At 44.0% G+C, this 115,343-nt stretch carries 91 protein-coding genes, 1 tRNA gene and 4 pseudogenes (1 of these 96 cut by a window edge); 36 read left to right on the forward strand and 60 right to left on the reverse strand.

The window, feature by feature from the left end; all coding sequences use genetic code 11:
* Together L1D31_RS01045 and L1D31_RS01050 are read right to left on the reverse strand one after the other, a co-directional pair.
* Window positions 1-412: the start of a hypothetical protein gene (locus tag L1D31_RS01045; protein WP_239835250.1), read on the reverse strand. The gene continues 1,304 nt to the left of window position 1, outside the view; the window shows 412 of its 1,716 coding nt (coding positions 1-412); it begins with the start codon at window positions 410-412; the stop codon falls past the left edge of the window.
* Between the two features lie 2,908 nt (window positions 413-3,320).
* Window positions 3,321-11,729: an Ig-like domain-containing protein gene (locus L1D31_RS01050; protein WP_239835251.1), complete on the reverse strand. Its 8,409-nt coding sequence runs from the start codon at window positions 11,727-11,729 to the stop codon at window positions 3,321-3,323.
* A gap of 264 nt (window positions 11,730-11,993) precedes the next feature.
* Between L1D31_RS01050 and L1D31_RS01055 the strand changes: the two genes are divergently transcribed.
* Window positions 11,994-12,956, forward strand: coding sequence for a M23 family metallopeptidase (locus tag L1D31_RS01055; protein ID WP_239835252.1), 963 nt, complete (start codon window positions 11,994-11,996; stop codon window positions 12,954-12,956).
* Between the two features lie 116 nt (window positions 12,957-13,072).
* On the opposite strand, the gene L1D31_RS01060 is transcribed toward L1D31_RS01055, so the two are convergent.
* Both L1D31_RS01060 and L1D31_RS01065 read right to left on the reverse strand, forming a co-directional pair.
* Window positions 13,073-13,147, reverse strand: a tRNA-Gly gene (locus tag L1D31_RS01060).
* 153 nt (window positions 13,148-13,300) lie between these two features.
* Window positions 13,301-15,301 (reverse strand): methyl-accepting chemotaxis protein, encoded by a 2,001-nt coding sequence (locus L1D31_RS01065; protein ID WP_239835253.1) that lies wholly within the window; start codon window positions 15,299-15,301, stop codon window positions 13,301-13,303.
* 468 nt (window positions 15,302-15,769) lie between these two features.
* Here L1D31_RS01065 and L1D31_RS01070 point away from each other — a divergent pair, with 468 nt between their 5' ends.
* From L1D31_RS01070 to L1D31_RS01090, 5 genes are all read left to right on the forward strand, one after another.
* Window positions 15,770-17,002: an OFA family MFS transporter gene (locus tag L1D31_RS01070; RefSeq protein ID WP_239835254.1), complete on the forward strand. Its 1,233-nt coding sequence runs from the start codon at window positions 15,770-15,772 to the stop codon at window positions 17,000-17,002.
* Window positions 17,003-17,065: 63 nt separating this feature from the next.
* Window positions 17,066-18,685, forward strand: coding sequence for a VRR-NUC domain-containing protein (locus L1D31_RS01075; protein WP_239836354.1), 1,620 nt, complete (start codon window positions 17,066-17,068; stop codon window positions 18,683-18,685).
* Between the two features lie 101 nt (window positions 18,686-18,786).
* Window positions 18,787-21,144 (forward strand): fatty acid cis/trans isomerase, encoded by a 2,358-nt coding sequence (locus L1D31_RS01080; RefSeq protein ID WP_239835255.1) that lies wholly within the window; start codon window positions 18,787-18,789, stop codon window positions 21,142-21,144.
* Window positions 21,145-21,183: 39 nt separating this feature from the next.
* Window positions 21,184-21,372: a hypothetical protein gene (locus L1D31_RS01085; RefSeq protein ID WP_239835256.1), complete on the forward strand. Its 189-nt coding sequence runs from the start codon at window positions 21,184-21,186 to the stop codon at window positions 21,370-21,372.
* 160 nt (window positions 21,373-21,532) lie between these two features.
* Window positions 21,533-23,281, forward strand: a complete 1,749-nt coding sequence (locus tag L1D31_RS01090; protein WP_239835257.1) for a formate--tetrahydrofolate ligase — start codon at window positions 21,533-21,535, stop codon at window positions 23,279-23,281.
* A gap of 34 nt (window positions 23,282-23,315) precedes the next feature.
* On the opposite strand, the gene L1D31_RS01095 is transcribed toward L1D31_RS01090, so the two are convergent.
* Entirely contained in the window at window positions 23,316-23,732 is a 417-nt protein-coding gene (locus L1D31_RS01095) for an RNA-binding S4 domain-containing protein (RefSeq protein ID WP_239835258.1), read from the reverse strand.
* Window positions 23,733-23,834: 102 nt separating this feature from the next.
* On the opposite strand from L1D31_RS01095, the gene L1D31_RS01100 reads away from it, so the two are divergent.
* Window positions 23,835-24,632 (forward strand): transporter substrate-binding domain-containing protein, encoded by a 798-nt coding sequence (locus L1D31_RS01100; protein WP_239835259.1) that lies wholly within the window; start codon window positions 23,835-23,837, stop codon window positions 24,630-24,632.
* An 81-nt stretch (window positions 24,633-24,713) separates the two neighbouring features.
* Here the strand turns inward: L1D31_RS01100 and L1D31_RS01105 are convergent, their stop codons facing one another.
* Complete coding sequence (locus tag L1D31_RS01105; protein WP_239835260.1) at window positions 24,714-26,363, reverse strand: response regulator; 1,650 nt, start codon at window positions 26,361-26,363, stop codon at window positions 24,714-24,716.
* 478 nt (window positions 26,364-26,841) lie between these two features.
* On the opposite strand from L1D31_RS01105, the gene L1D31_RS01110 reads away from it, so the two are divergent.
* Together L1D31_RS01110 and L1D31_RS01115 are read left to right on the forward strand one after the other, a co-directional pair.
* Entirely contained in the window at window positions 26,842-28,617 is a 1,776-nt protein-coding gene (locus tag L1D31_RS01110; protein ID WP_239835261.1) for an EAL domain-containing protein, read from the forward strand.
* Window positions 28,618-28,735: 118 nt separating this feature from the next.
* Complete coding sequence (locus L1D31_RS01115) at window positions 28,736-30,055, forward strand: diguanylate cyclase (protein WP_239835262.1); 1,320 nt, start codon at window positions 28,736-28,738, stop codon at window positions 30,053-30,055.
* A 94-nt stretch (window positions 30,056-30,149) separates the two neighbouring features.
* Here L1D31_RS01115 and L1D31_RS01120 read toward each other — a convergent pair whose 3' ends face one another.
* From L1D31_RS01120 to L1D31_RS01145, 6 genes are all read right to left on the reverse strand, one after another.
* Window positions 30,150-31,742: an ABC transporter ATP-binding protein gene (locus tag L1D31_RS01120; RefSeq protein WP_239835263.1), complete on the reverse strand. Its 1,593-nt coding sequence runs from the start codon at window positions 31,740-31,742 to the stop codon at window positions 30,150-30,152.
* Window positions 31,743-31,744: 2 nt separating this feature from the next.
* Complete coding sequence (locus tag L1D31_RS01125; protein WP_239835264.1) at window positions 31,745-32,782, reverse strand: ABC transporter permease; 1,038 nt, start codon at window positions 32,780-32,782, stop codon at window positions 31,745-31,747.
* Complete coding sequence (locus tag L1D31_RS01130; RefSeq protein ID WP_239835265.1) at window positions 32,782-33,870, reverse strand: microcin C ABC transporter permease YejB; 1,089 nt, start codon at window positions 33,868-33,870, stop codon at window positions 32,782-32,784. The genes L1D31_RS01125 and L1D31_RS01130 overlap by 1 nt, the downstream gene beginning before the upstream one ends.
* Before the next feature lie 11 nt (window positions 33,871-33,881).
* Entirely contained in the window at window positions 33,882-35,699 is a 1,818-nt protein-coding gene (locus L1D31_RS01135; RefSeq protein ID WP_239835266.1) for an extracellular solute-binding protein, read from the reverse strand.
* A gap of 206 nt (window positions 35,700-35,905) precedes the next feature.
* Window positions 35,906-36,424, reverse strand: coding sequence for an NUDIX hydrolase (locus tag L1D31_RS01140; protein ID WP_239835267.1), 519 nt, complete (start codon window positions 36,422-36,424; stop codon window positions 35,906-35,908).
* Window positions 36,425-36,482: 58 nt separating this feature from the next.
* Entirely contained in the window at window positions 36,483-38,120 is a 1,638-nt protein-coding gene (locus L1D31_RS01145) for a methyl-accepting chemotaxis protein (RefSeq protein WP_239835268.1), read from the reverse strand.
* Window positions 38,121-38,429: 309 nt separating this feature from the next.
* Between L1D31_RS01145 and L1D31_RS01150 the strand changes: the two genes are divergently transcribed.
* Window positions 38,430-39,428 carry a 2-hydroxyacid dehydrogenase gene (locus L1D31_RS01150; protein ID WP_239835269.1) on the forward strand — a complete coding sequence of 333 codons (999 nt, stop codon included), beginning with the start codon at window positions 38,430-38,432 and terminating at the stop codon, window positions 39,426-39,428.
* Between the two features lie 37 nt (window positions 39,429-39,465).
* On the opposite strand, the gene L1D31_RS01155 is transcribed toward L1D31_RS01150, so the two are convergent.
* Window positions 39,466-41,826, reverse strand: a complete 2,361-nt coding sequence (locus tag L1D31_RS01155; RefSeq protein ID WP_239835270.1) for an ATP-binding protein — start codon at window positions 41,824-41,826, stop codon at window positions 39,466-39,468.
* Between the two features lie 214 nt (window positions 41,827-42,040).
* Here L1D31_RS01155 and L1D31_RS01160 point away from each other — a divergent pair, with 214 nt between their 5' ends.
* Complete coding sequence (locus L1D31_RS01160; protein ID WP_239835271.1) at window positions 42,041-42,535, forward strand: hypothetical protein; 495 nt, start codon at window positions 42,041-42,043, stop codon at window positions 42,533-42,535.
* Between the two features lie 14 nt (window positions 42,536-42,549).
* The gene (locus L1D31_RS01165) at window positions 42,550-44,175 is read left to right on the forward strand and encodes an ABC transporter ATP-binding protein (protein ID WP_239835272.1); all 1,626 of its coding nucleotides are present in this window, start codon (window positions 42,550-42,552) and stop codon (window positions 44,173-44,175) included.
* 65 nt (window positions 44,176-44,240) lie between these two features.
* On the opposite strand, the gene L1D31_RS01170 is transcribed toward L1D31_RS01165, so the two are convergent.
* On the reverse strand, window positions 44,241-44,774 hold the full coding sequence (locus tag L1D31_RS01170; protein WP_239835273.1) for an outer membrane beta-barrel protein: 534 nt from the start codon (window positions 44,772-44,774) through the stop codon (window positions 44,241-44,243).
* A gap of 329 nt (window positions 44,775-45,103) precedes the next feature.
* On the opposite strand from L1D31_RS01170, the gene L1D31_RS01175 reads away from it, so the two are divergent.
* Together L1D31_RS01175 and L1D31_RS01180 are read left to right on the forward strand one after the other, a co-directional pair.
* Window positions 45,104-45,958: a winged helix-turn-helix domain-containing protein gene (locus L1D31_RS01175; RefSeq protein WP_275666035.1), complete on the forward strand. Its 855-nt coding sequence runs from the start codon at window positions 45,104-45,106 to the stop codon at window positions 45,956-45,958.
* On the forward strand, window positions 45,940-46,425 hold the full coding sequence (locus tag L1D31_RS01180; protein WP_239835275.1) for a hypothetical protein: 486 nt from the start codon (window positions 45,940-45,942) through the stop codon (window positions 46,423-46,425). Before L1D31_RS01175 ends, L1D31_RS01180 begins: the two co-directional genes overlap by 19 nt.
* A 13-nt stretch (window positions 46,426-46,438) precedes the next feature.
* Here L1D31_RS01180 and L1D31_RS01185 read toward each other — a convergent pair whose 3' ends face one another.
* A complete protein-coding gene (locus L1D31_RS01185) occupies window positions 46,439-47,338 on the reverse strand; it encodes a LysR family transcriptional regulator (RefSeq protein ID WP_239835276.1) in 900 nt (299 codons plus the stop codon).
* Window positions 47,339-47,505: 167 nt separating this feature from the next.
* Here L1D31_RS01185 and L1D31_RS01190 point away from each other — a divergent pair, with 167 nt between their 5' ends.
* The 4 genes from L1D31_RS01190 to L1D31_RS01205 all read left to right on the forward strand — a co-directional run bounded on the left by L1D31_RS01190 (window position 47,506) and on the right by L1D31_RS01205 (window position 52,290).
* A complete protein-coding gene (locus tag L1D31_RS01190) occupies window positions 47,506-49,197 on the forward strand; it encodes an L-lactate permease (protein WP_239835277.1) in 1,692 nt (563 codons plus the stop codon).
* A gap of 140 nt (window positions 49,198-49,337) precedes the next feature.
* Window positions 49,338-50,477: an FMN-dependent L-lactate dehydrogenase LldD gene (gene lldD / locus L1D31_RS01195; RefSeq protein WP_239835278.1), complete on the forward strand. Its 1,140-nt coding sequence runs from the start codon at window positions 49,338-49,340 to the stop codon at window positions 50,475-50,477.
* 207 nt (window positions 50,478-50,684) lie between these two features.
* Entirely contained in the window at window positions 50,685-51,473 is a 789-nt protein-coding gene (locus L1D31_RS01200) for a PhzF family phenazine biosynthesis protein (protein WP_239835279.1), read from the forward strand.
* Window positions 51,474-51,672: 199 nt separating this feature from the next.
* Entirely contained in the window at window positions 51,673-52,290 is a 618-nt protein-coding gene (locus tag L1D31_RS01205) for an alpha/beta fold hydrolase (protein WP_239835280.1), read from the forward strand.
* A gap of 116 nt (window positions 52,291-52,406) precedes the next feature.
* Here L1D31_RS01205 and choV read toward each other — a convergent pair whose 3' ends face one another.
* Genes choV through betI form a run of 6 tightly spaced genes read right to left on the reverse strand, consistent with a single transcriptional unit; the run spans window position 52,407 to window position 59,252 of the window.
* Window positions 52,407-53,594: a choline ABC transporter ATP-binding protein gene (gene choV / locus L1D31_RS01210; RefSeq protein WP_239835281.1), complete on the reverse strand. Its 1,188-nt coding sequence runs from the start codon at window positions 53,592-53,594 to the stop codon at window positions 52,407-52,409.
* Between the two features lie 2 nt (window positions 53,595-53,596).
* Window positions 53,597-54,439, reverse strand: coding sequence for a choline ABC transporter permease subunit (gene choW, locus L1D31_RS01215; RefSeq protein WP_239835282.1), 843 nt, complete (start codon window positions 54,437-54,439; stop codon window positions 53,597-53,599).
* A gap of 48 nt (window positions 54,440-54,487) precedes the next feature.
* Complete coding sequence (locus L1D31_RS01220; protein ID WP_239835283.1) at window positions 54,488-55,426, reverse strand: choline ABC transporter substrate-binding protein; 939 nt, start codon at window positions 55,424-55,426, stop codon at window positions 54,488-54,490.
* Window positions 55,427-55,454: 28 nt separating this feature from the next.
* Entirely contained in the window at window positions 55,455-57,155 is a 1,701-nt protein-coding gene (betA, locus tag L1D31_RS01225; protein WP_239835284.1) for a choline dehydrogenase, read from the reverse strand.
* Window positions 57,156-57,174: 19 nt separating this feature from the next.
* Window positions 57,175-58,635: a betaine-aldehyde dehydrogenase gene (betB, locus tag L1D31_RS01230; protein WP_239835285.1), complete on the reverse strand. Its 1,461-nt coding sequence runs from the start codon at window positions 58,633-58,635 to the stop codon at window positions 57,175-57,177.
* 20 nt (window positions 58,636-58,655) lie between these two features.
* A complete protein-coding gene (gene betI, locus L1D31_RS01235) occupies window positions 58,656-59,252 on the reverse strand; it encodes a transcriptional regulator BetI (RefSeq protein WP_239835286.1) in 597 nt (198 codons plus the stop codon).
* 663 nt (window positions 59,253-59,915) lie between these two features.
* Between betI and L1D31_RS01240 the strand changes: the two genes are divergently transcribed.
* Window positions 59,916-60,647, forward strand: coding sequence for an SDR family NAD(P)-dependent oxidoreductase (locus L1D31_RS01240; RefSeq protein ID WP_239835287.1), 732 nt, complete (start codon window positions 59,916-59,918; stop codon window positions 60,645-60,647).
* 164 nt (window positions 60,648-60,811) lie between these two features.
* Here the strand turns inward: L1D31_RS01240 and L1D31_RS01245 are convergent, their stop codons facing one another.
* Together L1D31_RS01245 and L1D31_RS01250 are read right to left on the reverse strand one after the other, a co-directional pair.
* A complete protein-coding gene (locus L1D31_RS01245; protein ID WP_239835288.1) occupies window positions 60,812-61,264 on the reverse strand; it encodes a carboxymuconolactone decarboxylase family protein in 453 nt (150 codons plus the stop codon).
* Between the two features lie 329 nt (window positions 61,265-61,593).
* A complete protein-coding gene (locus tag L1D31_RS01250; RefSeq protein WP_239835289.1) occupies window positions 61,594-62,226 on the reverse strand; it encodes an NAD(P)H-dependent oxidoreductase in 633 nt (210 codons plus the stop codon).
* A 111-nt stretch (window positions 62,227-62,337) separates the two neighbouring features.
* On the opposite strand from L1D31_RS01250, the gene L1D31_RS01255 reads away from it, so the two are divergent.
* The 3 genes from L1D31_RS01255 (at window position 62,338) to L1D31_RS01265 (ending at window position 67,145) form a co-directional block, all read left to right on the forward strand.
* Window positions 62,338-63,702 carry a PLP-dependent aminotransferase family protein gene (locus L1D31_RS01255; RefSeq protein WP_239835290.1) on the forward strand — a complete coding sequence of 455 codons (1,365 nt, stop codon included), beginning with the start codon at window positions 62,338-62,340 and terminating at the stop codon, window positions 63,700-63,702.
* A 214-nt stretch (window positions 63,703-63,916) separates the two neighbouring features.
* Window positions 63,917-65,377 carry a PhoPQ-activated protein PqaA family protein gene (locus L1D31_RS01260; protein ID WP_239835291.1) on the forward strand — a complete coding sequence of 487 codons (1,461 nt, stop codon included), beginning with the start codon at window positions 63,917-63,919 and terminating at the stop codon, window positions 65,375-65,377.
* Window positions 65,378-65,621: 244 nt separating this feature from the next.
* A complete protein-coding gene (locus tag L1D31_RS01265) occupies window positions 65,622-67,145 on the forward strand; it encodes an EAL domain-containing protein (protein WP_239835292.1) in 1,524 nt (507 codons plus the stop codon).
* Window positions 67,146-67,187: 42 nt separating this feature from the next.
* Here L1D31_RS01265 and L1D31_RS01270 read toward each other — a convergent pair whose 3' ends face one another.
* The gene (locus tag L1D31_RS01270; protein ID WP_239835293.1) at window positions 67,188-67,961 is read right to left on the reverse strand and encodes a helix-turn-helix transcriptional regulator; all 774 of its coding nucleotides are present in this window, start codon (window positions 67,959-67,961) and stop codon (window positions 67,188-67,190) included.
* Between the two features lie 94 nt (window positions 67,962-68,055).
* Between L1D31_RS01270 and L1D31_RS01275 the strand changes: the two genes are divergently transcribed.
* Complete coding sequence (locus tag L1D31_RS01275) at window positions 68,056-69,192, forward strand: multidrug effflux MFS transporter (RefSeq protein ID WP_275666036.1); 1,137 nt, start codon at window positions 68,056-68,058, stop codon at window positions 69,190-69,192.
* A gap of 83 nt (window positions 69,193-69,275) precedes the next feature.
* On the opposite strand, the gene L1D31_RS01280 is transcribed toward L1D31_RS01275, so the two are convergent.
* Window positions 69,276-70,184 (reverse strand): LysR substrate-binding domain-containing protein, encoded by a 909-nt coding sequence (locus tag L1D31_RS01280; RefSeq protein WP_239835294.1) that lies wholly within the window; start codon window positions 70,182-70,184, stop codon window positions 69,276-69,278.
* 179 nt (window positions 70,185-70,363) lie between these two features.
* Here L1D31_RS01280 and L1D31_RS01285 point away from each other — a divergent pair, with 179 nt between their 5' ends.
* Together L1D31_RS01285 and L1D31_RS01290 are read left to right on the forward strand one after the other, a co-directional pair.
* The gene (locus tag L1D31_RS01285; protein WP_239835295.1) at window positions 70,364-71,134 is read left to right on the forward strand and encodes a carbohydrate deacetylase; all 771 of its coding nucleotides are present in this window, start codon (window positions 70,364-70,366) and stop codon (window positions 71,132-71,134) included.
* Between the two features lie 151 nt (window positions 71,135-71,285).
* On the forward strand, window positions 71,286-73,139 hold the full coding sequence (locus tag L1D31_RS01290) for a hybrid-cluster NAD(P)-dependent oxidoreductase (RefSeq protein ID WP_239835296.1): 1,854 nt from the start codon (window positions 71,286-71,288) through the stop codon (window positions 73,137-73,139).
* 4 nt (window positions 73,140-73,143) lie between these two features.
* On the opposite strand, the gene L1D31_RS01295 is transcribed toward L1D31_RS01290, so the two are convergent.
* Both L1D31_RS01295 and L1D31_RS01300 read right to left on the reverse strand, forming a co-directional pair.
* A complete protein-coding gene (locus L1D31_RS01295; protein ID WP_239835297.1) occupies window positions 73,144-75,498 on the reverse strand; it encodes an ATP-binding protein in 2,355 nt (784 codons plus the stop codon).
* Between the two features lie 162 nt (window positions 75,499-75,660).
* On the reverse strand, window positions 75,661-76,080 hold the full coding sequence (locus L1D31_RS01300) for a hypothetical protein (protein ID WP_239835298.1): 420 nt from the start codon (window positions 76,078-76,080) through the stop codon (window positions 75,661-75,663).
* 378 nt (window positions 76,081-76,458) lie between these two features.
* Here L1D31_RS01300 and L1D31_RS01305 point away from each other — a divergent pair, with 378 nt between their 5' ends.
* Window positions 76,459-77,511 (forward strand): alpha/beta hydrolase, encoded by a 1,053-nt coding sequence (locus L1D31_RS01305; protein WP_239835299.1) that lies wholly within the window; start codon window positions 76,459-76,461, stop codon window positions 77,509-77,511.
* Between the two features lie 154 nt (window positions 77,512-77,665).
* Here the strand turns inward: L1D31_RS01305 and L1D31_RS01310 are convergent, their stop codons facing one another.
* The gene (locus L1D31_RS01310; RefSeq protein ID WP_239835300.1) at window positions 77,666-78,598 is read right to left on the reverse strand and encodes a LysR family transcriptional regulator; all 933 of its coding nucleotides are present in this window, start codon (window positions 78,596-78,598) and stop codon (window positions 77,666-77,668) included.
* A gap of 263 nt (window positions 78,599-78,861) precedes the next feature.
* On the opposite strand from L1D31_RS01310, the gene L1D31_RS01315 reads away from it, so the two are divergent.
* Window positions 78,862-80,703, forward strand: a complete 1,842-nt coding sequence (locus tag L1D31_RS01315) for a 2-oxoacid:acceptor oxidoreductase subunit alpha (RefSeq protein ID WP_239835301.1) — start codon at window positions 78,862-78,864, stop codon at window positions 80,701-80,703.
* Window positions 80,693-81,691: a 2-oxoacid:ferredoxin oxidoreductase subunit beta gene (locus L1D31_RS01320; RefSeq protein ID WP_239835302.1), complete on the forward strand. Its 999-nt coding sequence runs from the start codon at window positions 80,693-80,695 to the stop codon at window positions 81,689-81,691. Before L1D31_RS01315 ends, L1D31_RS01320 begins: the two co-directional genes overlap by 11 nt.
* A gap of 127 nt (window positions 81,692-81,818) precedes the next feature.
* Here the strand turns inward: L1D31_RS01320 and L1D31_RS01325 are convergent, their stop codons facing one another.
* The 3 genes from L1D31_RS01325 to L1D31_RS01335 form a co-directional block, all read right to left on the reverse strand.
* A complete protein-coding gene (locus tag L1D31_RS01325) occupies window positions 81,819-82,457 on the reverse strand; it encodes a CatB-related O-acetyltransferase (RefSeq protein WP_239835303.1) in 639 nt (212 codons plus the stop codon).
* Window positions 82,458-82,667: 210 nt separating this feature from the next.
* Window positions 82,668-83,819 carry a class C beta-lactamase gene (gene ampC, locus L1D31_RS01330; RefSeq protein ID WP_239835304.1) on the reverse strand — a complete coding sequence of 384 codons (1,152 nt, stop codon included), beginning with the start codon at window positions 83,817-83,819 and terminating at the stop codon, window positions 82,668-82,670.
* Between the two features lie 327 nt (window positions 83,820-84,146).
* Window positions 84,147-85,550: a PLP-dependent aminotransferase family protein gene (locus L1D31_RS01335; RefSeq protein ID WP_239835305.1), complete on the reverse strand. Its 1,404-nt coding sequence runs from the start codon at window positions 85,548-85,550 to the stop codon at window positions 84,147-84,149.
* Between the two features lie 111 nt (window positions 85,551-85,661).
* On the opposite strand from L1D31_RS01335, the gene L1D31_RS01340 reads away from it, so the two are divergent.
* From L1D31_RS01340 to L1D31_RS01350, 3 genes are all read left to right on the forward strand, one after another.
* Complete coding sequence (locus L1D31_RS01340; RefSeq protein ID WP_239835306.1) at window positions 85,662-86,639, forward strand: hypothetical protein; 978 nt, start codon at window positions 85,662-85,664, stop codon at window positions 86,637-86,639.
* A 65-nt stretch (window positions 86,640-86,704) separates the two neighbouring features.
* The gene (gene bla / locus L1D31_RS01345; RefSeq protein ID WP_239835307.1) at window positions 86,705-87,571 is read left to right on the forward strand and encodes a class A beta-lactamase; all 867 of its coding nucleotides are present in this window, start codon (window positions 86,705-86,707) and stop codon (window positions 87,569-87,571) included.
* A 59-nt stretch (window positions 87,572-87,630) separates the two neighbouring features.
* Window positions 87,631-88,203, forward strand: a complete 573-nt coding sequence (locus L1D31_RS01350; protein ID WP_239835308.1) for a helix-turn-helix transcriptional regulator — start codon at window positions 87,631-87,633, stop codon at window positions 88,201-88,203.
* 87 nt (window positions 88,204-88,290) lie between these two features.
* Here L1D31_RS01350 and L1D31_RS01355 read toward each other — a convergent pair whose 3' ends face one another.
* The 3 genes from L1D31_RS01355 to L1D31_RS01365 all read right to left on the reverse strand — a co-directional run bounded on the left by L1D31_RS01355 (window position 88,291) and on the right by L1D31_RS01365 (window position 90,843).
* Entirely contained in the window at window positions 88,291-88,992 is a 702-nt protein-coding gene (locus L1D31_RS01355) for a response regulator transcription factor (RefSeq protein WP_239835309.1), read from the reverse strand.
* Between the two features lie 318 nt (window positions 88,993-89,310).
* A complete protein-coding gene (locus L1D31_RS01360) occupies window positions 89,311-90,018 on the reverse strand; it encodes a methyltransferase domain-containing protein (protein ID WP_239835310.1) in 708 nt (235 codons plus the stop codon).
* Window positions 90,019-90,372: 354 nt separating this feature from the next.
* Window positions 90,373-90,843, reverse strand: a complete 471-nt coding sequence (locus tag L1D31_RS01365; protein ID WP_239835311.1) for a GNAT family N-acetyltransferase — start codon at window positions 90,841-90,843, stop codon at window positions 90,373-90,375.
* Window positions 90,844-91,160: 317 nt separating this feature from the next.
* On the opposite strand from L1D31_RS01365, the gene L1D31_RS01370 reads away from it, so the two are divergent.
* Window positions 91,161-91,499 carry a hypothetical protein gene (locus L1D31_RS01370; RefSeq protein WP_239835312.1) on the forward strand — a complete coding sequence of 113 codons (339 nt, stop codon included), beginning with the start codon at window positions 91,161-91,163 and terminating at the stop codon, window positions 91,497-91,499.
* 419 nt (window positions 91,500-91,918) lie between these two features.
* Here L1D31_RS01370 and L1D31_RS01375 read toward each other — a convergent pair.
* Window positions 91,919-92,173: pseudogene (locus tag L1D31_RS01375) on the reverse strand (IMP dehydrogenase); the annotation flags it as partial.
* Between the two features lie 250 nt (window positions 92,174-92,423).
* On the opposite strand from L1D31_RS01375, the gene L1D31_RS01380 reads away from it, so the two are divergent.
* Entirely contained in the window at window positions 92,424-93,293 is an 870-nt protein-coding gene (locus tag L1D31_RS01380; RefSeq protein ID WP_239835313.1) for a hypothetical protein, read from the forward strand.
* A gap of 33 nt (window positions 93,294-93,326) precedes the next feature.
* Here the strand turns inward: L1D31_RS01380 and L1D31_RS01385 are convergent, their stop codons facing one another.
* Window positions 93,327-94,001 carry a Rha family transcriptional regulator gene (locus L1D31_RS01385; RefSeq protein ID WP_239835314.1) on the reverse strand — a complete coding sequence of 225 codons (675 nt, stop codon included), beginning with the start codon at window positions 93,999-94,001 and terminating at the stop codon, window positions 93,327-93,329.
* A gap of 1,180 nt (window positions 94,002-95,181) precedes the next feature.
* Between L1D31_RS01385 and L1D31_RS01390 the strand changes: the two genes are divergently transcribed.
* Complete coding sequence (locus tag L1D31_RS01390) at window positions 95,182-95,769, forward strand: DUF4760 domain-containing protein (protein ID WP_239835315.1); 588 nt, start codon at window positions 95,182-95,184, stop codon at window positions 95,767-95,769.
* A 145-nt stretch (window positions 95,770-95,914) separates the two neighbouring features.
* Here L1D31_RS01390 and L1D31_RS01395 read toward each other — a convergent pair whose 3' ends face one another.
* The 12 genes and pseudogenes from L1D31_RS01395 to L1D31_RS01450 form a co-directional block, all read right to left on the reverse strand.
* Window positions 95,915-97,804: a hypothetical protein gene (locus L1D31_RS01395; protein ID WP_239835316.1), complete on the reverse strand. Its 1,890-nt coding sequence runs from the start codon at window positions 97,802-97,804 to the stop codon at window positions 95,915-95,917.
* Window positions 97,805-97,840: 36 nt separating this feature from the next.
* Complete coding sequence (locus tag L1D31_RS01400; protein ID WP_345772827.1) at window positions 97,841-97,984, reverse strand: GpE family phage tail protein; 144 nt, start codon at window positions 97,982-97,984, stop codon at window positions 97,841-97,843.
* Window positions 97,984-98,271 carry a phage tail assembly protein gene (locus tag L1D31_RS01405; RefSeq protein WP_239835318.1) on the reverse strand — a complete coding sequence of 96 codons (288 nt, stop codon included), beginning with the start codon at window positions 98,269-98,271 and terminating at the stop codon, window positions 97,984-97,986. Before L1D31_RS01405 ends, L1D31_RS01400 begins: the two co-directional genes overlap by 1 nt.
* Entirely contained in the window at window positions 98,255-98,935 is a 681-nt protein-coding gene (gpM, locus tag L1D31_RS01410; RefSeq protein ID WP_239835319.1) for a phage terminase small subunit, read from the reverse strand. The genes L1D31_RS01405 and gpM overlap by 17 nt, the downstream gene beginning before the upstream one ends.
* Window positions 98,936-98,945: 10 nt before the next feature.
* Entirely contained in the window at window positions 98,946-99,311 is a 366-nt protein-coding gene (locus L1D31_RS01415) for a phage tail tube protein (RefSeq protein WP_239835320.1), read from the reverse strand.
* A 3-nt stretch (window positions 99,312-99,314) separates the two neighbouring features.
* Window positions 99,315-100,438, reverse strand: a pseudogene (locus tag L1D31_RS01420) (phage tail sheath subtilisin-like domain-containing protein).
* Window positions 100,435-100,617, reverse strand: coding sequence for a DUF2635 domain-containing protein (locus tag L1D31_RS01425; RefSeq protein WP_152472119.1), 183 nt, complete (start codon window positions 100,615-100,617; stop codon window positions 100,435-100,437). Before L1D31_RS01425 ends, L1D31_RS01420 begins: the two are co-directional and overlap by 4 nt.
* Window positions 100,617-101,126: a phage virion morphogenesis protein gene (locus tag L1D31_RS01430; RefSeq protein WP_239835321.1), complete on the reverse strand. Its 510-nt coding sequence runs from the start codon at window positions 101,124-101,126 to the stop codon at window positions 100,617-100,619. The genes L1D31_RS01425 and L1D31_RS01430 overlap by 1 nt, the downstream gene beginning before the upstream one ends.
* Window positions 101,123-101,587 carry a phage tail protein gene (locus tag L1D31_RS01435; RefSeq protein ID WP_043010145.1) on the reverse strand — a complete coding sequence of 155 codons (465 nt, stop codon included), beginning with the start codon at window positions 101,585-101,587 and terminating at the stop codon, window positions 101,123-101,125. Before L1D31_RS01435 ends, L1D31_RS01430 begins: the two co-directional genes overlap by 4 nt.
* Window positions 101,587-102,036 carry a head completion/stabilization protein gene (locus tag L1D31_RS01440; protein ID WP_239836356.1) on the reverse strand — a complete coding sequence of 150 codons (450 nt, stop codon included), beginning with the start codon at window positions 102,034-102,036 and terminating at the stop codon, window positions 101,587-101,589. Before L1D31_RS01440 ends, L1D31_RS01435 begins: the two co-directional genes overlap by 1 nt.
* Window positions 102,037-102,144: 108 nt before the next feature.
* The gene (locus L1D31_RS01445; protein WP_239835322.1) at window positions 102,145-103,182 is read right to left on the reverse strand and encodes a phage major capsid protein, P2 family; all 1,038 of its coding nucleotides are present in this window, start codon (window positions 103,180-103,182) and stop codon (window positions 102,145-102,147) included.
* 32 nt (window positions 103,183-103,214) lie between these two features.
* A pseudogene (locus L1D31_RS01450) lies at window positions 103,215-104,020 on the reverse strand (GPO family capsid scaffolding protein).
* Window positions 104,021-104,154: 134 nt separating this feature from the next.
* Here L1D31_RS01450 and L1D31_RS01455 point away from each other — a divergent pair.
* Together L1D31_RS01455 and L1D31_RS01460 are read left to right on the forward strand one after the other, a co-directional pair.
* Window positions 104,155-105,901, forward strand: a pseudogene (locus L1D31_RS01455) (terminase family protein).
* A 21-nt stretch (window positions 105,902-105,922) separates the two neighbouring features.
* A complete protein-coding gene (locus tag L1D31_RS01460) occupies window positions 105,923-106,885 on the forward strand; it encodes a phage portal protein (protein ID WP_239835323.1) in 963 nt (320 codons plus the stop codon).
* Window positions 106,886-106,892: 7 nt separating this feature from the next.
* On the opposite strand, the gene L1D31_RS01465 is transcribed toward L1D31_RS01460, so the two are convergent.
* The 12 genes from L1D31_RS01465 to L1D31_RS01520 form a co-directional block, all read right to left on the reverse strand.
* Complete coding sequence (locus L1D31_RS01465; protein ID WP_239835324.1) at window positions 106,893-107,210, reverse strand: hypothetical protein; 318 nt, start codon at window positions 107,208-107,210, stop codon at window positions 106,893-106,895.
* A 78-nt stretch (window positions 107,211-107,288) separates the two neighbouring features.
* On the reverse strand, window positions 107,289-107,813 hold the full coding sequence (locus tag L1D31_RS01470; protein ID WP_239835325.1) for a hypothetical protein: 525 nt from the start codon (window positions 107,811-107,813) through the stop codon (window positions 107,289-107,291).
* Between the two features lie 2 nt (window positions 107,814-107,815).
* A complete protein-coding gene (locus L1D31_RS01475) occupies window positions 107,816-108,361 on the reverse strand; it encodes a lysozyme (protein ID WP_239835326.1) in 546 nt (181 codons plus the stop codon).
* Window positions 108,358-108,600 (reverse strand): hypothetical protein, encoded by a 243-nt coding sequence (locus tag L1D31_RS01480; protein ID WP_171349396.1) that lies wholly within the window; start codon window positions 108,598-108,600, stop codon window positions 108,358-108,360. The genes L1D31_RS01475 and L1D31_RS01480 overlap by 4 nt, the downstream gene beginning before the upstream one ends.
* Before the next feature lie 151 nt (window positions 108,601-108,751).
* The gene (locus L1D31_RS01485) at window positions 108,752-109,306 is read right to left on the reverse strand and encodes a hypothetical protein (RefSeq protein WP_239835327.1); all 555 of its coding nucleotides are present in this window, start codon (window positions 109,304-109,306) and stop codon (window positions 108,752-108,754) included.
* 9 nt (window positions 109,307-109,315) lie between these two features.
* Window positions 109,316-110,440 (reverse strand): hypothetical protein, encoded by a 1,125-nt coding sequence (locus L1D31_RS01490; protein ID WP_239835328.1) that lies wholly within the window; start codon window positions 110,438-110,440, stop codon window positions 109,316-109,318.
* Window positions 110,437-110,967 (reverse strand): hypothetical protein, encoded by a 531-nt coding sequence (locus L1D31_RS01495; protein ID WP_239835329.1) that lies wholly within the window; start codon window positions 110,965-110,967, stop codon window positions 110,437-110,439. The genes L1D31_RS01490 and L1D31_RS01495 overlap by 4 nt, the downstream gene beginning before the upstream one ends.
* Window positions 110,949-111,992: a baseplate J/gp47 family protein gene (locus L1D31_RS01500; protein WP_239835330.1), complete on the reverse strand. Its 1,044-nt coding sequence runs from the start codon at window positions 111,990-111,992 to the stop codon at window positions 110,949-110,951. Before L1D31_RS01500 ends, L1D31_RS01495 begins: the two co-directional genes overlap by 19 nt.
* A complete protein-coding gene (locus tag L1D31_RS01505) occupies window positions 111,989-112,390 on the reverse strand; it encodes a phage GP46 family protein (protein WP_239835331.1) in 402 nt (133 codons plus the stop codon). Before L1D31_RS01505 ends, L1D31_RS01500 begins: the two co-directional genes overlap by 4 nt.
* Entirely contained in the window at window positions 112,387-112,992 is a 606-nt protein-coding gene (locus L1D31_RS01510) for a phage baseplate assembly protein (RefSeq protein ID WP_239835332.1), read from the reverse strand. Before L1D31_RS01510 ends, L1D31_RS01505 begins: the two co-directional genes overlap by 4 nt.
* Entirely contained in the window at window positions 112,985-113,923 is a 939-nt protein-coding gene (locus tag L1D31_RS01515; RefSeq protein WP_239835333.1) for a phage tail protein, read from the reverse strand. The genes L1D31_RS01510 and L1D31_RS01515 overlap by 8 nt, the downstream gene beginning before the upstream one ends.
* Window positions 113,920-115,110 (reverse strand): DNA circularization N-terminal domain-containing protein, encoded by a 1,191-nt coding sequence (locus L1D31_RS01520; protein WP_239835334.1) that lies wholly within the window; start codon window positions 115,108-115,110, stop codon window positions 113,920-113,922. Before L1D31_RS01520 ends, L1D31_RS01515 begins: the two co-directional genes overlap by 4 nt.
* Window positions 115,111-115,343: the final 233 nt, after the last annotated feature.

A 115,343-nucleotide genomic window follows, 5' to 3' on the forward strand; every position in this document is an offset into this window, starting at 1 on the left:
CAACAGGCGTATAGCTAAGGTTGCGCGCCAAAGGTACATCGTCTGTAACAGCCTTGTAGTTCGCTTTGATGATCTTTTTAGGTTGTTCAGCGGCAAATTGATCAACCCGCATTTTCAGCGCTGGATACGCTTCAAGCTGAGCATCAGAGAGAGGAGTTCGCCGAGCAAAGGAGGACAAAGCCACCCACTCTGCACGTACAAGACGCTGTTTGATAGAAGATAATAGGCTGTGGGTATCTTTTTTAGCCGACTGAGGGAGAGTATCAGACAAAGGCTTAGGGAGCTGTCTGAGTATATCCTGAAGATTGCGCGTACGCGAAAGCTGCCCGATGCATTCATCTGGCGACAGTATGTAGTCTAACACGTCCCTAGAAACTGAGTTTCCTGGAACAAATTTGCAAATTAATTGCATTTTAGTTCTCCACAACCATTAATGTCTTTTGATTGCGGTAACAAGTAGACCCTAAAAGAGGTCTCTGTAACGATTTGGTGGCCTTCATGGTAATAAGTTACTTATTACATTTCAACAAGCTAAATACAATAAGTAAAATAAACCAGTAAAATAGGCACAATAACTCAAAATAACACCACTTTAACTAATCATTACATCATTAGTCCACATAAAGGCATGTCTCATTTATGGCAACCAAAATTCATAAAAATGACGCCCATTCCATACTGAACAGTTTGTGATTACATGTTAGTAATTATTACTATAATCAGCTGTCGTTTCTAATATTGATGACTAAGATGCATTGTATCTACATCTGTGACTTTATTAATATACGCTGAGTGAATAAGAAATAAAAAAAAGACGTGATTGAATATCACGTCAATGTACCAATATATTGTAGATACTAAACAGATAGTATTCACCACCTGTGCAGGATAGCACCCTAAGGCGCAGCGCCACTATACAAGGTCTGAGACACAATGCAACGTGGCGAAATTCATGAAATTAATTACACTTCGACAGCCATTATCGAGCGTAAGATAGTCAATTAATCGAGTGAATGTACAATCAGACTATTTCAATATTCATTTCGTTTATCATCAGATATTTTAAATAAAAAAAACGCCAATAAAAATTGGCGTTTTGGTTCAAAAATTAAAGCACTGTCTATATATACGACCTATTTATAGACAATACGAGTTTTAATTTAACGTAAAAGTATCGCTCTCTTCACCTGAAGCATTCTGGCTATTGGTTACCACCGCTGTTACTGTGATGGTGCCAGCCGCCAAACTGCTTACGTCCACCTCTTGCATCCAACCCTCGCTCGACAGTGTGTAGGTCTCACTAACGTCAGGCGTGCCATCGTCTGTGTCTGAAAACGTTAGTTTCAACGTCGCGGAGTTGCTTGAATGCGTGGCGTTGCCTTTCACCGTCACCGCTCCTGCGTTGACCGTTACCTCGCTTATGGTCACTACTGGCTGCAACGCAAACTGGTGGTCCGTGTTCTCCGCANCGTCTGTGTCTGAAAACGTTAGTTTCAACGTCGCGGAGTTGCTTGAATGCGTGGCGTTGCCTTTCACCGTCACCGCTCCTGCGTTGACCGTTACCTCGCTTATGGTCACTACTGGCTGCAACGCAAACTGGTGGTCCGTGTTCTCCGCACCTRGGTTGCCTGACTCGTCTTGGTATCCTTTAATAGTCAGTGGCAAGGATTCCAACGTGTTCTCGACACTGCTAATGTCAGCCGTTCCGATCCAAACGTCCTTCGCTTTGCCGTCACCTTCCCAGCTAATGGTCTCATCGCCCAGTTGGCTGCCTGAAGGTTNGCCTCATCAAAAGTCACGGTCACTTTCACCTTGCTTGGCTCCAGTCGCTCAAAGCTCACTGGGTTGGCTGATTTCAACGTCGGTGCTTGCTTGTCTAAGGTAAAGGAGGTTGTCCCTTCACCTGAAGCATTCTGACTGTTGGTTACCACCGCTTTTACTGTGATGGTGCCAGCCGCCAAACTGCTTACGTCCACCTCTTGTGTCCAACCCTCGCTCGACAGTGTGTAGGTCTCACTAACGTCAGGCGTGCCATCGTCTGTGTCTGAAAACGTCAGTGCCACTTTCGCCGAATCGCCTGATTGGGTCATGCTGCCTTTCACCGTCGCCTTCCCTGCGCTCACCGTTACCTCGTTTATGGTCACTACTGGCTGCAACGCAAACTGGTGGTCCGTGTTCTCCGCACCTGGGTTGCCTGRCTCGTCTTGGTATCCTTTAATAGTCAGTGGCAAGGATTCCAACGTGTTCTCGACACTGCTAATGTCAGCCGTTCCGWTCCAAACGTCCTTCGCTTTGCCGTCACCTTCCCAGCTAATGGTCTCATCGCCCAGTTGGCTGCCTGAAGGTTNGCCTCATCAAAAGTCACGGTCACTTTCACCTTGCTTGGCTCCAGTCGCTCAAAGCTCACTGGGTTGGCTGATTTCAACGTCGGTGCTTGCTTGTCTAAGGTAAAGGAGGTTGTCCCTTCACCTGAAGCATTCTGACTGTTGGTTACCACTGCTTTTACTGTGATGGTGCCATCCGTCAAACTGCTTACGTCCACGTCTTGTGTCCAACTGCCGCTCGACAGTGTGTAGGTCTGACTAACGTCAGCCGTGACGCCGTCTGTGTCTGAAAACGTTAGTTTCAACGTCGCGGAGTTGCTTGAATGCGTGGCGTTGCCTTTCACCGTCACCGCTCCTGCGTTGACCGTTACCTCGCTTATGGTCACTACTGGCTGCAACGCAAACTGGTGGTCCGTGTTCTCCGCAATCCAAACGTCCTTCGCTTTGCCGTCACCTTCCCAGCTAATGGTCTCATCGCCCAGTTGGCTGCCTGAAGGTTGCGTCACCGCCTCATCAAAAGTCACGGTCACTTTCACCTTGCTTGGCTCCAGTCGCTCAAAGCTCACTGGGYTGGCTGATTTCAACGTCGGTGCTTGGGTGTCTAAGGTAAAAGTCTTCACCTGTTCACCCGAGGCAAGCTGACTGTTGGTTACCACTGCGGTGACATCGACTAAACCACTGGCTAAGCCCGATAGATCATCAAACGTCACCGTTTGTTCAAAAGCGCCATCCGACAAGTTTACGTTTTCATCTAGAGTCACTGTGTTTTTACTCGCATCTTCAAACGTTAGCTTCAACGTCGCGGAGTTGCTTGAATGCGTGGCGTTGCCTTTCACCGTCACCGCTCCTGCGTTGACCGTTACCTCGCTTATGGTCACTACTGGCTGCAACGCAAACTGGTGGTCCGTGTTCTCCGCACCTGGGTTGCCTGACTCGTCTTGGTATCCTTTAATAGTCAGTGGCAAGGATTCCAACGTGTTCTCGACACTGCTAATGTCAGCCGTTCCGNCCGTCACCTTCCCAGCTAATGGTCTCATCGCCCAGTTGGCTGCCTGAAGGTTGCGTCACCGCCTCATCAAAAGTCACGGTCACTTTCACCTTGCTTGGCTCCAGTCGCTCAAAGCTCACTGGGTTGGCTGATTTCAACGTCGGTGCTTGGGTGTCTAAGGTAAAAGTCTTCACCTGTTCACCCGAGGCAAGCTGACTGTTGGTTACCACTGCGGTGACGTCAACTAAACCACTGGCTAAGCCCGATAGATCATCAAACGTCACCGTTTGTTCAAAAGCGCCATCCGACAAGTTTCCGTTTTTATCTAGAGTCACTGTGTTTTTACTCTCATCTTCAAACGTTAGCTTCAACGTCGCGGATGTCCCTGTTCTTGTGGTAGTTCCTTTTACCGTTACTTTGCGCGCACTCACTACAAGCTCAGTGATTATTACCTTAGGTTTCAGTAACAACTTTTTATCTTGATAGGCTACGCCCTCATTCGTGTATGTATCACTAAAACCAGCAATCACTATTGGCATTTCAAGATCTGTGTCATTGGCACTTGGAACCGTGACCTTACCTGTCCAACGGTCACTTTCACCGCTAGCAGCATCCCAATTGATTTTGGTTGTGCTGGTATTGAGATACGACTCCGAAGGCTCTGAGACTGGCTGTGAAAATTCCACTGTCACATTGATGGTATCCCCTGTATCTGCATATTCAGGATTGAGCGATAGTGATTTTACTGTTGGCAGTACACCTTTAACCTCTAGATTAAACGTATCCCCTTTACCCTTGATTCCCTTCTCACTTTTATAGGCATCGTCTTCTAGGGTAAAGGTGATGGTTTTATCTTCTCCTTGAGGCGCTTTGTAGTTAGCGATCCAAATAATATTGTCTGTTGTAGATAATCCATTCAGAGTGCCCACATCACCACTTCCACCCGCTTGGGTGAGTTTTATATCGCTCAGAGTAAAGTCTTGGACCTTTTCAGAAAACTCGATTTTCAGCTGAGTCTGTTTATCACCTCCAATCGGACCTTGCGGTGTGACTGATATTGCTTTTACCTCTGGGGTCGTAGCGGCGACTACCGTGGTCTCGATTTCTTGCGATGAATTGACCTTTCCGGCAAGATCACTAGCTTTAATCGCAACCCGATAAACACCCGCTGGGACCGAGAAACTGAAGACGTACGGCTTACTATCGTCCGTCGGTTTTGCTACAGATTTAGGCAGTATTTTGTTGCCACCAGCTTTCAACTCAAGCTCTGCATTAACCTCTTTCAAGTTCGTATCCAAGACGTTTGCAGTCACCTCGACTAAGTATTCGCCATTATCATCTGGTGCGAAGATTGTTTGCTCGGCTTTTAGGTTACTCACGCTCGGGTCTTGGGTATCAACGACAGACTTTATGCCTTCAACGCCATATTCATTCCCCGCGTAAGAGAACTTTTCAAGCGTGCGACCAATCGAGTCCGTTACCGCCACTTTCAACCAGTACTGGCCTTGATCCGTGTTATTGAAGCTAAATGTACTGGTTGCAGACGTGTCGCCAAACAACGCCGACTGTTCGATTGATTCTCCAAGTGAAACAGGCTCAAGAGTGATACGGTAACTTTCTGCAGTAATACTACTCGTAGCATTCACTTTTAGTGTCATTTCTTGACTGGCACGACCAAGTACAAGCCATCCCCCTTCTATACGCGCATTATCCTCCGGAAATGATAACTTTACAGTGGGTAGCGCTATATTGACTTTCATATTGTTCACTGTAACCCGGTTGCCCGCTTTGTCTTCAGCCGTGACGGTTACGCTCAACTCGCTCTTGTTAGCCAATTCCGATGGCTCTACCTCAAAGTAGGTAGACTCATTATTGGACGCTTCATCTCTGGTGAAAGTCCCCAGGTCTACCACTGTGTATGTGACTCGAGCTAACCCGCTTCCGCTGTCGGTAATGGGGAAAGTGAATCTGACTTTTTTGCTCGGTTGTAACTCTATCACAACAGTTTCACCAACCTTAGGTTTCTCATTATCAACGCTAAACGTTACCGTATAACCAAGACTGTTGAGGTTAAACACATCCATCGCTCTCGCTGTAACCTCCAAGGATTGAGCGCTAGAGCCAGACAGATTAGCGTAAAACTCCGAACATAGGTATTCGTCATTCTCTCCACACTTTGTTACTGCACCAAAGTTACCCTTATGATTGGTATTTGCAGTAGAATAAGTGGTGTCACCTACGTCGACAGTTAATACTTCCAGCTTCGAGCCATTAGATAACTTCACTTTCAGGTTGATACGTATCTCATCGCCCTTAATGGTAATATTATCATCAAGAGCTTGCTCAATATTTTCTATACTGGTGATTGCAATTGTCGGCTTCTGAGTTGGAAGCTTTAATGAAAGCTGAGAGACGTCGGCCGTATTACCTGCATTATCATTTACGTTCTTAACGTTAAAGATATGCTCCGCGTCTGTTGAAGCGATGAAGGTTGCGTAATCCGCAATATAGCTACACGTCACTTGACCATCAGAATTGCGTAGACACTCTTTAGGCCTTATTGGAGTAATATTGTTGATTCTAGCAAGGTATGGTCTAAAGTCTTGCTGATCTATATTGCTAATATTGACCCCTGATTGATCGTCAGTAAATCCGAGCTGGATACTTAATTGCTTTTTATTATTTGGAGATTGACTCGCTGGAATAACGTGTTCACCCTTTAATAAGTAGTCTTTTTGCCCAGACGTTGGTGGGTTGACATCCATTTGATTGAAGGTAAACCTTTGCACGTTCGGTGTTCCATTGGTGCCTTTGGTTTGAACAATTAATACCACAGGTAACTGTTTAAAGTTCTGGTTAGACTTCACCGTACAACTTGGGGTGTTCCCAAGCTCACCTTTTATTAGCCCAGAGGTCGCTCCTTCATCTGTCGGTGCTTGGTCCAACGTATAGTTTTCACGAACCCAGCATTGGAGCTCATTTGGTGTGACTGCGCTTGTTACCTCAAAATCCACCTTTAGCTCGCCATTGGCTATAAAGTTTTGGAAATCTTCCGGCGATTTAACCTTAAGCCGTACACCCTTTTTTTGAACACTTAAATTCTTTGTTATTTTTAGAGGTGTTCGCTGTGCCTGATCTAAGTATTTAGCCTTGTTGTATACGTCAATAGATAGTACGTAGATACCGTCTTCATCCAGCGCGCTGTCTTGAATAACAGATTCCCATTGATCCTCACCTTTGTGAGTAAAGCTGAGCGTAGTTCCGGCTTCTTCACCAAAGCTGTAAGAGCCGGTTATCTCACCTATGTCGCTGATATCTGAAATCTCCAGAAGGATTTTGATAGCACCAGCCTTAGTGATAGCTCCAACAATCTCTTTATTGTCGCTATCGCTTGCGTACACAACCTTAAATGATTTTTCGACTGGTGGTGTCTGTTTAATATGCAGTTTAAATGGCACCGTGGAAACATTGCCGCGGGTATCTTGCCCCTTCAGTTTTACGGTAATAGCATCTTTACCCGTTGTATCGAGATTTGACGGTAGTGGGATCTTATATTGGCCACTAGATTTATCTAGGTTTGGCTTGGTTCCTTCTCCATTTGGCGCAACATCGCCCTTGAATATCCAATACTCAAACTTGTTCTTATCTACACCATTTGAGTTTATCGAGCCGTTGTCGTCATAGTCTTCAGCAATGATCGTGAGCTCATAACCGGGCACATAAAAATCATTCTCTTCATGCCCATTCAATTTTAGTGATGGGCCTTGCGTATCAATGATCACATTAGACACATTGGAACTTGATACAAATCCATGAATGTCGGTCGCTTTAACAAAAAGCTTAGCGCGGTTACTGTCGTCTGTAACAATCTTGTTCTCGTCATTGCTTTCCGGGTATGTGCCCTCAAAGCTAGAGCTCCACTCGCTTGCTGTCCAATCTTTTAAGAAGGTTTCACCGGAGTCTGTTTTCTGATAAAGCGAGATTTTCTCTACGCCGGAGTCATCTGTGACGCTATTAAATTTCGCCGAGAACTTAGCTCCCAATACACCAGTCTTTTGTGAGACATAGTCGACTAACCATGGGTCTTGGAAGTTGATAACGGGCCCTTGTTTATCGACTTTAAATCTGATTTCTCCTTTCTCATTGGTATTAGGCGGGTATGCCTTATCTGTCGCTTTATAACGTAAGGTATTGGTTTGACCATGCGTAAAGGCATCGGCAATAAGCTTGACGCCAACGTTAGGTTGAGTCCCTTCCAAACAAGGCACAGTATCGTCATCACTACAAAGACCTAAAGTGGTAAATGGACCACCACTACCTATTTGGAGTCTGACATCAAGTTTGTCACCTGGGCTATGATCGCCCCAGATAGGCGCAGGTTTTAATGTGGTATTGCCTCCCAGCATTTTTTCTGCGGTCCTGTTTTCAACTTCAGGTGGTATTGAGTCAATCTTAACTATAAATTCCGGTGCTGATGTTGAGTACTCGTTGACCTCATTGCCCAAGTTATCGATCGCCTTGACATAAACCTTCCATTCGCCTTCACCTGGATAGACGGGTTTATTATCGCAAACGACTTCCTTACACAGGTTAATCACAAAGCTGTCAGGGTCATTAACAGCAAATTTATTGGCATCATAACTCTTAATTTTACCCGAGCTATCTCTGAATAGCAGAACACGCTTTTCTTTTTGGTCATTGACAGTATCCACAACGTTAAACTGTAGCTTCAGTTCGTTGTTGGTATTAAGGTATACGCTGTCTTCAAGCTGATTCCTGGTTTTTGGATCCTCAGGGCGAATCAAGGAGATTTTAGGAGGTTCGTTATCGATGAAGAGAGAATCTTTACGCTTATCATCTGTGTAGCCATAACCGTTTCCTTGGTTATCCATTGCACTGGTATGGATAGCCAATTCCACTTTGTCTTTATGCTCACTTAACGCGGTATTTACAGAAAAAGCGAACTGTTTGACATATTCATTATTATCATTGTTATCGTTTGCTTTGAACGAAATGTCTGTGGCTGGTTCTTCGTCATTAGGGGTTGAGCGTTTGTACCACATCGGAGCGAAAGTTAACGGAGTAGATGCATCATCTTTATCTTTTATGCCCGATGGGTCAGAGACAACCAGTGTTGCATTGATATTACCTGCGACATATTGTTTATTCTTGTCAGTATAGGTTTTACCCGCTACCGTTAGTTCCACGTTAGGCGCGTCTTGGTCGATACTTACCCCATCTTTACCAAATAGGTCCTGAGTACCTAACATGGGCCTAGCTTTGGATATATCATCCGCAAACAACTGTGCAATGCTGTCTGTTACCCAAGGTTTACCAGTATGCTTACCCGTAAGTAAATCAAAGTATGCTTGGGCTAAATCGGTACGATAAGTTTCTGCATTCAACTCGTAATTATCAAGTTTAATGCCACTACCGCTTTTCCCTTTACCATCAGGCTTGCCATCTGCGCTTAGATCGTCGTAAAAAGCGGTGGCAAAGCCTGCTGAATCATAACGTAGCGCCTTTTCAGACAAACTTGCAATTGATTCAGCAAGGAAGCGGTGCTGGTACTCAACACTTAGCTGGCTAGGAGTACCATTCAACAGCATTTCGTTGGTTGCATAACTGGTGGTGGTAGGGTCAAAGCCGAAAAAACTGCCTGGTGTTTTTAACGCCAATGCATTTTTGACCTCGGCAAGAATGGATTCTGCAGCTTCTACGTCCTTCACCCCTTGGTAATTATTCCAACGATAGTCAAATAACCCAGTGTGGTAGGCAGAAAGCTCGGTCACATAATAACTGCTTGAACCATCAGGCTTAAAGTAGACCCCAAAGTTGGCATCGTCTAGGTTAACCGACACGGGATCGCTGCTGTCATTAGTCCAATTGAAATAGTGTGTATTTAATGCAGTAGGGCTTGCTAGTCTGATTCGCAGGAAGTCATAGCCGATAATGTCAGTTGTCAAAGAGCAAGTCGCAACATCTCGTGCTAATACAGAATTAGACTCAGATCTTCTTGATGTTTGACATGTGGTTAAACCAACAAACTCCCCATCCGCTGTATTCAATCCTTCTAGCTGTGCTAACGCACCGACAAAGGGCGTCACTACCGTATAAGTGGGAAGATCAAAGGTAGTTTTGAAATACACCGTTTCTTCACTTGAGTAATTCTTTGAGTCATCGGAAGTGCGAATGACAAGTTTTTGCGCGTCTAGCTCAGACACATTACTAAATGAATCGCCTAATATATCCCTAGTCAACGGGATGTAGTAGGTCATTGATGATACCCACTTATCTTCTCCTTCTTGAGCCTCTTCTTCTACTATAGTTTCGTGTGGTATACGTACAGCGTCTTGGTCAAGGAAGGCATTAGCCGTGGTCGTATTTTTGAGCTCGTATTCGCCTTGGCCATCTTTTTTGACAAAATAACGCACCTCTAACTTCAACTTATTGGCAGGAGAGCCAACATCAACACCATCTGACGAACGAGCATCTTCTACCACCACCTTAATGTACGGGATTTTGTTAACATCTAGATAGTTAGTAGTAAACGACTGGAAATTAAGATCAGTATTATTCTTAATCTTGCTAGCCGCATATTGATAATCGATTTTGAGGTAGTTTTTTGATGTGATTACAGATGTGGCATCGTATGTATCTCGTGTATACGCATCAGGGTAACTAGTACGATCACCCGACGCCGTTTCAAGTACAAAGTTAAACTGGGTGGCTGGATAAGAGATATCCTGACTCGGCGGTTGATCATCTTTCGTTACCGTGTGAGTCTTCTCACCAATATTGCCCTGAGCATCCGTCGCTCTTATCTCAAACTTGGTTGATGTCGTTGAAAATTGAGAAAGAGGATACTTGTTAGAAAACTCGCATGTGCCTTCTTCTGCAGTTGGAGAACAAACTAATTCTTCAGGTGTATCCCCTTTAAATGAAACAGTAACAGCACTTCCACCAGGCGAACTTTCTGTGACGGTACCAAATAAAATATAGTCGGTCTCAGTACTGTCGCTACGGATAGTCTGACCAGAAATCACTTTAATGATTGGCTTTTGGTTATCCCAAGAAAAATTAATGATATGAGGGTTGTGTTCCGCAGAATCCTTAACGATTGTGTTGCCAAGTACGTCTACAGTATAAAACACAAGGCGCGCCTGACCAGAACTGATGTTGAGCTGGTCCAGGGAAACGGTATCGATTTTGACTTTAACATTCGAGCTTCTTAAGCCCTTTTCGAAACCAGTAACGTCTATAGCGCAGTGACCAGAACCTATCTCACCAACTTGACACGTATCTAATTCAGTCCAAGTGCCACTCAAAAATGATTCAAGTACGACTTTAGGGACATCAACCCCAACTTCATCCTCAAGTTTGACTTCAACACTACCTGTACGTGCAATAACATCGTTTTCAGTTTCATCTGGTCGACTTGCGACTGGAGGAGTCGAGTCGATAGCGGTTTCATCACGTTTAGGAATGACATTAGTATCTCCACCGGAGCCGATAGCATTGACTTTCTTACCAAAAGAATCAAACTCCTCGGCCCCAATACTCGACTTATTAAGCTCAGGGCTATTGGCCACGATCATCACATGCTTAGCTAACTCATTGGTGTATAGCTCGCTGGTGACTCTCACCGCACCAAAATCTAATGGCTGGTCATGGTTACCGATTTTCCCCATTCCATCCAATAAGCCATCAGAACTGATGTCATTATATTGAATGCTTGCTAAATTAATTGAAGTGTATTGGTTATCAGTATTACCACCATGCTGAGTGATCAGGTCCTTAGCGTAGGAAGAATAGGCCGTTAGCAACGCGCCATATTTATGGCCATCAGTCGCATACGCGCTTTGAGCGCCATTCGTGATATCAATCGGCTCAGTCGTATTAACGTCAAACCCATACATATCACTTATAGCGTTAATGGATTGGGAAACCGCTGATGAATCACTGATACCTTTACTCAGCTTATGTTTTGCTAAGCCTGCTGCCATATTGGTGAGAGGTGTCACCATGACTGACTGCTGTGAGCCTTCAACGTAATTGACAACACTATCTAACTTGAGGACTTTGTTCGCGCTGATAGAGACCTCTTCCCCTGTTACAGGATCGATATATGATCCTCCCTCAGCACGAATCAATACGGGGCGTGAAGCAGATTCCACCGAAACACTATAATTACCTCTTGAGTCTGTTTTGGTCGAAGCAATGAGCCGCCCTTGCTGGCCGTTATCATATTCCCAAATATAGACCTTCGCGTTCGATACTGGCGCATCATAAACATTGCCAGAAATTGAACCAATCGTTCTTGACGGAGGCGAACTATCACCCTCGCCACCACCGCCGCCACCACATGCGACAAGTAGAAGAGATGCACTGAGTGCTAAATAATTATAGTGTTTCATTTTTGAAGCCAATGCCAATGACAAGTTAAATTTTCAACGATTATATTTAGGAAATTAATTTTCTCAACATGGCATATTGACTATATAAAACATCACATTTACTACTAATAAAACGCTTTTAAATATTTGTTTGCCTAGCCTAATGGCATAAAGTATATACAAGCCTTCAAAGCGACTTATTATCACTATTATTAATTAATTTTTTATATGGATTTTATGCTTTAAAGCCCTATCATTGTATGAAAATATCAAATAACCATTAAAATGCATTCAACGTCTATTCCAACGAAAAGTTACCGAGACTATTTGTCCTTCTGGTATCTGGCTCTTATTCCTTTAAGTTTATGCGCCCTAGTTGAAATATCACCACTCAGTGACACATCAACTAGGCATTCAAGCAAAACGACTCCGCCTGAAGTTAATAACACTATTAAGCAAGATGATCTGGTATTAAAAACACCGGTAAAAAAAGATAAGTTAATTAGTAGCCATGTGGGTTACTCATTCTATGGGACGACGCTCAACTTGGGCATTGCACCAAATACTATCCAAGATCTTATATCTTTATCTGCCGGTAAGTTTGACTTCATCAATTCAGTATCTGGTTCTGGACAGTTTGCTTTTAAACTTAACGAGAAAGATCAGCTTATTGCTTTTTTATATCGTGACAAGTCTCAGGCATTTTATGTTTATAGTACAGAAGCCGGCACCTTATTTAGCACCGATGGTGAGCGTTTTTACAAAGATAAGCACCTGCTTTCTCCAGTATCACGACGCTTTAGAATCAGTTCGCCGTTCAGCCATTCGCGCTTTCACCCTGTGACTCGCACTATGACTCCCCACCTTGGAACAGATTACGCTGTGCCTGTCGGAACACCTGTTGTCAGTATCTCTTCAGGCGAAGTCATCGCCTCTCGCTATCACCCGATAGCGGGAAACTACATTGTTATCCAGCATCCTGGCGGATTAAAAACGCGATACCTTCACCTGTCTAATCGCTATGTCAGTAAGGGGGATGTTGTCTTACAAGGGGAAACAGTAGGTACAAGCGGTAATACGGGAAGAACAACCGGCCCGCACCTTCACTTTGAGTTATGGAAAAACGGTAGGCCTATCGACTTTGAAAAGAAGCGAGCATTCGCTGAAAAGGTCGCCGTACAGCTTGTATCTTCTCAATCCCGAGAGGCTCAGAAAGTTTTCTCACAGCTTGAGCAACAGATAAACTAACGCTCACTAAGTTAGCGTGCGTAAGACAGATTACGTACGTTAGCTTTGATTTATTTGTAGTGAAACAGAGTAATGTGTTCTTAGATAGGTGAGTTAGAGTCTTAGACAAGAAAGATTGGAGCGTGCAGCGGGAATCGAACCCGCATCATCAGCTTGGAAGGCTGAGGTAATAGCCATTATACGATGCACGCATCATCGTGAAGACGTAGCCAATATGCCACATCAGCCTGAAAAGAAAAGTCTTTTTTTCATTTTCAGGCTTAAGTGCTGACTTTATGTGCAAATCGACCTTTAAGTGGCTTTTTCGCCCTCACTTCATTTAACATAAAAAGATTTACTTTAGTTTACTCTGTTCTAAAGTGCTTCATCTCTTCATTGAGCTCCTCGACCTGATGACGAACTTGTTCAGAGACCTGAGAAGATGAACTTGAAATATCGGCAACTTCCTTTACTCGACTGGTCACATCAGACATTAAGCTGTGGATTTCTTGAGTAGCCAAAGATTGACTCTCAGCTGAGTGCAGTAACTCTTTCATCTGCGAATCCAAACGCTCAATCTGATCGGTCGTCGCACCGAGTGTACCGTGCGCTTGCTTGGTATGATTTGCCCCTTCTTCTGCTAGTATTTTGCTCTTATCTATTTCTGATACAACAGCAGCTGTAGAAGATTGGATTGCATGAACAATGTTGTTAATTTCTGTCGTTGATTCGGTGGTTCTTGTCGCCAGAAGGCGCACTTCATCAGCAACAACCGCGAAGCCTCGACCGTACTCCCCTGCCCTTGCAGCCTCAATTGCCGCATTAAGTGCTAGGAGGTTGGTTTGTTCAGCAAGTCCTTCTATTACCTCAGTAACACGGCCAATGGCCTCACTTTCTTTACTTAACTCTGTAACTTGCTGACTCGCACTTTCTATCGTGCGGTGTAAGGACGTAACAGTTTGCATGTTTTGCTCCAACGCTTGAGAGCCGACTTCTATTTGGTTTTTAGACTCAGCAAGATTGCTAGCAGAGAGCTTGGCTTGATTCGCTGTTTCATCTGCTGATAGGCTGACTTCGGAAAGTTGTTGGTCAACCAATGTCATCGTAGACATTTGACTGTCGACTTTGTTGGAAGTATTCATGTTCGCTTCAAGTAGTGATGTCATACTGTCACCAACAGTCCTCGCTTTAGCGCTTACACCACGTACAATATCCAACAGTGCGACATTCATCTTGTTGATAGAGCTTGTCAAACTTGCCAACTCATCACTGCCTTCAACATTAAGTGGAGGCTGGGAAACATCACCGGCCGCAATCAGCTGAGCGCGCTTTGAGACGATTTTAATCCGTCGCCCTATGTTTCTGCCCATGAATGTGGAAACCGTGAATGAGGCTAAGAGAAATATAATCGAAGAGGCTATAAGGAGCGATACGACACTGGACAATGAACTGAAAATACCTTGTCCACTGACATCGGCTTGCTGCTGCTGTTTTTGGATCAGGTTTTCCAAACTGGTATTCAGAGCATCCACAGCTGGAACCAACTCTTTAGCCATTTTTTCATTCACTAGGTTCCAACCGCTGGTGGTTCTTAGAGCAATGACTTGCTCTGCCAGAGGAAAGTAAAGCTGCTGCATTTCTTTGAAAAGATCCCACAGCCCCCGGTCACTATCACTCATTAAACTCACTTTGCTTTCTATCTCAGCCACATATTTGCCGTGAGCTTTTAGGAAGTCCTGATATTTACTGAGGTGTTCCTCTTTACCATACAGGAGAAAATCTCGCATTGAAGACAGTGCATTAGCAAGAGAGGTATAGCTATCAGCGTACAAACGAAATAATCGTTTTCTTTCCCCACCTTCTTTATTACCCGCCTCATCATTAATCAGCCCCTGCAGCTGATCCAATGCCACCTCAGCAATTGGAGCAGCCTCATTGATAAACAAGGAGTGTGCCGGCAGGTTCTCATCTGAATGACTGGTTTCGGAGATCTGATTTACTAAAGCTTTCACCGATTGCCATTGGCTTAACACTTGTTGGTAAGAAGACTCATCCAACAAATTTTCAAGTGTAGGTAAAGCTTCATCAGTCGAGGTAATAACACCATTGAGTTGCTCAAGTTGTAGGGAGCCGATAGATTCATCTCTTCCCAACAGCATATAAGCTCTGAGAGTCGAGACTGTCGCTTGTAGCGATTGTTGTAGGGAACGCCCTGTATCTACGGTCGGCAGGTCGGACTCTAATAAAAGTGTAGTATGCTCTTCAACAGTATTGACACTACGGAATATAAAGAGCGCAGCAACGATAAAAAGTACCGCAAGCGACAGAAAACTCAACTGTAGCTTCCCTGATATCGTGAGTTTCATCCTAATAACTCCTATTTTAATAATCTCCTAACTATAGCGCCTTGCTATTTATTGTTAAATATAAGTTAAGCATTTTCATGAACTTTTGACTGGTTACTCAATGAATAGATCCCATACCGCTCAGGTTTATCAGAAAGACTGAATACAGACAAACCCAGCCGTGTTTGTTAGTGGCTGATTCCCAACACATTCCATCCTTCAGTCTCTATTTTCCTAGGAGGTTTCGTATCAATACACGACTTTGTTAGGTTGCCACAACATTCAAAAGAAGACACATAAAAACAACAATAAAAACATCAAATTAACAAACAAAAATAATCTTTAAATACCACTAAAAAGAGATTCCAATCACATATAGATTGGTTATAATTCGCGCCCATTACGCTTTGTGTTGATAAACGCAAACTTAATTTGAATAAATAGCCTGTTAACCATACCTCTTATTTAGAGGTGAAATTGAGAAGAAAAATGAGCAAGATTGATAAAGCGACACGTATACTGCTAGCGGGATTCTGTATCAACCTTTGTCTTGGCATCCTGTATGCTTGGAGTGTGTTTAACAAAGCATTGGTAACGGAGTCTGGCTGGAGCGCAGCTGAAGCCTCTTCACCGTATGCGATCGCAACCATCACTTTTTCTGTTTGTCTTCTTGTTGCGGGTATCCTTCAAGATCGTATGGGCCCACGCAAAATATTGATTTTAGGTACTGTCCTGACAGGGCTAGGCATGATTGCTTCTGGCTTTGCTACAACGCCACTAATGCTGAACATTACCTTTGGCGTGATCACTGGTGCGGGTATCGGTTTTGGCTATGCATGCCTTTCGCCATCGGCGATGAAATGGTTCCACTCTTCTAAAAAAGGGATGGTCAACGGCCTGATTGCTGCGGGCTTTGGTCTTGCCGCTATCTATCTTGCACCTGTCACTTCAGCATTGATTGACAGTATGGGCATTCAAACCAGCTTTATGTTACTGGGCGCTGGCGTTTTAGCGATCGCTGTTCCTCTTGCTGCGACTATCAGTAATCCGCCAGCGGGCTATACACCAGCGGAACCTAACCTAAAAGAAGGCCAAGCGCCAAAAGCGACAAAGAAAACAGAGGACTTAACGTGGAAGTCGATGCTTAAGACGCCTCAGTTTTATTCACTATGGATCATGTACGCATTTGCCGCTTCTGTTGGTCTAATGATCATCGGTAACATCACCACCATCGCGAGTGTTCAAGCTAACTTACCCAATGCGGTTTATCTTGCATCCATCTTGGCGGTGTTTAACTCAGGTGGTCGTGTAGCCGCCGGTATACTGGCAGATAAGATTGGTGGTGTACGTACACTCCTCCTTGCTTTCGTGTTGCAAGGTATCAACATGGTGCTGTTTGCCACCTTTAAAACGGAATTCACATTGATCATCGGCACAGCTATTGCCGCTGTTGGTTACGGCACCCTACTTGCGGTTTTCCCAACACTGACCGCTGAGTTTTATGGCCTTAAGAATTACGGCACTAACTATGGCGTACTATACACAGCATGGGGTATTGGTGGTGCGATCGGCGCAGCTGTCGTTGGTTTCTCCATGACAAGTGGTGATGGTTACGGTCTTGCTTACACCATTTCGGCAATCATGATGGCAGTGTGTATCGTATTAGCGCTGGTGACTAAGCCAATCACTGAAGCCAAATCGGCTGAGCTTAAAAACGCTTGATAATTTGAAAATTTCTTTAAAAGGCTTAACCTTGCGGTTAAGCCTTTTTTGTCTCTATCTATTATGCACCAACCTAGCGTATTACCCGCTGATTACTACCTAAACAACTTCTTGAAGTTGACGCATCATGCTCAAGAGATGTACCCCGATTTACTTTCTCCATCAGAAAGGCAATGGTTAGACAACTTTGAGCATTTATCGATTCAGGCTAAATGTCTACTGGTTAGGCTGCTTTCGCGCAAGGGTGAATGGTTTCGAAGTGACAAGTTAAAATACGATGAGATCGACGACCTTGACACGACTCTAGATGAACTCAATACTTCGGATTTCGTCACACTCAATCCTGATATATCAATCCCAACATTAGCCTCCAGCTTGCTCACAAAGCCGGAGTTGATCCGCCTGTTTAATCTCACGAATAAACAAGCCAAAAAAGGAGCCATCATAGAGGCACTCTCTCCCCAAGCTTTCTCTAAATATAACGCTTTAGGCTTCATCATCATCAGACTTGAATCTCCACAGGTTATTGATGTTCTGTTAGCTCTTTTCTTTGCTAATACCCACCAAGATCTCAGCCAGTTTGTCCTAGATGAGCTTGGTCTACATCAGTTTGAGCCCTACCAACTTAGCCGTGAGCGCCGATTCTTTGCTTCGCGTGGTGAATTGGATCAACTGCTTACTCTATCGCGAACTCAGGAGAACTATCTAAATGGAGATCGCCAATGTGTCCCAACACTGATGAATCACCTTGCGCAGCTCGCCACGCCAGTCCAGCATGACTACGTGGAGCGAAAACGTCAGCACCTCATAAACGACATCGCACGTGATTTAGAGCGGCTCCAAGAGTACGAACTTGCTAACCGATGGTTTGAGCACACGTCATTACCTCCGTCGCGAGAACGTCGCGCACGAATCTACGATAAGCAAGGTAACCTAAATGCAATGAGTGACATTGTCACTGATATATTGCATACCCCTTATGATGTATCAGAGCAAGAGGTCGCGAACAGGCTACAGCAGCGTCTGCAAAGCCTTAAGGGCTTGAAAGTCCCAAGAGTGAGCAAGCCCACTCTTCAAGAGCGACACCTATCGCTAGATTTATCACATCAACGCGTTGAACTAGCGGTTAAAGAACATTTCGAACAGCAAGGTTATAATGTGTTTTACTCTGAAAATACCTTACTCAACGGTTTATTTGGATTGGCATTTTGGGAGGTGATATTTAGTCCCATAGAAGGCGCATTTATCAATCGTTATCAATACCGCCCCTTGGATCTCTACCAGCCTGATTTCTCGCTCAAGCGTCAGTCTCTTATCAGTCATGTTTTCACTGTTTTAGAAGAAGACGGTCTTTCGAATCTAACTCAGATTTATCAAGACAAAGTAGGCGTAAACAATCCATTTGTTTCTTGGAATGTGTTTACCCCGCAATTATTAGAAAACGCTCTCACCTTTATCCCAAGCTCATTGTTATGCCAGCTTTTTAAGATCATGTTGCAAGACCTCAAACTGTATAGGAATGGCTTACCTGATCTGGTGCTCTTTAAAGATGGGAAGTTTGAGTGGATGGAAGTCAAAGGGCCGGGGGATCGCCTCCAAGATAATCAGTGGCGTTGGATTGACCACTTCCAAAAGCTCCACGTTCCGTTTTCGGTTTGCTATGTAACGAATACTCAGCGTTAGCTCACCGATAAGACAGACGCCTTACAAGGCTCTTATTTATTTGCCAATTTAATATCCTTCTGCTGAAATTATCAAACCTCGTCAATATAGTTATTATCCAAATGAATTTACGTTCCTTTTTTATTCTCACTGTCGTTACCGCCTTCGCTGGTTGTGCCACTTATGCGGGTTTCAATTACAACCAACTGTTTGGCGAGGCTCAGATCCGTGACAGGCAAGCTAGTACGGTCAGCCAACCTAGTGATTTTTTCTTAAACGAAGTCAAACCCATCATCGATAACCGCTGTGTCGTCTGTCACGCCTGCTACGATGCCCCCTGCCAACTTAAGATGTCTTCCGTGGAGGGTATTGACCGAGGCGCGAGCAAAGAACTCGTCTATCAAGGAACACGCTTAACCGCAGCAACACCAACCCGGTTATTCCAAGATGCTCAAACAACAGAGCAATGGCGCTCTATGGGGTTTCATCCCGTACTTAATGAGAGAGATCAAACACCAACAGCTAACATCGAAGCCGGCCTAATGGCCAAATTGTTGATGCAAAAAGAAGCTCACCCTTTACCAGACCAAGCCCAACTTGAAGGATTCGATTTTTCAATCGATCGCTCTCAGGAATGCCCAACCATCGAAGAGTATGACAGCTATGCTCAAGATTACCCTAGTTGGGGCATGCCTTTTGGGATGCCTAACCTACCACCAAATGAATACTCAACACTCATGAGCTGGTTGCAAGATGGCGCTTTAATGAATGCGCCAATCCCACTGGCCACAGAACACCAAGCTTTGGTCAACGAATACGAGCAATTTCTCAACAAAAGCTCTCGCAAAGCACAGCTTACCGCACGCTACATCTATGAACATTTGTTTTTATCCCATCTGTATTTCTCAGAGCTGAATGAAACCACACCGCGTTTTTTCACTTTGGTTCGTTCAAAAACGCCTCCGGGACAACCACTCAAACGTATCACAACGAGAAGACCTTACGATGATCCACAAGTAAAACGTGTTTACTACCGCATGATTCCTGTACAGGCCACTATTGTCGATAAGACCCATATGCCCTTCGCTCTCAACACCCAACGTATGGATAAATGGCAGAAATGGTTTCTCGAAGCAGATTATGACGTCGCTCAACTCCCCGGGTATGAACCTGAAATAGCGGCTAACCCAATGACGGCATTTATTGAGTTACCCGTAAAATCTCGTTTTAAGTTCATGTTGGACAATGCACAAAACACTATTAACGCCTATATAAAAGGCCCCGTTTGTCGTGGGCAATTGGCACTCAACGTGATTAATGATCGTTTTTGGGTATTCTTTCTTGACCCTGAGAAATCAGATATTCCAGAGGTGAATGAGTTTTATCGCTCACAAGCTGAAAACTTAAAATTGCCAGCCGAGTTGGAGAGCAATACTTTGCCTATCACAAGCTGGGTCGCGTACTCACGCCAGCAAGCTCGCTACCTAACAGCCAAGTCCAACTTTATTAACCACTGGTTCAAAGATGGAAAGCACTTAACAACGGATATTCTTTGGAGTGGTGATGGCACCAATCCTAATGCCGCGTTGACCGTGTTCCGCCATTTTGACAGCGCATCAGTGGTTCAAGGCTTAGTTGGAAAGCCACCAAAGACGGCTTGGATTTTAGATTATGCTCTGATTGAGCGCATTCACTACCTACTCGTTGCTGGCTTTGATGTCTATGGAAACTTCGGCCACCAGCTCATGACGCGACTTTTTATGGACTTCTTGAGGCTTGAAGGCGAAAGTAATTTTATCGCTCTCCTCCCGCGAGATGTACGCCACATTGAGCAATCAAGTTGGTATCAAAACCAAAGCCCTCAACTGAGTGATTTCTTACATAACAATGTGAAGCCCTTTGATCAGCCAACACAGGTTCCATATCAGACCGACAACCCTAAGCGAGAGCTTTACGATATTTTACAGACAAAACTTGCACCGGTGTTGAGCAATCGCTACGACATAGAGCAAACCGGGTTCAAGCCTACCAATGAATCTGCCTTGCGAACTATCGACAACATCAAAGGCAAAGGACTCCTTAATTTTCCTCAAATTATTATGCTCATGATTGAGTCTGAGGCTGGTGAAGAGCAGTTGTTTACTTTGCTCCACAACAATGCACATACCAACATCTCTAGCTTATTCGATGAAGAAAGTAATCGCGATTATAGAAATGATGATTTCACTCTAGTGAGAGGAGTGATCGGAAGTTACCCCGCTGCGTATCTTTCATTACATGAAGACGAGATTGCTCAGCTCGTCAGCATGATAAAAAATGTCCGCTCGGAAGACGACTACGTTAAGTTATTGGATCGATTCGCAATCCGCCGAAGTTCAGACAAATTCTGGCCTTTCAGCGACAAAATACATGCTTGGTACAAAGAAAATCAGCCTGTCGAATTTGGTCTACTTGACTATAATCGTTTTGAGAATAGGTAGAACTGTTCAACCGAGCGTTTTCTAACGCGGGAGGTGAGTATGAGTATTAGAGATAGTATTCGCGCTATCGAGCAACAAATCTATGTGGCTTGCTCAGAGGGTGATTACGACACTGTCCAAATGCTTGAGCATCAATTAGAAAGTTTGCGCGGCAAAGCTGAACATCCTTTCGATGATGGTCCTTACGCACCTGAGGGAAAAATAATCCCCGAGGACGATTGGTATTAACGATGAACGCCCCGTTTTACGGGGCTTTCTTTTGCCTTCCACATCACGTAACACGTATAATCCTCCTACTGCAAAATAAGGTAACGACTAATCGTTATCGACACCCTTAACGCCATGTCGCGTTGATTTCTCTTCAAACTCTATACACATGGAGGGTTTTATGCTGTCGGACATTGAAATCTGCCGTTCTCAAACATTACACCCAATTAACCAAGTTGCCCAAAATGCAGGACTACTGGACAGCGAATATCAAAGCCAAGGGGAATATAAAGCGAAAGTATCACTGAGTGCTTTAACCAGGTTAAAAAACAATAACTCAGGTAAGTTGGTATTAGTCACAGCTATCACTCCAACCCCTCTGGGAGAAGGGAAAACCGTTACCACTATCGGCCTCGCTCAAGGACTGGCTAAAATCAATCAATCCGTGATGGCATGTATTCGCCAACCCTCCATGGGCCCAGTTTTCGGTGTTAAAGGTGGAGCTGCTGGCGGTGGCTATTCGCAAGTAGCTCCAATGGAAGAGTTAAATTTGCATCTGACTGGCGATATTCATGCCGTTACCGCTGCACATAACCTAGCTGCGGCAGCTATCGATGCAAGGATTTATCATGAGCAGCGAGAAGGCTATCAGAATTTTGAGCGGCGCTCAGGTTTACAGGCACTGCGTATAGATCCAGAGCGTGTCGTTTGGAAACGTGTCATGGACCATAATGATCGAGCCCTACGTATGGTCACTGTCGGCCGAAATACTCATAACAAAAATATTAATGGCTTTGAAAGGCAAGACGGTTTTGATATCTCGGCAGCATCGGAACTTATGGCTGTACTGGCTCTGGCCAGTGACTTAAAAGACCTGCGTCAGCGCATTGGACGAATTGTTGTCGCTTATGATCTTGAAGGTCAACCTGTCACAACAGAAGATCTTCAAGTTGCTGGTGCAATGGCGGTGAGTATGAAAGCATCGATTGAACCCACATTGATGCAAACACTCGAAGGAGTCCCCACTCTCGTCCACGCAGGCCCATTTGCTAATATTGCCCATGGCAACTCTTCAATCATTGCTGACAACATTGCCACGAAATTGTGTGACTTCACAGTAACGGAAGGTGGTTTCGGTTCTGATATGGGGTTTGAAAAAGCGTGTAACATCAAAGCGCAAGTCTCCGGCAAGGCACCAGATTGTGCTGTCGTGGTTGCCACTTTACGTGGATTGAAAGCAAATTCGGGCCATTACGACTTAAAGCCCGGCCAAGCCTTACCGGATTCACTCTTTGAGGAAGATCCTGTCGCACTCGCCTCAGGGTTCGATAACCTCAAGTGGCACATTAACAACGTCAACAAATACGGTATCCCAGCAGTGGTGGCGATCAACCGCTTTCCACAGGATAGTGAACATGAATTGCAGCAACTGTCTGACATGATTCAAGCTCTACCAAACAATGTCGAAGTCGCTATCAGTGAAGGATTCACCCATGGTGGGGAAGGCACAACTGAGTTGGCGAGAAAAGTAGTCAAGCAATGTCAGCAAGAAGCGTGCTTCCAACCACTGTATCATTTCGAGCAGACAACAGAAGAAAAGCTAATGGCGGTAGCTGAATCCGGTTACGGCGCTGCAGGGGTCACACTAAGCGACAAAGCAAAACAGCAGTTGGCAGAATACAAGCAGCAAGGGTTCGATAACCTAGCGGTATGCCTTGCAAAAACGCCACTGTCCATATCTACCGACGGCTCTGTGAAGGGGGCACCAACGCATTTTGATGTTCCAATCCGAGAACTAAAGCTGTGTGCTGGTGCTGGGTTCATTTACGCGCTTTGTGGTAACGTGATGACCATGCCTGGCCTGCCAGAAAAACCCGCTTTCATGAGCCTAGATCTGGATGATGCAGGCAACATCGTCGGCCTGAGCTAGCTCAAAAGCTCAGGTCAAAGCAGAGCAGTGAGCTTTATAGAAAATCGATATTTGAACGACCTATCTCGTTTTTCTTGTTACCTTTTTTCTTCTGTTCACTGTCTTTCTTTTCTTTACTTGTCTTAGGTGGCTTACGCTTCTTCTCCGGCTTTGAGTCCGATTTAGTGATTGAACGCTCTTCTGGTTCAGTCACTGGGGCATCGCAAACCACAACATAGTATTCTTGGTTGAACTCGAAGAAATCACCATCGTACATTTTACGGCGTTTACGAGTTTCTAATTCACCATTAACTGCAACATAGCCTTCTGCAATAATGTGTTTCGCTTCACCGCCTCCACCGACAAGGTTAGCGATCTTGAATACCTTATACAGCTCTATGGGCTGGGTTGAAACCTCAATTCCTATCGCTTCAATTTCAATCTCTTGCTCGTTTTGGTAGTCATCCGTCATGTTTTACTTCAGCCGCAGTTAGAAAAAAGCAGAGTCTAATGCCTATCCTTAAATAAATAAACTAAAGTTAATCATAGAAAAAGCATTTTAAAGGTACTCGCTTTGCTTAGATGGATACTCATTCTGCTCTTATTTTCATGTCAGGCAGTGGCCTATTCTCCCCCAGTTAAAGTACTGGTGTATGGTGACGACTCTTATCCACCCTATAGCTATAGTGAAAATGGCATAGCAAAAGGCATTTACAGTGATATTTTACGTCGTGTTTTTGAAGAGATGCCGGGCTATGAGATTAAACTAGTCCCAATTCCGTGGAAGCGTGGGTTAAAGATGCTCAAAGTGGGTCAAGGTTTTGCGCTCTATCCGCCCTATTATTATTCCGACAAACGCCTTTATATCTCCCCCTACTCTAAACCGATTCTTGATGAAGAAGTGGTTGTGTTCTGCAACTCAGACAGTGTAAAAACACGCTCTTTAAGTCGTTGGCCAAGTGATTACTTTGGTTTAAAAGTCGGTGTCAATGAGGCCTTTGCCCTTGGCGGCAAACAGTTTTGGGATGCAGTCAAAGCAGGGAAAATCACTCTGCTCGAAGCCAAAGGTAACCGACCTAATCTGACTAATCTTCATGACAAAAAAATCGATTGTTACATGAATGACCGATTGTCTATTTTATGGGAAATTAAACGTATGACCCAAGAAGGATTACTACCAGAAGACTGGCAGCTAACCTTAGGTACAGTGGTTAGCGCTGAACAGGGCTATTTAGGATTTACAAATCGTGAACCGGATAACTATCCATTCAAGCAAGATTTTGTCAAACAATTCAATCACAACTTAGTGAAACTTCAAGAACAAGGCGAGATTGAAGCCATCATAAAAGCCTATTTCGATAGTAGCCTGTAGATCATTCATGTGCTACCAAGGCGAAGTATGAACGGAATTCTGCTGGGGTACAAAGTATCAACTCAAATATTGGCTCCACTCTCACATTATCACAGCTGCTAATGCTCGATTAAATTTGTGCTTAACTAAATTGAGCTTCTTTTGCGCTTCAATACGCTCGCTCCTTCTCAAACTCGATGTATGGCTAATAGCGGCTTCGCAGTCAAAGATCGCTTTTCTCACGTCAGCAGGACTCACCTTTGGCGAGATTTCTCGGCTTAGGAGCGATAACAGTTTGCTGGCGACCTCCACACATTGCAGTCTAGACTTAAACACCTCTAAGCACAGAGATATCGCCTTATCTACTGATTGAATTGCATACTTGTCAACTTGACACAATAGTCTCACTAAATCGGACTTACGTTTTCTACCGCGTTCAATCCGGCTTTCTATTAATAATTGCAAGGAAGCCTCTTCCAACAATGGTGTCGAGCCAGAGCGATGACTTCGAACATGATGAGTGACTTTGTCAAACCAATAGTAATTGTCTGTTTCGTAAAGTAGAAATAAAAGATAATCCAGTAAAGGCAGGTCTAGTTTCTGGTAGTTCTTGAGTAAATTTGCCAACTTTATCCGAGCAATTTTATAGTTCTTATCATGCAACTCAATATGTACATCGACTAAAGTGAGCGCCAATGCATCATAATCGGACAGGTCTGCCTTCATTATATTGGACAACTCATGGTGAGCAGACATCGAAATAGATCGTCCTTGCACTTTTGCTGTGAGCAATTTTAACCGCAGAGCGTGAGTGGCATTCACTACTGTATTACGGTGTGTATTGACGATTTGATCTCGATACACAGCTAAGTGACTCATCACGCTCTGATAGTTTTCTTCCATTTCACATAAGTGAATGTAAGCCAAAAGACGAGATGGACTTCCTTTTGAAAATTTAATCGCTTGAAGTAGCGCTTGTTGGGCTCCCTCACGATCTTTCTGCAACAAACAACATAAGGCTTGCATATCTAACACTGCAGATGGCTTTTTGCCTGTTTCATCCATCCATTGCTGAAGCAATACTTGTGCTTTGATTTCTTTATCTTCCATGACTAACGCCATTGCGCAACCAACGATAGCCCAATGGCTGGTGCACTTTAGCTGACAAGCCTGAAAAAGTGAAAATGCTTGTTCGGCGTATTGCTCTCTCAGGTACACAGCCCCTTGAGCACGAACAAAGCTGGTTGAATATTCAGGGTATTGCTCCCTAGCTTTGTTAAAGGAGTGTTCTATCTCTTTGAAACTCGCCTTCTTGGTAGATCGCAGTAAAGAAGACAATATTTGCTTTTGCTTGTAAGCGCGTAGAATTCGCTTCTTGAAGTCATAAATCGAGTACGGCTTAAGAATGTATTCGTCAGGTTCCGCCTCCAAAATTGAGCGCGCAACGTTTCCTGTTGTTTCACTCGTCAACATAACGAATGCACATTCAGAGCGAATCAAACCATAGTGGCAACACTCTTCGTATATTTGTTTGCCGTTAAGCTCCTTGCCAAATCTATAATCACAAATGAATAAGTCAATCGAGATTTCTCGTAAAGTTTGATAGACCAATCGCACGTCTTTAGCCGTAAAGATCAAACGGTCACTAAAGCCCAGCTCCCTAAGCAGAATTCTTAAATTAGTTACGACCAATGGAGAGTCGTCTGCGATCAAGACTCCCGCTTGGCTGATGTTTTGGATTTGGCCGAACATATTCAACTGCTTTGACTAGAGTGAAATTGCTCGTTAGGGTATAGAAAGGAAAAGCTGATTAAAACGTCAGTTTTATCAGAGTTTCGTCAGGATTTACCGATCACAAAAACGATGGAAATAGTTGATAGAACAATATTTACAAGAGCAATGCATTTAATACTTTTGGCACATTATCACCTAACAAACCCACTCATTTTTCAAATGAAGTTGACTTTGCAAGTGACGAATTATTACAGCCAAATTCAAGAAGCGCCGCTTCTCATTTCTCCAATTCGCTATCTCTGAAAACGACATTTCAGCTTAAAATATGAACACACATCAATAAAAGCTCACATTTACTGCCCGATACTGGCTTGACTGCTGGAGCTTAATAAATATTTCATGTTACAAATATAGGTTACACGGAAGATACTTATAAATTTAAACAATAAAGCTTATGGAAGGCTTACCAAGTGTTGGATTAGGTACGTCGAATTAAATGTCACATATCATCAAGAACAAAACGTCGCAATCGAACGCTTCGTCGATCTCAGGTAGCCGCTCTGCCAATGAGAACTTACTAGGACAAAGCTCCGCTTCTCTGAGTGGCGCCGAACTTGACGAATTGATGGATAACCATTTTAAGCACATGTTTGATGTGTTTAATGATGGTATTTTCTATATGACCGATGATGATCGGATCTTTTTTTACAATCCTACTTTTTATGAAAAATATGATATTGCCTCTGGTCAATGTCATCTAGATGCATGGTTTAACCTAGTACACCCTCTGGATAAAGCCATGCTAAAAGGTGAAGTTGACACACACTTCCAAGAGGATGATCGTAAGCTATCGACTCAATACCGAGTCAAAAACAAATCCGGTCAATATGTTTGGATTGAAGGAACAGCGGTGACCAAAACCATTAACGGTACACGTTTTATGATTGGCTGCCACCGTGATATTTCAGACCGAAAATTGATGGAAACCTATGTTCAGCAAGCTGCATTTAGAGACAATGCATCTGGGTTATCTAATGGTCAGAAACTCATCATCGATATTGATGGATTAGCTGACCAGTTACCGGGGTTACATTCACTGGTCTATATCCAAATTGGCGATATTCGCTCGTACCTCAGCGCTTACGGACCCCATATTTTACGTGATGTGATGTCGCACCTTATCACGGCATTAAATTCGTTTACCGATGACTTTGTTGATATCTATCGTGTCCGATCCGATGACTTTGCTGTCTTGATAAGAGGTCAATATTCGACTGATGAGCTCATGCAGCTAGGAGAAAACATTTCCAAGACTTACCAACAATCGGTTCAAGCCAGTGGATACCTGTATGGTGCAGATATTAGCATCGGGATGTTTCCTCGCTTTGACATTGGACTCGCAGCGGAAGAAGTGATTAAAATCGCTGCGCGTACCTGTCAGTTTGCAGGTGAAAAAAGACATAATCGCGTTGGTGTCTACAATGATGAGACGAAAAGCAAAGTTGACCGACACTTTTATATCGAGCGGGAACTTGCCAACGCCATTCATAACGAAACTCTGACGGTTAAGTTCCAACCTATCATCTGCGCCAAGACAAATCGTGTCGCCAGCTTCGAAGCGCTGGTACGTTGGAAAAGTAACACGGTTGGTGAAATTTACCCCGATGAATTCATTGAAGTGGCTGAAAAGAAAGGCTTGATTGTGGAGTTAGGTTACCTTGTTTTCTCCAAAGCGTGCCAATTCATTAAAAGGTACTTAGCAACCCACAAAACAAACATTCGTGTGAATGTGAACGTGTCTGTTCTACAGTTGTTGAACCATCAGTTTCCAGATCGAATAAAACTGATTGCCGACCAACACGGAGTCGACACAAAAAATATTGTCTTAGAGTTGACTGAAACGATCATTCTTGATGGCAACAAAAGTGCCATCTCTCAATTAAGCCGCTTGAGCGAATACGGTTTTTTACTTTCCCTTGATGACTTTGGCTCAGGATATAGCTCACTCAACAGCTTTTTTGATTTGCCCCTTAAGCAAATTAAAGTCGACAAAACCATGGCTTGGCGATGTCTCGACAACCCCGCTACTTTAAAGTACCTCACATTTATCACTCAATTATGCCAATCACACAAGGTGGATATCGTTGTTGAAGGTATAGAAAATGCTGAGATGCAAAAATGTTTCACTGATATGGGTGCTTCATTCCTCCAAGGGTATTGGTTCTCTAAGCCACTTTCTCTCGCTAGCGCCAGTCAATACACCTTAGTTTGACGTACCTCGCCAACAAACGTTTTGTCACAAAAGGTTCACCATGGGAAATAGACTTTTGTGACAATGCTCAATAACATCAACTTTCTTGATAATAATTCGATCAAATTAAATACAAGCAATGATTCTCCATTACAGTAAGTCTCCCCGCTCTAACGGCAATATTGAGCTTAAATGTCTGGCCATCATGCTCATTGCTGTCTTCGCGATCAATACCCCTCTGAGTTTCATTAAAGACGCACAAAAACAAGATATCTCTTTCCAACTCAAAGCCATCGATGAAACACTGAAGCTTCGAAAACAACAAGTCAGTAACTACCTAGCCCTACGTAAAACCCAGCTTGCGCAAAACTACATTGAACACCCTGAGCCATTCGATGATGTGATCAGGCACTTGCTTACCAATCAAGATTTGATCGACAAAATAGAAATCGTCACCAAAAATCCAGTACACAGTTATCGATATAAAAACTTAATCGATTCCTACACGCCTTTTTACGCCTCTAGCCTCAATGCTGATTTACTTCAAATTCTCTATCAGCCTGATTTGGGTCTTCTCACAGAGTTTGCACCTATTTATCAGGGCTCAAAACACATAGGCTATTTGGTTGTCGACATCAATATGAGCGAGTTCAACAGCACCAGCAGAAAAGATATCCTACTTGTAGATGAGAGTGGGTTTATCTACTCAAGCTCTCACCCGTCGATTGAACGCTACCAATACCTATCCGATTCATACTCGACCGTTTGGCGGGATCTAAGCAGAACTCAACGTTCTGAAGGTATTCTCGAACAAGATGAACTCTACTTCATCTATCGTAATATTGGCTTTTTTGGCAATAAACCTTACTACCTGATGAAAGTGATAGGAAAAGATGAGTTTATTCCTAAGTATCTGTATTTAATTATGATTCTTCTGGGCGTGAGTATTGGTGCTTCGTACTACTTGTACAAGTTAAGGCAAGAACGACGAGAGTTAAGCAAAATCACTTACACCGACCAACTTTCTGGCTTGTATAACCGACACTATTTACAGAAAGTAGAAAGGCAAAATCTCGCTAATGGCAATTACTACTTGGGTATTTTCGATATAGACCACTTTAAATCCGTCAATGACAAATACGGCCATGATGTCGGAGACCAAGTGATCAAACGGGTCGCATCTATTATCAAGTCACGTATCCGCGTTTCAGACTATGCATTTCGAATTGGCGGTGAAGAGTTTGTCATACTGATCCGGACAGCCTCCATGCAAGATGCACAACAAGCCATGAATCGTATACGCATAGATGTATCCCAGTTTACTCAAGCACCTAAGGTGACCATTTCTGGGGGACTATACCCTTACTCAGGTACACTATCGCAATCTCTTAAACGTGCCGATGAGCTTCTGTATCAAGCAAAGAAAAATGGTCGAAATGCCGTTTACGCAAATACTTAGTCAGCTCTTTCAAACCTGTACAGAACGATTAAAACCGTTTAAAAAAGAGGCTGTCTGCATGCAGCCTCTTTGTCGCCACCTCTAGTTAGCATGGTTAAAAACTGGATAGTTCCACCAGCTCTTTGGTGTACTCCCGCTTCGGGTTATGGAATAGATCCGCAGTTTCTCCTTGTTCAACAATCTCTCCTTGTTTCATCACTATGGTGTAATGACACAGAGATTTAACCACATTCAAGTCATGGCTTATAAAGAGATAAGTTAAACGATACTTTTCCTGCAAAGATTTGAGCAAGTCCAGTACCTGTGCTTGGACAGTTCGATCTAGAGAGGAAGTAGGTTCATCCAATAAAATAAACTCTGGCTTTAAAATCAACGCTCTTGCAATTGCAATTCGCTGCCGTTGGCCTCCTGAAAACTCATTTGGATAGCGAAAGCGGGTTTCCGGATCAAGGTCCACTTCTTCCATCACATCACAAATCATTCTATCGACCGTCTCATCGTCATAGTCTTGGTGGACACGTAGTCCTTCTCCAATGACCTGAGCCACAGACATTCGCGGGTTAAGTGCTGAAAACGGATCCTGAAACACTACCTGCATTTTACTCCGATACGGCAGCATTCCTTTGCGATCCAAGCCTTGTAACTCTTGTTGTTGGTAGGAAATCGAACCTTCAGAGTGAACAAGACGCAAAATAGCCATTCCTGTTGTCGACTTGCCAGATCCGCTTTCTCCGACTAAACCAATGGAGTGTCCACGTTTAAGGTCAAACTTCATATCGGTTACCGCTTTGATATGCGATACCACACGTTTAAATAGGCCGCCGGTAATTGGGAACCAAACTCGGAGATTATCAACAGACAAAAGGCCACTTGAATCAACCGGTACTTCGACGGGTAAACCTCTTGGATCCGAGTTGATCAGCTTTTGTGTATAGGGGTGCTGGGGAGTGGAAAATAGAGACTTGCAGTCAGCCTCTTCAACCAGCTTGCCATTTTGCATCACAGCAACACGGTCAGCAATACGCCGCACAATACTTAAGTCATGGGTAATGAATAACATGGCCATGCCTAGCTCTTGCTGCAGCTCTTTTAGGAGGTCTAGAATTTGTGCCTGTACTGATACATCAAGGGCAGTCGTGGGTTCATCAGCAATCAATAGCTCAGGTTCGTTGATGAGAGCCATTGCAATCATGACACGCTGTCTCTCACCCCCTGATAACTCATGTGGATAGGCATTAATTTTTACATCTGGGTTACGGATTCCTACTTTACCCAGCCATTCAATAGCCAAAGCTTCAGCTTTCTTTTGCCGAACACCACGGTGAATCGCTAGCGTTTCCACCAGCTGCTTACCGACTTTATGCAGTGGGTTAAGCGATACCATAGGCTCTTGGAAAATCATACCGATTCTACCACCCCGAATGCCTCTTAGCTGTCGCTCAGAACAATTCAGAATGTCTATACCATCAAAGTGAATACTGCCTTCTAAATAGTGAGAAGAGCCTTTGGGTAAGAGCTTTAATACCGAGTTAGCTGTAACGGACTTTCCAGAGCCACTTTCGCCAACTAACGCTAGGGTTTCCCCCTGATTAATCGAAAAAGAGACCCGATGAGTAACTTGTTCGACCTCTTTCCCACGGCCAAATCCGACTGACAACCCATCAATAGTTAATACTTTTCTAATCATGATTAGCTTCCCTGATGGTGCGGGTCAAAGGCGTCGCGAACCGCTTCACCGACAAAAACGAGTAGAGTTAACATGACTGACAAGACAAAGAAAGCAGAAAAGCCGAGCCAAGGCGCTTGTAAGTTAGCTTTCCCCTGCGCTAACAATTCTCCCAAAGATGGAGAACCAGCAGGAAGGCCAAAGCCAAGAAAGTCGAGTGACGTGAGTGTAGTAACAGAGCCAGATAAGATAAAAGGCATCATCGTCAGTGAAGCAACCATGGCATTAGGTAACATATGGCGGCTCATTATGCGGCTATCATTAACACCCAATGCCTGGGCAGCTCTCACGTAATCAAAGTTTCTACAGCGCAAAAACTCAGCTCTCACAACTCCTACTAGGCTCATCCAACTAAACAGTACCATGATCCCAAGTAACCACCAGAAATTGGGTTCAACAAAGCTGGAAAGGATAATGAGAAGAAAAAGTGTCGGCATCCCCGACCAAACCTCGATAAACCGCTGCCCTAACAAATCTAGCCAACCGCCATAATAGCCTTGAGTTGCCCCAACAATCACACCAATAACACTGGAAATAATGGTAAGGACGAAACCAAACAAGACAGAAATCCTAAAACCATAAATGATTCTCGCCAAGACGTCCCGACCTTTATCATCCGTGCCGAGCCAGTTAACATGATCTGGAGCAGAAGGAACCGAACCTGATATGTTGTAATTGATGGTATCGTAGCTAAACCGAATCAGAGGCCAAATGATGTAGCCTTTTTCCTCAATCAACTCAATCACGTATGGGTCAGTGTAATCAGCTTCTGTCTCAAACTCTCCACCAAACTCCGTCTCGGCGTACTGCGTGGCGATAGGGTAATACCATGTGCCTTCATATTCGACTAGCAGCGGTTTGTCATTCGCGATCAGTTCCGCAAACAAGCTGATCACAAACAAGACCATAAAAATCCACAAAGACCAATAGCCACGTTTATTGGCCCGAAACCTCTGCCAGCGCGCTTCATTTAACGGGTTACGTCTTTTCTTTGTCAGCATTAACGCGCCTCAAAATCAATTCTTGGGTCAACCCAGGTATAGGTTAAATCGGAAATAATACTCAAAATAAGGCCAAGCAGCGTCATGATGTATAACGAGCTAAACACCACGGGATAGTCACGTTGGATTGTCGACTCAAAACCCAGCAAGCCGATCCCTTCTAAGGAGAACATCACTTCAATCAGCATTGAGCCTGTGAAGAAAATGCTGATAAATGCGGCAGGGAAGCCTGCAATAATGATCAGCATGGCGTTACGAAACACGTGTTTATAAAGAATGCTTCTCTCATCAAGACCTTTGGCCCGAGCTGTGACAACGTATTGCTTATTGATTTCATCAAGGAAAGAGTTTTTGGTCAGCATACTTAACGTTGCAAAACCACCAATCACCATCGCCAGAATTGGCAAGGTAAGATGCCAAAAGTAATCAATAATTTGATCATACCAAGCCAACTGGTCAAAATTGCTGGAGACGAGGCCTCTTAGCGGGAACCAGCTAAAGTAATTCCCACTGGCAAACAAGATAATTAAGATGATGGCAAACAAAAAGCCCGGAATCGCATAGCCGACAATGACCACGGCACTCGACCAAATATCAAACCTGGAACCGTGATGAATGGCTTTCATTATCCCCAATGGGATGGAGATTAAATAAATAATCAAGGTACTCCATAAGCCAAGAGAAACTGACACAGGTAGCCGTTCAACAATCAAGTCGATCACATTTCCACCTTTGAACAAACTATCGCCAAAGTTAAAAGTGGCGTAGTTTTTGAGCATATCAAAGTAGCGTTCATGGATCGGCTTATCGAATCCAAACTGCTTTTTGATTTCCTCCACGACTTCTGGATCTAAGCCACGCGAACCTTTATAACCACTTGCTGTTGCATCACTTCCTACGTCCAATTCGACTTCGCTCCCGCCACCGGCAAAGCGCTCCATGATCCCAGAGCTATGACCTTCAAGCTGTGCAATTGCCTGCTCAACAGGGCCACCTGGTGCAATTTGGATGATAAAGAAATTGATGGTGATGATCGCCCACAGTGTGGGGATCACCAAAAGTAAGCGACGAAATATATAGGCAGCCATCTATTCCCTCACTAGCGTCGTTTTTCAGGAAGTTTTTCGGCTTTCTCTTTGGAGATCCACCAAGTATCGACGCCTAAATCGTATTTTGGCATTGTGGTCTGCCGCTCAAACTTATCCCACATCGCCACACGATATTCACTTACGTGCCATTGAGGAATAATATAAAAATTCCACTGCAACACACGATCCAGTGCACGTCCTAACGCAAGTAATGCATCCGGGTCTTGCTGCTTTTTCGATATCTGCATCGTCAAACTATCGACCACTGGGTCAATAACACCTGCCGTGTTGTAAGTCGAATCTATGTAGTTAGAGTTCCAGACAATCATCAGGTTCGGACTCGGATAAGGGTTTGCAGAATACGACGAAGAGACCATATCAAAGTCACGGTCACGCAGTCGTTTGATATATTGAGTGGTATCAACAGAACGTATTTTCATATCAATACCCAGACGCTTCATATTTTTCTGTACCGGGATCGCAATACGTTCAGCGGTAGGGCTATAGATCAATAGTTCAAAGGAAAAAGGCTGACCTGTTTTAGTATTGGTTAAGACCTTATTCTTTAACTCCCACCCCGCATCTTTTAACAGTTTGAACGCGGTTCTCATTTGCGAACGAATCCGTCCTGAGCCATCCGTGACTGGTGGTTGATACTCTTCGGTAAACACTCGCGGTGGAATTTGATCTTTAAAAGGCTCTAAAACGGTTAACTCCTCTGCACTTGGCAGACCTTTCGCTTCATAATCAGTATTCTGGAAGTAACTACGCGTACGGGTATATTGGCCATAGAACATGTTCTTGTTCATCCATTCGAAATCCATCGCATAAGTCAATGCCTCGCGAACTCGAGCATCTTTGAAGACTTCACTTTGAATGTTGAACACAAATGCTTGCGTATTTTCAGGCTTCTGATGAGGAATTTCCTCTTTAATGATGTAGCCCTTATCGAAATTCACACCGGTATAAGAGTTGGCCCAAAACTTCGCTGAACTTTCTAAGCGGAAGTCAAACTCTCCGGCTTTAAAAGCTTCCAGCATAACCGTATCATCCCGATAGTAATCGTATTGAACTTGCTTAAAGTTATTTCTCCCAACATTCACTGGGAGATCTTTCGCCCAATAGTCATCCACTAACGAATAAGTCACACTCTGACCAGACTTGTAATCGATGATTTTATACGCAGAACTGCCGACTGGCGGGGTTGATAAAGGTTCGGAGAAGGTCTTATTCTTCCAAAAATGTTCTGGTAACACACGGGTTGATTGGGCAAAACTGAACATTTTTTCGCGATTCGGCGTGGCCATTTCTATACGAACCGTCATATCGTTTTTGGCGGTAACAGATTTAATATCTTTGTAATACACCCGATACTGCGGCACGCCTTCTGTCATAAATTTATCAAATGTAAATGCGACATCATGCGCGGTGATCGGCTCACCATCGTGGAATCGCGCCTTAGGATTGATATCCAATTCAAGCCAAGTGTAGTCGTCCGAATACCTGACTCGCTCAGCGATCAGTGGGTAGTAAGTATCGATTTCATCACTAGGTTTAAACATCAAGGTGTCATAAAGCTCTGCTGTCGCTGCAGCAGCAACACCTCTTGAAGCAAAACGGTTGAAATTGTCGTATGTGCCGACTTGACCATAAGTGATTTTGCCGTATTTTGGCGCTTCTGGATTCACATAATCAAAATGAGTGAAGTCTTGTGGATACTTAGCTTCGCCAAACCCAACCAAACTGGTTGTCTCAATTACTTTTGCATATCCGATTGAGCTTAAACTCGCAATCATTGCCCCTAATAGGGCGTGGCGCATTCTTGTCATTCCCTGTTCCCTCGGCTGAATTCGCTATTCTTTTCACACTATACTATTAATTAATATTAATAATTCAATTACTTGAATAAGTATAGGCGTTCAGTTGAAACCTATCGCAGAGTTCACGAAGGATATGCTAATAACAGAGGGAAAGTTATTCGATAGAGAGAAATGAAAACCTGCTGAATCAAGCAGGTTTTGGGCTTAGTGATCTTTTAAAGCATTTCCTTGGCAATCATGTGTAACAAGAATGTCTCACGTTCAATGCTCATGCCTTTTTTCGGGCTTTCAGCGATCGTTTTTTCATTGTGGGCGATCGCTTGATGAATGTTCAACCAAACCGCTTTCATACCATTCTTTATCTCGTAATCTTCGTACGCGGTTTGACCTAACTCACGATCGACTTTACAGGTGTAGCAATAAGAATGCATGTGCATTACATCAGCGTCGTCTTTGTACCAAGGACGAAACTCTTCATAGATACCATATGGCTTTATGTTATGAATGTTTTGCGCGCCTGTCTCTTCCTGAAGTTCACGCACCAGACCTGCGATAATGTCTTCACCATCATCAATACCGCCACCAGGGATGGTGTAGTCATGATAGCGCTCAGTGTATAAAAGGAGGATATCTTCACCATCGACGACAATCGCTCTTGCAGCTTTACGCTGGAAAACGATTTTATCGTCAAGATGATCAATATCAGGGTGAATGGCTGTTTTAAGGTGTCGCATGAAGTCTTTGCACTGAAAAATTTGCCGCGATTCTATCACATCACCCTGATGCCTCAAGCTAGGCGAGTTTAAACCGATTGATCATGGCCATTAAGCCGTCTGACACACGCCCGAGCTCTTTACTAGAACTGGCCATTTGCGCAGACTCACTCGAAACGGTCGAGGCCATATCACTCAGACTCACAACATTGCGATTTATGTCATTGACCGTTACTGTCTGCTCTTCTGCGGCCGTAGCAATATGTTGATTCATCTCTTCTATGGTATGAACTTCTTTATTGATCTTATTTAGCGCTTCACCTGCTTGACTTGAAAGCTCAGAAGCATTGGTAGCTTTCGCTGTACCTTGGTCCATCACTTTAACCACATTCTCCGCGCCCACCTGTAGTTTCTCAACGATGTTTTGGATCTCCAAGGTCGACTCATGTGTACGTAAAGATAAACTTCTTACTTCATCCGCCACCACAGCAAATCCACGTCCTTGTTCACCCGCCCTCGCCGCTTCAATGGCAGCATTCAGCGCCAGTAGATTGGTCTGCTCAGCCACGCCTCGAATCACTTCAAGAACCGTATCAACGTTGCGAGCATCTGAGGCCAGTTTTTGGACAACTTGGCTGGCAGACTGTATCTGCTCGGCAAGTTCGTTAGCTTCTTGGACATTTTTATCAATGATTGTGTGGCTATGATTGGCTTCTTGCGCGGCTAAACGACTGGCATCGTTCGCTTCTACTGTGCGAGCCGCAACCTCCTCTACGGTTGCTAACATTTCGGTCATAGCCGTTGCTAACATGTCGACATCGGTTTGTTGTTGATTCAGGCTGTCGTCAATATGGTGAACGGAATTAGCGAGCTGATTGGCAGCACTAGAAACCTGGCTACCCGAGTCGCTAATACTGAGCATAATCCCTTGTACAGAAGCGACAAACTGGTTGAAGTAACGAGCCAGAAGCACCAACTCCTTACTACCCTCTTCAGGAAGTCGCTGAGTCAGATCGCCCTCCCCTTTAGAAAGAGTTTTCATCGCCCGAACCGTGCGTTTGATTGGAGATGTGATAGTTTTGATGAAAAAGCCAATTACGATAGAAAGAATCGAGAGGATACCGATGGCGTAGCCTGCCGATGCGACCTCAGAACGATGCATATCTTCCTGCAAGGCAACCATATTCATACCAGAACCGATCATCCACCCCCATGGTTGAAACATCAGAGCGTAACTGGTTTTCGGATCCGTTTTTTCACTGTCTGGATTTTTCCAGCTGTAGTCAACAAATCCGCCGCCGTTTTGAGCAACCTGATAAAGATCCTGAACGAAAAACTTACCTTCACTGTCTTTTAAGCCAAGAATATTTTTACCCAGCAAAGAGAGTACTCCGCTGGCAAGTTGCACTCCATTAGAGTCACCGACGAAAATATAATTATCCCCATCAAAGCGCATTGAAGAGATAGTTTGCAGAGCTCGACCCTGAGCTTCACTTTCCGAAAGCTGACCCGCCTGATAAAGTTGATAATAATGTTTGACGACACCGGAAGCTGATTCCACCAAAGTTGAGACACCACGTTCATAATTTTCACGCATGTGCTCCCGAGACTGGGCAATGTTGAGGAGAGTATTCGCAAATAAACCAATAGCAAACAAGCCTAATATAGACCACGCTCGTGCTGCTATGGACACTTCAGAAAGCCTTTGTTTAATCATATCCATATTTCCTAGCCGGAGAACAAAACCTCATCAACTCCTAGCCTAACCCCCGTTTAACACGATGATTAATAAGCTAAGAGTCATTTAATTTATAAATACCACTTTAGCAGTAAAAAAGTGACCTTGAGATGAAAATAGGCCAAACATTGCAAACATTTTTATTAATAACAAAAAAGTCACTACAACCACCTGACGAATATAAGTGTTTCATTTGCCATAAAATATTTGTGGTTTAATTTTTTCTTAAATCACGGTTCAATAGAGTCAGTTTTATTTCCTCCCGTAATATTTTGAGAGAGGCCCATCATGTTAGATGTCGCTGTATTTAGTGCTAAGTCTTACGACGAAGCATCTTTCGCTAAAGTTAATAAACAATATGGATTTGCTCTCCACTTCCATGAATTTCAGCTAACTAAGAAGACCGCCAAAATGGCGCACGGTTGTGCAGTAGTCTGTGCTTTCGTAAACGATGATTTATCCACCCCAGTGCTCGAAGCACTTGCAGAACAAGGCGTAAAGTTAATTGCGATGCGCTGCGCTGGTTTTGATCGCGTTGATCTCAACACTGCAAAACGTCTTGGCATTCAAGTGGTTCGTGTTCCAGCCTATTCTCCAGAATCGGTAGCCGAACATACGGTTGGCCTAATGATGAGCCTGAATCGCCGTTTCCATAAGGCTTATCAACGTACCCGTGATGCCAACTTCTCCTTAGACGGCTTAGTTGGCTTTAACTTTCACGGTAAAACCGTCGGTGTAATTGGTACCGGTAAAATAGGGATTGCTACGATGCGCATCCTTAAGGGACTCGGTATGAATATCCTCTGCTTGGACCCGTTTGAAAACCCACTCGCCATTGAACTTGGGGCAAGCTACTGCTCAAAAGAAGCGCTTTTCCAGAAAAGTGACATCATCACACTCCATTGTCCAATGTCAGAAGAAAACTATCATCTGCTTGATGAAAAAGCTTTTGAACAAATGAAAGATGGCGTCATGATCATCAATACCAGCCGTGGCGGATTACTTGATGCTGCCGCGGCTATTGAATCTCTTAAAACAGGTCGAATCGGTGCTCTGGGCCTAGATGTATACGAAAACGAGAAAGAACTGTTTTTCCGTGATAAATCCAACGATGTGATTGTCGATGACGTTTTCCGCCGTTTATCGGCGTGTCACAATGTACTGTTTACTGGTCATCAGGCGTTCCTGACGGACGAAGCGTTAGGCAACATTGCAGATACAACGCTGGGTAATATTGCTGCATTCAGTGAAGCAAAGCGTTCAGGTAATGAACTGCTAGAGTTGTAACGATTAAAAAGGGCTTTCATATGAAAGCCCTTTCTTTTTATTTCCTTAATGCATTCAGTTTGGCTTGTGCTATGCCAAAAACCGTATCTATCGGGTAACTTCCCTCATCACTGGCTTCGCCTGCAGGCTTGCCCATGAACAGTTCTATCGCTTCTGTAACATGATCAATAGCCCAGATCTGAAACTCCCCTCGCTCTACCGCCTTAACAACATCTGAACGTAACATCAGATTGTGCATGTTGGCTCTTGGTATGATGACGCCTTGTGTCTCACTTCGTCCTTTAATGCTACACACGTCAAAGAAGCCTTCAATTTTCTCATTAACCCCACCAATAGGCTGAGCTTCCCCAAACTGATTCATCGAGCCAGTAATGGCGATGTCTTGTCGATTTGCCTGCTTAGAAAATGCCGATACCACAGCGCAGAACTCTGCCATGCTGGCACTGTCGCCATCCACTCCACCGTATGATTGTTCAAAAGTAATGGTCGTCTTGAGAGGAACTTTTGCGGTTTTACCGAATACCGATGAAAGGTAGGCGGTCAGGATCATGACACCTTTGGAGTGAATGCTACCGCCTAAATCTACACTTCGCTCAATATCAATGACTTCACCATCACCATAGCAAGTGGTCGCGGTAATCCGGTTTGGTGCGCCAAACATATACTCACTGGTACTTAACACAGAAAGCGCGTTAACTTGCCCTATAGCTTGGCCTGCAGTCTGAAGTAAGGTGGTACCGTTAATGAAGCCTTCCATCACACTATCTTTGAGTCGGCTAACTCTCAGTTCTTGGTTAGCCAGAGCCTCTTCAACATGGCTTGCGCGAATCATGTTTGAGTTAGCCTGACGCGCTACGTAGTTGGACTCACGAATAAGATTCGCGATGTTAGCAGAGTGAAGTGACAATTTAGTTTGATCACCGGATAACCGAGAGCTGTGCTCTATAATTCGAGCTATGGCTTTTTTATCACAGTGCAGCATGTTGTTATCATTCACGACACTGGAGATAAAACGAGCATAATGAAGCTCAGACTCTGGGCTACGACTCATTTCGTCTTCGAAATCTGCAGTCACACGGAATAGCTCGCTGAATTCTGGGTCATAATGTTGCAGTAATTGGTATGTGCGATAGTCACCAAATAAGATAATTTTCACGTCCAAAGGAATCGGCTCCGGATCCAAGGAAACCGCGCCAGTGAGTGTCACTTCTTTTTCTAGCGAGGTAAAGCTCAGCTTACGTGCTCTCAATGCTCGCTTGATCCCATCCCAGACATAGGGTTGCTCTAATACCTTTTGAGCATCCATAAGTAACACGCCGCCATTCGCTTTGTGCAAGCTACCAGGGCGTATTAAAGAGAAATCTGTAAATACAGTTCCTTTAAACGTTGCCGTTTCAATGTAACCAAACAAGCTGTGGTAGTTGGGATTCTCTTCAACAACGATTGGGAATTCGTCACCTTTACGGCTTACAAGGACATTAACCTTGTAGCGACGAGGGAGTTTCTTATCCAATGATGCCGTGGCAACTTCACCTTGCTCTCCACTTTGTTCAAGAAAAATATCTGCGTTTTCAACAATGTCTTTCTGGAGTTCCGTCAAATACGCTTTAATTTCCGCGTAACCAGAATAATCCTTTTTCAATTGCTTGATAAAGTGTGTGATGACTTCTAAAGTCACCTCATCATTCAACTTCTTGATTTTCTCACTGTATGCTTCTTCCCACTCGGTCAACTGACGAACCATATCTCTTAGCTTGATTTCAAGCTCGTCAATGGTTGAGCCAAAATACTCTTGCTCTTTCTTTGTCAGCTCTTCAAAAGACTCTTCGGTGTGCATCTCTTCACCATTCATGGCCACAAACTGATAATCACCTTGGTTAGTGATGGTCAGACTAATGCCTTTCGCTTTCGCTTCTTTGGTGATCACTGCCAGTTCAGCTTCCTGCTTTTGGGCCAACTGATTTTTGAGTTTATCAGCACGGCTGTAATACAGCTCATTATCAAACGCTAATGGGATAGCATTCACCAGTTTTGACATTAACTTTTCAATGTCTTGCTTTAGCTGGCTACCAATACCACAAGGCAGTGCAAGTACTTTTGGTGTTCTAATATCATCAAAGTTTGCCACATAACACCAATCATAGAGTGCTTTTACGTCATGCTGGTGGCGATTAAGGTAACGTAAAATCATGGTTCGCTTACCAAGGCCATTCTGGCCAATGGCGTAGATGTTGTAGCCCTTTTCCTTAATGGACATTGCGAATTCTACCGCCTTCTGGGCGCGTTCTTGACCGACGATTTCGTCAATGGGTGCCAGCTCTTTTGTAGACTTACTCGGTAGCATTTCCAGCTCCGCAGCATGGTACAGCTGGCTCGATTCAAGCCGTTGAATTGCCATCTTTCTTTCCTTATTGTTATTTTTCATCCACTCTATAACGACCTAGTGTAGGCCAGTTTTTTATATATTTTAGTGACTTAGGTACTATTAGAGTTCAACTGATTAAATATCCATCAATTATGACGTCAAACACCTTTTAAATGATAACCATTTGCAATAGATAATAAATTGCATTTAAATGTGCATTGTTACGATTTTGGTGGAGTATTTGAACATGGATCTACAACAGTGCTGGACACATTACCTCAAAGCTGAGCAGTTATTAGAACAAGGTCATTGGCCAGAAGCACACTACTTGTACGATCAGGTTCTGCATCATTTACCTACGCACATTCAAAGTGCGCTCAGTGATGACCAAATCAAACCATGCCAATTCAGTTGTTTGTTGACCGGCTTACGTGATGCAGCCATCTCTCAGTCTGAGATCCTAAATAAAATGGGCCAGTATCATAATGCCTTCGATTTGCTCAACCAAAGTTATGCTTTGCTTCAGTTTCTGTCGATTGAGCCTACTGAATTGGTTCAAGCCACCCACCAGATTCTAGATAAAAACTGTGAGGATCTTTTACGCCATATGGGCGCATTTTGTAGTGCTCAGCGTAATGCACAGTGGATGTTGGAGTTTGAGCAAGTTCAGAAAGCCCATCACCACTTTACGACATTAAAGAGCTATGGCAGTGCAATGGAAAGCTCTCACTCAATAAATTAATACAAGGAATGCAAATGTCACAGAAGCCAATTCTTGAGGTAAAAAGCCTCTCCGTCAGCTTTACTACTAATGACGGAATTGTTGACGCGGTAAAGGATGTTAATTTTGAGCTGTTTCCAGGAGAAACGCTCGCCATCGTAGGTGAATCGGGAAGCGGAAAATCCGTTTCAACCAACGCTTTGATGCAATTACTACCAAACAATGCCATTGTTCACGCTCAATCAAGCATCATTTTCGAAGGTGAACAACTCGTTGATAAAGCGGAGAAGGGAATGCAGTCTATTCGTGGTGACCGCATTGGAATGATTTTCCAAGAGCCCATGACTTCACTTAATCCATTTATGCGCGTAGGTATTCAGGTGGCGGAAGCCATCATGTGCCACCGCCCTGTTTCTCGTTCTCAAGCAAAACAAAAAGTATTAGAGTTGTTTAACCTTGTTCACCTCCCAAACCCAGAACAAGCTTACACAAAGTATCCTCATGAGTTCTCAGGCGGTCAGCTACAGCGCATCATGATTGCGATGGCATTGATCAACGAACCAGACATTCTTATTGCTGACGAGCCAACCACTGCACTCGACGTTACTGTACAGGCAGAAGTGCTTAACCTAATTAAAGAGATCCAAGAAAAAATGGGCATGGCGATTCTCTTTATTACTCACGATCTTGGTGTTGTAAAGCACCTAGCGGATCGTGTCATCGTCATGTGTAAAGGAGATGTGGTTGAAGAGGGGCAATGTCAGGCACTGTTTAACGATCCTCAGCATGATTACACAAGAATGCTCATCAACTCGATACCTAAGGGAAGTAAAGACCCTATAGAAGATAGTGCTGCACCTCTGCTAAAAGCAGAAGATATTCGCGTTAAATTCCTGATAAAGTCCCATTTCATTCAAAGGAAAAACCAGTACTTTGAAGCGGTTAAAGGTATTTCTCTTGAGCTTAAGCAAGGTGAGACCTTAGGTATTGTCGGCGAGTCTGGCTCAGGAAAGTCGACACTAGGACGTGCACTTATCGGGCTACTGCCCTGTACGGGAGGCATTGAATTTAAAGGTCAGGATGTGAAGGCACTGAGTGAGAAAGAGCGCTTTGGGCTTAAAAAAGACATTCAGATGGTTTTTCAAGATCCTTATGGTTCTCTATCCCCACGTATGACTGTCGGTGATATCATTACCGAAGGTCTAACAGTACATCAGCCTCAGATCGGCCGCTCTGAGCGTATGCAGCGTGCTCGTAAGGCGCTAGAAGAGGTAAGACTTGATCCTCATTCAATCAACCGTTACCCGCATGAGTTCTCTGGTGGCCAACGTCAACGTATCGCAATTGCACGGGCTTTGATCCTAGAACCTTCTTTTATTCTGCTGGATGAGCCGACTTCTGCACTGGATCGCTCAGTACAGTTGACCGTTATCGACTTGCTTAAAGATATTCAGAAAAAGCACAACATTGGCTTCCTGTTCATCAGTCATGACTTGAGCGTAGTGAAAGCACTTTCTGATCGCGTATTAGTGATGCAGAAAGGCGAAGTGATGGAAGAAGGCACGGCGGATGAAATATTCCACTCACCGAAAAATGACTATACAAAGAAACTCATTGAAGCGTCGTTTGATCTCGACGAAGAAGAGGTTGTAGCCGCGTAATTAACATTGGTTTGGCCGCCAACACAAGCCGATGCAAGGATGCATCGGCTTTTTGTTTTGAGTGTTTAGAAGTTATAACTTGCGGATGCATAAAAGCTACCGATGGATTGGCTGTACTCTTTATCGTAAAAATCTAGGATAAAGTGATCAACCTCATACGCTGCACGGATAGATAGCCCTGCTAACTGAGGAACAAAATATTCGACACCAGCTCCAATTCGAACTGTCGAGCCAGCTTCTGAACCGCTCTCACCCAAATCAATACTGCCCATACCAGCGGTAGCGAATGGTCTCAAGCCGTTGTCAAATGTATAACCCATATTTGCATTAACCGTGAAAGAGAATAAATCCAGCTCATGATTAAAAGTGGAATTAGAGCTATTAATCTTAATAGGAGCATAGTTAGTGTATTGTGCTTCAACACCAATGATTCGGTTAAACATGTAGCCGGCTATCAGCTTATAGGTTTGCCCATCGGCATCATAACTCGCGGTCATAGATGAATTACCCGGTAACTTAGACGCGGATACTTGCATATCTTCTGTGTAGCCATCATCCGAGTAGTTTGCCGAACCGTTTAAAATCCTGAGCAGAAGCATCTTGAGCAGAAGCCAAAGAAGAGAAGATGATTGTTGCTAATAATAGTTTTTTCATAGTTTCTTTTAATGTGTTAACAAGAAGCGCCTACTTTAAGCAAGCAAACCACATAAAACTAAATATCGACCAAAGGTTTTCCTCATAACTGTCCACATTGCAAATTTGACATAACTCTCATATTTTCTATGTAACTGTTTTTGTTGCAAATATTTTTGTGTGATTAATTTTATAAATGCAAACATTGATTTTATACGTTTAATTTATAAACTAACCCGCCTTTGAGTAAGAATCGAATCGCTTAACACGCAGCGTCAATGCTTAAGTTGTAGAAATGAACATAGTCACAATATCCAATTTGCAATTGGACACTGCGTCACGGACGCTCAGTAATCACAATGGTCAATCTATTGAGCTACGTCCTCTCACATTCAACGTTTTTAGCTTGCTGATTGAAAACCATGGTACACCGGTTAAAAGGGAGAAGATTTACGCGGAATGTTGGTCTGGACGTGTTGTTACTGACCAAGCACTTACCAACGTAATTTCAGAGTTAAGAAGAGTATTGATTTCACTTAAAGCGACAAGCGTAGAGATCAAAACTGTAAGTAAGATAGGCTACTATTTGAGCTTGCCCAGCGCTAACTCTCCTATCGTTTACGAACCTGCCAGTTATCCGGTGAACACTGAGGTGCTTGAAGTACCTAGTGTTACTAAAAAGAAATTACCTCAGATGAGTTTACTTGAGATTTTTAAGTTCGCGTATACCTTCAAGTTGGCTTTGTTTATCACTGTTTCTACTGCGCTTTTTCTAACTGGCTTTGGCATATTCCACTCACCTCCAAAACCGAATTTTATCAATAAAGACAACTACTCCAAGTTCGAAATGAGCCATCTTAGCCTCTACTTTAGTAATGTGAGCGGGAAGAATTTTGATATCAACAAAGTCATAGAAAGTTTAGAGACTCGCAACTTTGAGAACATTAAACAATGTAAGATCAGTGTTTACGTAAGAGTTTATCGCTCGCTATATGATGAAAGCCGGCTTGCCTCAAAAATATTTGTGTTTACACAAGATCCAACTAACAGCAAAACCTATCACCACTTAAATGCAACGACACACTCATTAGCCGAAACGTTAAACCGTGTCGCTATTAATAGGAAGACACAATGCAACTCATTATTATAGCAATAGTATTGATGGCCTCTATCGCATTCTCATTTCTTATCAAAACACAACAAGCTGAAAGCGAGCTTAATGGTACTCGCTGGGTTTGTTCAGAACAAAAAAGTCATTTTTTACGCGGTTCATTCAGTCAATACCTCTCGATTGATGAGACACATACTTTATTATTTACCTCCAATGATGTGATGACCCAATATCACTCAGGTCAAATATCCATCGATGGAGAACAACCTCATCCTTTCGAGGTCAGCTATACGACTCGCTACTCTCTGTCTGGCAATAGGCTACGGATGTTGTACGACAAAATCATGTGGGCCAACAAACCCACAAGCTTGGATGTATTTGTGAACAGCATTGATAGATTGGAGGGAATATCCATAGATATTAACTACTATATCGAAGGTAACTACCTTTATCTCTTCAACAATGGACAGAGTGAAGACAGCAACTTTGTATGCCATGCTGCTTAGTCTGATCAGATCATTAGAAATAGTGTGAAATGGCCAGATAGCGCGCCCGAATGTGCTCAATCAGCAGCTTAACCTTATTGGGTGGCTGACGAGTAAACGGGTACACCGCGTAAATCCCTAACCGCTTGCCTACCAACTCGGGAAACAGATCCACCAGCTGACCATTGCGAATATCGTGATAAACCAAGCATCGCGGCACATACGCAATCCCGTGGCCTCCTAACGCTGCTTTCCTTAATGCTGTCGCGTTGTCGGTCGAGAAAGACCCAGATACCTTCACAATATAGTTCCCCGATTTTGACTTAAACTCCCACTCTGAGGCACCTGTGGTTTGATAGGCGTATTGCAGGCAGTTATGGGTAACCAGATCTTCAGGTTTGATCGGTTTTCCGTTGCGTGCGATGTAAGAAGGTGACGCACAAACCACCCATTGAGAATCAAGAATATGACGAGCAATCAGGCTGGAATCTTCAAGATACCCCGTGCGAATCACTAAGTCATAACCGCCCTCTACTAAGTCGACAAAGCGATTATCGAGGGACATATCAACCGATAAGCCTGGATGTAAGTTGCAAAACTCCGCCACTGCATCAGCCAAAATTAGGTCACCAGAGATTGAAGGAACCGACATTTTGATGTGCCCGCTGATATTCTCACCAAACCCAGATACCGCATCCATCGCTTCCTGAGCGGCTTGCTTCACATTTTTCGCGCCGTGGGTCAGCGCCTTACCAGCCTCAGTTAACGTCAATTTACGCGTAGTTCGATATAATAGTTGAACGCCAATTTCTTCTTCTAATCGAGCGATTCTTTTGCTAACTACCGAATTTGTAAGGTTATTTATCTCTGCCACCTTACTAAAACTACCCAGTTCTACGACCTGAGAAAACAAGATTATATCGTCCGCACGCATACCATTATGTCATTTTTGGAATTAATTATTTTCATTATTTCCCTATATCAATAAAAAAGAAAGGGGTAAATTCACCTCCAATTAACACAAATATCACAATTATAAAATCTAAGAGATTCTGGAGAATCCTGATTTGTAAAAGTAAAAGCCTGTACGAGGATGTACCAATGAGTGAAACTTTACTGGCCTTAGTGGCCTTTTCGCCGATAGTTGTTGCGGCTATATTATTAGTCGGTCTCAACTGGCCAGCTAAACGCGCAATGCCTGTCGCTTTCGGATTGACGGTTGTTATTGCCCTATTCTTCTGGGATATGTCTACTACCCGAGTTCTTGCCTCTATTTTCCAAGGATTAGGCATCACTGTCTCTGTTCTATGGATTGTTTTCGGCGCCATTTTCCTGCTCAACACGCTGAAGCATACTGGTGCGATATCAACTATCCGCAATGGATTTACCAATATCTCGCCAGACCGTCGAGTTCAGGCGATCATCATCGCTTGGTGTTTTGGCTCATTCATTGAAGGCGCCTCTGGTTTTGGCACCCCAGCTGCCATTGCTGCTCCTCTTCTGGTCGCGATTGGTTTTCCTGCTCTTGCCGCCGTTTTAATGGGCATGATGATTCAGTCTACACCCGTGTCTTTCGGTGCCGTAGGAACCCCGATCATTGTCGGCGTGAACAAAGGCCTAGACACACATAACATTACTGAAGCGCTTGTGACTAACGGTTCAAACTGGGACGCATACCTGCAACAGATAACGTCCAGCGTTGTGCTTATCCACGCTTCTGTGGGTACTCTCATTCCTGTGCTGATGGCGATGATGCTAACGCGCTTCTTTGGCAAGAACAGAAGCTGGACAGAAGGCCTAGACATTGTTCCATTTGCCATTTTTGCAGGCCTTGCTTTTACTATTCCGTACGCGTTAACAGGTGTGTTCTTGGGCGCAGAATTCCCATCACTTATCGGTGGTCTGGTTGGCTTAGCGATCGTGGTTTCTGCTGCTAAGCGTGGTTTCCTTGTCCCTAAATCAACGTGGGATTTTGAAGACGAGAAGAAATGGCCTTCAGAATGGTTAGGCTCTCTTAAGATTGATCTGGCGGATTCTAAAGACAAGCCAATGAGCATGGTTATGGCTTGGCTGCCATACGTACTTCTTGCTGTCGTCCTAGTAGCAAGTCGCGTCAGCGCTGAGTTTAAAGCCATGCTGCGTAGTGTGAGTTTATCGTTTGGCAACATTCTTGGTGAAGCTGGTATCAGTACTGCTATCCAACCTTTATATCTGCCTGGTGGCATCTTAGTGTTTGTCGCTTTGATTGCAGTACTTCTTCAAGCACGCAGTGCTACCCCATTGACGAAATCGTTTGGTGAATCGAGCAAAACATTGATTGGTGCGGGCTTCGTACTTGTGTTTACCATCCCAATGGTACGTATCTTTATCAACTCTGGAATCAACGGTGCTGATTTAGCAAGTATGCCTGTGACTACCGCAAACTTCGCTGCAGGTTTGGTGGGTGAAGCCTTCCCGGCACTCAGTGCAACAGTTGGCGCTTTGGGTGCATTCATCGCAGGCTCAAATACCGTCTCTAACATGATGTTTAGTCAGTTCCAATTTGAAGTTGCTCAGACGTTGTCTATTTCAAGTGCAGTCGTCGTCGCTCTTCAAGCCGTCGGTGCGGCAGCAGGTAACATGATTGCGATTCACAACGTTGTAGCCGCTTCGGCAACTGTCGGCCTTCTGGGTCGTGAAGGTGCGACGCTACGCAAGACCGTTATCCCAACGTTCTACTATCTTGTAGTGACTGGCGTTATTGGTCTGGTTGCCATTTATGGTATCCAAATTACCGATGCTCTAATGAAGTAAACCTTTTCGCGTTAATACCTGTCCCTGACAAGACTGGACACTAGTGTCGAATAATTGCGGGTATTAACGCCTTTTTAATCTAATAAAGATGTCGTTCTTGCCTTATCTAGGCCCCAATATGTAAATGTAGGACTGAATTTATGATCATCTCAGCTTCAACAGACTACCGCAAAGCGGCTAAATCTAAACTTCCGCCGTTCTTATTCCACTATATTGATGGTGGTTCTTATGGAGAGCACACGTTGAGACGCAATACCGAAGATCTCGCGGATATTGCCCTAAAACAACGTGTTCTCAAAAACATGTCTGATCTGAATCTGGAAACCGAAATCTTTGGTGAAAAATTCTCTCTACCTATTGCTCTGTCTCCAGTTGGTCTAACTGGCATGTACGCGAGACGCGGTGAAGTACAGGCCGCTATTGCTGCGGAAAACAAAGGCATCCCATTTACGATGTCGACAGTGTCCGTCTGCCCTATTGAAGAAGTCACACCAGAGCTCGCAAGACCCATGTGGTTTCAGCTCTACGTTTTGAAAGACCGTGGATTCATGAAAAACGTACTTGAACGCGCGAAAGCAGCCGGAGTCACAACGCTCGTCTTTACGGTTGATATGCCAGTCCCCGGGGCTCGCTATCGTGACATGCATTCTGGTATGAGCGGACCAAATGCAGCAATGCGTCGAGTCTTTCAAGCGATGCGTCATCCTTCTTGGGCATTTGATGTCGGTCTGTTTGGTAAACCGCACGATCTAGGCAACATTTCAACTTACCGCGGTGAGCCAACGAAGCTCGAAGACTACATTGGCTGGTTAGGTGAAAACTTTGATCCCTCCATCTCGTGGAAAGACCTAGAGTGGATTCGTGACTTCTGGGATGGCCCCATGGTCATCAAAGGAATTCTAGATGAGCAGGACGCAAAAGATGCAGTTAAATTTGGCGCTGATGGCATTGTGGTTTCCAACCACGGTGGTCGCCAGTTAGATGGAGTTATGTCATCAGCTAAAGCATTACCAAGCATTGCTGATGCCGTAAAAGGTGATCTGAAGATCTTTGTTGATTCTGGTATTCGTACTGGCCTGGATGTAGTCCGAATGCTAGCCTTGGGTGCAGATTGTGCCATGCTAGGCCGTTCTTACATCTATGCACTTGCAGCACAGGGGCAGGCAGGCGTAGAGAACCTTCTCGATCTGTACGAAAAAGAAATGCGCGTTGCCATGACGCTTACTGGCGCGAAAAACATTCAAGAACTGACTAGGGAATCTCTAGTTAGCTTCCAATAACAACTTGGGCAGTACATTCAGCATGCTGTGCTGCCTAACTTTCTCCCTTCCTAATTCTTACGCCCATCCCAGTTCTTATTAACAGCATGTAACAAAAGTATTATCCTTTGCGAAGACACTCCCACTCACGGTGTGTAAAGCATTACAATAATTACTTATGAGAATACATTCTCAACAATGAATACATAACAAGAATTGGAGAGAAGTGTGGAACTGGAGATGTTCACCTGCGATGCATTTACAACTCAACGCTTTAAAGGGAATTCCGCGGCAGTAGTTCCTTTAGCTGATTGGCTCAGCGATGAAATAATGCAAAACATTGCAGCAGAAAATAATCTTTCTGAAACCGCTTTTGTTAAACCCACAGGCGCTAACCGATATGAGATTCGCTGGTTTTCTCCCGTCGCAGAGGTCGACTTTTGTGGCCACGCGACACTCGCCACCTCGTATGTGCTTTACCAATTTTTCGCTCTGAATGGAAAGATCGAGTTTGAAACAAGACATGTAGGCTCATTAGAAGTTGAAAAAGACCTGTCTGGGCGAATATTAATGACATTCCCAAATCGGAAGCCAATAGAATCTGAAGTACCGCCGGAAGTAATGGAAGCACTTTCCATTCAACCAAGCCATGTACTGAAAAGCCCACAGGCCTATTTCGCGTTCTATGAGAATGAGCAAGATATCATTGAGGTTCAGGTTCGTCGTGAATATTTAGAAAAGTTGGCACCTTATGACTTAGTGATTTCAGCCAAAAGCCAACAGTATGATTTTGTCTCTCGCTACTTTTGGCCCGATGTCGGTGACTGTGAAGATCCCGTCACGGGTTCTATTCATGCTGGACTGGCTCCTTATTGGTCGAAACAACTAGGTAAGTCCAACCTCAAAGCCTATCAAGCGTCTAAACGTGGTGGCACTCTATATTGTCACGTGGAAGAGGACAAGGTGATTGTTTCGGGTGATGCTGTTCTATATTCACGCAGCAAAATCTATGTATAAGTAGCCAGGGTGTCACCCGTTTTTCGCTTCTAGCTAGTGAACAACAACTGTCTTCTCTGGTTTCTTGTCCCCGCCAATTACTTTTGTTCAGTTGAGCAATACAAATACTGCCGACGGATTATCAAATCTTGCTTCCACTGCTGGTTAAACCACCCCAGCATTGGCAGAATGAGGCTAAGATTTTGTAGTGAGAAGTCCGATGAAAATAATCATTCTCCATGGGCTGTACATGCATGGGCTGGCAATGCAACCACTCAGCCAAAAGTTACGCTCTTACGGCTACGATACTCAAACTATTAGCTATAACAGTGTTGCCATTGATGAGCACAAAGTGTTCCGAGCCATAGACCAAGCGTTGTCACCACAACAAAGTAACGTACTAGTTGGCCATAGCCTTGGAGGGTTGATCATCAAGCACTATCTCTCATCCAGACAACCATCTAAGCAGAAAATCTCGCATGTTGTGACTGTAGGATCGCCTTTTAAAGGTGCCTCGATTGTTAGCCGTATTCAAGATCTTGGTATGGGTGCGATACTCGGCAATGCAGCAGAGTTTGGTTTACAGGAGCATGATGACGTTTGGTGCTTTCCCCAGAAGCTTGGCAGCATTGCTGGCACTTTAGCTGTCGGAGCGAGAGCACTCTTGATGATGGGAAATCAAACCTTATCAGATGGTACGGTTACGGTTGATGAGACAAAAATTGATGGCATGACCGATCATATAGAGATGAGAAGTGCACATACCAGTATGATTTATACCGCCTTCGTCCCAAAGCAAATTGACCATTTCATTCGTACTAACCACTTTTATCGTTAAGGCGATCTCAGCGTGGCGTAAGGCAACCAGAGAAACCGCGTAGACTCTTATCAAAAAAAGCAGCACTTATGTCTCGCATAAAGTGCTGCGCTTCATAACAAAATTTTAACGCCTGCTTAAGCAGCTTGAGGTTTAGTATGCTTTCCCAGCAAACCAGCGTAAAAGTCGCTGTCATCCAAAACGCCAATCAGCTCACCATTTTCAACCAATAAAATGGGCTGGCCACTTCTCTGCTTGAGTTTAATCGCTTCTCTCATGCTTATGTCTGGGTTTGCAATCACGACGGACTCTTTATTTATATCATTCAACTCAATCGAATCATCGCGCCAATCCACCAGCTTTAGATTGATGCCACTATCAAGATGCAACTGATTGTCACGCCCTTCGACCCACACTTTTTGGGTTGGGCAAATTTGCCATCTTGCGTTTTCTTGTTCTAGTTCGCTCGCCGGTTGCATTAGTGAACGGCCCTTTAACACGTTAAGCGGATTCGTATGCGATACAAAGTCTTTCACGTAATCGTTTTCTGGTGAGAGTACGATCTGCTCTGGCTTACCATGTTGAATCAGCTTACCAGACTCCATAATAGCAATGTTGTTACCAATTTTAAGTGCTTCATCCAAGTCGTGACTGACGAACAATATGGTTTTATTAAGCTTTTTCTGAAGCTGGATCAACTCATCCTGCAACTGAGCACGAATCAGAGGATCAAGCGCCGAAAAAGGCTCATCCATCAACAGGATGTCAGTATTCATTGCAAACGCTCTGGCCAGCCCTACACGCTGCTGCATCCCGCCAGATAACTCATGCGGATATTTTTGCTCCCAGTCTGACAGCTCGACCATTTCCAGCTGCTCACGTGCTTTTGCTCTTCGTTCAGCTTTCGGCATTCCTTGCATTTCAAGACCAAATGCAACGTTATCGAGCACAGTCAGCCATGGCATTAAAGCAAACTTTTGAAATACCATGGATACTCTATGAGTGCGAAGGTGTCTTAACGTTTCTTCATTACAAGAAGAGAGCTCAACCTGATTATCGCCATCCTTGATTTGCAATGAACCACGGCTGATAGAGTTCAAACCATTCACCGCCCTAAGTAGGCTTGATTTACCTGAACCAGATAAGCCCATTAACACGCAAATCTCGCCTTCTTTGACACTCATAGTGACGTTATCAACGCCCACGACTTGCCCTGTTTGATCGATAATTTCCTGACGTACTTTTCCTTCATCCAGCAGCGACAAAGCCTTCTGCGGCTGATCACCAAATACAACATCAAGGTTCTGAATCTTAATCGCATCCATGATTACACTTCCTTCTGATTAGGTGATTTACAAAGGCGGTCAAGAATGATCGCAACCAGCACAATGGCCAGTCCGGCTTCAAAGCCCTGAGAGATATTCACAGTGTTTAGTGCCCGAACCACTGGTTTACCTAGGCCATCAGCGCCGACTAGTGCAGCAATTACCACCATTGAAAGTGACAACATAATGCACTGAGTGACACCGGCCATAATGCTTGGCAACGCCGCTGGTAGCTCGACTTTATAGAGTAATTTCATCTTACTCGCGCCAAATGCCTGACCAGCTTCAATCAGCTCCTCTGGAACCTTAATGATCCCAAGATACGTAAGACGAATCGGAGCTGCGATAGCAAAAATAATGGTCGAAATTAACCCAGGAACAATCCCCAAACCAAACAGGACCAGGGTTGGAATCAAATAAACGAAAGTGGGGACAGTTTGCATCAAGTCCAAAATAGGACGCAGTAAGGTATATAGCCAAGCGCGATGCGCTGCCATTACCCCTAATGGAACGCCAATTAATACGGAAATCGTTGTCGCAGCAAACACCAGGACAAAGGTTTCCAGCATTTCTTGCCAGTAGCCGAGGTTAAGAATGGTTAGCAATGCACCAATAATAAACAAAACCAATGGAATGCTACGATGTAAATACCAAGCGATAGCAGCGGTAAGTAAAATCGGTAGTGCTGGTGGCATCCATTTAAAGATGTCGACAACAAAAAGGATAATAGTTTCGAGAAAATATGAGATGGAGTCAAAAAAGCCCGCTGCATTCATGGTTAGCCAGTCGACACCCGTTTCCATCCATTCACCGAAAGGGATTTTGTTGTTGGTAATAAAATTCACAATAAAACCTTAGATTGCTTGGCGGGCAAGATTGCCCGCCAGATAACGTTATGCGTTAGATTTAACGTAGTTTGATACCGCTTCTGCTGCATCACTACCTGAAAGCGTTTTGACTCCATCAAGCCAAGTTTTCACTTGTTCTGGGTTGTCTTTCAGCCACTGCAATGCTGCTTTTGAAGGCTTAACATTTTGATTCAGAATCTCTTCCATCAAAGCGTTTTCCATCTCTAGGCTAAACTTCAGGTTCTTCAGGAGCTGGCCAACATTTTGGCACTCATTTAGGTAGTTAGATCGTACGTTGGTATAAACGTTGGCGCCGCCGTAGTTCGGTCCAAAGAAGTCATCACCGCCGTCAAGGTATTCCATATCCACGTTATTGTTCATTGGGTGCGGCGCCCAACCAAGATAAACAATCCACTGATTACGACGGACCGCTCGGGAAACTTGAGAGACCATGCCCGCTTCACTCGATTCGACCAAGTTGAAACCTTTTAGGCCAAATGCATCACTGTCTATCATCGACTGAATCAAACGGTTGCCATCATTGCCTGGCTCGATACCGTAAATACGCTCTCTGAATTTGTCGGCATTTTTTGCTAAGTCTGCAAAGCTTTTCACACCCGCATCATAAACATATTTGGGTACAGCTAGCGTGTATTTTGCGCCCTCAAGGTTTGCTCGTACAGTTTCAACCGTTCCAGCTTCACGATACTTAGCGATATCTCCCTCCATGGTTGGCATCCAGTTGCCAAGGAAGATATCGATATCACCGTTCGCCATAGAAGAATAGGTGACCGGAACAGAGAGCAAGTCGGTTTTCGTTTTATAACCCAGCCCCTTGAGTAATTCGCTGGTTACTGCCGTTGTAGCGGTAATATCAGTCCAGCCCACATCTGCAAATCGAACGGTTTCACACTGATTAGCATAAGCCGTTGTTGTCATCACGCTCAGCGCGACCGTTGATAATGTTTTTGTCATCATAGACATAATGTTTTCCTTGTAATATTTACTGACTTTACGAGACAGAAGATACGTCTCTTTTTGGTGTCTCGGTTCTCTGTTTTTCTTGCCAATCTGGCGCAATCCAGACCGGTAACTTAGCCTCTTTGAGCAAAGGCTTCCCTAAAATCAAATCTGCGGCTCGCTCCGCAACCATGATGGTGGGGGCATTCAGGTTACCGTTAGGGATGGTAGGAAAGATCGACGAGTCCACCACCCTCAGCCCTTCAACACCGCGTACTCGGCAATATTCATCCAGCACTGCCATCGGGTCTTCGTCTGAACCCATTTTGCAGCTACAAGATGGGTGATATGCGCTCTCCACATTTTGTTTAACCCATTCATCAATGGCAGCGTCAGTAGTGACACTCTCTCCCGGTTGAATTTCACTCCCACGGTACATATCCATGGCTGGTTGAGAGAGGATCTCACGCGTCAGGCGAATACAATCTCGCCAGTCTTGTCGATCTTGCTCTGTCGAAATGTAGTTAAACTCAATCATGGGTTTGTCTTGCGGGTCTGCAGACTTGATTGCCACCCGACCACGACTTTCTGGTTTATTTGGGCCGACATGGACTTGGAAGCCATGTCCATCAAATGCAGCTTTCCCATCATAACGCATTGCTGCAGGCAAAAAGTGGTATTGAATATTGGGCCATTTAAGCCCTTTGCGTGAGCGAATGAACGCACAAGATTCGAAGTGATTAGTCGCCCCTAAACCTTTGCGTGTCAGGATCCACTCCGCCCCAATCATACCTTTACTCACCAAGCCGAGCTTGCTGTTCAAAGTGATGGGTTGCTGGCAATGATATTGGAAGTAAACTTCAAGATGATCTTGCAGGTTCTCACCGACTCCCGGTAGGTTGTGCTTTACATCTACTCCCGCTTGTTCGAGTAAGGCCTTCGGCCCAATTCCAGACAATTGAAGTAATTGCACTGAGCCAATGGATCCTGCGCTAGAAATGACTTCTTTTTTCGCAAAGGTTTTCGTTAATTTACCCGAACGCTCGAACTCGACACCTATGGCTTTTTTGTTTTCCAACAGAACTTTATGAACAACTACACCTTTAAGCAGCGTCAAATTCTTGCGTTTTAGAGCGCGCCTTAAGTAGGCGTTAGACGTGGATGCGCGTACGCCTTTATCCACTGTCATATGCATCGCGCCAAAACCTTCCTGCTGATAACCGTTGTAATCGGCAGTTTCCGGGTAACCCGCTTCTTTGCCAGCTTGAATAAAAGCTTGATACAATGGGTTAAGCGTCATGTCATTACCGTTACAGGTACCGACTGGCCCTTCACCTCCACGGTATTTATCCTCTCCGCCTTTCCAAGACTCTGCGCGACGGAAGTACGGCAAGCAAGATTGATAATTCCAGCCTTTGGCTCCGTTCTCTTCCCACTCATCGAAATCACAAGCATGTCCTCGAACATAAACCATGCCATTGATTGAAGAGCTTCCGCCAAGCACCTTGCCGCGAGGGCAATGTAGCTTACGTCCACCTAGGCCATCTTCAGCACCCGTCTCAAATTGCCAAGCATACTTTTCGGTGTTCATCGGATAAGAAAGCGCGGTCGGCATTTGAATGAAAATACTCTTATCTGTACCACCGGCTTCCAATAGAAGCACCTGATGTTCACCACTTTCAGAAAGCCGATCCGCCAGAACACAGCCAGCCGAACCCGCGCCAACGATGATATAATCGTAGCTTTGCTCCATTTTCTTTCTCCGTTGCTGTTTAAGCGTAAGGGCTGACGTAATCGCCCAACTCGATTAGGACACTCTTTGTCTGGGTGTAGTGACGAAGCGTTTCCGGACCGTTTTCGCGGCCAATACCTGAGTGCTTATAACCGCCCACAGGCATTTCAGCAGGTGAGTCACCCCATGTGTTTACCCAGCAAATTCCCGCTTGTAGTTGGTGAATCACTCGATGGGCACGAGAAAGGTCTTGTGTAAACACGCCAGCAGCTAAGCCATAGGTTGTATCATTGGCTCGTTCGATAACATTTTGTTCATCTGAGAACTTGAGTACAGACATCACTGGCCCAAAGATTTCGTTCTGGACGTGTGGCATATCATCAGAGCAATCAATAAAAACAGTCGGCACAACAAAATTGCCTTTTTCAAGACCGTTATGCGTTAACTGTTCACCGCCAGTTAGAAGAGTGGCACCACTGTGCTTTGCTTCTTCGATGGCATTCAAAACTTTACCTAGGTGCTCTTTGGAGATCAGCGCACCGATTTGAGTGTCCATATCCATTGGATCACCCACCACCAGTTTTTCTGTTCTTTGTTTTAATTGGCTAACAAAAGCATCATAAATATCTTCATGAACGTAGACTCGTGTACCATGTGTACACACTTCGCCTTGGGTATAGAAGTTCGCTACCATTGCCGCTGATACCGCATGGTCTAACTTGGCGTCGTCAAAAATAATCATTGGTGACTTACCACCTAACTCCATGGTGACCTGCTTCAGCGTTTTAGCGCTGTCCGCCATAACCAGTTTGCCAGTACCTGATTCACCCGTGAATGATACTTTTGCAATGTCAGGGTGTGCCGTAAGCATTTGTCCTACACGGTGATCACCTTGAACAACGTTAAATACACCATCAGGTAGCCCTGCTTCAGTGAATATCTCCGCCAACTTTAAAGCAGTCAGTGGTGTTTCTTCTGAAGGTTTGAAGATCATAGCGTTACCTGCAGCAAGTGCAGGAGCCGATTTCCACATCGCAATCTGAATGGGATAGTTCCAAGCACCGATGCCGGCACAAATCCCCAAAGGTTCACGCCGCGTATAGAAAAACTGGCTCTCACTCAAAGGTTGCTGCTCACCTTGCATGCTAGGAGCAAGACCTGCGTAATATTCGATCACATCTGCGCCCGTTGTGATATCGACTTCAATCGCTTCCTGAATAGGTTTGCCAGTGTCTGCTACTTCTAGAGCGGCTAATTCATCATTTCGCTCGCGTAATATAGCCACTGCTTTAAGCAGTATGCGGCTACGCTCAATGGGTGACATCGAAGACCAAACTCTGAAGCCTTGCTTTGCCGACTCGATGGTGCGCTCAAGATCCTGTTGGCTAGCTTGCCCAATTTCAGCCAATGGTTCTCCATTAGCGGGGTTGTAAGTAGTAAAATGTTCACCCGATGTCGCCTTACAGGCGTTACCATCGATGTATAGTGATTTCATATCCATTTGATAGTTCTGACTTTTCGTTATTTTTGTGAATAAAAAGTGAGCTGCTTATCCAGGTAATCATTGATGATTAACCGGGCTTTATCAGCATCAATGCCATGAGGGTTCATCGTGCCTCGCAGCCAGATGCCATCAATCAATGCTGCGATGCCATGCGCGATAATTTCCGCTTGCTCTTTGTCAAATAGCGCTTTCAACTCTATCCGAAGGTGCGATAAAAGGCGCTTCTCATTGACACGCTGTAAGCGCTTGAGCTGAGGTTCATGTACTGAGTAAGCCCAAAACGCGAGCCAAGTTTTGGCCACTTTGTTCTCAGCCTGATAACCAACAAAGTTTCCATCAATAATGGCGTTAATACGTTGCTGATGTGCGCAGGTAGGCAGTTTCTTAAGGCGCTCCGTCACGGTAAGCGAAAGCTGCCTAAGCACTTCTCGCATCGTTTCTTCCAACAAACCTTGTTTGCCGCCAAAGTAGTGATTGATGATTCCAGTCGAGACTCCCGCTTCCTTACTGATCAACGAAATACTCGCTGCGTGCAACCCAACTCTATCAATCACCGCCATTGTGGCTTGAACGAGCTGAGGCCTTCTGACTTCTGGCATCCCTACCTTAGGCATGACCCTTTCCTTTTTTAATTGAACGTTCAATTAAATATAAAATGCCAGAAAATTAGTTAGCACTCAAACTATTTTTTTAATTATCCGACAAATTCCACTTAGCTTTCATAGAAATAGTGATGATAATTTCTTCAGTCTATTCCTTCAAGGCGAAGTTATTTTCGTTGTTATCGCCAGGTAAATGGAAACAAAAAAACAAAACAAAAACATAATAAATCAAATACTTAAGAAAAAATCAGTAAATAAAGTAAAATACAGAAATGAATTTACACCCTCACGAGCTTAGACACTTAACTCGATATCGATGTATTTGAGGAAAATCTTTCATTAGAGTTCTAATTAAGTAAATTCATTAGATCTATAAAAATTAAAACGCTCAATTAATGAGCGAGAGCAAAAATCTCATTATCCCTTTCCATAACAAGGCGATGTACCTAAGGAGATCGGGAAGCATGAGGTTGCTCTTACTGGCTACATTCGCTTCTCATCAACAACCATTCTGGCACATAAGAGAGCCGTTCAATCAACTCCAACTTTAATGAGAAGGAAAATATGAACGCTCGATTGCCTAAGTTCATTGAAAAATCAGATAATTCCTAAGAAAAAACACATCTCGAACTTGTATCCTTTGACCTAGATACTCAAGCAATGACTGGAGAAAGGATGCATCAATATGCACTTATAACTGGAGGAAGTAGAGGCATTGGGAAAAGCATAGCGGAATACTTCGCAAAGCAACATTTCTCTCTTATTCTTGTCGCGAACAATCCAGATAATCTAAGTAAAGCGAAAAGCGACATTCTGTCACGGTATCCTCACTGTGAGATTGAAACTGTCTCGGTTGATTTTCGTAATCCATCGGACCTTCAGCAATCCATAAAGTCACTATTATCTCGCTACGAAAGAATTGATGTGATGGTCAATTGTGCTGGAATATTGAAACCAGGGAATACTCAAGTTTCATTAAATGATCTCACTGAACTCATAAATACCAACATTATCTCTAATATTTTGATCTGTAATATGGTGGTTGAAAAGATGAAGGTTCAAGGATTTGGTGAGGTGTATAACCTTGGTTCTACCGCAGGTTTAGAACCAGTATCTAAAATTGCTATTTACTCCGCGACTAAAGCCGCCATAGTGAGTTACAGCCGCTCCCTATATGATGAGTGCCTACCATTTCGTATCAAGGTCTGTTGTCTGTGTCCAAGCGTCGTGGACACTGACATGACCAATGATGGACGTATCAAAAACGATTTAAAAATATCACCCGAGGATCTACATCAAGCCGTTAGCTTTATCAGAAAGCTCTCTCCGGGCGCGGCAATGCAAATGCTTTCTATTCGATGCACAATTATTGACTTGGAAAACTCACTGACAACCTCTCGTGAATAGCCGTCGACATGAGCTTTCAATCAATTAATAAGCTCGTCAGGGTACTCACACAAATTTCACTTTTCAGCCCTGCTATTTAGTCCGTCCAAGATGTAGATTTCGGGCTCAAAAAGTGAAAGACGCGGATTCATCCGCGTCTATTCATTGCATTCAGCCTATCTTGTTTATTTCTTTGCTATTTGCGGTTTGAACGTTTTCGCTATCCGGTTCCAGCTATTAATGGCGTTGATCGCTACAACTAAATCGACTACCGCTTTATCACCCAAAATTTCCACTGCTTGGCTGTATTTGTCGTCTTCCAATGATTGCCCTAGGGTCAGAACTTCTGCCATATCAAGTGCTATCGATTCGACCTGATCGTAAAAAGGCATTTCACGCCATGCACTAAGACCGATCAATCGTTCCACACTTTCTCCTTGCTCAAGCGCATCTTTACTATGCAAATTCACACAGTACGCACATTGATTCATCTGAGACACTCTAAGCTTAATCAACTCCCATAGATGAACCGTAAGAGTTTCAGATGTTTTAAATTGCTCACGCAAATACTCTTCTTGTCCAATCAGAATTTTCATCGCTTCCGGAGCAGTAGTGTAATAATTCATACGTGATTTCATACTCTTATATTTCCTCTAAAATCAAAACTGAGCACATTGCCGTTGTGTGTTTTTGGTTCACACCCTACATGGCATCGAGTTAATAAATGACAACCAACCATCAATAATCTTTGAAGAGAAACAATAAAAAAAGCCTCACACAAAACAATGAATGAGGCTCAAACTAACCTTAGTTAATCACATTAAGGGCTACAGGGAAGATCCAGAACGCAGAGCTAATTTATCGATGTGTCTCACTTACAACAATCAGACGACTCTTAAAAAAACATGACTCAGAGATATACGACGATACTACAAGAAAGTATCAATATATTAGTCAGCGATTACCATTAAGTCGCGACAAACATCTCTCTTGATATTTCAGCACTTTCTAAATGGTCTTTTAATTGTTTTTGCAGTAAATCAATTTGTTCTTGTACGGTTTCGCGATTTGTAGCAGTCCCTTCAATGGTGAAGAACTTAATATCTTTTAACCCTATTGTAGCCATAATTTCTGTCAGGTACGGAGTAAAGAAATCTGGCTGATAAGCGTTTTTCCCAGAAAACCTTCCGCCCGCAGACACAAGAACATAAATAGGTTTATCGATTAGCAAACCACGCTTTCCAGTGTCTGTAATCTCAAATGTCCTTCCTGCCCTCACCACATGGTCCACCCAGCATTTAAGACTGGAAGGTAAAGTAAAGTTGTGCATTGGTGATGCAATAATAATGAGATCAGCTTTATTTAGCTGGGCAATTAATTGATTCGACAATGATAAACTACCGCTTGATTCATCGTACATGAGGCCAGGCGTACTCAGTGCCTTAGCATAATCAGCATCAAGATGAGGCAAGGTTGCTGTATCGACTTCAACCACTTCAACGTCTACCTTCTCAGACATCTGCTGAATAATAAGTTGCGCCGATTGATACGTACATGCTTGAAGCTTTCTAGGACTACTGTTAACTAGCAGGATATTCATATATTTCTCCCAAAAAACAGGGTAATTGCTGCTGCTTTACTTAGTATGTTATAAGAGGCAATGGTTCAGTTTAAGAACCATAAGTTATCTTTTTTTATGGTCCATATAATAATGAAAAACCCAAAACAATTTGCATATAAGCGTGTGTATCGGCGTATTCTCGACGCAATTTTACAACAGATACTAAAACCGGGTGAGAAAGTACCTTCGGCTCGCGCACTTGCGAAAGAAATGGGAGTTTCACGAGGGACAGTCGAAGAAGGCTATGCATTACTTAAAGCGGAAGGTTACCTCGAAGCGAAAGGGCAGGCTGGCACTGTCGTCAGTCATCAACTATTGACCCCAGCTAAAGGGAATCCATCAGCTCCACCTTCTCAGCTCAATTTAGAAAACAGTCACCCTGATATTTTACCGTTTCACCTAGGCATTCCCGCTTTAGATGCCTTTCCTATCAACACTTGGTCAAGAATTTCGGCGCGATGTGCGAGGAACACACACAAAAGCAGCCTTGCCTATCCTCCAACCTGCGGGCTGCCGGATTTAAGAGGCGCAATAAGCCAATATCTGCAGTTATACCGAGGTGTTCAGTGCCACCCGGCACAGGTTTTTATTACATCAGGTTATGTCAATTCAATTCGCTGGATCACTAACGTACTGCTCAAAACACACTCTTATATTGGCATTGAAGACCCCGGTTACCCGCTAACTCGTCAGGTACTGGCAAGCAGTGGATTTCACCCTGAGCCGATTCCTGTTGACGAGGAAGGACTAGCTCTTCCAGACAACAGTAAAGTGAAAGCACTCATTGTCACACCAGCGCATCAAAGCCCGACCTGTGTATCACTTTCACTACAAAGACGACAGATGCTATTAAACTGGGCGGTGAGCAATAAAAGCTGGATTATAGAGGATGACTATGACGGAGAGTACCGCCATACAGGGCAGCCCCTACCCGCTTTAAAAAGTTTAGATACTCATGACAGAGTGATTTATTCGGGTACTTTCAGTAAAGTTCTCTTCCCAAGCTTGAGAGTGGCATACATAGTAGTTCCACCAAGTCAGGTCTCTCAATTTGAACAATGTGCAGAGTTATTCGCTGGAAACGTCCCCACTTTTACACAAAACTGTATTCTGACCTTCATGCAAGAAGGTCACTTTCCTCGCCATATTCAACGGATGAGGAAGCTATATCGCGAACGGCGAGAATTAACATCTGAACTGTTCACCAAAATCCTAGGCCACAAGCTATCTATTGAACCCCAACCGGGGGGAATGCATATGATAGCAAGGTTAAATGACCCTAAATGTGATGATCTAGCGCTCTCTCGCCAGATGATGAAAGCCGGGTTATTTGCTCAAGCGCTGTCACAGTGCTCTTCAAAGCCAACGCACCCTAGCCTAATTCTTGGTTTTACCAACATTCGAACAGCTAAAGAGTGCCACGGTTTAATTGGCAGGTTAGGTCAATTCCTATAAGCCAAGAATCATAGTTCACTCTTGAGCACAATCCGCTGTGTCAAAGCTGCTCACGCATCTCTTCCTTCGGGGTACGACAGAAGGCCAAGACTTAAACATTCGGACGAAAAATATAAGATTTATCTGATAGTTATAATGCAACTGCTCCTTTTACTATCTAGTCGACTCTCTGCCATGAACTACCCATTGTGTCGCAACTTATAGGAATACATGCATGTTCAAGATTCAAAGATTGAGCACTTTAAGTGCTCATCACTTCATCTGTACACTACTCAGTATTGTCGTCCTCCCCGCAGCAGCGCAGGACATATGTGCCCCACATTCGCTCAACGACAAACCAGAAAATGTATTGCAATGCTTTCTTTCAGAGCCATCACAGAACATGGCTAGCATTGAGCTAATCAAGTCGGAAGCAAAAGATTCTATCGGTATCCATCACTTCAAGCTAATTAGCCAATACTGGCCAAATACGCCTTTAGAGAACATTGGTAAAGAATGGGAACATACTCTTATCATTTATGTCCCTCACACCATTAAGCACCATCAGGCTTTACTGTATATCAATGGCGGCACTAATGTTCCTCAAGACGCTCACGGGAACCCTCAGCCAGAGTCCTTAGCTTTACAAAAGATTGCCTTGAACAACGCTTCGATAGTTGCGGATCTACATGATGTGCCGAACCAGTATTTGTTTTTTAACGATGGAATACCGAGAAAGGAAGATAGCATTGTGGCTTATAGCTGGAATCGTTATATGGATGACCCAGCAAACAATGCCTATTGGTCTGCACACTTACCCATGGTTAAGTCGGTTGTTCAAGCAATGAACGCTGTGCAAGAAGCATCAAGGAATCAAGGTTTTACGAAACCTGAACACTTCGTATTAGCAGGAGCAAGCAAACGAGGGTGGGTAGCATGGTTAACGTCACTGGTTGACACTCGCGTCAACGGGCTGATCCCTATTGTCGCTGATATTTTAAATACCGACGATAACATTCGCCACATTCATGCCAGCATTGGGGACTGGCCAATTGCGTTTCATGATTACGTATCTCAAGGCGTAGTCGATAGAATTGATACGCCAAACTTCACTAAATTGATGCGTATTGAGGACCCCCTTGCTTACTCAAATTTACCTGAATACGCAGATCGACTTTCTATTCCAAAATATATTATCAATGCCTCATCAGATGACTTTTTTACTCCAGACTCTCTGCTTCAATACATTGATAAACTGCCAGGTGAAAACATGGTTCGAATATTACCTAATCAATCACATTCGATTGATTCCAAAATCATCAGCACGGCTCTTAATGAGTACTACGCTATGTTCCTTGATAATCACTCTTATCCCTCAGTGACATGGAGATACGACAAAAAACATACCGTAATCACGACAGATTTTGTTCCAGAAAAGCAAGCAACACTTTGGTCTGCATACAACCCCAATGGGCGTGATTTTCGCATATTTCCTACCAATATTAGGTACAGCGCAAATACGATAAAAGGCCGCTGTAATGAGAGAAAATGTACGTTTACTCTACCTAAAGTGACAAATACCGTCGGTTGGACGTCTAGGTTTATTGAATTCAACTATAAAGAAGGAAAACATGAGATAACCGTGACCTCTCCTGCGTTTGTCTCGCCCAATACCTACCCACAACCCAATCAGTAACATAAAATCTCGGTTTACTTATGATAAAACATTTCCGACTGCATATTGAGATCAACTGCTTGCAGGCCTAAAATCATCAGGGCTCAAGTTATGCGCACCAATGACGTATTCAGGACACCAGTTTTGTGTCACCGTTATTGAGACATTCAAAGCTTCCCAACATAGTTGGGGGGCTGCCCAGCTTAAATAGCATTGACTTACAAGCGATACACTCACTCATTAACACGCAGAAACGAGGTAAACTATGTCACTAAACACGATGCGCACTTTAATACTAGGCATTGCGACGGTGACATTTTTGGTGCTGCTTGCACTGGCTAATTTTTCTATTATGCAATTTCAACTGTCCAAGCAATCAGCATTTACTGAAAGGTTACTCGCCCATACTGAACGTGTTGTGCAAGATGTGATGACGGCTATCGATGAAGCTCAAGAAAAGCCACTTGAGCAATGCTCTTCTGCTAGCATTGATGAGTTTCAACTTCTCGCGAATTATCATTATTTTGTCTATGACATTGGTTTGATCGAAAAAGACACACTCGTATGCACCGCCAACTGGGGTCTCTTAGATTCACCTCCTCCTTTGATTGATAAGCAAAGCCAAGAGACTTCAGCGCTGCAAATTTATACAGATACTAACAACCTTTTTCCGGCTGATTTACCTTTGGTTGCCTTTAGAGTAGGCTCCATTGCTGCATTTGCATCACTGGATTTTTATGCTCAGTATTCGCGATTGGCTCCTGATTTTTCTTATCGCATTTTATCCCAAGGCCCGTCTCAGACTCTTGCTTCGTATGAAGCCCTCGACTCAGAAGCCTTTGAGCTACCTTTCCTATATCAACAGATTCAGCAATGCAGTGACACACTGCCTATTTGTATAGACACAAATAACAAGCGTTCTGGTATCTTGTATTTATCAGCTCCCGCGCTCATTGTCGTGGTTCTGATATGCGCTTTGCTCAGTGCCTTACTCACTTATTGGTGGGCTTCCGTTCAAAAGCGACGTGCCTCCATGGAGCATCGATTTCAAGAAGCTCTCAAGCATAAGCGGTTACATTTAGCCTACCAACCTATTGTTGATGCCCGATCTGAACATATTGTCGGAGTTGAGTCGCTACTTAGATGGCACGATGAACGACTAGGCCATGTATCGCCAGAATTTGTCATTCAGATGGCTGAGGAGCTATCACTTTATGCTCAATTGTCTGAATTCATCGTCGATACCGCATTATCAGAGATGGAGGCCCTGCTACGTTCGGACTCCTCGTTTTTCATCGCATTGAATGTTTCATCTTACGAGATACTTCACTTGGACTATCTTGAGGCCCTGATCGATAAAGTGGCCTCAAAGGGGATTAACCCTAGCCAAATTAAACTTGAGATTACTGAAAGAGTGGAATTGGATATTCCTTACCTGAGGGCATTTTCACAAAAAGCGAAAGGACTCGGTTTTATTGTGGCTCTGGACGATTTTGGAACAGGGTTAGCAAACTTGGTGTGGCTGACGGAAATAGATTTTAGCGAGATAAAAATAGACCGTATTTTTACACAATCTTTATCCAATGATCTCAAGCGAGAGTTGGTTACACATATTATTGTAATGATAAACCAATTGAATAAACCGCTCATTTTTGAGGGCATTGAGCACCCATCGGAGCTGGCACATATCAAACAGCTTTGTGACAGCCCCAAAGCACAGGGTTGGTTATTTTATCGAGCAATGCCAAAAGATGAACTTGAATCCATATTGGGCAAGCCCTCACTCTAAACGGGGCGAGCAGTCATGTATGATTTTCTTTCTCGCGCCCGCTTACTCATTATTTTGATAATGGAGTGGCGTATACCCTGTGTGTTTTTTGAAAAAACTGATAAAAGCACTATCGCTTGAAAAGGCTAATTTATCAGCTACTTGGTTAACTTGTAAGTCATCGGCTAATAAGTTCATTGCTTTAAGTAACCGCCATTGCTGACGCCAAGCTTGGTAACTCATGCCCGTCTCAGCTTTGAAAATACGGCTGACCGTCTTCGCACTCATTCCAATTTGTTTAGAGAATGTGTTGAGTTGTTCAGGTAACAAATGATCTTGTTTAAGGTCTGATAACCAAGTTTGTAACCTCGGATGTTTCGGCATTTTTAACTGCCAATATTCGCGTGGTGCGCTCTTTACTTCTTCCAAAAAAAGAGCAAGTACCGTTTTTTGGTCACCCACAGGCATATCCCATTGCCAATGAGCCATCCTTTCAATCAGCTCTCTCAGTAAAGGATTGACTTCCATTATCTGGACCTTGTCAAAGTCAGGCAACACAGTGTCAAGCGAGAAGTAAAGTGAACGGTACTCAACGACACCAGTCATTAACACTCTGTGTACCATTCCAGCAGGAATCCAAACAGCGCGGCTAGGAGGAAGCAAACATATCCGCTGATCCAATTCAATACTCATACACCCTGCTTGAGCAAACAGCAGCTGGTGAGAGCGATGCGTATGTAGGCCAGAGTCATGCACAGCGAGCTTTGAGGCCACACCTACAACCATGGCATCGATTAAATCAGGATTAAAATCTTGCTGCGGATGAATGATTGCCATAATGTCCTATTTTTGATGTATTTAGTCTTAATTACTATAACAGAGCTTTAAGCGAAACTTTACAATGGCCGCCACTTAATTAATGGAGGTTATTATGATTTCTAAAGTTCCGCCTCTATGGCTAGCGGTGGTATTAATGATGTTTCCACAAATCGTGGAGACAATCTACAGTCCAGCTCTTACTGATATCGCTCATCAGTTTAATGTTAGCGATGCTAAAGCATCTCAAACACTTTCCGTCTACTTTCTAGCATTTGCTATCGGAGTGGTGTTTTGGGGAAGGCTAAGTGACTTAATCGGAAGACGCCCAGCTATGCTTGCAGGTTTACTGACGTATGGACTTGGTGCACTACTCGCTTTAGTCACAAACAAGTTTGAAATATTGTTGTTGGCGCGTGTCATTTCTGCATTTGGTGCCGCAGTGGGTTCGGTCATTACTCAGACAATGCTGCGTGATTGCTATGATGGTTCTGAATTAGCAAAAGTATTCTCCGTCATGGGGGTTGCTCTCTCAATTAGCCCTGTCATAGGCCTATTGAGCGGTGGGTTACTTGCTGAATACTATGGCTATGTCGGTGTTTTCAGTGGTTTGATGCTACTCGCAATGCTTCTATTGCTCATAGCAGTATGGGGGTTACCTGAAACTAGGCCCATGACAACCTCTAAGGTACAGATGTGGCCCTTGATAAAGCGAATGTCAAAAGACTCAACACTTTGGCTAAACGCCTTACTGGTTGCTATTTTCAACTCAATGTTGTTTGGGTATTACAGCCTCGCACCATTTTTGTTTTCAGATATTGGTATGACAGCAAAAGACTTTGGCTACTCCGGTGTAGTGCTTGCTATGGCGACATTTATTGGTAGCATGATGAATAAGCACCTTCTCAATAAGGGATGGTCACCCATGGCACTGACCAAACTCGCCGTTGGTATAGCGCTCATGTGTGGAACAGCGGTATGGCTGACTCAATCATCACTGTGGTTCTTGTTACCTATGATGGGCGCTGTGATCTCATTTGGTCTCGCAATACCAAATATCTTGAGCCAAGCTTTAGTCGATTACAAAGAGGTTGCGGGGAGCGCTGGCGCATTATTTGGCCTAGCTTATTACTTGTTGCTAAGTATAGGGCTAGGTCTGGCTGGTGCCATGCAGTCGCTGGGATTAGTCTTGACGCTGTGCGGTGTCGCCGCAACGATTTGTGCTTTTTTGTTACATACAAGAAATCGTTGATTTCATTATTCCCAACTCAAAGCCTAGCAGCGATGCTAGGCTTCTTTAGTCTATAGCGAACCAGGCTCTACTGCTCCATCCCATTAGCCCATATGATTATTCTTACTATTCACCTCAGCGTGAATCCAACGAGAGAAGGCTTGAAATTTTGCTCTTGATTCCATCCCCTTAGGACATACCAGGTCGTAGCCTTTCCCTGATTCAATCCTTGGAAAAGGTGCCACCAGCTTTCCTGCATTAATTAAGGGAAGAGCAAACTCTAGCCGTGCTAGAAAGACCCCTAGAGATAACTCTGCTGCCTCCATTGCTAGGCGGTTATCACTATAAAAGTCACATTTTTTCTTACAATCAATATTGGCCCCCATTTCATCTAGCCAATACTGCCATGCACTCGTATCCCCCCTATGAATAAAATTCACCCGAGAAAGTGACTCAATTCCACTATGAAGGTTAAGTTCTTGAGCATAAGAGGCGCTGCATACTGGAGTCCTGATGCCAGAAAAAAGTCGTTCACTATAGTGATTGGGGTAGCGCCCTTCGCTATAAAAAATAGCTACATCGTATGGTTCAAACTGAAAATCAGATTGGTTCTGCTTCGTCTGCAACTTAATACTTAAACTTGGGTATTGCCGCCGAAGTGAGGGTAAGCGAGGGATCAACCATGCCGAAGCAAAATAAGGTGAGGTGGCTATGTATAAATCGCCAGTAAGTTCCCCCGTTTGGATATCGGATAATACAGAAAAGATAGATTCGAACGAACTATTGAGTGTAGTTAACACCCTCCTCCCCTCTGGTGTAAGTTCTAGCCTTCTTGTTTTTCGGATAAACAAGTTGAATTTAAGTAACCCCTCAAGCTTTTTTATTCGCTGACTGATCGCTCCTTGCGTTAAGAAAAGCTCTTCAGCGGCATCGGTAAAGCTCAAATGACGAGCAGCCACACTGAATGTATACAGTAGCGAAAGGAGTTGCTGTTGGTTAGCTGGCACACCCATGCATTACCTCAATTAATTTATATTGGGAGAATATTAGTTTGTTAGACGAAAAATCACATTATAAATTAATCAAGCTAATATCCACCATAAAAATGCTTAGTTTGGCGTAAGAGAGAAGCTCGAAGCTGTCACTACATTAATGCCAGTATTATTCATTTTAATCATTCAGGTTATGCCGTATGAAACTTATATTGAATGCAGATGACTTTGGTCTTACAGAGTCAGTAAATTTAGGTATTGCCGACTGTTTTCACGCAGGAACGGTAAAATCCACAACCATCATGATGAACCAGCCAGCGGTAAACCACGCAATACAACTCTACAAAAGTGGATTAATTCGTCATGTTGGGCTCCATTTTACAGTGACATCAGGCAAGCCTATTTCCAAGCCTGAAGCCATACCGACTCTCGTAGACAAAAATGGTAATTTTTTCTCGAGAACAGCGCTATTTAGTAAGTCAGAGGTGTCCGCTGACGATATAAAAAGAGAGTTACTGGCACAATATCAAGCCGCGCTAGACGCAGGGTTAAAAATCAGCCACATCGACAGCCATCATTTTGCTGGCGCATATCGGCCTCTAAAGGCGGGGTTTGTCCAAACAGCGAATGAAATCGGCCTTCCGGTAAGACGGATTGATACCTTTATTCTTGGTCAAGATCGACTTTCTGTGCCTACACCAGATGCATTTGACACTGGCTTTTTTGCAGAAGGCGCCACTATCGAACACCTAAAAGCCATACTGACTGCCTACAAGCAAGCCGTGCCGAATGGCACCATTGAGTTAATGTGCCACCCTGCTAACTCAGTCAGCGAAGAGTTGGAGCAACTGTCTAGTTATACGCATCATCGACGCCAAGAATGGGAGATCTTAACCAGTGACGCGTTTTCCAACTGGTTGAAAGAGAACGATATCGAGTGTATTGGGTTCGACGACATTCATCCTAAGTAAGCGTGCGTCTTCGGTTATGAAGCCATATTCTGTCGCAGCTAACGATCATACTTTCTATTGATTATGCTCTGTAGGCTGAGATAGGCATTTTCTTAGCATCAGCCTACTTTTTATTTCATTCCTCAAAAACATCATTTTAAAAGGGCACATTGTGGTCAATCCTACTGTACTTTCTCAAATAAATGTTTACCCAGTTAAGTCCACTGGTGGAATTTCTCTGTCTTCATCATGGGTCGAAAAGCAAGGCCTCTGTTTTGATCGCCGCTTTATGCTAATGCTAGTGGGTGACTCCCGAGCAATGAGTGCTAAGTACCCGACGATGGTCACTGCACGCCAATACCCGAACATGGTTAAGGTGGCATCAAGCTTACGACCTACGGGAATCGTCTTTACCTATCCCGGCATGCCTCCACTTGAATTGCATTATTCTAATTTCAATATGCACAACACCAACGCAATCGTATGGAGAGATCACTTTTCTGCTTATACGACGACCGATGAAGCGGATGATTGGTTCAGTAAGGTAATAGGCAAACGAGTGACACTCATCTTCACGGGGGAACAGTCCAACCGGATAAGAGAAAACACGGCCCAGCCCGTCAGTTTTGCTGATGGCTTTCCACTATTGCTCATTAGTTCCGCCTCGTTGGATGAGCTCAATAGGCGAAGTAGTGAGGTACATAACATGGCGCAGTTTCGTACCAATCTGATCGTTCAATCCGATGAGCCTTTTATCGAAGATTCATGGAAGCGGATTAAAATCGGTGACGTGGAGTTTGAAACCGTAGAACCTTGTGAGCGCTGTATATTAACCACACTCAATGTTGATCAAGGCGCATTCAGAGCAAACAAGGAGCCACTCAAGACCTTCTCTCGTTTTAGAGCCAACGAGGATGGAAAAATATTTTATGGCCAGAATCTTATCGCAAAAAACGAAGGGATGATCTCAACCAATGACATCGTTGAGGTGCTTGAATATAAAGCCAAAGAACGCTACGAAGATCTCGATGTGAAGCAACAAGAGTTTATTTGTGTGGCCAGAGAAACCGTCGCAAAAGATTTTGAGACCTTCTGGCTCAAGCCCAAGACAGATCACACGCCAAGCTACAAAGCTGGTCAGCACCTTCCAATTGAAGTGTTGATCGATAATCAGCGCGTAAAACGAACCTATACCCTCTCCTCTAGTCCAACTCGGCCAGAACGCTTGGCCATTTCGGTGAAGCGAGTCCATGGCGGTAAAGTGTCCAATTGGCTGCTTGATCATCTTCAAACCGGGGGAACAGTTATCGCGGACCAACCAAAAGGGAGTTTTCACCTTTCAGAAGCGTCAAATTCCCCTTTATTATTACTGTCAGCGGGTAGCGGGGTAACCCCTATGATGTCGATACTGCGTGATTTAACAGATAGAAATGATACTCGTGACATCGTGTTCTATCACCAATGCGTGGCCGAAGATGATATACCTTTCAAACAAGAGCTGAGACTCATCAGCGAGCACCACCCGAATGTAACCATTACCTACCTACTCAGCAAGCCATCAGAACATTGGCCAGGACAAGCAGGGCGGTTTAATCTTTCCCATTTGAAGCAAATTCCAGACTTTAGCTCACGACAAGTCTTTGTTTGTGGGCCTAGTGGCTTCATGGAAAATATTAAAAAATTAATGCTAACCAACGAACTAAGAGAAGAACAATATCACCAAGAAACCTTTGGTATTTCAAGAGCCCCCTTGCCGCCCTATAAAAAGGTTAAAGTTTGCCTAGATGGAGTGGTATTTGAAGGTGACAACCAGAGCACTATCCTTGAGCAAGCCGAAGCTGCTGGTCTTTCCATCTCCAACAGCTGTAGAGCCGGATTCTGCGGAGCGTGTAAATGCACCGTTAAATCAGGTTCCGTGCACCAAGCCGATGCCCCCGCAATTCAAGACAGTGAAAAAGCACAAGGTCAGGTGTTGGCGTGCTGTGCGGTACCTAACACTGACATAAACCTCGCTTGCTTTAAATAGCGTATTATTCAGTCTTATCCTGAGATAAGGCTAAAATTTGCCATGCTAACTTGCTGCACCATGCTGCGCCTTCTTGCGCCGATATGGGCTTTTTCTCTCGCAGCAAACTCTCTAAGCGCGCGACGCTCTTTATAAACGCCGCATCTTTAGACATCAGAGCAACCCCATGAAGGCGGTGCGCGTAATACAACTGATGCTTAATGTCTCCATTGTTAAATGCCAGTTCCAACGATCTCAAATCGGCTTCGACAAGTGTGCATTGTTCTTGGGTAAATAACTGTGTAGAAGACAAGGCCGCAGCCATCATGGCCGCTTGCTCACACCACTTATTTAAAACCGGAACTAAGTTTTCAAAACTTATCGGCTTATGAAGTACGTCATCCATACCACTGGCATAACACTTTTCAACATGCTTTTGCTCGTTTAGCGCAGAGATGGCCACAATGGGAGTATGATCTAATTCAAGTTGTTCTTCCCTATCGCGTATCTTTTCAGCCACCTGATAACCACTATAACCAGGAAGATGACAATCCAGTAAAATCATACTGTAATAGTTTTCATCTTCGAGCAGTGCCAGTGCGGCTTCCCCACTGTCAACGCTCTCCACATGACATCCTAAAGAGCGCAACTGCTCACAAATAAGTTGTCGGTTTACCGGATGATCTTCAACGACTAAGACAGAGGTTTCATCATTAAATTGAGCACCGCTTTGTTCAACAGAACAAGCGTGCATTTCTTGTTCGGACGCCAGTTCTAAAGGCAACGACAGCGATACTCGCGTTCCTTTGCCCAGCTCACTATGTAAAGTTAACTTTCCTCCCATTAACTGCGCAAACTGGTTTGAGATGTATAGCCCTAACCCACTTCCACTCCGGCTCACTCCACTATTTGATTGCTCCCAAGCTTTAAACACTTTGGCTTGCGCTTCTTTTTCGATACCTTGCCCTTCATCACGGACATCGATGACTACAGAGGGTTCACTGTTATTTCTTACAACCTCCCACGACATAAGAATTTCTCCACTAGAAGAAAATTTAATCGCATTTGATACTAGATTATGGAGAATTTGCCTTAATCGTTGAGCATCACTTTTAATGAAAAGTCCTTCGGCGTCAGTCCTTTCTTTCAACCTCAGCACTAAACCTTTGTTGATTGCTGAGGGCTGATGGCTATCACAAACCGACTTTAATAGTTCCCCAACATCAATAGCCTCTTTGCGAATCGTCATACTTTCAGATTCTAAACGCGAATAATCCAGAATATCGTTTAACAGTTCCATTAGGTTGTTCGCAGATTGCCGCGCTAAGCTTAGGTACTTTTGCTCTTGTTGTGGTGTATCACATTGCTTAAGTAAGTCCAAAGAAGCCATTACCGCATTCAATGGCGTTCGAATCTCATGACTCATTACAGCAAGAAAACGGGCTTTACTCTTTTCACTGGCTTGCGCTCGTCGTCGGCTTATCCAAACCTGACGCATGGCAACCAAAAGCACACAAATTAAAATGCTGTATGTAACAGCCTCGTAGCGATAGTAATACAGCACCGTTTTTACTGGAGGAACTCCCAATTGGAGAGTGTTACCCCACTGATTAAAAATCTTCTCCGTTTGCTCAGCGGTCAATGCTTGAAGCGATTTGTTCAAAATAGAGAGCAACACAGGCTTTGAACTATCTACAGCCATACTCAAACCAATAGAAGCTTCAGGTAGGCTACCCGTAATGGATAGGCTCATCGGAGCATATCGCTGCACAATTGGACGCATCGTGAGTTCTGTATCTAGAACGGCATAAACATCGCCCTCTTCAATAGCTTCGATGGCATGAAGAGCATCCTCGAATTCAACCAACATGATTTGGGGATGATGCTTAGTTAACCAATCACTAAAGAAAAGATTATTTTTCAGTACACCCAGTTTTTTACCATAGAGTTGCCTAAGGGAATAAACGGTAGCTTTGTCTGATTTCGAAACCACTAGGGCCCCAACGTTTAGATAGGGGATAGTCAGTAGCCAGTGTTTATCTTCCATTGCAAAACGCTGTGAAACTAGCGAAATCAAGTCAACGGTTTGACTGTTACCATTGGCCGTATCATCTGACACTGCGCGGAACGTTAAACCAGAAATTTCAGAGATAATATCCAGATAATCTTTTGACAACCCAACATGATGCCCTTCTTGCTCAAAGTCGACTGGCCAACTATCAGGATAAGCGTACCAAACAACAGGGTTAGCCCTTATCCACTGTTTTTCTTCTTGACTGAACAACTCATGAGCCTGGGTCGGCATCGCCCAGAGTATCATCATTAACTGCATAACAAGGTTACGACAGAGTCGAGCGATTTTGAATAAAAGTGCAATCATAGAAGTGAGCCAGTACGAGTCATAGCGAGTGGAAGAGCAATCAATAGTAAACACGAACAACTGAGCTTATTGCCGCGTCATCACCTTAAAATTAACGAGGCCAAAACTACATTCACTGCAGTTTTGGCCTAAAAATATCAGCCTATCGGTACGTCATACAATTCAATAACGACGAACCAAAGTAAACTCATCTGATTTTAACAAGTTTCCCCCATTTGCCAATCGGTATAGTGTGACACGATCCGATTCAGCGATCAGATACTTATCCTCTACTGTGATGGTTTCTAGGGACTCAGCACCTTCATTATTTTGACTCGAAGCCACTTCAGCCATCTTTCCTGGAGCCTCACCGCTACGCAATATCTTGATAGATACACTACCTGAATAAATGGTTTTACCCGCTATTTCAGAAATAGAGTCTGCTTCTATTTCAAACTTTTCTTCGGGTCCAAATAAAATCTCGGCATTTCCAATATACTTTTGCACTTGATAGTTTTTATTTGCGCTTATTTCCACTGCGAATGACGGTGCCGAGAACAAAAAGTACACTAGCATACTTTTCATCATCACATTTCGTTTCATGACTCCTCCGAGGTTTAGCCTGTATTTTAAAAGGACACAAACGGAATGTTGTGTCGCTTTACGATATTAGCCGCCCCTACTCATTCACAACTAGAACTACCCTATGACTTTTATATGACATCGCTTATATTTTATATTTATTTATATGCATGCCTATGTTTTTAAAAGATTTAAAACAAAAAAACAAAAGTAAACATCGTAATTGAATAGAGTTTCTTTATAAATAAAAATGAGATGAAAGATGAACTTCACATTGCGATTCATTACATTTTCAGCGTTTAAAAATAGGAATCCTCTGATTTGAAACCACTCACTATTTACGTTTAATTCCAAGTCTTATTAACCGTATATAAACTCAACGACTTGGAAACCATTTATATGCAAAGTTTAGTCTCGTATTCATTAGTGAGAAACATACTTCTTTCCTCAACCGCACTGTTCTACGCTTCCGTGTGTGCAGCTGAAATAACAAACTTGGATAGGTTCCCTATCCCAAGTGCCGCTAGCGAAGAGCTACAAAACGCCATAAAGCAAGGTTACGTTTACCCTGAAGAAATTACGGCGAACAAACCAACCAATGAGCAAGAATGGCAGGAGCTAATTGAAACTGTTGATGGAGCTGGGATCACGTTAGAAAATTTAGAAGACTGGTTCGGAATTGAAGCAACAGAGCGTAATGTGGGAGGCGTACTGACCTATGAGCTCTCCCAACCACAAGCAGACAAGACAGAACCGCAATCTGTTTTCTTATATCTGCATGGCGGTGCCTATGTGTTTAATTCAGGCCCTCTTGGTGCATATGAAGGCGCACTCATCGCTGCATCAGCCAATATAAAGGTTATTGCTGTGGATTACAGAATGCCTCCAAGCCACCCTTACCCTGCTGCACTCAATGACGCTATTCAGGTATATAAAAGCCTGTTGAATCAATACCCAGCTAACAAAATCGCAATTGGCGGTTCCTCTGCCGGTGCCGGGCTAAGTATGGCGGCACTACAAAAATTCCAAGTAATGGGGCTGCCAATGCCGGGAGCCTTATATGCAGGTTCACCTTGGTCAGATCTCTCTGACAGCAGCGACACACTCCATACTTTAGATGGGATTGACCGCGTATTAAACACTTACGATGGGTGGCTAGAAGCTTCCGCTTTGTTGTATGCAAATGGCACAGATCTAAAGACACCATATCTATCACCAATATATGGTAGCTTTGAAAACTACCCGCCCACTTACTTAGTCAGTGGCACACGAGACCTACTGTTAAGTGACACACTTAGAACACACCGAAAACTGCTGGAAAAAGAAATCCCGGTGGAGATCCACATCTTGGAAGGGCTTTCACATGTTGAATACACAATGATTCCCAACTCCCCTGAGGGGCAGCAAGTGTATCAAGGCCTCGCCAAGTTCTTAAAATCGAATCTTAAGTGACCCCCTGACTTCAAGAACGTAGAGTGAAACCCATACCCGTTATGTTTTCACAAGCATAACGGGTATTTTGAAATCGTCAGAGTTTGAAATTAAGTACAGTCATGCATTGAGCGCATGACAACGAATTGAAAGCTGGGATATTCACTTATTGCGCTTAACCACTTCGATACATCCAACTACTGTTCATAGACTCTCCCTGCTCTTCTAGCTTTTCAACCACATAGTCAATAAACACTTTCACTTTAGCGGGCACAAAGTCACGACACGGATAGTATAGGTATACAGCCTGTTCTGGGTTTCTTTGTGGTTGCGACACTAACACCAGCTTTTCTTCTTGGACTAAATCTCGCGCAAGGTAATGAGGCATATAAGCGATACCCGCTCCAAGGCTAGCCAATGTGGCCATCGCGTATCCGTTATCTACAGTGATTTGGTATTCTGGATTGATTTCTATCTGTTGCCCGTTGAACGTCATCACCATGGTCAGTAAACGCCCAGATTGTTTAAAGCGATACATGATCCATTTGTGTTCATTTAGCTGTTCAACGCTATCAGGCCGCCCTTTTTCCCGTAAGTACTCTGGGCTAGCAAACATGCCTAAATCAATAGGACATAACCGTCTAGCAATGAGGTTGCTGTCATTCAGCTTTCCGCTTCGTACGGCGATGTCCATGCCACTTTCCAGTATGTCGGTATATTCATCCGAAAAGCTAAGATCCAGCTTCACCTCTGGATAGAGGCGACAAAACTCGGGCATCAGAGGAGCAATATAGTGCTGGCCGAATGAAAGAGGGAGATTCACTCGAAGTGTCCCCGAAGGAGAACTCGTACTCTGAGCTAATTGTTCCTCACTGTTTTTAAGAAGATCAACCACTTCTCTTGCCGTGTTTAGGTAATTAAAACCAGCTTCAGTGAGCTTTACCTGACGCGTTGTGCGGTGAATCAAGCGAACACCCAAGTTTTGCTCTAACCTTGCAATGGCTTTACTGATAGTCGAAGGTGACTGCCCGAGCTGATTCGCAGCCGAGGTGAAGTTGCCTAAATCAACGACTGATATAAACAGTTTTAATAAATTTAATTTATCCATACTGACCAATAATTAGTGAAATAAGTTCACATCTAATGTGATGAAAAATGTATTTCTGTGCCCCGTGATCTTTCCTAGTATACCGTGACAAGGCTCAATTCCACACCTTAACACTTTTTGCTTTTAGGCTAGATATCTCATAAGTCAGCACTGCACTACACCTTGAAAATTCTGAGTTGTATTCGTCCTTGCCGCTTATTGCTTTTCTGGTCAAAAAATCGCAACACCTATACCTATATTGAACAATGAAAGTCAGAGGTTTTATGACGATAATTCAACTTGAACGCGAAGTCATTTGTTTTGCCGGAGACTCAGGGGATGGTATCCAGTTGCTAGGAGAGCGCTTTTCAGATAACTCATCAAAGCAAGGTAATGATGTAATGACATTACCTGACTACCCAGCAGAAATACGCGCTCCGGCCGGTACCACATCGGGTGTGTCAGCTTTCCAAATGCAGTTCGCTTCTTCCGAGATATTTACACCGGGCGATGAATTTTCCGTCTTGATTGCTTTAAACGCAGCGGCACTGAAAAGCAAGATTTCACAGTTAGCCTGTGGCGGACTCGTCCTTATTGATGTGGATGGCTTTAATAACAAGAACCTTGAGCTTGCCGGATACCAATCTGATCCATTAACCGATGGCAGTTTGGCAAACTACCGGGTCATTGCCGACAGCTTTACTCGCTTGACAGTGCAATCGCTTGCTGAGCTGAATATTGCGCCAAAAATAGTTAAGCGCAGTAAGAATTTCTTTATGCTTGGTATTGTGTGCTGGATTTATAATCGCCCAATGGCGCCAACCATCCAGTGGTTGAATGATAAGTTCTCTGATAAACCACAAGCTCGTGAGGCGAACATCCAGGCACTAAAATCCGGATTCAATTACGCCGATACCACAGAAATATTCAGTGAATGCTATCAAGTTGCCCCCGTGGCTGAAAAGCATGGTCTCTACCGCACTGTATCTGGCAATGAGGCTTTATCATTAGGCTTGATATGCGCCGCCGAAAAGCTAAAACGTCCATTGTTCTTAGGTTCATACCCCATAACACCAGCATCAGATATTCTCCATACCTTGTCTCGCTACGCGCACTTTGGTGTTACAACCTTCCAAGCCGAAGATGAAATTGCTGCCGCTTGCTCAGCTTTAGGCGCATCTTATGCCGGAGGTCTAGGCGTGACATCAACATCTGGCCCCGGGTTATGCTTAAAAGCAGAGACCATTAACCTTGCTGTCATGGCTGAATTACCACTTGTGGTTGTTAATGTTCAGCGCGGTGGCCCTTCAACAGGGTTGCCAACTAAAACCGAGCAATCCGATTTATTACTTTCTTTATATGGCAGGAACGGAGATTCTCCACTGCCCGTTCTGGCTGCCGCGTCACCTGCGGATTGTTTTGAAATGGCCTTAGAAGCAAGTCGTATTGCTACAACCTTTATGACACCTGTAATTTTGTTAAGTGATGGTTATCTAGCTAATGGTTCAGAGTCATGGCTCATCCCTAACCCTGGCGATATCACTTTAAGTCCGAAACCGTCACATTCAGACTCAACACCATTTCAGCCCTATATGCGTGATGAGGTCTACCTCAGCCGAGAATGGGTGACTCCAGGAACCCAAAATAAAATGCACCGCATTGGAGGGTTAGAAAAACAATCAATCACAGGTGAGCCTTCTCACGATCCCGAAAATCATCAACGTATGACCGAGGAAAGAGCCCACAAAATTAGTAATATCCAACATTTCATACCAGAGCAGTCATTAGTCGGGCATCTTCAAGATTCTGTTTTAGTCATTAGTTGGGGAGGCACTCAAGGCACAATAGCAACCGCAATATCACAACTAAGAAAGCAAGGTGCCTCAGTGGCTCATGCCCATATCCAATACCTCAACCCTTTTCCTGCAAACCTCGCGGACATCATCAGTCAGTATGAGCACATAATCGTCTTCGAACTTAATAATCAGCAGTTAATTAATGTCATTCGAGCTCAATTTTCCACTGACGCACACAGCATCACTCAAGTTAAGGGGCTGCCATTTAAGGTTCAAGATGTCATAGATTCGATTCAGCATTACCAAGAGGAAATCAAACATGAAGACTAATGAACTCAACCGCAAAGATTTCGCGTCTGATGTTGAAGTGAAGTGGTGTCGTGGGTGCGGCGACTTCAATGTTCTAAAAACCATGCAGTCAGTACTCGCAAAATCGGGACGGTCCAGAGAGAATACCGTCTTCATTTCTGGTATCGGGTGTTCTTCTCGCTTTCCTTACTATTTGGAAACTTATGGGTTTCACACTATTCACGGCAGAGCGCCAGCGATAGCGACAGGTGTTAAGGCGACCAATCCAGAGCTGGATGTGTGGGTCGTGACCGGTGACGGTGATGCGTTAAGTATTGGAGGTAATCACTTTATCCACGCAATTAGACGCAACCAAGATATTAAGATCTTGCTATTTAATAACGCGGTTTATGGGTTAACGAAAGGGCAATACTCTCCAACCAGTGAGCAAGGGTTTGTTTCCAAATCAAGCCCAGAGGGATCGCCTGACCAAACACTAAAACCATTGGCCGTAGCAGCGTCTGCAGGTGCCACTTTCCTTGCACGAACCTCTGACAATGATCCTACCCATATGACCATGGTTCTAGAAGCCGCTGCCGCCCATACTGGAACAGCGGTTGTTGAAATCTTACAGAACTGCGTTATTTTCAATGACAAAGTCCATGAGCCCTATAACGGGCCAGCAAATAGGAATGAACATTTGCTTTACCTCAAGGAGAATGAACCCTTATTGTATGGCAGACACCACTCCAAAGCACTGACCAACAAAGGGTTTGGGTTTGAGGTCGTGGAATCCGATACTACTAATCTTCTGATGCACTTACCCAATAGTGATAACCCAAACTATGCTTATGCTCTGGCTAACTTGAGTTATCCTGAATTTCCTGTTCCAGTCGGTGTTTTGCGGTCAGTTAACCGCCCAACCTATGACCAAGTGATTCGTCATCAACAACGAGCAGCCGTTGAGAAACATGGCCAGGGTGATCTGCTCACTTTGCTCAAACACAACAGTTACCAACGTGTGTGTTGACCCTATTGAAAATCGGCAAGCCAGTGCTAACTGGCTTGTTTGATAATCATATTTAAAGCTCAAAAACAAAGGAGGCGAATATATTCAGCCTCCTTTGTTTGTTCAAAAAATAATGGTGATCTTGTGTTCAGCTTGCACTGCTATCATATTCTGCGCTGGCTTTTTTCAAACCTTCAATGTCATCTGAACATAGTAACCTTTTTAGGCTTTCAATTTTATCTGCCGGCCAGTCATACACTTTCAGCACCATTAACTCATCAATGGTTTCTTTGGTGAAACGATATCTTACATGCTGAGCGGGTGAACCTGCCACCATACTATAAGGCTCTACATCCTTAGTAACTACGCTATTTGCTGCAATAACCGCCCCTTCTCCAATATTGACACCCGGCATGATCATAGATCTCATGCCTAGCCATACTCCATCACCAATATGAGTATCGCCTTTTCCAACATACGCTTCTTCGATAAAGTCCATAAACGGATATAAGCAAAACCAGTCTGCTCTGTGGGTACTATTACCACCCATCACGATCACAACCTCAGGCGCAATACACACGAAGTCACCGATATGTAACTTATCAACCTTCCATTTTAATTCCCAATCTCGGCTGCCCTCATCACCTTGTAAATATCTGACGACAGACTCTTCAAACCCTGCGTCCCAGCAGTCGCTGTAATAGCTATGTTTACCCTTAATAGTGATATTAGGGTTCGTCACGACTTCATGCAGCAAAGTGGTCTTCGACCAGTGCTTGTTTTTCATTTTAACTCCAGATAAAAATAGAGATTTTGAACTTTTCTAATCACCGTAGATATAGCATCAATCCTACCAAAGCGTATATCGACTTGTCAGTGAATTTATATGTTACTCAACACCTCATGGATCTTTTATCGGTTCAATATCGGGGAATGGGAAAGAGTGTGTGAGCAAGCTCAACGTTAATTTGAGCTGTTAACGTTGAGCGCTTTCTATCTATTGAGTTATAGCACTAATAATGTCGTAAGCCGCTTCCACTCTTTCATTAATTGGATAGCTTTTATTGGCTAGAATCACCACTCCAATTTTTTCAGAGGGTACATACGCCACATACGCGCCAAAACCACCTGTGGAGCCTGTCTTATTGACCCAAGCAGCACCTCCTGGTTTACTAGATTGGCTTTCAGTGACTGGATTAGAAGCGAACATAATCTCTCTTGAGTTCCCCTTTAATAAATCTTGAAGTGAAACCGGGTAGTCATAACTCTCCCAACCAACGGCTTGGGTGAATGGGCCAACATCAAAATACCCTTTATGTGTGCTTTCTATCGCCTTCTCGATATCATCACTTAGAGATATTTTTCCCATATTCGCTTCGATAAAGTGAAGCATATCCGCACTAGTCGATTTAATACCATAAGCTTCAGCGTCAAGCACTCCTGGGCTTACTCGCACTGCTTCATTCTTTGCATTATATCCAAAGGCATATTTGTGCGTTAAATTGCTAGGAACATTTACGAACGTATTGGCCATTCCAAGTTTAGGGAGAATGACCTTTTCCATCATTTCAGCGTAGTCAGACTTCATACTCAAGGCACCGATATAACCATACAAACCGATGCTAGGGTTTGAATACCTCCGCTGTTCACCCGCTTCAAACTCAGGCTGCCAAGATTGGTAATAATTGATCATCCCCTGATGATCGGTCACTTCACTAGGAAATTGAAGAGGTAGCCCACCCGCAGTATAGGTGGAGATGTGTAGTAACTTAGCCTCTCCTAGAGGACTACCATTCAGCTCTGGCATGTAAGCCGAAACTTTATCCCCCATATTCAACTTACCCTTTTGCTCGGCATAGCCAGCCAAAGTTGCCGCGAAAGTCTTACTCACTGAACCCAACTCAAAGATGGTTTCATTGGTTATCGGGCTGTTGGTTTCTTTATCGGCAACGCCATAATCGTAATAGTAACGTTCACCATCTACCGTGACTGCCACAGCCAAGCCCGGGATACCATATTCCTTCATCAGCTCTGCTGCATTTTCATCTACGATATTTTTTAATTTGCTATCTATGGTCGCTTCAGAGCTCGCAAAAGCCGTAAAAGTACTTAACGAACAAATAGTGGCTAACGTGATGTGCAATTTCATTCTTTTATTCACCATCTCATCAAAATTTTAAGTTTATCTGAACGTCTAACAGACAACGAAGGAGCGCTCACAAACACTACAGGACAACGCCCACCTTACGTCCTTGGCCTAACGGCAAGCCACCTATCAAATACAGTCTGACAAACTTAGGTCTTCCTCCACATAAAAAAAATAGGAATAATCCTAATTTTACAAAATCACCTCACTAAGGCCGCTGGCTGAGCAGATGATGTCAGTGGTGTACTTTTCTTGCTCTCGCTTCATCTTGAGCGTAATTGGCCTTATCAATCATTTACGACAGGGAGCAGATTATTGATACAAGCGAAGCTAGTTTACTAATGGTCTAATGATTGAAAACGCTTTATCCATTGACTGTGGGCTTATCTTGCCGAATCCAAACAAGACAGCATTGGATTGGTTTTCTACTGAAAAATGAGCAGCTGGATATACCGCCACGTCTAAGGATTCTAATCTGCGGGATAGCTCCACAGCACACGTCGTGACATTTGCCGCTATGTGTAATCCACCTTGACTTGGAATCCGGCTAAAGCCGTCAACACCATCAATTAATTGTGTCAGCTGATGATACTTTTCCCCATACAACTTATTCATATTCCGTAAGTGATGACTAAAGTGACCATCACGCATAAATTCATCAAGAAGAATTTGAGAGACAACAGACGTGCTTCGACCAAGGTGCCACAACATTTTCTTGATTGGTTCAAGTAAAGGCTTCGGAGGGATTAAGTAACCTATGCGTATACCTGTAAACAGTATTTTTGAGAAACTACCTATAAATATGACACTGCCCTTGCTGTCTTGTGCTTTGAGTGCCTGCTTATTGGTATTCAGGTAATGATATTCTGCGTCATAGTCATCCTCGACAATTAGGCTATTCGCCGTTTCTGCCCATTTAAGTAACGCTTGCTTTCTCTCCATAGAATAACCGAAACCGAGCGGAAACTGATGGCTTGGCGTTGTGTACAATAACTTTGCATTGGAAGGGAGTGCATTTACGACAACGCCCTCTCCATCCATCGGCACAAATCCAACTTTAGCGCCAAGCAGTTGAGCTTGCTTCCTAAAAACGGGGTAGCCAGGGTCTTCCATCGCAACCTGATCTCCCGGGGACAAAAGCGTCATTAACGTGGTCATTAAAGCTTGCTGTCCCCCTTGAGTGATAATAATATCATCTGGTTCACAAATCACGCCGCGCGAATGCCTGACATATTCGCAAATAGACTCTCTTAGACATGCCAACCCTTGGATATCTCCACCATAGGCAAACTCCGGCGTCAATGTATCTAAGCGGCTGAGGCGAGAATGCCGCCAGATATGTTTCGCTATTCTTTGATGATCAGGAATGCCAAGCGTAAAGTCGTAGGTAAGATGCTTGGCTGCCATTATTGTTGGCTCATCATCTAAATTGTAACCAAACATGCCTAACGAGTAGTCGCGAGGCTGCCCTTCAAAGGGTTCTTTCCTGCCCTGAGAAGCAGCACTTACGTACGTACCGGATCCGATCTTTTGTATCACCAAACCTTCAAACTCAAGCCGCTCGTAAACTGAAATCACCGTATTTCTGGCAATGCCTAACTTCCTTGCTAGAACTCGCGTTGAAGGTAACTTTTCCCCCTGCCTTAGCCTGTGTTCAACAATGGCTTGATGCAAAGAGGAGTACAAACGTTTACTGGTAATTTGTCCCATTTGGAAGTGCAACGAAAGTGGCATAGGTTTTCCTGAAAATACACAAAGTGGTTCTAAATGATTGCAAGGATTTGGATCTGTTTGGGGGAGAAATGTGACACTAACATGCAGATCTATTTGTAAGGAGAACACTAAATGCGCCCATTACCTATCCCCTTCTATAAATTGATTTTACTCATTATTTTCTACCCTTGGTTCCTTAAATTATTTTACTTGGGGAATGTAGGCGAGCTAAGCTCCATTTTTTCTTATATAGGATTGGTTCTAGCGTTTACAACTCCGTTGTACTCCCTTTACCTCTCGATTTCGATCAGACAGAAACCAGCTTTGGATGATACCGAAAAAGCACAGCGCAACTTTGCTCTACTTGGCGTCATCATCCCCTCTTTGTTTACGCTGATTGGGGTTGTTCTCTATATGATTGGCCTAGGAATGACGGCAGAACTAGTGGTTTACTATACGTTCTGGCTAATTGCTGCGCTAGTATTACTCAAGCCTTCTAGCACGTCCATTTCACCGAGTAAGCCGATACCTGCCGGCCTACGAGTAGCTCATGGCATAAGTGCACTCGTACTGCTTGTTTTCATTACTGCACACCTTATCAATCACCTTTCTGCAAACTGGGGCGGTGAAACTCATATCCAATTGATGGAAAATCTCAGACACTATTATCGACACCCAATCGTGGAAATCTTCTTAATTGGTATGTTTATTTTTCAAATGGCTTCTGGATTCGTTTTACTTTCTAGGCATGCGGCAGAGGCCTGTGACGGATACCGAACCACTCAACTCGCTACTGGCTTATTAGTCATGGTCTTTTTAGCTTCACACGTCACCGCCGTTCTTGGTTTAGGGAGAGGAGTGCTATCACTTGACACCAACTGGGATTGGTTGGTTTATGCTCCGGGTCTAATGAAAGATCCATGGAATGTTAGATTGGTCGTGCACTATAGCTTAGGTGTTTTAGCTTTATTAGTGCATGTGCTTTTGGGGTTAAGAGTCGTAATTTCTGCCCATAAAGGCATTCCAATAGCAAATAAGGCTTTCTGGAGTATCTTGATCATCCCATGTGTAGCGATGTTCCTGATAATGCGTCCCCTTCTTCTTGCATGAAGACTGTTCCTAAGCCACTAAAAACTTAGATACAATAGATTGATTAACACTCGAAATAACTAATTATGAAAAAACCTTATAGCTATACATCGGCGCGCTTAGCCGTTCTATCAACTTTTTTATTGATGTCAACAAACGCACTAGCGTCTGATTTGGAGGAGAGAGTTCAATATTATGAGCAAAAAGGATGGGAAGTCGGGGTCACGGTTTTAGATACGAGCTCAAACGAAATGGAGTCTATAAATGGTGACACGCGATTTCATTTCAACAGCACTATCAAAGCCCTAGCGTGCGCAAATGTATTATACAAAGTCGATCATCAGCAATTATCACTTGCTGATAGCATCAAGTTGAGTAAAGAAGATATCGTAGAGTACTCTCCAATCACTCAAGATTATGTAGGGAAAGACTTTTCTTTGAAGCAAGCCTGTGATGCAACAACAGCATATAGTGATAACACAGCGGCTAACTATGCAATATCAGCCGTTGGTGGCCCACTGAGCTTAACAAAGTTTATGCGTTCAATAGGGGACGAGACATTCCGCTCCGATCGATACGAACCGGATTTGACTCTCAATGTGGCTGGTGATGACAGGGACACAACCACCACCAATGCAATGACGAAAAGCTTACAAGAGCTCTTGCTTGGTGACACGCTTTCTGACACATCAAAGCAGCAGTTGTTAGCTTGGATGGAAGGAAACAAAGTCGCAGATGGACTACTTAGAGCCTCTTTGCCTCAAGGATGGCAAATCGCGGATCGCTCCGGTGCAAGCAGTTATGGTGTCCGGGGTATCATTTCCATGGCGTGGTCTGATACTCGCTCCCCACTGCTCATTTCGATGTATGTGAGAAAAAGTGAAACATCCCTTGAGGAGCGAGACAAAGTTGTTGCGGATTTGGGGGAAGTAATATTCAATAAGTATCAATAACTCTTAAATAGCCCAGAGTCCAATATTCTCTCTGGGCTTACTTAAATACAGTAATCGTTATGAAAGTTGATGGTAATAAGCTTAAAGAGATTCGAGAAAATCGATTATTGACTCAAGAGAGTCTTGCTATGATGAGTGGCTTGAGTATTCGTACTATCCAAAGAGTGGAGAAAACTGGTATAGCATCAAAAGAAACCATTCAATCTCTACAAGCCACTTTAAACATTAACACTCTTACACTATTAACGAAATCAAAAAATAATATTGAGACACATCGAGCTTTAAAAATAGTAACAATATTATTCTTCACTCTAGCTTTAGATTGCGATTCATATAACCTGTATCCAAAAATCATTTATACGAAAAATCAATTCTTAGACAACCATGGTAACCATATTATGTCTGGAGGTGTAGAATTAAGCTTTAAGAACAGTGAATTAAACACCATTTCCTCTGATTCCTTAGTTGTCCACAATGATTATATGGTTACTGGTAAAAACACTGAGTTAGAATTTAAGAGTTCTACATTTCAATCCGATGAATCCATTATAAATTTCAAATTTTCGGAATCTAGATTTTATAGCAACCTATTAACCCATCATTTACCGAATAAAAATGAGATAGAAGAGTAAGTTACCTAAAGTGTACTAATTCAGATTCAATCTAAACTTCCGCTTTACTCTGCTAGCTCAGAGCTAAATTAGTACAGGATAGTAGGTTTATTCTTGTCTATCTATCTCTTTAAATTCTATTTGGTAAAGCTCTTTATCACTACTCACACCAAGTTTTTTCATAGCATTTACCTTTTGTGTGCTGATTGTTTTAATGCTCCGAGAAAACTTAGCAGCGATTTCAGACACAGTCATTCCGGAAATTAAGCATCGAACTACTTCTCTCTCGCGGGTGGTGAGCTCACCTTGTTTAATCAGCGGGGTCATCTGCAATGATGTATGAGAAGAGCCATTATTGAGACTTAGAGAAACTCCCCTATTTTCAGAGATTTGTTCTGCCATATTTCGTTCTAAATACAGCTTTCCCTTACACACCATTTTGACTGCTTTAATCAGTTCTTCTTGGCTTTGATGTTTCCCAACAAATCCTTTTGCCCCAGCACGTAACGCTAACGAAACGATACCTGTATTAAAATGACTGGACATGACTATGATTTTGATACTTGGAAATTTCGCGTGAATAGAACGAACTAAATTAGCACCATCGTTCTCATCGGGTGTCAGCTCATAATCAGCAACAAGCACATCTGGTAGGTTATGGGTAAAGCTTTTAAGCAATTCACTACTTTTTGTATAGGTACCAAGGATAGTGAAGCTTTCTTCATTAGTTAAATAGGACTTGATACCCTGTAACACGAGTTCATGATCATCCAGTATTGCTATTTTTATCTTTGAAGCGACACTCGCCACGCTCAGCTTCCCCTACATAAGCAATGGTTAATTATCTGAAATTATAAGCAATTTTAACACTTTACTAAAGAAATAATAGTATCTAAGTTGAACAAGGACAAAGAAATTTTTTTAACATCAAGTAGGTTGTTTATCCTTCCCTGTGAGGGTCAGTGTACTTAACAAAAGATTACAACTGCATACTTGTCATAATTAAGAAGTGCTGATCAAATATTGGTTTTAAGTGTCACTTTCTATTGGAGTGACCACCTCATGTTTTTAATCACAAAGGGCTATCTTTATTAGCTGCCAACTGTGGATAAATTAATAGCATTACTCTCAACAAACCGCCTTTTTCAAAACACATATGTAAAGATCTTTAGTATCTATCAGGTCAGATACTATTAGTTTGGTGTCTGCAATTAACTCTTGAACTTCTGTTATGCTAGTGGGTAAAGTGTTCGGCACAATGAACTTATTACTCAGATGAAGGTGTTCAACAAAGTCGGACCCAAGAGGATGACTGATTACAATAATGCCATGATTACTCAACATGTTTGACATGTTTTTTAACGCAGCCGTTTGGTTTAAAAAGTTTCCAAAGCAAGCATTACAATATATCACATCAAATGCAACTGGATTAACAAAGCTAGATATATCTCCCTGATGAGTATAGACATGTGGGTATTGAGACTGAACGATTCTCAGTTGATTGTAGGACAAGTCCAAAGCATGCAGACAGATATTTTGGAATGCATCTTCTATATATTTAATCAGCACTCCTGAACCTGTCCCGACATCTAAGATATTAAGAGCATCAGTGTGTTTTTCTTCCAAGTACTTTTGAGGGCTAAAAGCAATATCTTGCAGCCTTAATTCCGTAAACCCCGGTCTAGATTCTTCTGATGCGTACCAGTGAGACTCTTTATCAAAAAATAAGGCTTGAGTATTGATAAACTCTTCACTTGATACGCTACTAGATAGGTTCTTGCATTCAAACTCTGAGTGTTTACTCAAAATTTCATCTATATGCTCTTTTTCTTTCATTACTCTCATTATCAATATGAAACATCATAAAATCTAGCTTTAATATAATAGCCAACATGAAAACGATTAAAGTAAGATTATTCTTATTTTTATTAATTTTAGAAAAACATTTAAATAAAAATAATTTTAGATTGTTCTGTATAGAAGATGAGTTTAATTACAGTAATAAATTGACAAAAACAATTATTAAAAAACCGTTATATGAAGTTAATTTCAATATATAAAAAGAGCCGCTAATAACGACCCTAATCAGTTAGTGTTTCATATTTTAATAACCATAGTTCAATAATATTATTCATCATAATTTACAAAAATAATAAAACTACACCCACTCACACTTAGATAATATATCACTTAATTTTGATTTTCTCTTCGTAATATGCCTTTGTAAGCACCAGGGACGGAACCTTCAATTTCGATAGCATTAACAGAGCGCTCATAAAATTCTTTTGGGCCAGCCTTTCCTACAAATGCATAGCAATGGCCTTGATCCTTCATGCAATTGAGTGCTTTATGCAGAAGCAACTCTCCAATGCCTCGACCTCTCATCGCCTCACTCACGCCAGTGGGGCCAAAAAAGCCTTTAAAAGTGGTGTCGTAACAAGCAAAACCCACTACATTTCCGTTTTGAATGGCAACTAAACAACGAACAGGATGTTGTGATAAGGCAAACTCAACTTCACTTACCCAATATTCACTAAAGTGCTTTCGAACAAAATCGACAACTATATGCCTCTCCGGCACCATAGCAGATCGAATCAGTACATCACTTGGGCAAGTTCGTTCTAACTGGGGCATATCATACAACTTAACTAATAGATCCATAGCTCCTCCAATAATTCTGTACCAGCATAATTACAAAAGATCTAATGTTCATCTACTGTGGGCCACTTTGGATTTTCATTCTGTGACCCGCTTACCAATGAACTTTGATAAGTAAGGCGTAAGTTATTACCCAGCCTGATTAAAAAGCTAAAGGCTTGAAACTGGTAGATAAAACCAGCCAAACAACTCAACAGCCAACACATACCTTCCCTACTCAAAGCATTTGCATTAACCCAGTCTATTTAAAATTACACTAACATTTAAATATGTAATGCATTAATATCCTTCTCAAATAAAGACTAAGCTGAGAAAAATCAATGAAAAAACTATTAGCTATACTAGCCACAACTCTATTCACCATCCCTTCTGTTGCATCTGAGGGTGAGGTTCACTGGACCGCTACTGTATACAGGGTAACGGCTATGGAAAACGAAAGTGTGTGGATTGGTCTCAAAGACCATACCAATCCAAATCCGGCATCTTCAGAATGGAAATGTGGACATGACATTGTGTGGCTCAGCTCAAATAACAAGCCTAGTCCCAAAGCTATGCTCTCCACAGCATTAACTGCCTATTCTACACAGAAACCCGTTCGGATAGGTATCACACAAAACAGCGGATTATGCGAAGCAAGATATCTTAGTGCAAGAGAATAACTTGAACCACACCTAAAGTTTAATCTTCTAAAGTCCACATTCACTACGCCAAGCTTAAGCTTGGCGTTTACTTTAGAAGGGATTACTTGTCTGATGCCTTCCTTTATCTTGTTTAATTTTCAAACTACTTTCGACGATCTCGGGGAGCTGGATTAAAGCCACCGCTTATTTTCACCTACTCCAATTAGACCTTTGTGAAGTTCTTCCCATCTTTTAGCCTTATATGCAACCTAATACCATTCAAATTGTTTTTGATTAGGTAGCGTAATAAACAGTGTAAGTAGATAGACAGAGCCGGAGAAGCTGAGTGAACATATATAGATATTACTCTTTATAGTTGTCACCACTTAACAATTTTCAGGTAAAAAAAGAGCCGCAAAATGCGGCTCTTAATATTTCGAGTTTTCAGAAGTGCAGGATTACTTCTCTTTACCGAACACGTTGTTCTCTTGCTCTTGTACACGGATGAAAGTCGTACGCTTAGTTAGCTCTTTAAGCTTTGCTTCGCCTACGTAGGTACAAGTTGAACGCACACCACCAAGGATATCTGAGATAGTACCGTGAACAGAGCCGCGGTATGGCAATAGTACGGTTTTTCCTTCAGCTGCGCGGTACTTTGCAACACCGCCTGGGTGCTTATCCATAACAGACTGAGAAGACATGCCATAGAACTTGAAACACAAAACACATAATCAATATAATTCAATACCTTAAAGAAATTCACATGTATATAAAAACAGTTAAAAATGGCGATTTAAACCCTTATTCAACGTAGTTTTTCAATGAGTGCCGCCATTTTTGTCGCCATTCTTCACCCGAAAGTTTGATAATAGGCACTAATTCGATTCACAAGGGAAGCAAACCCTAGAAAAAAATTAAGTGTATGTATAGTATGACTTTTTATTTTTCACAGAGACTAAGAGATTGAATAATAGAGAAAATAAAGATTACATAACTCCTTCAGAAGCAACTGGATACTTTTTACTAGCTTTTGTTGTCCTATCTGTAGTTGCATGTCTATTTGGGTCAAATCTACCATTATTCAAACTAAAAGCAGAACAAGTACTCTATCTATATTCTACATCTGCACAAGTCACTGCTGGTATCTATGGATTGACTCTAACTGGATTTGTTTTCGTCAGAGAGGAGCTTAATCGTGAAGTATCAAATGATGACTCATTAGCCGAGGTGATCAATACTTTAAAAGAACAGCATACAAAATTACTTTTTTCAGTTACAGCTTCTACATTTTTTACGATATTTACATGTAATTTTGTCATTTCGAGTGACTTTTACACTTTAACTGATGCCTCATTTTATGCTATTCACATTGGACAGGTCTCATTTGTTTTAAACCTTATTTTTATAGCATATTTTATATTTGAAGTAATTTCTACGGATAGGCTAGAAAAGGCGAGTAACATTTTAAAAGGCCAGACATTCATTGACGAAGAGGAGTCAAAATCGGGGAAACTTACAGATTTCCTACGTAATTTCAACGCTATTGAGAGAATACTTCAAGATTATGGGCACGAGTTTCGTTTCGTACATGAAGATACTAAATTCAAGAACAGACGCAGATTGCCTAACCCCAAGTTAGCCGAGATACTGCTCCAAGCAAAGCTCATAGACCCTTCTCTTCATGATCAGATTTTAACAGTAATAAAGCTTAGGAATTCAATAGTTCATGGCGCGGAACCTACCGTTAGCGAATCTATCGTTGCGCTATCCGGTACAATCCTAAAGAAACTAAAGGACAAAATTAACGAATTAAGAAACGATGAAGAAGACTAATAAGATCGCCGAGCCTAAGCTCGGTGTTTTTCTTTAGAACGGACTGTTAGCCTGATACTTGGTCAACACTTTACGAACGTTCTCCCATAGCTCACTTAGGTCTCGATACTCTAGGTAGAAACCGCTGTCGATGAACTCGGAGCCGCTGGATTCAAACCACGGCTTATCTTCACCTTTGCCCCCTATTCCTAATTCAAACTTCGCGCAGAACTTCCCGCCTTTTGGTCTTATCTGAAACTTGATGTGATATGTCCAGTGGCTTTCTGCAGGGCAGCGTTTGTAGAGTGCGGGTAACCAACCGGAGTCATAGAAGTTAGGTAAACAGGTTTCGGGGAGTTGGTATTGAGCGGGAGGAAGTGTCGGCATGGCGCTGCGGAGTTGATTGGCCATCTGGTTGAATGCGTTTATATAAGCTTCTTTTATCTGCGCTGCTTTCTTTCCAGTAAAGCCCATGACCAAGAACATAAAACCATCTTTAGTCATTTCATAGAGAGGCAAAGAGCGCCCTCTCCTATCTTGATATTCATTGCCCGTAAAATTGCGGTCAATGAATTCTTGTGAACACTCAAGGCTTCTTAGCTTACGCAAAACATCGTCGTGCCGTTTATTAAACGCTTCTGCCACTTTGAGAGATGTGGTACGAACTTTTTCACCTTGATTAAAGACAAGATCAGATACTGTCAGGGTAAGGGAAGTTGTATTAGGCATGATGGCCTCCTTGAGTATGATTTTTAAATCACCACTCAAAGGGTCCAATCAATGGGTGGTGAACTGAACAAGGTTGGACCTACCGCACTCAAGGAAACGGCCAGCATAAAGCTGCCCTGCCCAGCCCACCATAATTCAGTTACATTTTGCCTAATAGTTAAGCAAAACCACCATGTTTAGGTGTGCCAACGCCGCACATAAAAAAACCAGCAAAAAGCTGGCGACTATGCGCCTTGAGTAAATCAAACGGGGGTCCAATCCCGACACTGGATTTTGCCAGTGCCTTTGAAGTTTATCGCTACGACGTGAATTATGTCAACGTATGTTCACGTTTTGTATCGTTCATTTGCTTTGTGGGATAATATGTAGTGAAAGATTAGGTGAGTTTTTAGGTTTGGTATCCAATAGCAGCTTAAATCGACAGAAAAGTAGCAAATATTTATTACAATCCAAATACTCCGCCGTTTGGCAGTACATCCTTTAGGTATGTATAAGACAACTTTCACAGTGGCAAACTAAATGACAAAGCGGCCAACAACTCAGCACTCGAAGGCTATCGAGAAATGGAAATATACCATATGCAAAAACGGTTCTCCCCATAATTGGGTAAAGGTATCTTCTAGTAGTTGGTACTGTACACAATGTGAAGATACGGCTACTAGCAAAGAACTCGGAAAATGATGTCATTTTTTAGGACACTATTTAACTATACACAGCACTACCGACTTTAACCGTGACATATCGTATACAAACGTGTACTATCAGTATAATGCTGTTGACACTACTACTAGGTCTCGCTTTGAAGTGGGGGCGACCTTTCGCCCCCACTTCAAAGCGAGACTGAAAAAATCAAATTAAATCAAAAACTTACCACCAACCCAGTCTGTTCAAACAGACTAGTTAAACTCTTACAGCTATTAGTATTGCTGTACCATCAGCTATACTAGTGCGAGGTATCACGCTATAGTTCTTAGTAGTACTGCTATCATTGACATGTATCTCATATGTAGGCATGATGTACGTACACAGTAACTACTAGTTACTTTGCTGAAAAGCACACAACAAGGGGATATAAGATGAAACTATACCGCGAAGAAGACTGGTTCTAGCCAGTGTCAACTATCAAATTCCACAAGAGGAGTGCTATTCAGCACTCCTTTTTAGTTTTTAGAGGTTTTCAATGGCAAATGTAACCCAGTACGATAGTATTTTTGAACAGATATTAGTTAACCACCCAACTGTTTATGCTACCGCAATTGCCGCCCTACTTGCAGCAACTGCTGCATACTTTACGCTCCGCCACAATATACACTCAACTAGAGTCAAGAATGCTTTAGATTTTGAATCAACATACAAACACAACGACAAAGTGGTTACTTCAACTCAAGCAGTAAGAGCAATGCTTCGTCAACAAGCAAAGCCTGTAGAATTTTGGGGGCTTGAAGAAAACCAACTCACTAATGAAGCAAAGCACCTATCAACTGTCATGAATGAGTGGGAGCGTTGTGCCAACGCTATTTACCACAAAGTATACGATGATAAGTTTCTCTATGGAACATACGGCAGCACTGTGATCTTCTTGTTCACTCACCTTCAGCCCTATATTGAAGCTAGGCAAAAGCATAATCCCCGTGTTTACACCAAGTTCTGCTGGTTAGCTCTAAGTTGGCGAATCAAACGGGATAACGAAAACCACGAAGATGTAAATCAAGCACTAAAAGAATCGCGAGATGCTTTGGCTCGATATTTAAAATCTCAAACAAAGTGATTTAGATAACTGCAAAGCTCTTTCTCCCAGCGTTACAAAACCCTAAACATATGCGTAAATGTTTAAGGTTTTGTAACATCGTAAATTATATAATCTGATCGTGTATTAAATTATATAACGTTGCAGTTAACACCCTCTGGTAACGTCAATAACTCCACCCCAGACTACCCACATCCAAGTTAAGCTCGGTACCCTTTTCACTCTTAGCTTTATCCACAGTAACTGGCTTATCTGACTTAATCCGAAGTTCGACTTCGGATTTGCCCTTTAAGGTCTGGCTAGTAAGTGGTTGGTAGGCTTGATATTGCTTTGGCGTAGTCAGATTTCCTGACTGATAAGCATGGTATTGTGAACTGGTTGTTTCACGGCGGTTTGTTTTTTCTTCAGTGGTAATACCAAGTTTGGCGTTTTTGTCTTTAATGCCATCGAGCTTGCTGGCGAGGCTGTCGACTTGTTTGCTTGCCTGTTCGGTTTCTATCTTCCAACCATCTGGAATAAGGGAGTCTGGGAGTTTGTTGATAAGCGCTTTGAACTTATCCCATAACCAGCCTATTTTCTCCCCTACCCACCTGATGACTTTATCTAAGCCAACAAACTTATCGACTAAGTACGTTATGGCGATAATCGCTGCACCTACCGCTGCCACAATCATCCCGATCGGGTTAGCCATGATCACGGCGTTAAGGCCAATCATCGCGACTTTAAAAATCGCGAGTGCCGCCACAATACCTTTGAAATTCTGAGTTACCCAGATAAGCCCTTTACCGAGTAGTGCAAATCCTCGATACAGGCCATCGACAGTTTGAATAAGCTTTTCAATAAACTCGGTGCGCCATTTCGCGTTCTTAAACTTGTCTGAGAAACGGGTAAAGACTTTGGTGACTTTCTCCATCACTGGCGCGAGCGCAGCAAACTTCATTGAACGAACACTTTCCTGAATTTTCTGCAGTGCGTCGTTGTATGCTTCTGCCTTTGCAGAGTCTTCAGCTGTTGCACCTCCACCAAGAGCATTAAGTTCTTTACGTGCAGTAGTTAGCCCCTGTGTACCTTCGCGGAGCATGATTAACATTTTGCGCCCATCCTGCCCGAACGCGGCATCGGCAAATGCCATCTGCTCTTGAGGTGACTCTAGCTTTGAAAATGCACCAAGCAGCATTTCGTAGGCGTGCTGGGTATCTTCTGCTCCCTGTAAGTCTTTATGGAGTGAGTTACCGCTTTTCTTAAGGAATGAACCCAGTGCGCCCGTCCCCGTCTCCTGCAATACGCCTAAGCGTTTAGTAAACCTGAGCATTGAGCCAGACAGCGCATCGCTTTCAACGCCTGCATGATTAGCTTGGGATTGCATGGCTTGCAGCTCTTCAATCGGCAGATTCAGGTTACCCGCGACCTTGGCCAGCTTGTCCATCTCTTCTGCAGTCCTGTTTACCTCTGAGACCAATCCAGCCAAGCTGACGCCACCCAATAAGGCAGCACCCTTTCCTACCGCGGCGGAGGCAACATTTGGTAAACGAATCGCACCATTGAGCTTTTGAATGGGCTTCATTGCGCCCTGTAAGATCGAATACTTCTTGCTAAGGCGCGCAATCTCTTGGCCGTGCTTTTTGTAGCTTCGGTTTAGCCGATCGCTTTCGCCTTCCAGGTCATACATTTTCACGCCTGTCTGGCTAAGCTGTTTACCTAGCCGAACCAGGTTGTTCTTGTAGCTTGTTTGCTCTGCGTTGAGCTTATCTAACTTATCCTGTTGTTTGCTGATTTTCTCTGTCAGTGCAGCGCTTGGGCGCGTCGCCGATGCCGCTTTGGCTTTGAGTTCGGTGAGTTTTTCATTAGTGGCTGCAATCGCGAGGGCGTTCTTACTTATCGCTTTCTGCGAGTTTTTGAATGACGCGATCATACCTAGTGCAGCGGTGTCATCTGCCTGCGCTTTTTGCACCTTTTTGATGACCTTTGCGTAGTAATCTGATTCGCTGGAGATGCCCTTGAGCGGTGCGGATATCTTGTCTTTCATCCCCATCACAACTGACAGATTCATTTTCATGGTGATATCCCTTATTGGTGATGCAAAAAAGAGAGCTTATTCGCTCTCTTTCCGTTCGTGTCTTACTCTGGCTTTTTCTCGAAACAGCAACAAGTCTTCGTAGCTAAGCCTATCCAATTCGCTTGGCTGCCAGCTCAGCACTACTGCTATATCTGCGTAGTAGTCTTCAACGTATTCGATTACTGTTTCGTGTTGACGAAAAAAGAGGCGATTTCAGTCAGTACCGGCTCCCAGTTCTCTGGTGCGAAGTTGAGCATGTCTCGCTCGTCAAGACGCGTTATTCGTGGCACCAGAATCTGGCCTGTTTCAAAATCCATCTCACACACTTTGATGAGGTTTAAACCCCGCAGGTTGCCCGAGTGCGGTTTGGTGATTTCAAGTTCTTCAATCATCTCGCCGTCTTTCTCATGCGGTACTGCCAACTTAACCTTTTTCACTTCACTACTGTGTTTAATCGGTGTCGCCATATCCCAGTTCTTCCTTCAGTTCTTTGAGTTTGGTTTTACAACCGCCTTTGTCCGGGTCCAGCTTCATTACCTGTTCATAGAGTTGGCACGCCAGTTCGCGTTCGCCTTCTTCGTAATGCCAGTCACCGACCAAGCGATACATTTTCACTTTCAGTGGTGCATTGGTTGCCAGCTCACCAGATTGCAAATCCTGTACAGCATTGAGCAAGTAACTACGTTCATACTCTTTGTTGGCTTTGTGGGCTTCCAGCGAGTAATTGAATACATAGCCGCAATAGGCAGTCTGGCCGTTCATTTTCCAGTTGTGTGGTGTTTCCAGCCCAGCACCAATGGCATTGCGAAAGTCATCGTGAATGGTTTCCAGCAGTCCCAAATCGACATGCCACATGAAGAACCACCACAACACATCAAGATTGGCGTAATTGCCCTGATGCGTTTCAAGCAGGGTTTCGACGGTAGAGCGGTACTTCTCGATCAAAGACTCTTTGAATGGGTCTTTCTCCTTTGAGCCCACCAAGGTTCGAACGTAAGACAAATCTTGTTTGAGCATCAATTGGATTTCTTCCCAGGGCTTACTCAACGCCGATGGTCGATTCGATTGCTCTACCTGCACGACTTTAGGCTTGTTGGTGATCGCCTGACGCTTCATGAGTATTGAATACATGGCTCGCTCCTTATTGTGGAATTAGCTCGTAGCCATAGAACATGACTTCCAGCTGCCCTTCCTTCACGGCCAACGTGAGCGGGTCACCCACCCACGCATCGGTTAAGGTGTAGGTTTTGCCACTGTTCGTTTCGAGCGTGATGTTTTCATCGACGAATTCTTTGATGGCATCTTCATCGGTATTGCTGGCGTGGGCGATGACACACTTGATGGATGGCGCCTCTTCATAAGACTCGCTGTGGCCAAGCACACCATCGTCACCCATAACCGGTTCACGCTTGAGGTTACCGAAGTTGATTTCCGCGCCTTCTTTGATTGGTAAACGCCCCAATGAACCGGCATTAAGTACAGCGCGGCTAGTAATTGTTGTTCCCATGGTTTACTTCCTGAATTGAATCTTACCTGCAACGATGATCAATCCATTCACGAACTGCGGTGAATCCTGATAGTTGATGCGTTGCTTGTTAGTCTGGTCGAGCTCGACAATCAAAGACTTTTTGTAGCCATCAAAATCTTGCACGATGCCCTGATATTCCAGCTCCCGATACAAAGCGAGCAATTCACTTTTGAACATGCTTGGCGTAACAATGACCTGACCGGGCGCGAACTTGGTACCGTCCTTTGCGACTTTGTGGCGCGCGTATTTGCTCAGGATGCGAGAGCGCTGCTTCTGGCGGAAATACATTGCGGTTGCCGGTGTCATGATGTCGAGGTAACTGTTGTCGGCGATACCTGACGCATTCTCGGTATACGCAGTTACTGGGCGCTCAATCTGCACTTCTTTGCTCGGCGTGACCGTGTAAGTCCCCATTCCTTCATGAAGCAGTAAGTTACGCTCTGCCCAGTCGAATTCCGTTTCCGCCGTTGAGTACACGCCACTCAGTTTGAGGGTTTGCAGTGGTCATTGGCCAATGAAGGGGCAATTTGCCCTGCCCAAGCGGCAACGGCTTCTGCATCCGACAACACCTGATTCGAAGAATCACCCAAGCTATCAATCGACATAAAGCTGATCAGCGGGCAATTGCTTTTCGAACCAAAGGTCACCAGCTCCGAGTGTGTGCCTTTCTTTGGTAGATACGCCAGACCAGGGATTTGATTGAGCGCGTCGTAGCGCTTTTCCAAGAACTCTCCCAAGTCACGAATGGTGGTCTCGTCATTCAATGAACAAATGATATGGTGATACTGCTTATCGCCCAATGCAGCAAGAGCAGACATGGTGTCATTGCTGGCCACACTCACCGCATACACGGGCATGGTTTCATCCTGCTTGCGGAAGAATTTCACCATCTTAACGATATCTGAGCTGCCAAATTGCTCAGCAGCTTTTACATCATCCATGCAAAGCTTTACTGTGTTCGCCCCTACCGCGGCACCATCGACGGCATTGCCGATCACTAGGCAAAGTTGCTGGTCTTCAGCACTGTTAGCCAGGCTGTTATCAATCTCGACATACATGCCTGGGACACGAGCATTGCTCGGCACTTCTGAGAAGCTGATACTCATTCTTCAGTCTCCTGTTTTTGTTGTTTCGCCTTAACCTCAACAACGGATTTATCTTTGATTCGGCGTAGCCAGTAGGTATTGCGCGGTTTCACTTCTCCCGCAGCTTTCAGCGGTTGTCTGGTTTCAGGGTCTCGAACCAGTAAGCCTTTGCTGCTCGGCTTAACCTTAAATGTTCGCATTACGTTGCATCCTCTAGTGCAAAGTGTTCTGCAGCCATCGCCAACAACTCTTTTTCGAGCTGTGGCGTCCAGCCGATAAATGTACGTTTGGGCATGTGATAACTTCGTTTAGTGAGTATCCCGCCCTGCCACTGCCCCACCTTGGAATCGAAGAAGCCGTTTACCCTTGTGATGAAAGAGAGCTGAGCACCTTCATTGTGCTCACGCCCAATGACACCCGCAGTGCCCTTTAGACCAACCTCAAATCCTTTGTCACTCGCTCGTGTTCGTAATACCTGAGCAAAACCCAGCAGCATGTCTTTGTTGTTGGCTCCATCATCAAGCGGAATCTTTGGCCTTCGGCTTTGATATGGGTTGTTGTTAATGTCTCGCTGCGCTCTGACTTGCTGCCTGAAAAACTGCCGAGCTCGGTTTGCCATTCGGCGGTTTAAGTCATGCTTTTCAGAAGCTTTTATGACCAACATATCTACTAGTTGAGTTAGCTGATCTGGGCTTTCTAGGGTCTTCATGGTAAGTCCTTGGTATGACCAACGAAGTAAACCAGCTCATTCAGTTCATCCGCCTGCACAGCCGCCTCAAATTCGCTGATACACTCATATAGGGTCCCTTGCTGCTTCCAGTTGCCTTGCTCACTTTCTGCCAGTGAGTAGCTTTCTCTGAGGTCGATTTTTATCTTGATGTCACATTTGCCATCATCAAGCACCTGAGTCGCAAACGTCGGTGCTGGTAAGCCTTTCTCTGTTCGTTCCGGATCATGATTGTTCAGCCAGTTCACCAAATGCATGAAGAGAATGTGCGGCTTTACTCTCGCGTTCTGGACAAAAACAATAGCGGTGTATTCCAATTCATAGCCGTCGACTAGAGGTCCTTGACCACAAAACAGAGCGCCATCTTCTACCCAGATATCTAAGCTCTTCGAATCAGTGATGTGGCTTTTAAACAGCTCAGTCAGGCTTTGTAGCGCTTGCATTACACCACCTCAAAACAGTAGGTTTCGTGACCGTTAATGAGCAGGTCAATAGACTGGCGATGTTGGACTTCGCAATGCTGCTTTTTGTCTGTTAACGCTTCATGTCGCTGCGCCGCTTCCGCTGTGGCATCCCCACTTAACTGAATACCGATCAGCTCACTGGCGGTTAAAGCAAACACCGCTTGCTTGTAGAGCGTTACGCCTGCTTCTTCATCTTCAAACTTATCCTTAGAAAGTGCGTTTAGGTCCTCGTAAGGCGCTATGACGCACTCCAACTCTTTGTGTACTTTGATACGTGACACGCTCACTTGATGCAGAATGCCTGCCTCTGTTTCATTGCTCATGAAATGAAACAGAGACTGAAACTCTGCTAGCTTCAACACCGGATACTTTGCCGTGGCAGGTAGCTCTGAGTCGTAGGTTTCGCTTTTATCACCGACAAATTCCATCATGGTTCCTCGTGAGAAATGCGGGCAGACAAACACTGAACTCTGCTTCTGCCAAGGCTTCACAGATTGAGTGTTAGAGCCCGCATTGAGGGGGTGGTCGTTTAAGGGCTATACCCAGTTTTCGCCAATCTTCAGTTTGACGTTCTTGAATTCCATCGCGGCTGCTTTGCCGATTTCTTCAATGACGTAAGCCATGTTCATCGACTCGAAGTTCTCGATCTGATCTTTCTCGTCGTTCTTCTTACCCATCGAGCGACGAATTGAGCCTTCCTGAATGTAGATAGACAGGTTGTCGTAGCTGGTCACCATAATGCCGGTTGACGGGAAACCCGGAACCTTCACTGCAGGCAGACCACCGTAGGTTCCAATGACCTGTACTTCCTGAATCTTGCTCTTCTCGCTTGGTGTATTGCCATGCGCTTCGTAGAACTTCGCTTTGTCGTAAGCCAGCAAGTCAGAGCCGATAATCGCGATCAGGTTTGAGTCGTTTTCGCAGGCATCATGAAGCAGGTTCTTGGTGTTGAGCACCGCTAAATCGAGATTAATGAAGTCACCACCTTCACCGATTCGGATCTCACCGGAATTCGGCACAATTTCGGTGATGTAGCGCTCGGCGTTGTGGTCACGCATCGCCTGAAACCAACCTTTGTTGACGTCTTCACCGTTTGGGTTCGAGCTCGCGTTTGTGTTCTTCTCTACACGTTCACCGTACCAACCGATGGTGATTTTGTTAGCGTCAATCTGCTCACGCGTATGAGCTGAGATGATTGAGTTGAAGCGCTTGTCGTGCGCCCAGGCATCAAGTTTGTCGTAGCGAATAGCGGTATCGAAGTTAGTCTGCTCACACATGTATGGCATCGCGCCCATACCTGAGTAGTCTTTCGGTACACGGCGATCTTCACCTGAAGTATCGGTCCGACTAGCAATCATGCCCGTTACACCCAGACCAATGGACTCGCCTTTCTGGTTCTTCACCGGAATGATGTTGATCTTCTTCAGGAACCAGTTGCTCTCTCGCATCTGACCAATGATTTTCTGCGTGCCGTTCGGCGTGACGTTAAACTTCTGGGTCGCGTCATCCACTTCATTTTGCTCAGCGACTTTCTTCACGTAAGCATTGAGCTTGATTTGCGTTTGTTTCTGCATAGTTTTACCTGTTTCTCTTCGTCAGACTGGCGTTATAAGTACTGCTCTTCTTCGCTGTCCTGACCTGCTAGCTTGCGCGGTGTTTCGTCAGTGATTTGGCTAAGCGTTGTCGTCATCTCCGACACAACTGCTCCACCTGACCTTTGAGTTCATCGAGCTGATTGCTTTCAGGCTCCTCTTGATAAACCTCTGGCTTTTTCTGTGCGGAAAGGCTTTCGACCAACAGGCCTAAGTTGGTACTGAGTACCTTGTTCTGCTCGATGCTTTGTTTGAGCAGCTCTTCAGTTTCTTTACTCATTTCGCTTTCTTCCTCTTGTTGCGAGAACTGCTCAGGAGACTTTTCACCGCTGAGCCAGCTTTTGAATTTCTGGAATAAGGAGGCATCACTTTCTGGTTCTTCTTGCGAAAGCGCTTGGGGTTCGATCGTAAACTTTGAAAGTACGTGAACCTTGCCATCGTCCTTGCTAGAGAGGTGGATTTGAGTTGTACCCAGTGATGCTGGTTTGTCGGTCAGAGCCAGTCCGGTTAAATAGGCTTTCTCAGTGTTAGAAAACTTCTCAATGAACTCACAGGATGTATGGAGTAACTGGCCTTGTTCCGTCATGCGTAGCAAATGGGAGTTAGGTTTAATAACCGCAAACAACTTGTCTTCACGCTTCTCTACCGACAACACCGAACCAAATTTGTAGCTCCAGTCATAGTGCTCTTCATTAATGCGTGCGGTGTACACCTCTGGGTTATAGGTCTCTGCGATTTCATCAATGATTTTCTGTTCAATAACGCGACCATCAACGGTTGTCCCTGCCTGCAAAATACAAATCGGCTCTGACTGAAACATGTCTAAACTCTCCTGAATTCGATGATTTCAATCTAACGAAAGCCTTCCTCTTTTTGTATTCATCCTGATTCTAGATACCCGATATAGAACTCTCGCAAGCTGAGTAATGGCGGACTCTGTAGCACTATGCTGGCATGGAGACGAATGCAGTAACCAATCTGAACCAGCCGCTATACACGCCAGCGCAAACTCAAGCGTTTGGTTTGTTCTTACGCCAGCAAAAGCCGGCTGAAATCGCGGATAAAATCGGTGTTGCCACCCGAACGGTTCAGCAATGGATATCAAAATTTGGCTGGAAGGAAATGCGGGATGATTTGCCCGTAGAGCTCATGCTGCGTCAGAGGATCACGTATCTGATGTGGGTTGACCAAAAGCTTGAGTGTCAGGAGCGCGAGCTGAAGATGCTACTCGACCAGCACTACAAACGTGTTGAAGCGGAGAATAAGCGAAGCAGACCAGGCACAAAAGCCCTAGAGGTCGCAAACCTAACAAAGTTAAGAATGACGTTTCACAGATCACCAAAGAGATGCTTGATGAATACCGCGAGAGTACTTTCTTTGAGTACCAAAAGAGATACACGCTCACAAGCTTGATGATGACATCAACGAAACACGTTTCTATCTGAAGTCGCGCCAGATTGGTCTCACCTTCTATTTTGCTTATGAAGCTTTCGAAGACGCTGTACTTAATGGTGATAACTAGGTCTTTATCTCTGCATCGAAAAAGCAGGCGTACATCTTTAAAAACTACATCCGTAAGTTTGCTTTGGAGATTGGTGAAGTCGACCTAAAAGGCAAAGATGATATTGAACTAAGTAATGGCGCCAAGCTGGGCTTTATGTCGACCAACGTTTCAACCTCTCAAGGTTTCAACGGCCACATGTATTGGGATGAAGTGTTTTGGATACCCCGCTTCGCTGAGCTGGATGACTACGCAGGCGGCATGTCGATACAAGCGAAGTTCCGTACTACTTACATTTCGACACCTTCCACGATGGCTCATGAAGCTTATCCGAAATGGGAAGGTAAGAAAGAGCACAGCATTGATATCAGCCACACCGCGCTGAAAGATGGGGCGCTAGGTCCTGATTTTATCTTCAGGCAGATGATCACCGTTGATGATGCGATGAAGAAAGGCGCGACCTTCTTCAACATGGAGAAGCTAAAGCGTAAATATCCGGTTAAGGAAATCTTCGACAACCTACTGCGATGCAAATTCTTGGATGACAGTGCTTCGTTCTTTTCACTAAAAGCTCTTCTCGTCTGCAAAGCGGATTCCTCTCTATGGAAGGAAGTTGACCACAACAAGCCACGCCCCGTCGGTGACGCGGAAGTGTTAGTCGGCTATGACCCAAGAGGTGGTGGTCAAGGAGAAGGCTCAGATGATGCAGGTTTAGTGGTTTCACTTAAGCCAAAAATGAAGGGCGGCGTTTTCCGCTTCATCGAGCGCTTAAGACTCAAAGGTTCAAGCTATGATCAGCAAGCTGAAGCCATTCGCGGGATCACCGAAAAATACAATGTAGTGCACCTCGCCATCGATACCAGCGGTGTAGGTTCTGCCGTGGCTGAGTTGGTTAGAAAGTTCTATCCGTCTTTGCTCGAACTGAACTACTCACCAGAGGTAAAGCGGATGATGGCCTACAAAGCGCGAGAGATTATCGGCAATGGTCGACTGCAGTTTGACGCCGAATGGGATGACCTGGTGCATTCTTTCCTGATGATTCGCCAGCAGACCACCAATATCAGTAACCAGGTTACGTTTGTCTCTAACCGCAGCAAGATAGGGTCGCATGCTGACCTTGCCTGGGCTTCAATGCACGTGATGTGCTGGGAGCCAATTGATATTAACAATGACGACGATACCACCGTTGAAATTTTCTAAGCCAAAGAGTGGAGAAACGAAGTGATTGAGATTGAATTTTCTAACCCTGTTAGCGTGATGAACAGCGACATCCTAAGTTACCTTGAAACAGCTTTGGTTGATGGGTTATATGAGCCACCTATTCCATTCGATACCTTAGCCAAAGCGCTGCGCGTTAACCCGATGCACTCGAGCGCGATAGAATTTAAACGTAACACCCTCGCCTATGCTGTGAACGTTTCGCCAATATTATCCCGTCGTGACCTTAAGCGGTTTATCCAAGACTATCTCACCTTTGGCAACGGCTATTTCCAAATTGTTCGCTCACACGCAGGCAAAGGTCCTATCGTTCAGGTTAAACACATTCCCGCTTTGTATATGCGTCGCCGCGAGGACTTGGGTTATACCTACAAGCCGAAAACTTACGAGGATGATGGCAGAGTTGATTTTAAGGAATGGCAGATCTTTCATCTCTCTGAATACGACGTTGCTCAAGAGATCTACGGGTTACCCGGTCACGTAAGTGGGCTCACCTCCATCTGGCTTAATGATGATGCCACCTTGTTCCGCCGTCAGTATTACCGCAACGGCCAACACGCGGGTTACCTGCTTTATATGAATGAACCTAGCATGACAAAAAAGCAGGAAGACGAAATTAAAACCAAGCTACAGGCAAAAGAAGGCATGGCGTTTAAGAATATGTTTGTGAATGCACGAGGCAAAGACACTAAGGCACCAGAACTTAAGCCCATTGGCCAAGTGGAAGCAAAGGATTCGTTTAAGGAAGTGAAGAACCAAACTATGAATGATGTGCTGGCTCTTCACCGCGTCCCCATCGAGTTGATGAGCGTTCGCCGCGAGAGTATTACGTCACTCGATCTGAGTAAGGTGGATTGGCTGTTTCATAAGAATGAGTTACTGCCGATGATTGATGCACTACAGGAGTTGAATGAGTTTGTGGGGCAAAAGGTTATTACCCCGAGTGAATATAAGCAACTTAACTAAGCTTAGGTTAGCTTTTTTCGTTGTTAGTAATCTTTTTTTTGTAATAGCCAAGATCGAACATGCAGCTTGAAACCTCGATTTTTACCTTAGCATACCTTTTCAAGTCTTCATTCATGTCTTCTAGGGTGTATTTAAAAGAACTTACTACTTCTGACAAACGATCATGGTAGTCACATTTATCTTTCGCGGCTTTCAATTCTTCAGGCGTTGCCACGGTTTCGTCCGTTTGTTTTACCCACACTCTCTCTACTGTAGGTGAAGGTTGATATTTTGATGCACAGCCAGAAAGTAACACTAGCCCCATTATTGATATGATTTTTTTCATTTTCACAAAAGCGTTTAAAAAAAGGAGATTGATTGTATTGATAATTCAGATAATTTCAATGTTAATATTTTTAATTCGTTATGTCTTCTCGGCTTGTTGCATATTGGCTTTTATCCATTTTTGTAGCGATAGCAGTTGTTGTGCGTTTTCAGCACAGGTTTGCAGGTTCGCTACATCTTCCGCTAGGATTTCGGCGTCTCGCTCGTAACTTGTAACGGTTTTGGCGGTACCATCAGCGACGGTGGAGGGTTGCTGAATACCGATTGCTCGATTATGCGCTCGCACTGAGTCGGCGCGGATGTGCATCCAGTCAGGATCATTAACAACGCACTGCTTATTACTGTTCTTTTGAGCATACTTGATCACCTTTTTTTCTATCTCTCTAAACTCAATTCGAATATCAGGCTTTTGGTTAGCCAGTTTTACGGCTAATTGAAAAGCCTCGTCTTGTTTCTGTTCTACGTTATCCCACAGGGCGTTTTGTGCTTTTAGGGCCTTAGCTTCTGTAGTCGTTACGCCGTAGTCGTAGGAAAGGTAAGCAACACCACCAAGAACAACAGAAAAGGTAACAGCTTTAAACAGGGTTAGATACTTACTTAACATGGTCACTCTCCTTGCCAACCGTTTAGACACACGTCTTGCTCTTTACTTCGGCGCTTAGGAATACCGGCACAGTTGCTTTTTTCTAGTCGGCAATCTTTATCATTTACAAACACCCATCGCGGATACTCATTACAAGCACCAGTACGATCACCTCGGTTGAATTTTTTCAGCAATGTAGAGCGAGCGAAGTTACCTGCACCAAGGTTATAAACAAAGCTCACCATCATGTCGTACTCGCCTTGGTTTGGTGTTTGGGTGATACGCTTGTTAACTACACTTTCAGCGGCAGATACGCTTTCAACAAAGCTTTCAGCGGCTTGCTTTTCGGTAATATGTGTATCCTTGGTCACGCCTTTGGTATAACCTAAGCCGACAGTCCAAACGTTCGCACTGCATTGGTAGGACTTAAGGCGGCAACCTTCCTCGTTAGCGATATGGCGTAAACCGTTTTCACTGACGCTTAGCTCTGAGTCGATAGTAAAGACAATGGCAAGAACTGAAGTGACAGAGCATACCACCGCTTGTATTGCTTTGGTTTTTAAGCTCATATTGCTCCGTCCTCTTGAGAGTTCAGTTTGTCTAGCTTGGCTTGGTTGAGTTTGGTGGCAACGGCATAGTGGCGAATAGCCATAACACCTGAAACGATGCCCACAGAAATAGCGATAAGCTGAGCAATATCGTTCACGCCAAAGCTGATTAGGGTTGCACTAACAGACGTTAGAGTTTTCTTTAGCCCGGTAATGTCTAGCAAAGAAACAACTAACGCTTTTACCTCTGTTTGATTCATTTATTTTTCTCTCGTAACTAGTGATTAGCGCCCCACAAAACCAGTGTATCGAGCTGAGGTTTAAAGGGTACTTATGGCATTTCTAGTGCACAGATATAGAAGTTTGGGAAGGTAGAAAGAACAAACCCAGCGGCTAGGCTGGGTTTGGTGATTAGTTGGTTGGCGCGTCTGGGTATGGGTTCTCTGCTTTGATTTTGGCCTCTAGCTCGTTGATACGATCAGAGAGTGTTTGCACCGCATCGGTTTTACCTTGCCGCTGTTTACGGGCAAGCTCACTTTCCAGTGGGTCGGTGAGTTGGGTATAAAGCGCTGAGCGAGTGGCATCCACTTGCGCATAATCGTGAATGTATTTATTGCTTAGGTTGGTTAGCCATACACCTTCAATACGCTCATCAAATTCAGTTAGCGGTTTGTCCGGTGTGAAGCCTTCTTTGATTGGACCTAATTCAGATACTACCTCTGACTTGGTGCATTCTGACTCATTGTAAGTCAATACACCTCGATGATCTTCGATGTATTCCGAGTCAATCGCCTTACCTGACTTATCAACAACTGCTACTACAGCAAAACCTTGCTTCGGCGGCAATGGCTCAGATTCAAGCGCATCTCTTGGAATATGGTACATACCGCCACGATATTCAGCTTTAACTGGTGCGAACACTTCTTTAGTTTGCTTATCAATTGGATAGTAAACTTTCTCTTTCATACTCACACCTTAAATCGCAATTGCCATAGGACGAGCCACATTGGGCGGGCGAGTGTAATCCCCTGCTCGGACAATTTTTGATGCATCAAAATGAATCTCATCTGGGTAATGGTTGTTACCCAGTGCAGTCACTCCCCCTGCATATTTAGAACTCGCTTTTGGAGCGTAGAAAGCCCCCGTTGGGCCATCACTTTCTGTTCTGGATAAACCACTTGTAAAATTCAGAACTCGACCATAAATGTTTTGAATTTGGTCATCCTGATGGGAGTTAATATTACGAAGATTATCAACTCCTCTTCCTTGGTCTAATACTCGTAAGAACTCGGCACGAATTTCACCAGTATTGATGGTATTACCACTGACTAAATGCGGATAACGACGAGCTAAACGCCAATAAACGGCAATAGGTAAATCCACATTAATTTCCATCACCGCCCATTCTGGCGCTGAGGTATCCAGCCAATAAAAGGGCATACCGACCTGATCGCCAGTGTACTGCACCCAATAGAAAGGTTTAGTGTTATCTGACCAACCCACATGACGGTTAGCTTCTATCAATGGTGATTTTCCAGCAATTGATTCAACATTTGAGTACCACTGCCAATATGTTAGTTCTCCCGTTGCTTGGTCTTTGGTGTAGCAAACCTCACCAACCGAATAGTTACGCTGCGGATCATAGGGAAGAAACTGAGCTATATCTTTGAGTGTGTATTTGGTGAGATGCAGGTCGACTAACTCCGTCTCTGTCACAAACTCACTCTGTTTAAAGATGACTTCTCCAGCTTCACCCGAAATCGCCGCTTTGAGTGTCACCATTCCGCCAATGCCTTTCTGCAGCGCGACTTTCGGTGTAGAACACTCGATCACGGATTGATTGCTACTATCAAGCACATGGATTTGATGTAGGTACTCATCAAAGTGCTGTTCAATGGGTAGATTCAAGATAAAGGTTAAAACGCCATTGTCATCGTAGTAACTGGTTTCAATGGTATTTTCATAAAATGAATACAGTGATTCACTTGGTGCGTCATGGGTTAACGCGCCAATGAGCCGATACTTGGTTACAGTATTTTTCAGCTCACTGTTTAAAATATCTATCCCATGCTGAGTCGGAATAGCTTGCAGTGTGCTCATTCGGTGTCTCCTATTTCAAGTTGCCAAGTAATGGCAGTTCGGCACAAGATTTGAGCTTCAGCGTCTATTTCTAACCGTGAGCTCAACTCTGGCTTTATCGTTAAGGCGATTGCCTGTTCAAATTGGGTTTCGGCTTCCAATGGGTAAATCCAATAAAACTCGGTATGAGGCAATCGAACGTTTTCAAATGCGTTAATGGCTGTGCCATTGTCATAATTGAAGAGGTCAATCAATATTAGATTGGGCCTTTTCACATCGTCATACACCAAGCCGTTTGAGCCCATTGTTCCAAGCAGGCTTTGATAATCGCGAATCTTCCAACCAAACCCTTGCTCTTCAAACTCTGTTAAAAGCGATAATTCAATATCGTCATGGGTTTTCTTGAAGTCTTTCGCTATACCGTTAATGGCATTGGTCAGCTCTGCGTTCTCGGTGTCTTGCCAGTATTCGCCTTGAGGCAGTAACCCACGGTAAGCGTCAGAAAAATCCCCTTCGCTGTATTCAATGATTAAGTCGGAGGTGTCCATGTGACGTCTCCTAATACATGAATCTGGTTATTGTCGATAGCCACTTCCCCTACAGGCGATCTGACGATGAAGTTATTGGTCACGGTTGAAATAACCAACACAATTTCTGTGTTGGTGATGGATTCAGGTTTTTTAGTTTCTGGATCTATCTTGCCCATTTTCCCTTTGACAAAGTTTTCAAGGGCCATGACGACATCATCACGAATCGCTTGGTCTTCAATGCCTTGGATCTCTATAGCGAGTGGGGCTTTTTCTGGGAGATGAGCAAACGGATGGCAACCCGCGAGGCGGTTAGCTTCAAAGGTCTCTTGAACAAGATTGACCACTTCACCGCTTAGTGTTGGGTCGCTCTCTCGTGCGCCAATGTAGACCTCGACCATGCCGCGCTCTGGTGTGTTATCGAGTGCCCAAGCAAAATCAACATCAGAGTGAGCCGACACTGCCCACACTTCGTAATCTTCTGACTTGCCGATCAGCTCGTTCTTCTCGAATGCCACGATTACTCGCGCTCGCCAGTGCTCTAACTCTTCGATATCGGCACCACCTTCAATACCAAGCGATAGGATATTATTAGGATCGATACCGCTTAGCCCTTCGGTTAGGGTGAGTTTAGCGCCGTTTGGTAAATTGCTTGCTGTCCCTGATTCCAGTGCAATGACGTCTACAGGCACATTGCTGTACTGCTCCTTAGTGGTTTCATACTCTTTATCACCGTAGATTAGGCGAGTGCCTTTGGCGATCACCACGGTTCCACCTAGCTCAGTAAACTGCACTGAACCTTTTGCAAAAGTAGGCAGTAGGCGTGGTGTATTGTGGCGATTGGCATGCAGGTATAGCCATGCTTCAGAGCAGGTTTCAGGGTGCAGTTGTCTGAAAAGTAAATCTTGATAGCCATATTGCCCATAACTGACGCCAGCAATGGCAGAAGCTATCGCTTTGGTGGCTGGATTACTTTGCCCTGTGGCTGCCGTCAGGTTAGCTTCAGCACGAGCGATTAAGCTCTCAAGGCTCACTTGTGTACTCATTTATCTACCTTCGATAGTGGAACATCAAATGTTGAGCCGTCCGTCAGGGTTATCATGACATTACGGCCCATTTGGTTTGGCTTCTCTCTCCAAACAGTGACTTCAATGGTTTTGGCGTGACCTTGTTGAATTAACCAGGCTAGAGCTTCTTCATAAAAACGTTTAGCAAGCCTTAAGGTTTCGTCAGTCAATTTGGCTCGTTTGAGAGTCCAATCACGAGAGCCAACAATCTCTATCAGTTGATTGCTCCAAGTGCCGCCGCGCTCATTGTTGTCCATTCGTGCGCGATCATTCTTGGTTGACTCGGCGTAGTTGTAGACGCTTTGCAGCACCGCATGAGTCATGCCCTCTTTGGAGTCCACCGACTCGGTAAGCGCGTGCAATTTAAAGTGGCTCATGCTTTGTTAGGCTCCCGTGTCGTTTTGATTGCGCTGTCGTCTTCATAGTCGTGGTCGTGCGTCTCGACTTTAACGCCGCCGAACGTACCAGACTGACCACCGACAGAACCTGCAACTTCTGCATTCTTCGCCACACTCAGATTGCCGCCTATCTCTACATCCTTAGAAAACGTGGTTTTGTCAGCAATAACGTTGACCTGTGGCGCCTTAATAGAGACTTCATTCGCAGCTACGACATCGACCTTACCTTTGGTGGCGTAGACCTTAATACCTTTCTCGGTTTGATGGATTAAATTTCCCTTGTCATCGAGCATGGCGACCTCTCCGGGCTTTAAGTCGATTTGGTAGCGCTCATCTTCAACATTGACAGTAATACCACGGGCGGTCACACCGCCGATAAACAGGTTGTAAGCCTTGGCATCTGGTAGTGGTCGGCTCATAAAGCCGTAGTTGTGGACGCGCTTAATTCGGTCATTGGTGCGGCCTGTTGCCGTTCTGATTTGCAACATGCCTGTAGTGGCGCCTGTCACCGTACCTGTTCCGATCACGTTCTTGATGCGAGCCATTAATCGCTGTTGTTGCTGGCGCTGAGCACTAGACATGGCTTTGCTCCTTAAACGGTCTGACCAACTCAACGGACGTGCTCGCGGCGTTTTCGGACACCGATAGGCCAAGAGACTTAATCACCAACATTTCACTGAAACTCTGCTCTTTGTCGATCACTCGAATCACTCGGTTTAATCCATCAATCGCAAGCTGAGGAAAGATATCGGCGACTGACGTTGAAGCGGTCAGGCTTTCCGCTATGGCTAAGTTACGTTCATATTTTGCACGAGATAAACACGCCGCACTGCTTTGCAGTTGGTCACAAGTAATCACCATAGTGCGCGAGCTATCAATGCTTGGGTTAGTGACTTGAGCGCTGGCATCATCCCACTGGCCCTGCACATCAATGGTATGAAACTGCGTATTGAAGGCGCGTTTTATCTTTAAGCTGTCTATGTTGTTGCTTGTTTCAAGGCCAACATTGTTAATCGTTGCATGCGCCGTGTTCTCTATAGTCAGCACACCATTTCGCTCAATGAGCATGTAACCTTGTTCACGGATTAGCTGAGCAACATTTTCAACCGGAGACTCAGCATTAATCTGGAACTCTTCAATCTTCGGCATGCCTTTAACTAGGCTCTTTACCCCTAGACCAAATGGCTTTGCCAGTTTTCTAAGCAGCTCTTCAACATTGAGGTTGTAAAGCGCATCCATAGTGATGCGCGAATCAATCATGTTGGCACTCTTGGAACGTCCGACTATTGGCATAGTTAAAGCGCTTGCGCCTGTCTCGTTTTCTGCCTCATCTATCTGACCGATTAAGATGGATTGGTCATTGAGAAAGAACTCTACCGACAACGGGCGATCAATGTTTATGGGTTCAATCGAGCAGTTGAATGTGTGGGCCAATTGCTCTGTTGAGTAGTTCAAATTGGCTTGGTAGAAGGTATGCTGCTTTCCGTCAATGTACATCGTGAGTTGATTCATCGTGCATCCCTTACCGCGATATCACCACGGATAAATAAAGGGTGCTGAAGTGCATTCATTTTGGTAATGACGTTCTCATTGGTGTACTCGTCATGGGCTATGGTTAGCGCTGACTTAAAGCGAGGTGAATGCACTGTTCTGTGTGCTTTGGTTCCCTCTGCAACTTTGTCGTTCTGAGCCTGCACATTGCTTTTTAGTGATGTGAGTGCGTCATAGATCTCTATGCTTTCTTGCGTAGAAACTTGAGTGGTTTCCTTGATGCGGTCATCAACGCTGACAATTAGAGTTGAGAGATCACTTTGAATAATCTCTGGTTGCTTTTGGGCTAGGGTGATCTCAAAGCTGTCATTGGCTTCTAGGTCAGTCACGTCTTTACTCATCTTCACCGCGCCCGTCACCATCTGTACGTTGTGGTGGTTGGCTGGGCTATCGGTTTTTACTTCGCCAAGCATCAAAGCTTGAGCACTGCGTGAGTTATCGACGGCTTCACTCTCAGAAGCTGGCTCTGATTGAACGCCTTCAGACACCGTATCGACCGCGCTAGAAAACAGATCAGCGAACTCGGCAGGGTTTGTGCTCAAGCTGCTCACGGCTGAGAAGGCTTCATTTATTGCTAGGTTAATATCTTGCAGCGAATCATCGGCTAGGTTCAGGCGGTTAGTAATATCAACCAACACATTGAGCGCACTGGTTGCGTTGTTTTGTACTTCGTTGATTTGAGAAACATCCAGCCCTTTCACTTCTTCAACAAATGACTTCTTAGACAGGCTTTCTACTATGTCAGCTTGTGCCTTGGTGCGTACTGTTGTCGGTGCAGTGATGGAAGGCGAAGTACCGGCACGGACAAACTTCAGGCTCTGCGTCACTAGACCTTTCTTGGTGTTAATAATGAGGGAGTGTTCCTCGAACACTAGCACCAACTCACCTAACCAGGGATGCTCGAGTTCTCCTTTTGGTTGCTGCTCCAGACTCTCAATAAATGCATTCGCATCAGCAAGTGAGCTCGCCCCCACGAACACAACTTCGAAGGTGAAGGCTCGGGCTTTCGTGCCCATGACTTTTATGTGTGGTAAGTCAGCATATGGGATTTCACTCACTTGCAGACGCTTACCACCATCAAAGGAGGTAGACAGGATATTGAGCTTCAGCCCATTCCATCTAGCGTGCTCGTGTTGTCGTTCCCACATCAATAGCCTACCAATCGAAGAAGAGGTTTGGAGTTTAAAGAGCAGAGATTATTTAGGTGGTGAATGTAGGCTTCTAGCCCTTGTTCGGACTCACCCCTCCCCCCGCGCTAAAATTCCGCACTGTAATTATGCGATCTTTAAAGTGATCACGTTTCGGTAGGATTAGTAAAGCACAGCCCCCGATGTATCTACATCGAGGGCTGTTTTAGATTGGGGATTTAGAGATCGTCGGA

Source organism: Vibrio sp. Isolate23, from assembly GCF_022398095.1.
GTDB lineage: Bacteria > Pseudomonadota > Gammaproteobacteria > Enterobacterales > Vibrionaceae > Vibrio > Vibrio coralliilyticus_A.

Coding starts and splice junctions, on each gene's coding strand:
- L1D31_RS01255 (WP_239835290.1), top strand. CDS start 62,338: ATGAAAAACCCAAAACAATTTGCATATAAGCGTGTGTATCGGCGTATT.
- lldD (WP_239835278.1), top strand. CDS start 49,338: ATGATCATCTCAGCTTCAACAGACTACCGCAAAGCGGCTAAATCTAAA.
- L1D31_RS01265 (WP_239835292.1), top strand. CDS start 65,622: ATGTCACTAAACACGATGCGCACTTTAATACTAGGCATTGCGACGGTG.
- L1D31_RS01340 (WP_239835306.1), top strand. CDS start 85,662: ATGCGCCCATTACCTATCCCCTTCTATAAATTGATTTTACTCATTATT.
- L1D31_RS01260 (WP_239835291.1), top strand. CDS start 63,917: ATGTTCAAGATTCAAAGATTGAGCACTTTAAGTGCTCATCACTTCATC.
- L1D31_RS01415 (WP_239835320.1), bottom strand. CDS start 99,311: ATGGGAACAACAATTACTAGCCGCGCTGTACTTAATGCCGGTTCATTG.
- L1D31_RS01360 (WP_239835310.1), bottom strand. CDS start 90,018: ATGAAAGAAAAAGAGCATATAGATGAAATTTTGAGTAAACACTCAGAG.
- L1D31_RS01220 (WP_239835283.1), bottom strand. CDS start 55,426: ATGTCTATGATGACAAAAACATTATCAACGGTCGCGCTGAGCGTGATG.
- L1D31_RS01075 (WP_239836354.1), top strand. CDS start 17,066: ATGCACCAACCTAGCGTATTACCCGCTGATTACTACCTAAACAACTTC.
- L1D31_RS01175 (WP_275666035.1), top strand. CDS start 45,104: ATGAACATAGTCACAATATCCAATTTGCAATTGGACACTGCGTCACGG.
- L1D31_RS01320 (WP_239835302.1), top strand. CDS start 80,693: ATGAAGACTAATGAACTCAACCGCAAAGATTTCGCGTCTGATGTTGAA.
- L1D31_RS01445 (WP_239835322.1), bottom strand. CDS start 103,182: ATGCAGAAACAAACGCAAATCAAGCTCAATGCTTACGTGAAGAAAGTC.
- L1D31_RS01145 (WP_239835268.1), bottom strand. CDS start 38,120: ATGATTAAACAAAGGCTTTCTGAAGTGTCCATAGCAGCACGAGCGTGG.
- betA (WP_239835284.1), bottom strand. CDS start 57,155: ATGGAGCAAAGCTACGATTATATCATCGTTGGCGCGGGTTCGGCTGGC.
- L1D31_RS01430 (WP_239835321.1), bottom strand. CDS start 101,126: ATGAAGACCCTAGAAAGCCCAGATCAGCTAACTCAACTAGTAGATATG.
- L1D31_RS01070 (WP_239835254.1), top strand. CDS start 15,770: ATGAGCAAGATTGATAAAGCGACACGTATACTGCTAGCGGGATTCTGT.
- L1D31_RS01095 (WP_239835258.1), bottom strand. CDS start 23,732: ATGACGGATGACTACCAAAACGAGCAAGAGATTGAAATTGAAGCGATA.
- L1D31_RS01295 (WP_239835297.1), bottom strand. CDS start 75,498: ATGATTGCACTTTTATTCAAAATCGCTCGACTCTGTCGTAACCTTGTT.
- L1D31_RS01110 (WP_239835261.1), top strand. CDS start 26,842: ATGTCACATATCATCAAGAACAAAACGTCGCAATCGAACGCTTCGTCG.
- L1D31_RS01270 (WP_239835293.1), bottom strand. CDS start 67,961: ATGGCAATCATTCATCCGCAGCAAGATTTTAATCCTGATTTAATCGAT.
- L1D31_RS01245 (WP_239835288.1), bottom strand. CDS start 61,264: ATGAAATCACGTATGAATTATTACACTACTGCTCCGGAAGCGATGAAA.
- L1D31_RS01385 (WP_239835314.1), bottom strand. CDS start 94,001: ATGCCTAATACAACTTCCCTTACCCTGACAGTATCTGATCTTGTCTTT.
- ampC (WP_239835304.1), bottom strand. CDS start 83,819: ATGAAATTGCACATCACGTTAGCCACTATTTGTTCGTTAAGTACTTTT.
- L1D31_RS01310 (WP_239835300.1), bottom strand. CDS start 78,598: ATGGATAAATTAAATTTATTAAAACTGTTTATATCAGTCGTTGATTTA.
- L1D31_RS01465 (WP_239835324.1), bottom strand. CDS start 107,210: ATGAAAAAAATCATATCAATAATGGGGCTAGTGTTACTTTCTGGCTGT.
- L1D31_RS01190 (WP_239835277.1), top strand. CDS start 47,506: ATGAGTGAAACTTTACTGGCCTTAGTGGCCTTTTCGCCGATAGTTGTT.
- L1D31_RS01280 (WP_239835294.1), bottom strand. CDS start 70,184: ATGGGTGTGCCAGCTAACCAACAGCAACTCCTTTCGCTACTGTATACA.
- L1D31_RS01305 (WP_239835299.1), top strand. CDS start 76,459: ATGCAAAGTTTAGTCTCGTATTCATTAGTGAGAAACATACTTCTTTCC.
- L1D31_RS01365 (WP_239835311.1), bottom strand. CDS start 90,843: ATGGATCTATTAGTTAAGTTGTATGATATGCCCCAGTTAGAACGAACT.
- L1D31_RS01325 (WP_239835303.1), bottom strand. CDS start 82,457: ATGAAAAACAAGCACTGGTCGAAGACCACTTTGCTGCATGAAGTCGTG.
- L1D31_RS01130 (WP_239835265.1), bottom strand. CDS start 33,870: ATGGCTGCCTATATATTTCGTCGCTTACTTTTGGTGATCCCCACACTG.
- L1D31_RS01090 (WP_239835257.1), top strand. CDS start 21,533: ATGCTGTCGGACATTGAAATCTGCCGTTCTCAAACATTACACCCAATT.
- L1D31_RS01335 (WP_239835305.1), bottom strand. CDS start 85,550: ATGCCACTTTCGTTGCACTTCCAAATGGGACAAATTACCAGTAAACGT.
- L1D31_RS01240 (WP_239835287.1), top strand. CDS start 59,916: ATGCATCAATATGCACTTATAACTGGAGGAAGTAGAGGCATTGGGAAA.
- L1D31_RS01390 (WP_239835315.1), top strand. CDS start 95,182: ATGGCAAATGTAACCCAGTACGATAGTATTTTTGAACAGATATTAGTT.
- betI (WP_239835286.1), bottom strand. CDS start 59,252: ATGCCTAAGGTAGGGATGCCAGAAGTCAGAAGGCCTCAGCTCGTTCAA.
- L1D31_RS01180 (WP_239835275.1), top strand. CDS start 45,940: ATGCAACTCATTATTATAGCAATAGTATTGATGGCCTCTATCGCATTC.
- L1D31_RS01080 (WP_239835255.1), top strand. CDS start 18,787: ATGAATTTACGTTCCTTTTTTATTCTCACTGTCGTTACCGCCTTCGCT.
- L1D31_RS01485 (WP_239835327.1), bottom strand. CDS start 109,306: ATGAAAGAGAAAGTTTACTATCCAATTGATAAGCAAACTAAAGAAGTG.
- L1D31_RS01515 (WP_239835333.1), bottom strand. CDS start 113,923: ATGAATCAACTCACGATGTACATTGACGGAAAGCAGCATACCTTCTAC.
- L1D31_RS01105 (WP_239835260.1), bottom strand. CDS start 26,363: ATGTTCGGCCAAATCCAAAACATCAGCCAAGCGGGAGTCTTGATCGCA.
- L1D31_RS01170 (WP_239835273.1), bottom strand. CDS start 44,774: ATGCTTCTGCTCAGGATTTTAAACGGTTCGGCAAACTACTCGGATGAT.
- L1D31_RS01055 (WP_239835252.1), top strand. CDS start 11,994: ATGCATTCAACGTCTATTCCAACGAAAAGTTACCGAGACTATTTGTCC.
- L1D31_RS01490 (WP_239835328.1), bottom strand. CDS start 110,440: ATGAGCACACTGCAAGCTATTCCGACTCAGCATGGGATAGATATTTTA.
- L1D31_RS01285 (WP_239835295.1), top strand. CDS start 70,364: ATGAAACTTATATTGAATGCAGATGACTTTGGTCTTACAGAGTCAGTA.
- L1D31_RS01160 (WP_239835271.1), top strand. CDS start 42,041: ATGGATCTACAACAGTGCTGGACACATTACCTCAAAGCTGAGCAGTTA.
- L1D31_RS01185 (WP_239835276.1), bottom strand. CDS start 47,338: ATGCGTGCGGACGATATAATCTTGTTTTCTCAGGTCGTAGAACTGGGT.
- L1D31_RS01500 (WP_239835330.1), bottom strand. CDS start 111,992: ATGAGTACACAAGTGAGCCTTGAGAGCTTAATCGCTCGTGCTGAAGCT.
- L1D31_RS01435 (WP_043010145.1), bottom strand. CDS start 101,587: ATGCAAGCGCTACAAAGCCTGACTGAGCTGTTTAAAAGCCACATCACT.
- L1D31_RS01065 (WP_239835253.1), bottom strand. CDS start 15,301: ATGAAACTCACGATATCAGGGAAGCTACAGTTGAGTTTTCTGTCGCTT.
- L1D31_RS01150 (WP_239835269.1), top strand. CDS start 38,430: ATGTTAGATGTCGCTGTATTTAGTGCTAAGTCTTACGACGAAGCATCT.
- L1D31_RS01520 (WP_239835334.1), bottom strand. CDS start 115,110: ATGTGGGAACGACAACACGAGCACGCTAGATGGAATGGGCTGAAGCTC.
- L1D31_RS01480 (WP_171349396.1), bottom strand. CDS start 108,600: ATGAATCAAACAGAGGTAAAAGCGTTAGTTGTTTCTTTGCTAGACATT.
- L1D31_RS01350 (WP_239835308.1), top strand. CDS start 87,631: ATGAAAGTTGATGGTAATAAGCTTAAAGAGATTCGAGAAAATCGATTA.
- L1D31_RS01085 (WP_239835256.1), top strand. CDS start 21,184: ATGAGTATTAGAGATAGTATTCGCGCTATCGAGCAACAAATCTATGTG.
- L1D31_RS01165 (WP_239835272.1), top strand. CDS start 42,550: ATGTCACAGAAGCCAATTCTTGAGGTAAAAAGCCTCTCCGTCAGCTTT.
- L1D31_RS01120 (WP_239835263.1), bottom strand. CDS start 31,742: ATGATTAGAAAAGTATTAACTATTGATGGGTTGTCAGTCGGATTTGGC.
- L1D31_RS01315 (WP_239835301.1), top strand. CDS start 78,862: ATGACGATAATTCAACTTGAACGCGAAGTCATTTGTTTTGCCGGAGAC.
- choV (WP_239835281.1), bottom strand. CDS start 53,594: ATGGATGCGATTAAGATTCAGAACCTTGATGTTGTATTTGGTGATCAG.
- L1D31_RS01140 (WP_239835267.1), bottom strand. CDS start 36,424: ATGCGACACCTTAAAACAGCCATTCACCCTGATATTGATCATCTTGAC.
- L1D31_RS01405 (WP_239835318.1), bottom strand. CDS start 98,271: ATGGCGACACCGATTAAACACAGTAGTGAAGTGAAAAAGGTTAAGTTG.
- L1D31_RS01505 (WP_239835331.1), bottom strand. CDS start 112,390: ATGAGCCACTTTAAATTGCACGCGCTTACCGAGTCGGTGGACTCCAAA.
- L1D31_RS01370 (WP_239835312.1), top strand. CDS start 91,161: ATGAAAAAACTATTAGCTATACTAGCCACAACTCTATTCACCATCCCT.
- L1D31_RS01205 (WP_239835280.1), top strand. CDS start 51,673: ATGAAAATAATCATTCTCCATGGGCTGTACATGCATGGGCTGGCAATG.
- bla (WP_239835307.1), top strand. CDS start 86,705: ATGAAAAAACCTTATAGCTATACATCGGCGCGCTTAGCCGTTCTATCA.
- L1D31_RS01275 (WP_275666036.1), top strand. CDS start 68,056: ATGATTTCTAAAGTTCCGCCTCTATGGCTAGCGGTGGTATTAATGATG.
- L1D31_RS01495 (WP_239835329.1), bottom strand. CDS start 110,967: ATGGACACCTCCGACTTAATCATTGAATACAGCGAAGGGGATTTTTCT.
- L1D31_RS01425 (WP_152472119.1), bottom strand. CDS start 100,617: ATGCGAACATTTAAGGTTAAGCCGAGCAGCAAAGGCTTACTGGTTCGA.
- L1D31_RS01395 (WP_239835316.1), bottom strand. CDS start 97,804: ATGAAAATGAATCTGTCAGTTGTGATGGGGATGAAAGACAAGATATCC.
- L1D31_RS01440 (WP_239836356.1), bottom strand. CDS start 102,036: ATGGAATTTGTCGGTGATAAAAGCGAAACCTACGACTCAGAGCTACCT.
- gpM (WP_239835319.1), bottom strand. CDS start 98,935: ATGTATTCAATACTCATGAAGCGTCAGGCGATCACCAACAAGCCTAAA.
- betB (WP_239835285.1), bottom strand. CDS start 58,635: ATGGATATGAAATCACTATACATCGATGGTAACGCCTGTAAGGCGACA.
- L1D31_RS01510 (WP_239835332.1), bottom strand. CDS start 112,992: ATGTCTAGTGCTCAGCGCCAGCAACAACAGCGATTAATGGCTCGCATC.
- L1D31_RS01155 (WP_239835270.1), bottom strand. CDS start 41,826: ATGGCAATTCAACGGCTTGAATCGAGCCAGCTGTACCATGCTGCGGAG.
- L1D31_RS01300 (WP_239835298.1), bottom strand. CDS start 76,080: ATGAAACGAAATGTGATGATGAAAAGTATGCTAGTGTACTTTTTGTTC.
- L1D31_RS01125 (WP_239835264.1), bottom strand. CDS start 32,782: ATGCTGACAAAGAAAAGACGTAACCCGTTAAATGAAGCGCGCTGGCAG.
- L1D31_RS01470 (WP_239835325.1), bottom strand. CDS start 107,813: ATGTTAAGTAAGTATCTAACCCTGTTTAAAGCTGTTACCTTTTCTGTT.
- L1D31_RS01475 (WP_239835326.1), bottom strand. CDS start 108,361: ATGAGCTTAAAAACCAAAGCAATACAAGCGGTGGTATGCTCTGTCACT.
- L1D31_RS01135 (WP_239835266.1), bottom strand. CDS start 35,699: ATGACAAGAATGCGCCACGCCCTATTAGGGGCAATGATTGCGAGTTTA.
- L1D31_RS01115 (WP_239835262.1), top strand. CDS start 28,736: ATGATTCTCCATTACAGTAAGTCTCCCCGCTCTAACGGCAATATTGAG.
- L1D31_RS01250 (WP_239835289.1), bottom strand. CDS start 62,226: ATGAATATCCTGCTAGTTAACAGTAGTCCTAGAAAGCTTCAAGCATGT.